This is a genomic window from Prauserella cavernicola (assembly GCF_016595675.1).
GTDB lineage: Bacteria > Actinomycetota > Actinomycetes > Mycobacteriales > Pseudonocardiaceae > Prauserella_A > Prauserella_A cavernicola.
The window spans coordinates 168,981-284,323 of the sequence record NZ_JAENJH010000002.1 but is presented as its reverse complement, the minus strand read 5'-3'; the positions used below and the strand labels follow the sequence as shown (position 1 = coordinate 284,323).

General features: G+C 70.9%; 102 protein-coding genes and 1 pseudogene (2 of these 103 cut by a window edge). 72 read left to right on the top strand and 31 right to left on the bottom strand.

Going from position 1 to position 115,343, the window contains the following annotated elements:
- The 4 genes in view from JHE00_RS07840 to JHE00_RS07825 are tightly spaced (at most 38 nt apart) and all read left to right on the top strand, a layout consistent with a single transcriptional unit that may run on beyond the window.
- Nucleotides 1-627, top strand: the final stretch of a protein-coding gene (locus tag JHE00_RS07840; RefSeq protein ID WP_200316471.1) for a lysine N(6)-hydroxylase/L-ornithine N(5)-oxygenase family protein. 714 nt of this gene lie to the left of the window's left edge; only the last 627 of its 1,341 coding nucleotides appear in the window; its start codon lies off the left edge, out of view; the stop codon is at nt 625-627.
- Between the two features lie 23 nt (nt 628-650).
- Complete coding sequence (locus tag JHE00_RS07835) at nt 651-1,679, top strand: iron-siderophore ABC transporter substrate-binding protein (protein ID WP_200316469.1); 1,029 nt, start codon at nt 651-653, stop codon at nt 1,677-1,679.
- Nucleotides 1,680-1,717: 38 nt separating this feature from the next.
- Nucleotides 1,718-15,121 carry a non-ribosomal peptide synthetase gene (locus JHE00_RS07830; RefSeq protein ID WP_200316467.1) on the top strand — a complete coding sequence of 4,468 codons (13,404 nt, stop codon included), beginning with the start codon at nt 1,718-1,720 and terminating at the stop codon, nt 15,119-15,121.
- On the top strand, nt 15,118-15,312 hold the full coding sequence (locus JHE00_RS07825; RefSeq protein ID WP_200316465.1) for an MbtH family protein: 195 nt from the start codon (nt 15,118-15,120) through the stop codon (nt 15,310-15,312). The genes JHE00_RS07830 and JHE00_RS07825 overlap by 4 nt, the downstream gene beginning before the upstream one ends.
- A gap of 71 nt (nt 15,313-15,383) precedes the next feature.
- Here the strand turns inward: JHE00_RS07825 and JHE00_RS07820 are convergent, their stop codons facing one another.
- The 3 genes from JHE00_RS07820 to JHE00_RS07810 all read right to left on the bottom strand — a co-directional run bounded on the left by JHE00_RS07820 (nt 15,384) and on the right by JHE00_RS07810 (nt 19,512).
- A complete protein-coding gene (locus JHE00_RS07820; protein ID WP_200316463.1) occupies nt 15,384-15,899 on the bottom strand; it encodes a hypothetical protein in 516 nt (171 codons plus the stop codon).
- 176 nt (nt 15,900-16,075) lie between these two features.
- Nucleotides 16,076-17,827 carry an ABC transporter ATP-binding protein gene (locus JHE00_RS07815; RefSeq protein ID WP_200316344.1) on the bottom strand — a complete coding sequence of 584 codons (1,752 nt, stop codon included), beginning with the start codon at nt 17,825-17,827 and terminating at the stop codon, nt 16,076-16,078.
- Nucleotides 17,824-19,512, bottom strand: a complete 1,689-nt coding sequence (locus JHE00_RS07810; protein WP_443678453.1) for an ABC transporter transmembrane domain-containing protein — start codon at nt 19,510-19,512, stop codon at nt 17,824-17,826. The genes JHE00_RS07815 and JHE00_RS07810 overlap by 4 nt, the downstream gene beginning before the upstream one ends.
- A gap of 121 nt (nt 19,513-19,633) precedes the next feature.
- Between JHE00_RS07810 and JHE00_RS07805 the strand changes: the two genes are divergently transcribed.
- From JHE00_RS07805 to JHE00_RS07795, 3 genes are read left to right on the top strand one after another with little or no spacing between them, the layout of a single operon-like run.
- Nucleotides 19,634-20,689, top strand: a complete 1,056-nt coding sequence (locus tag JHE00_RS07805) for a FecCD family ABC transporter permease (RefSeq protein ID WP_200316342.1) — start codon at nt 19,634-19,636, stop codon at nt 20,687-20,689.
- Nucleotides 20,686-21,741, top strand: a complete 1,056-nt coding sequence (locus JHE00_RS07800) for a FecCD family ABC transporter permease (protein WP_372440378.1) — start codon at nt 20,686-20,688, stop codon at nt 21,739-21,741. Before JHE00_RS07805 ends, JHE00_RS07800 begins: the two co-directional genes overlap by 4 nt.
- Nucleotides 21,738-22,574 (top strand): ABC transporter ATP-binding protein, encoded by an 837-nt coding sequence (locus JHE00_RS07795; RefSeq protein ID WP_200316340.1) that lies wholly within the window; start codon nt 21,738-21,740, stop codon nt 22,572-22,574. The genes JHE00_RS07800 and JHE00_RS07795 overlap by 4 nt, the downstream gene beginning before the upstream one ends.
- On the opposite strand, the gene purU is transcribed toward JHE00_RS07795, so the two are convergent.
- The 7 genes and pseudogenes from purU to JHE00_RS07760 form a co-directional block, all read right to left on the bottom strand.
- Nucleotides 22,527-23,387 (bottom strand): formyltetrahydrofolate deformylase, encoded by an 861-nt coding sequence (gene purU / locus JHE00_RS07790; RefSeq protein WP_307831852.1) that lies wholly within the window; start codon nt 23,385-23,387, stop codon nt 22,527-22,529. The genes JHE00_RS07795 and purU overlap by 48 nt on opposite strands.
- 127 nt (nt 23,388-23,514) lie before the next feature.
- Nucleotides 23,515-24,150 (bottom strand): annotated as a pseudogene (locus tag JHE00_RS07785) (maleylpyruvate isomerase family mycothiol-dependent enzyme); the annotation flags it as partial.
- Nucleotides 24,047-24,832, bottom strand: a complete 786-nt coding sequence (locus JHE00_RS07780) for a DedA family protein (RefSeq protein WP_230423160.1) — start codon at nt 24,830-24,832, stop codon at nt 24,047-24,049. The gene JHE00_RS07780 and the pseudogene JHE00_RS07785, both read right to left, overlap by 104 nt.
- Nucleotides 24,825-25,517 carry a lysophospholipid acyltransferase family protein gene (locus JHE00_RS07775; protein WP_200316338.1) on the bottom strand — a complete coding sequence of 231 codons (693 nt, stop codon included), beginning with the start codon at nt 25,515-25,517 and terminating at the stop codon, nt 24,825-24,827. The genes JHE00_RS07780 and JHE00_RS07775 overlap by 8 nt, the downstream gene beginning before the upstream one ends.
- Before the next feature lie 68 nt (nt 25,518-25,585).
- Nucleotides 25,586-26,317 (bottom strand): GNAT family N-acetyltransferase, encoded by a 732-nt coding sequence (locus tag JHE00_RS07770; RefSeq protein ID WP_200316335.1) that lies wholly within the window; start codon nt 26,315-26,317, stop codon nt 25,586-25,588.
- A gap of 212 nt (nt 26,318-26,529) precedes the next feature.
- Entirely contained in the window at nt 26,530-27,336 is an 807-nt protein-coding gene (locus tag JHE00_RS07765; RefSeq protein ID WP_200316333.1) for a class I SAM-dependent methyltransferase, read from the bottom strand.
- Nucleotides 27,315-27,815, bottom strand: a complete 501-nt coding sequence (locus tag JHE00_RS07760) for a DUF2505 domain-containing protein (RefSeq protein ID WP_200316331.1) — start codon at nt 27,813-27,815, stop codon at nt 27,315-27,317. Before JHE00_RS07760 ends, JHE00_RS07765 begins: the two co-directional genes overlap by 22 nt.
- On the opposite strand from JHE00_RS07760, the gene JHE00_RS07755 reads away from it, so the two are divergent.
- Nucleotides 27,814-28,887: a UDP-N-acetylmuramate dehydrogenase gene (locus tag JHE00_RS07755; protein ID WP_200316329.1), complete on the top strand. Its 1,074-nt coding sequence runs from the start codon at nt 27,814-27,816 to the stop codon at nt 28,885-28,887. The genes JHE00_RS07760 and JHE00_RS07755 overlap by 2 nt on opposite strands.
- Before the next feature lie 84 nt (nt 28,888-28,971).
- Here the strand turns inward: JHE00_RS07755 and JHE00_RS07750 are convergent, their stop codons facing one another.
- Entirely contained in the window at nt 28,972-29,703 is a 732-nt protein-coding gene (locus tag JHE00_RS07750) for an SDR family NAD(P)-dependent oxidoreductase (protein WP_200316327.1), read from the bottom strand.
- Nucleotides 29,704-29,776: 73 nt separating this feature from the next.
- Here JHE00_RS07750 and JHE00_RS07745 point away from each other — a divergent pair, with 73 nt between their 5' ends.
- The 17 genes from JHE00_RS07745 (at nt 29,777) to JHE00_RS07665 (ending at nt 45,957) form a co-directional block, all read left to right on the top strand.
- Nucleotides 29,777-30,934, top strand: coding sequence for a L,D-transpeptidase (locus tag JHE00_RS07745; protein WP_200316325.1), 1,158 nt, complete (start codon nt 29,777-29,779; stop codon nt 30,932-30,934).
- A gap of 24 nt (nt 30,935-30,958) precedes the next feature.
- Entirely contained in the window at nt 30,959-31,801 is an 843-nt protein-coding gene (locus JHE00_RS07740; protein WP_200316323.1) for an alpha/beta fold hydrolase, read from the top strand.
- A 4-nt stretch (nt 31,802-31,805) separates the two neighbouring features.
- Nucleotides 31,806-33,101, top strand: coding sequence for a D-inositol-3-phosphate glycosyltransferase (gene mshA / locus JHE00_RS07735; protein WP_200316321.1), 1,296 nt, complete (start codon nt 31,806-31,808; stop codon nt 33,099-33,101).
- A complete protein-coding gene (locus JHE00_RS07730; protein WP_200316319.1) occupies nt 33,098-33,619 on the top strand; it encodes a type III secretion system chaperone family protein in 522 nt (173 codons plus the stop codon). The genes mshA and JHE00_RS07730 overlap by 4 nt, the downstream gene beginning before the upstream one ends.
- A 755-nt stretch (nt 33,620-34,374) precedes the next feature.
- Nucleotides 34,375-35,124 carry a phosphoglyceromutase gene (locus tag JHE00_RS07725; RefSeq protein ID WP_200316317.1) on the top strand — a complete coding sequence of 250 codons (750 nt, stop codon included), beginning with the start codon at nt 34,375-34,377 and terminating at the stop codon, nt 35,122-35,124.
- Nucleotides 35,125-35,371: 247 nt separating this feature from the next.
- Nucleotides 35,372-36,583, top strand: a complete 1,212-nt coding sequence (locus JHE00_RS07720; protein WP_200316315.1) for a sensor histidine kinase — start codon at nt 35,372-35,374, stop codon at nt 36,581-36,583.
- On the top strand, nt 36,580-37,275 hold the full coding sequence (locus JHE00_RS07715) for a response regulator (protein ID WP_200316313.1): 696 nt from the start codon (nt 36,580-36,582) through the stop codon (nt 37,273-37,275). The genes JHE00_RS07720 and JHE00_RS07715 overlap by 4 nt, the downstream gene beginning before the upstream one ends.
- A 46-nt stretch (nt 37,276-37,321) precedes the next feature.
- Nucleotides 37,322-38,293 carry a Ppx/GppA family phosphatase gene (locus JHE00_RS07710; protein WP_200316311.1) on the top strand — a complete coding sequence of 324 codons (972 nt, stop codon included), beginning with the start codon at nt 37,322-37,324 and terminating at the stop codon, nt 38,291-38,293.
- 52 nt (nt 38,294-38,345) lie between these two features.
- Nucleotides 38,346-39,749, top strand: a complete 1,404-nt coding sequence (locus tag JHE00_RS07705) for an Rv0497 family membrane protein (protein WP_200316309.1) — start codon at nt 38,346-38,348, stop codon at nt 39,747-39,749.
- Nucleotides 39,750-39,752: 3 nt separating this feature from the next.
- Nucleotides 39,753-40,547: a sugar phosphate isomerase/epimerase family protein gene (locus JHE00_RS07700; protein WP_307831851.1), complete on the top strand. Its 795-nt coding sequence runs from the start codon at nt 39,753-39,755 to the stop codon at nt 40,545-40,547.
- Between the two features lie 65 nt (nt 40,548-40,612).
- Nucleotides 40,613-41,539, top strand: a complete 927-nt coding sequence (locus tag JHE00_RS07695) for a proline dehydrogenase family protein (RefSeq protein ID WP_200316308.1) — start codon at nt 40,613-40,615, stop codon at nt 41,537-41,539.
- A complete protein-coding gene (locus tag JHE00_RS07690) occupies nt 41,536-42,360 on the top strand; it encodes a thioesterase family protein (protein WP_200316306.1) in 825 nt (274 codons plus the stop codon). Before JHE00_RS07695 ends, JHE00_RS07690 begins: the two co-directional genes overlap by 4 nt.
- A 9-nt stretch (nt 42,361-42,369) precedes the next feature.
- Nucleotides 42,370-43,182 (top strand): pyrroline-5-carboxylate reductase, encoded by an 813-nt coding sequence (gene proC / locus JHE00_RS07685; RefSeq protein ID WP_200316304.1) that lies wholly within the window; start codon nt 42,370-42,372, stop codon nt 43,180-43,182.
- A gap of 180 nt (nt 43,183-43,362) precedes the next feature.
- The gene (locus JHE00_RS07680) at nt 43,363-43,578 is read left to right on the top strand and encodes a helix-turn-helix domain-containing protein (RefSeq protein WP_200316302.1); all 216 of its coding nucleotides are present in this window, start codon (nt 43,363-43,365) and stop codon (nt 43,576-43,578) included.
- A gap of 103 nt (nt 43,579-43,681) precedes the next feature.
- The gene (locus tag JHE00_RS07675) at nt 43,682-43,783 is read left to right on the top strand and encodes a 30S ribosomal protein bS22 (RefSeq protein ID WP_005453035.1); all 102 of its coding nucleotides are present in this window, start codon (nt 43,682-43,684) and stop codon (nt 43,781-43,783) included.
- A gap of 165 nt (nt 43,784-43,948) precedes the next feature.
- A complete protein-coding gene (locus tag JHE00_RS07670) occupies nt 43,949-44,983 on the top strand; it encodes an NAD-dependent epimerase/dehydratase family protein (protein ID WP_200316300.1) in 1,035 nt (344 codons plus the stop codon).
- A gap of 29 nt (nt 44,984-45,012) precedes the next feature.
- Entirely contained in the window at nt 45,013-45,957 is a 945-nt protein-coding gene (locus tag JHE00_RS07665) for a lysophospholipid acyltransferase family protein (RefSeq protein ID WP_230423412.1), read from the top strand.
- A gap of 16 nt (nt 45,958-45,973) precedes the next feature.
- On the opposite strand, the gene JHE00_RS07660 is transcribed toward JHE00_RS07665, so the two are convergent.
- From JHE00_RS07660 to JHE00_RS07650, 3 genes are all read right to left on the bottom strand, one after another.
- On the bottom strand, nt 45,974-46,936 hold the full coding sequence (locus JHE00_RS07660) for an HAD family hydrolase (protein ID WP_200318244.1): 963 nt from the start codon (nt 46,934-46,936) through the stop codon (nt 45,974-45,976).
- Between the two features lie 60 nt (nt 46,937-46,996).
- Complete coding sequence (locus tag JHE00_RS07655; RefSeq protein WP_200316296.1) at nt 46,997-48,061, bottom strand: DUF5667 domain-containing protein; 1,065 nt, start codon at nt 48,059-48,061, stop codon at nt 46,997-46,999.
- Nucleotides 48,062-48,137: 76 nt separating this feature from the next.
- A complete protein-coding gene (locus tag JHE00_RS07650; protein ID WP_200316294.1) occupies nt 48,138-48,794 on the bottom strand; it encodes a sigma-70 family RNA polymerase sigma factor in 657 nt (218 codons plus the stop codon).
- Between the two features lie 192 nt (nt 48,795-48,986).
- On the opposite strand from JHE00_RS07650, the gene JHE00_RS07645 reads away from it, so the two are divergent.
- From JHE00_RS07645 to JHE00_RS07610, 8 genes are all read left to right on the top strand, one after another.
- On the top strand, nt 48,987-50,501 hold the full coding sequence (locus JHE00_RS07645; RefSeq protein WP_307831850.1) for an AMP-binding protein: 1,515 nt from the start codon (nt 48,987-48,989) through the stop codon (nt 50,499-50,501).
- Between the two features lie 7 nt (nt 50,502-50,508).
- Nucleotides 50,509-50,745 (top strand): glutaredoxin family protein, encoded by a 237-nt coding sequence (locus JHE00_RS07640; protein ID WP_200316292.1) that lies wholly within the window; start codon nt 50,509-50,511, stop codon nt 50,743-50,745.
- Between the two features lie 57 nt (nt 50,746-50,802).
- On the top strand, nt 50,803-52,365 hold the full coding sequence (locus tag JHE00_RS07635; protein WP_200316290.1) for a molybdopterin-dependent oxidoreductase: 1,563 nt from the start codon (nt 50,803-50,805) through the stop codon (nt 52,363-52,365).
- 62 nt (nt 52,366-52,427) lie between these two features.
- Nucleotides 52,428-53,114 carry a fasciclin domain-containing protein gene (locus tag JHE00_RS07630; protein ID WP_307831849.1) on the top strand — a complete coding sequence of 229 codons (687 nt, stop codon included), beginning with the start codon at nt 52,428-52,430 and terminating at the stop codon, nt 53,112-53,114.
- Between the two features lie 269 nt (nt 53,115-53,383).
- Nucleotides 53,384-54,211, top strand: coding sequence for a redox-sensing transcriptional repressor Rex (locus tag JHE00_RS07625; protein WP_200316288.1), 828 nt, complete (start codon nt 53,384-53,386; stop codon nt 54,209-54,211).
- Nucleotides 54,208-55,539: a glutamyl-tRNA reductase gene (locus tag JHE00_RS07620; protein ID WP_200316286.1), complete on the top strand. Its 1,332-nt coding sequence runs from the start codon at nt 54,208-54,210 to the stop codon at nt 55,537-55,539. The genes JHE00_RS07625 and JHE00_RS07620 overlap by 4 nt, the downstream gene beginning before the upstream one ends.
- Nucleotides 55,532-56,473, top strand: a complete 942-nt coding sequence (gene hemC / locus JHE00_RS07615) for a hydroxymethylbilane synthase (protein WP_372440376.1) — start codon at nt 55,532-55,534, stop codon at nt 56,471-56,473. The genes JHE00_RS07620 and hemC overlap by 8 nt, the downstream gene beginning before the upstream one ends.
- 77 nt (nt 56,474-56,550) lie before the next feature.
- Nucleotides 56,551-58,083 carry a bifunctional uroporphyrinogen-III C-methyltransferase/uroporphyrinogen-III synthase gene (locus JHE00_RS07610; protein ID WP_200316282.1) on the top strand — a complete coding sequence of 511 codons (1,533 nt, stop codon included), beginning with the start codon at nt 56,551-56,553 and terminating at the stop codon, nt 58,081-58,083.
- A gap of 78 nt (nt 58,084-58,161) precedes the next feature.
- Here JHE00_RS07610 and JHE00_RS07605 read toward each other — a convergent pair whose 3' ends face one another.
- Both JHE00_RS07605 and JHE00_RS07600 read right to left on the bottom strand, forming a co-directional pair.
- Nucleotides 58,162-59,280 carry a M20 family metallopeptidase gene (locus JHE00_RS07605; RefSeq protein WP_200316280.1) on the bottom strand — a complete coding sequence of 373 codons (1,119 nt, stop codon included), beginning with the start codon at nt 59,278-59,280 and terminating at the stop codon, nt 58,162-58,164.
- Nucleotides 59,277-60,272 carry a LacI family DNA-binding transcriptional regulator gene (locus JHE00_RS07600; protein ID WP_200316278.1) on the bottom strand — a complete coding sequence of 332 codons (996 nt, stop codon included), beginning with the start codon at nt 60,270-60,272 and terminating at the stop codon, nt 59,277-59,279. The genes JHE00_RS07605 and JHE00_RS07600 overlap by 4 nt, the downstream gene beginning before the upstream one ends.
- 188 nt (nt 60,273-60,460) lie before the next feature.
- Here JHE00_RS07600 and hemB point away from each other — a divergent pair, with 188 nt between their 5' ends.
- Genes hemB through JHE00_RS07565 form a run of 7 tightly spaced genes read left to right on the top strand, consistent with a single transcriptional unit; the run spans nt 60,461 to nt 65,334 of the window.
- Nucleotides 60,461-61,456 (top strand): porphobilinogen synthase, encoded by a 996-nt coding sequence (hemB, locus tag JHE00_RS07595; RefSeq protein ID WP_200316276.1) that lies wholly within the window; start codon nt 60,461-60,463, stop codon nt 61,454-61,456.
- A gap of 9 nt (nt 61,457-61,465) precedes the next feature.
- The gene (locus JHE00_RS07590; RefSeq protein WP_200316274.1) at nt 61,466-61,984 is read left to right on the top strand and encodes a hypothetical protein; all 519 of its coding nucleotides are present in this window, start codon (nt 61,466-61,468) and stop codon (nt 61,982-61,984) included.
- On the top strand, nt 61,981-62,421 hold the full coding sequence (gene mce1N / locus JHE00_RS07585; RefSeq protein ID WP_200316272.1) for a transport-regulating membrane protein Mce1N: 441 nt from the start codon (nt 61,981-61,983) through the stop codon (nt 62,419-62,421). Before JHE00_RS07590 ends, mce1N begins: the two co-directional genes overlap by 4 nt.
- Complete coding sequence (locus JHE00_RS07580) at nt 62,418-62,774, top strand: hypothetical protein (protein WP_200316270.1); 357 nt, start codon at nt 62,418-62,420, stop codon at nt 62,772-62,774. The genes mce1N and JHE00_RS07580 overlap by 4 nt, the downstream gene beginning before the upstream one ends.
- Nucleotides 62,775-62,798: 24 nt before the next feature.
- The gene (gene hemL, locus JHE00_RS07575) at nt 62,799-64,100 is read left to right on the top strand and encodes a glutamate-1-semialdehyde 2,1-aminomutase (RefSeq protein WP_200316269.1); all 1,302 of its coding nucleotides are present in this window, start codon (nt 62,799-62,801) and stop codon (nt 64,098-64,100) included.
- The gene (locus JHE00_RS07570) at nt 64,097-64,729 is read left to right on the top strand and encodes a histidine phosphatase family protein (RefSeq protein WP_200316267.1); all 633 of its coding nucleotides are present in this window, start codon (nt 64,097-64,099) and stop codon (nt 64,727-64,729) included. Before hemL ends, JHE00_RS07570 begins: the two co-directional genes overlap by 4 nt.
- The gene (locus tag JHE00_RS07565) at nt 64,726-65,334 is read left to right on the top strand and encodes a TlpA family protein disulfide reductase (protein WP_200316211.1); all 609 of its coding nucleotides are present in this window, start codon (nt 64,726-64,728) and stop codon (nt 65,332-65,334) included. Before JHE00_RS07570 ends, JHE00_RS07565 begins: the two co-directional genes overlap by 4 nt.
- Here JHE00_RS07565 and JHE00_RS07560 read toward each other — a convergent pair.
- A complete protein-coding gene (locus tag JHE00_RS07560; RefSeq protein ID WP_230423158.1) occupies nt 65,284-66,312 on the bottom strand; it encodes a hypothetical protein in 1,029 nt (342 codons plus the stop codon). The genes JHE00_RS07565 and JHE00_RS07560 overlap by 51 nt on opposite strands.
- Nucleotides 66,313-66,431: 119 nt before the next feature.
- On the opposite strand from JHE00_RS07560, the gene JHE00_RS07555 reads away from it, so the two are divergent.
- From JHE00_RS07555 to JHE00_RS07540, 4 genes are all read left to right on the top strand, one after another.
- Nucleotides 66,432-67,181: a cytochrome c biogenesis CcdA family protein gene (locus JHE00_RS07555; protein ID WP_200318240.1), complete on the top strand. Its 750-nt coding sequence runs from the start codon at nt 66,432-66,434 to the stop codon at nt 67,179-67,181.
- A complete protein-coding gene (gene resB / locus JHE00_RS07550; protein WP_372440374.1) occupies nt 67,178-68,794 on the top strand; it encodes a cytochrome c biogenesis protein ResB in 1,617 nt (538 codons plus the stop codon). Before JHE00_RS07555 ends, resB begins: the two co-directional genes overlap by 4 nt.
- On the top strand, nt 68,794-69,765 hold the full coding sequence (gene ccsB, locus JHE00_RS07545; protein ID WP_200316210.1) for a c-type cytochrome biogenesis protein CcsB: 972 nt from the start codon (nt 68,794-68,796) through the stop codon (nt 69,763-69,765). Before resB ends, ccsB begins: the two co-directional genes overlap by 1 nt.
- An 86-nt stretch (nt 69,766-69,851) precedes the next feature.
- Nucleotides 69,852-71,150, top strand: a complete 1,299-nt coding sequence (locus tag JHE00_RS07540; RefSeq protein ID WP_200316209.1) for a MinD/ParA family ATP-binding protein — start codon at nt 69,852-69,854, stop codon at nt 71,148-71,150.
- A gap of 34 nt (nt 71,151-71,184) precedes the next feature.
- Here the strand turns inward: JHE00_RS07540 and JHE00_RS07535 are convergent, their stop codons facing one another.
- On the bottom strand, nt 71,185-71,367 hold the full coding sequence (locus tag JHE00_RS07535; RefSeq protein WP_200316207.1) for a hypothetical protein: 183 nt from the start codon (nt 71,365-71,367) through the stop codon (nt 71,185-71,187).
- Nucleotides 71,368-71,511: 144 nt separating this feature from the next.
- Nucleotides 71,512-71,721: a BldC family transcriptional regulator gene (locus JHE00_RS07530; RefSeq protein WP_200316205.1), complete on the bottom strand. Its 210-nt coding sequence runs from the start codon at nt 71,719-71,721 to the stop codon at nt 71,512-71,514.
- Nucleotides 71,722-71,914: 193 nt separating this feature from the next.
- Here JHE00_RS07530 and JHE00_RS07525 point away from each other — a divergent pair, with 193 nt between their 5' ends.
- From JHE00_RS07525 to cds1, 3 genes are read left to right on the top strand one after another with little or no spacing between them, the layout of a single operon-like run.
- On the top strand, nt 71,915-72,394 hold the full coding sequence (locus tag JHE00_RS07525) for an Lrp/AsnC family transcriptional regulator (protein ID WP_200316203.1): 480 nt from the start codon (nt 71,915-71,917) through the stop codon (nt 72,392-72,394).
- 22 nt (nt 72,395-72,416) lie between these two features.
- Nucleotides 72,417-72,701 carry a DUF4229 domain-containing protein gene (locus JHE00_RS07520; RefSeq protein WP_200316200.1) on the top strand — a complete coding sequence of 95 codons (285 nt, stop codon included), beginning with the start codon at nt 72,417-72,419 and terminating at the stop codon, nt 72,699-72,701.
- Nucleotides 72,698-73,777 carry an L-cysteine desulfhydrase Cds1 gene (cds1, locus tag JHE00_RS07515; protein ID WP_200316198.1) on the top strand — a complete coding sequence of 360 codons (1,080 nt, stop codon included), beginning with the start codon at nt 72,698-72,700 and terminating at the stop codon, nt 73,775-73,777. Before JHE00_RS07520 ends, cds1 begins: the two co-directional genes overlap by 4 nt.
- On the opposite strand, the gene JHE00_RS07510 is transcribed toward cds1, so the two are convergent.
- From JHE00_RS07510 to JHE00_RS07495, 4 genes are all read right to left on the bottom strand, one after another.
- Nucleotides 73,770-74,642 carry a 1,4-dihydroxy-2-naphthoate polyprenyltransferase gene (locus JHE00_RS07510; RefSeq protein WP_200316196.1) on the bottom strand — a complete coding sequence of 291 codons (873 nt, stop codon included), beginning with the start codon at nt 74,640-74,642 and terminating at the stop codon, nt 73,770-73,772. The genes cds1 and JHE00_RS07510 overlap by 8 nt on opposite strands.
- 71 nt (nt 74,643-74,713) lie before the next feature.
- Nucleotides 74,714-75,805 carry a DUF8814 domain-containing protein gene (locus JHE00_RS07505; RefSeq protein WP_200316194.1) on the bottom strand — a complete coding sequence of 364 codons (1,092 nt, stop codon included), beginning with the start codon at nt 75,803-75,805 and terminating at the stop codon, nt 74,714-74,716.
- Between the two features lie 117 nt (nt 75,806-75,922).
- The gene (gene menE / locus JHE00_RS07500; RefSeq protein ID WP_200316192.1) at nt 75,923-77,062 is read right to left on the bottom strand and encodes an o-succinylbenzoate--CoA ligase; all 1,140 of its coding nucleotides are present in this window, start codon (nt 77,060-77,062) and stop codon (nt 75,923-75,925) included.
- Nucleotides 77,063-77,072: 10 nt separating this feature from the next.
- Entirely contained in the window at nt 77,073-77,996 is a 924-nt protein-coding gene (locus JHE00_RS07495; protein WP_200316190.1) for a 1,4-dihydroxy-2-naphthoyl-CoA synthase, read from the bottom strand.
- 48 nt (nt 77,997-78,044) lie between these two features.
- Here JHE00_RS07495 and menD point away from each other — a divergent pair, with 48 nt between their 5' ends.
- The 3 genes from menD to JHE00_RS07480 all read left to right on the top strand — a co-directional run bounded on the left by menD (nt 78,045) and on the right by JHE00_RS07480 (nt 81,879).
- Nucleotides 78,045-79,724 carry a 2-succinyl-5-enolpyruvyl-6-hydroxy-3-cyclohexene-1-carboxylic-acid synthase gene (menD, locus tag JHE00_RS07490; RefSeq protein WP_200316188.1) on the top strand — a complete coding sequence of 560 codons (1,680 nt, stop codon included), beginning with the start codon at nt 78,045-78,047 and terminating at the stop codon, nt 79,722-79,724.
- A 147-nt stretch (nt 79,725-79,871) separates the two neighbouring features.
- Complete coding sequence (locus tag JHE00_RS07485) at nt 79,872-81,377, top strand: M1 family metallopeptidase (protein ID WP_200316186.1); 1,506 nt, start codon at nt 79,872-79,874, stop codon at nt 81,375-81,377.
- Between the two features lie 25 nt (nt 81,378-81,402).
- Nucleotides 81,403-81,879 (top strand): DUF3592 domain-containing protein, encoded by a 477-nt coding sequence (locus JHE00_RS07480; protein ID WP_200318238.1) that lies wholly within the window; start codon nt 81,403-81,405, stop codon nt 81,877-81,879.
- Nucleotides 81,880-81,963: 84 nt separating this feature from the next.
- Here JHE00_RS07480 and JHE00_RS07475 read toward each other — a convergent pair whose 3' ends face one another.
- Nucleotides 81,964-82,806: an inositol monophosphatase family protein gene (locus JHE00_RS07475; RefSeq protein WP_200316184.1), complete on the bottom strand. Its 843-nt coding sequence runs from the start codon at nt 82,804-82,806 to the stop codon at nt 81,964-81,966.
- A gap of 176 nt (nt 82,807-82,982) precedes the next feature.
- Between JHE00_RS07475 and JHE00_RS07470 the strand changes: the two genes are divergently transcribed.
- The 20 genes from JHE00_RS07470 (at nt 82,983) to JHE00_RS07375 (ending at nt 106,252) form a co-directional block, all read left to right on the top strand.
- Nucleotides 82,983-84,104, top strand: coding sequence for a glycosyltransferase family 4 protein (locus tag JHE00_RS07470; protein WP_200316183.1), 1,122 nt, complete (start codon nt 82,983-82,985; stop codon nt 84,102-84,104).
- Nucleotides 84,104-85,207, top strand: a complete 1,104-nt coding sequence (locus JHE00_RS07465) for a glycosyltransferase (RefSeq protein WP_200316181.1) — start codon at nt 84,104-84,106, stop codon at nt 85,205-85,207. The genes JHE00_RS07470 and JHE00_RS07465 overlap by 1 nt, the downstream gene beginning before the upstream one ends.
- Before the next feature lie 9 nt (nt 85,208-85,216).
- Entirely contained in the window at nt 85,217-85,915 is a 699-nt protein-coding gene (locus JHE00_RS07460) for a demethylmenaquinone methyltransferase (protein WP_200316179.1), read from the top strand.
- 39 nt (nt 85,916-85,954) lie between these two features.
- Entirely contained in the window at nt 85,955-87,223 is a 1,269-nt protein-coding gene (locus JHE00_RS07455; protein WP_200316177.1) for a geranylgeranyl reductase family protein, read from the top strand.
- Between the two features lie 400 nt (nt 87,224-87,623).
- Nucleotides 87,624-88,046 (top strand): NADH-quinone oxidoreductase subunit A, encoded by a 423-nt coding sequence (locus JHE00_RS07450; RefSeq protein ID WP_200316175.1) that lies wholly within the window; start codon nt 87,624-87,626, stop codon nt 88,044-88,046.
- Nucleotides 88,047-88,051: 5 nt separating this feature from the next.
- Nucleotides 88,052-88,600, top strand: a complete 549-nt coding sequence (locus JHE00_RS07445; protein ID WP_200316173.1) for a NuoB/complex I 20 kDa subunit family protein — start codon at nt 88,052-88,054, stop codon at nt 88,598-88,600.
- Nucleotides 88,601-88,607: 7 nt separating this feature from the next.
- Nucleotides 88,608-89,399: an NADH-quinone oxidoreductase subunit C gene (locus JHE00_RS07440; RefSeq protein ID WP_200316172.1), complete on the top strand. Its 792-nt coding sequence runs from the start codon at nt 88,608-88,610 to the stop codon at nt 89,397-89,399.
- Nucleotides 89,396-90,766, top strand: coding sequence for an NADH-quinone oxidoreductase subunit D (locus JHE00_RS07435; protein ID WP_200316170.1), 1,371 nt, complete (start codon nt 89,396-89,398; stop codon nt 90,764-90,766). The genes JHE00_RS07440 and JHE00_RS07435 overlap by 4 nt, the downstream gene beginning before the upstream one ends.
- Nucleotides 90,763-91,623 carry an NADH-quinone oxidoreductase subunit NuoE gene (nuoE, locus tag JHE00_RS07430; RefSeq protein ID WP_200316169.1) on the top strand — a complete coding sequence of 287 codons (861 nt, stop codon included), beginning with the start codon at nt 90,763-90,765 and terminating at the stop codon, nt 91,621-91,623. The genes JHE00_RS07435 and nuoE overlap by 4 nt, the downstream gene beginning before the upstream one ends.
- The gene (gene nuoF / locus JHE00_RS07425; RefSeq protein WP_200316168.1) at nt 91,620-92,903 is read left to right on the top strand and encodes an NADH-quinone oxidoreductase subunit NuoF; all 1,284 of its coding nucleotides are present in this window, start codon (nt 91,620-91,622) and stop codon (nt 92,901-92,903) included. The genes nuoE and nuoF overlap by 4 nt, the downstream gene beginning before the upstream one ends.
- Nucleotides 92,900-95,401, top strand: coding sequence for an NADH-quinone oxidoreductase subunit G (locus JHE00_RS07420; RefSeq protein ID WP_200316167.1), 2,502 nt, complete (start codon nt 92,900-92,902; stop codon nt 95,399-95,401). The genes nuoF and JHE00_RS07420 overlap by 4 nt, the downstream gene beginning before the upstream one ends.
- Before the next feature lie 29 nt (nt 95,402-95,430).
- The gene (nuoH, locus tag JHE00_RS07415; protein ID WP_200318237.1) at nt 95,431-96,729 is read left to right on the top strand and encodes an NADH-quinone oxidoreductase subunit NuoH; all 1,299 of its coding nucleotides are present in this window, start codon (nt 95,431-95,433) and stop codon (nt 96,727-96,729) included.
- Nucleotides 96,716-97,282 (top strand): NADH-quinone oxidoreductase subunit NuoI, encoded by a 567-nt coding sequence (gene nuoI / locus JHE00_RS07410; protein ID WP_200316166.1) that lies wholly within the window; start codon nt 96,716-96,718, stop codon nt 97,280-97,282. Before nuoH ends, nuoI begins: the two co-directional genes overlap by 14 nt.
- Nucleotides 97,279-98,142, top strand: coding sequence for an NADH-quinone oxidoreductase subunit J (locus tag JHE00_RS07405; protein WP_200316165.1), 864 nt, complete (start codon nt 97,279-97,281; stop codon nt 98,140-98,142). Before nuoI ends, JHE00_RS07405 begins: the two co-directional genes overlap by 4 nt.
- A complete protein-coding gene (gene nuoK, locus JHE00_RS07400; RefSeq protein WP_110334689.1) occupies nt 98,139-98,438 on the top strand; it encodes an NADH-quinone oxidoreductase subunit NuoK in 300 nt (99 codons plus the stop codon). The genes JHE00_RS07405 and nuoK overlap by 4 nt, the downstream gene beginning before the upstream one ends.
- A gap of 10 nt (nt 98,439-98,448) precedes the next feature.
- Entirely contained in the window at nt 98,449-100,347 is a 1,899-nt protein-coding gene (nuoL, locus tag JHE00_RS07395) for an NADH-quinone oxidoreductase subunit L (protein WP_200316163.1), read from the top strand.
- Nucleotides 100,344-101,933, top strand: a complete 1,590-nt coding sequence (locus tag JHE00_RS07390) for an NADH-quinone oxidoreductase subunit M (RefSeq protein WP_200316161.1) — start codon at nt 100,344-100,346, stop codon at nt 101,931-101,933. Before nuoL ends, JHE00_RS07390 begins: the two co-directional genes overlap by 4 nt.
- 8 nt (nt 101,934-101,941) lie before the next feature.
- Nucleotides 101,942-103,510: an NADH-quinone oxidoreductase subunit NuoN gene (gene nuoN, locus JHE00_RS07385; protein ID WP_200316159.1), complete on the top strand. Its 1,569-nt coding sequence runs from the start codon at nt 101,942-101,944 to the stop codon at nt 103,508-103,510.
- A 252-nt stretch (nt 103,511-103,762) separates the two neighbouring features.
- Nucleotides 103,763-104,782, top strand: a complete 1,020-nt coding sequence (locus JHE00_RS07380) for a polyprenyl synthetase family protein (RefSeq protein WP_200316157.1) — start codon at nt 103,763-103,765, stop codon at nt 104,780-104,782.
- Nucleotides 104,783-104,797: 15 nt separating this feature from the next.
- Nucleotides 104,798-106,252: a LapA family protein gene (locus JHE00_RS07375; protein WP_200316155.1), complete on the top strand. Its 1,455-nt coding sequence runs from the start codon at nt 104,798-104,800 to the stop codon at nt 106,250-106,252.
- A 65-nt stretch (nt 106,253-106,317) separates the two neighbouring features.
- On the opposite strand, the gene JHE00_RS07370 is transcribed toward JHE00_RS07375, so the two are convergent.
- The 3 genes from JHE00_RS07370 to JHE00_RS07360 all read right to left on the bottom strand — a co-directional run bounded on the left by JHE00_RS07370 (nt 106,318) and on the right by JHE00_RS07360 (nt 109,887).
- Nucleotides 106,318-107,382 carry a 2-oxoacid:ferredoxin oxidoreductase subunit beta gene (locus JHE00_RS07370; protein WP_200316154.1) on the bottom strand — a complete coding sequence of 355 codons (1,065 nt, stop codon included), beginning with the start codon at nt 107,380-107,382 and terminating at the stop codon, nt 106,318-106,320.
- Complete coding sequence (locus JHE00_RS07365) at nt 107,382-109,295, bottom strand: 2-oxoacid:acceptor oxidoreductase subunit alpha (protein ID WP_200316152.1); 1,914 nt, start codon at nt 109,293-109,295, stop codon at nt 107,382-107,384. Before JHE00_RS07365 ends, JHE00_RS07370 begins: the two co-directional genes overlap by 1 nt.
- A 145-nt stretch (nt 109,296-109,440) precedes the next feature.
- The gene (locus JHE00_RS07360; RefSeq protein WP_200316149.1) at nt 109,441-109,887 is read right to left on the bottom strand and encodes an Lrp/AsnC family transcriptional regulator; all 447 of its coding nucleotides are present in this window, start codon (nt 109,885-109,887) and stop codon (nt 109,441-109,443) included.
- A gap of 73 nt (nt 109,888-109,960) precedes the next feature.
- Between JHE00_RS07360 and ddaH the strand changes: the two genes are divergently transcribed.
- Nucleotides 109,961-110,809, top strand: coding sequence for a dimethylargininase (ddaH, locus tag JHE00_RS07355; protein ID WP_200316147.1), 849 nt, complete (start codon nt 109,961-109,963; stop codon nt 110,807-110,809).
- Nucleotides 110,810-110,868: 59 nt separating this feature from the next.
- On the opposite strand, the gene JHE00_RS07350 is transcribed toward ddaH, so the two are convergent.
- The 4 genes from JHE00_RS07350 to JHE00_RS07335 are packed head-to-tail and all read right to left on the bottom strand — an operon-like array spanning nt 110,869 to nt 114,383.
- Nucleotides 110,869-111,753, bottom strand: coding sequence for a metal ABC transporter permease (locus JHE00_RS07350; RefSeq protein WP_200316145.1), 885 nt, complete (start codon nt 111,751-111,753; stop codon nt 110,869-110,871).
- On the bottom strand, nt 111,740-112,627 hold the full coding sequence (locus JHE00_RS07345) for a metal ABC transporter permease (RefSeq protein WP_200316143.1): 888 nt from the start codon (nt 112,625-112,627) through the stop codon (nt 111,740-111,742). The genes JHE00_RS07350 and JHE00_RS07345 overlap by 14 nt, the downstream gene beginning before the upstream one ends.
- The gene (locus JHE00_RS07340; protein ID WP_200316141.1) at nt 112,624-113,388 is read right to left on the bottom strand and encodes a metal ABC transporter ATP-binding protein; all 765 of its coding nucleotides are present in this window, start codon (nt 113,386-113,388) and stop codon (nt 112,624-112,626) included. Before JHE00_RS07340 ends, JHE00_RS07345 begins: the two co-directional genes overlap by 4 nt.
- Complete coding sequence (locus JHE00_RS07335) at nt 113,385-114,383, bottom strand: metal ABC transporter solute-binding protein, Zn/Mn family (RefSeq protein WP_200316139.1); 999 nt, start codon at nt 114,381-114,383, stop codon at nt 113,385-113,387. Before JHE00_RS07335 ends, JHE00_RS07340 begins: the two co-directional genes overlap by 4 nt.
- Before the next feature lie 232 nt (nt 114,384-114,615).
- Between JHE00_RS07335 and JHE00_RS07330 the strand changes: the two genes are divergently transcribed.
- On the top strand, nt 114,616-115,343 hold the 5' portion of the coding sequence (locus JHE00_RS07330; RefSeq protein ID WP_200316137.1) for a class I SAM-dependent methyltransferase. The gene runs 508 nt beyond the window's last position; 728 of the gene's 1,236 nt are visible here — the first part of the coding sequence; the start codon lies at nt 114,616-114,618; its stop codon lies beyond the right edge, outside the window.

Here is a 115,343-nt window from a genome sequence, read left to right as displayed (position 1 = left end):
AGCCCCTCCGACGACAGCGCGTTCGCCAACCGCATCTTCGACCCCGAGGCCGTCGACGAGTTCTACGCGGCCCCCGAGGACGTCAAGCAGCGGATCATGGGCTATCACGCCAACACCAACTACTCCGTGGTCGACCTCGACCTGATCGACGATCTCTACCGCAGGCTCTACCGCGAGAAGGTGCTCGGCACCGAGCGGCTGCGCATGTTCAACGTGGCGCGCCCGGTGGAGATCGTGGAGACCGACACCGGGGTGCGGGCGACGATCGAGTCGCTGACGTCAGGCGAGAAGACCGTGTTGGACGCCGATCTCGTCGTGTACTCGACGGGCTATCGCTCGGGCGACATCTCGGCCCAGCTCGGCGAGCTGGCCGGCTACTGCCGCCAGGACTCCGAGGGCAGGCCGAGGGTCGAGCGTGACTACCGGCTCACCACCGTGCCCGAGGTCAGGGGCGGGATCTACCTCCAGGGGGGCGGGACCGAGCACACGCACGGCATCACGTCGTCGTTGCTGTCCAACAACGCCGTGCGGTCGGGCGACATTCTTCGCTCGATCCTCGGCCGTCGCGTGCCCGGCGACGACAGGCCTGCCGCGGAGTACGCGGTGAGCGGACCCCGGTCCGCGTAAGCGAAACAGGAAGGTAAACCCCCATGTCCCCCATTTCCCTCAAACCCGCGAAGGCGCGGGTTCGCCTGCCGGCGGCGTTGCTGGCGCTGGTGCTGGGTGTGGTGCTGGCCGGTTGCGGCGGCTCCGGTGACGACTCCGGCGATGCGCCCGCGGCGCAGAACGGCGCGTTCCCGGTGTCGGTCGAGCACAAGTACGGCACGACCGAGATCACCGAGAAACCCGAGCGCGTCGTGACGCTCGGACTGTCCGATCAGGACGCCGTGCTCGCGCTGGGCGTCAAGCCGGTCGGCGTGGTCGACTGGTTCAAGGAACGGCCCTACGGCAAGTGGCCGTGGACGAAGGACCTGTGGGGCGACACCGAACCCACGATCGTCGGCGAGCGCGACGACTACAACATGGAGAAGGTCGCCGAGCTCAACCCCGACGTGATCATCGCGCAGTACTCGGGCATGACCCAGCAGCAGTACGACACGCTCTCGCAGCTGGCCCCCGTGGTCGCCCAGCCCAAGCAGTACCCCGACTACGCGGCGCCGTGGCAGGACATGGCCCGCCCGATCGGCAAGGCGCTGGGTCAGGAAGACGAGATGAACCGGCTCATCGAGGAGATGGACCAGCGCTACGCCGACGTGCGCGAGCAGCACCCGGAGTTCGCCGAGCAGCGGATGGCCGTGGCCGACAGCTTCGAACCGGGCACCTACGCGGCGTTCACCAGCACCGACGCCAAGGCGATCTTCTTCGCGGAGATGGGTTTCCAGCTCGTCGACGAGGTCGACCAGCTCGCCGAGGAGGGTATGAACGCGGCCGAGTTCAGCTCCGAGCGGCTGGACCTGCTCGACGCCGACCGGCTGGTGTGGATCACCTCGAGTGAGGACGCGAACGACCGCATCAGGGCCGAACCGCTGTACCAGCGGCTGAAGGTGAGCCAGGACGGTCGCGACCTGTTCGTGCCGTACGAGAACCCGGACATCGGCGCCGCGGTGTCGTTCAACACCGTGCTGTCGATTCCGTACGCCATCGACGAGATGGTGCCCAGGCTGACCGAGAACTCGTAACCGGGGTAGTCGAGTAGTAGTCGAAAGGCGTTCCCTCGATGTCGGGTGTTCCGCTGACCGGTGCACAGTCCGGAATCTGGCTCGCTCAGCAGATCGCGCCGGACGACCCGGTCTACAACATCGCGTGGTACCTCGCTCTCACCGGCGAGGTCGACCTCGGCAGGCTCTCCGCCGCGGTGGAGCAGGCGATCGCCGAGGCGCAGAGCGTGCACGTGCGGTTCACCGAGGTCGGGGGAGCGCCCCGGCAGCTGCGGGCGCCGGTCGATCCGGCGCCCGCGGTGCTCGACTTCAGCGCCGATGCCGATCCCGAGGCGTCGGCGACGGCGTGGATGCGCGCCGAGCGCGCGGTGGTCACCGATCTGGAGCGCGGGCCGCTGTTCGCCCACGCGCTGTTGCTGCTCGGCGAGCGCGTGTGGTGGTACCAGCGCTATCACCACCTGGTGATGGACGCCTACGGCTGCCTGCTCGTCACGCAGCGGGCGGGTGAGCTCTACGCCGGAGCCGACGGTCACGGGTTCGGCCCGCCCGCCGCACTCGCCGAGGCCGATGCCGCCTACCGCGCGTCCAATCGGTACACAGTGGACGAACGGTACTGGCATGAGCGGCTCGCCGACCGGCCCGAGCCCGCCCGGCTGCTCGACCGGGTGCCCGGCGGCGAGGTGCGGCGCCGGACCGTGGAGCTGTCGCCGGAGCGCACCGACGCGCTGCGCGAGCTGGGGGCACGGCACGGTCATCGGCTCTCGCGGGTCGTGCTCGCGGCCGTGGCCGCCTACACCCATCGCGCCACCGGGTCGACCGACGTGGTGCTGGGCGTTCCCGTCGCGGCGCGGCCGGAGCCCGAGACCCGGCTCGTGCCGGGCATGGCGTCGAACGTGCTGCCGCTGCGCCTCACCGTGAGTCCCCGCACCACCCCGGCGGAGCTGCTCGCCGCCGTGGACGAGGGCGTGGCCGCGCTGACCCGGCACGGGCGCTACCGAGGTGAGGACCTCGCGCGGGAGCTCGGCTTCGCCGACGGGCTCGCGCAGCTGGTCGGGCCCACCGCCAACTTCATCAGCTTCAGCAGGGACCTGGCCTTCGCAGGCGACGCCGCGGACTTCCGCGACCTGGCGCTGGGCCCGGTGACCGACCTGTCCATCACGTGCTGCGAACGCTGGGCCGACTACGGCCTGCTGATCGAGCTCGACGGCGCGTGCGGCCAGGCCGAGCTCGCCGAGCACGAACGCCGGTTCCTCGCCGTGCTCGACGCGCTGATCGAGAGGCCGGACCGGCCGCTCGGCACGATCGAGCTGCTGCCCGAGGCCGAGCGCACGCGCCTGCTCGACCAACTCGGCACCGACAAACGCGAGGTCAGCGAGCTGAGCTGGCCCGAAGCCGTGGAGCGCCAGGTGCGCCGCACGCCGGATGCCGTCGCCGTGGTGTGCGAGGACGAGCAGCTCACCTACGACCAGCTGAACACCGCCGCCAACCGGCTCGCGCGCTCGCTGCGGGCGCGCGGGGTCGGCACCGAGGACGTGGTGGGTGTGGCGTTGCCGCGCACCGCGGACCTGGTGGTGGCCCTGCTCGGCGTGCTCAAGGCGGGCGCGGCCTACCTGCCGCTCGATGCCGACCATCCCGCCGAACGGCTCGACTACATGGTGGCCGACGCGGGCGCGAGGCTCGTTGTGTCCACTGTGGATCACCGGGAGCTCGCCGCGTTCGACGGCTCCGATCTCGGCCTGCCGATCGCGCCGCACCAGGCGGCCTACGTCATCTACACCTCCGGCTCCACGGGCAGGCCGAAGGGCGTGGTGGTGTCGCACGAGGGCATCGGCAGCCTCGTGGAGACCGCGATCGCGCGCCTCGGCGTCGACGAGACGAGCAGGGTCGCGCAGTTCGCCTCCGTCGGCTTCGACGTGGCCGTGTGGGACCTGACGATGTCGCTGTGCGTCGGCGGCCGCAGCGTGGTCGTGCCTTCGCCGCGCCGGGTCGCCGGTCCCGAGCTGACCGAGTACCTGGGCGCGCAGGGCGTCACGCACATGATCCTGCCGCCGTCGCTGGTGGCGGCGCTGCCGCCGGAGTGCGAGCTGCCCGAGGGCGGCGTGCTGGTGGTGGGCACCGAGACCGTGCCGCCGGAGCTGATCACGCGCTGGGCCAAGCGGATGCGCGTGGTGGCCGCCTACGGGCTCACCGAGGCGACCGTCAACTCCACGCTGTGGCAGGCCGAGCAGGACTGGCTCGGCGCCGTGCCCATCGGGGTGCCCGACCCGAACACGCGGGTCTACGTGCTCGACTCGGCGCTGCGGCCGGTGGGCGAGGGCGTGATCGGCGAGCTCTACGTCGGCGGTTGTGGCCTCGCCCGCGGCTATCACGGCAGGCCCGCACTGACGGCGGAGCGGTTCGTCGCCGATCCGTTCGGCCCCGCGGGCGCGCGGATGTATCGCACGGGCGACCGGGTGCGCTGGCGCGACGGCAACCTGGAGTTCCTCGGCCGGGCCGACAACCAGGTGAAGATTCGCGGTCACCGCATCGAGCCAGGCGAGGTCGAGTCGGCGCTGCTGGCGCATCCGGAGGTGTCGCAGGCCGCGGTCGTCGCGCGGTTGGACCACCGGGGCGTGCGCCGCCTGGTCGCCTACGTGGTCGGCGACGCCGAACCCGCCGCAGCCAAGGCGTTCGTCGCCGACAGCCTGCCTGAGTACCTGGTGCCGACCGTGGTGCTGCGCCTCGACGGCGCGCTGCCGCTGACGCCGAACGGCAAGGTCGACCGCGCGGCACTGCCCGAGCCCGACTGGACGGGCCTGGTGGGCGCGGCCGAACCGAGCACCCCGGCCGAGCACGCGCTGGCCGCTCTGGTCGCCGAGGTGCTGGAGCTGCCCAGCGTCGGTGTGCACGACAGCTTCTTCGAGCTCGGCGGCGACAGCATCGTCGCGATCCAGCTCGTCGGCAAGGCCCGCGGGGCCGGGCTCGCCCTGACCCCACGCGACGTCTTCACCCATCGCACGGTGGCCGCGCTCGCCGAGGTCGCCGGGGTGCCCGCCGAGGCGCCGCGCGCGGTGGAGCTCGACGACGACGCGCTGCCGGTGTCGGCATTGCAGAGCGGGTTCTACTTCCACTCGCGCTTCGACGAGACCGACGCCTACGTGGTGCAGGAAGTGCTCGAACTCGCCGACGGCGTCGACCCCGGGGTCCTGCGCGCCAGGCTGCAGCGCCTGCTCGACCGGCATCCGTTGTTGCGCGCGGGGTTCCGGCAGTTGCCCGGCGGCCGGGTCGTGCAGCGCATCCCCGAGCACGTGGAGCTGCCTTGGCGCGAGGCGCCCGAGCTGGCCGCCGCGCTGGAGACCGACCGGGCCGAGGGCTTCGACCTGGCGAAGCCGCCGCTGTTGCGCGCCACGCTGGTGGCGTCCTCGACTCTGGTGCTCACGCTGCACCACATCGTCGCCGACGGCTGGTCGGTGTCGGTGCTGTTGCGCGAACTGGCGACCGACGAGCTGCCGCCGCCGCCCGCGCACCGGCCCTACCTGGAGTGGCTGGCGACGCGCGAGAAGGACACGGCGCGGGCCGCGTGGCGCACGGCGCTGTCCGATGTGGAGCCGACGAGGCTGGCCGAGAACGCCACCGAGGCACCTGGCAGCGTCGTGGTGGAGCTCCCGGGGGAGTCCACCCACCGGCTCACCGAGGTGGCGCGGGAACGCGGGCTGACGCTGAGCACGCTCGTCCACGGCGCGTGGGGTCTGCTGCTCAGCGGGCTCACCGGTTCGCGCGACGTGGTGTTCGGCAGCACGGTGTCCGGGCGCGGAATCGAGCTCGACGGGATCACCTCGGCCGTGGGCCTGTTCATCAACACCGTGCCCGCGCGGCTGCGGTTGCGCGGCGACGACACGCTCGGTTCGGCGCTCCGACGCTGGCAGGAAGAACAGGCCGAGCTGCTCGACCACCAGCACCTCGGCCTGGCCGAGATCCAGCGCGGCACGGGCGAGCTGTTCGACACGCTGGTGGTGGTGGAGAACCAGCCCGCCTCCGCCGAGCCCGGCCTGTTCACCGGCATCGACGTGTTCGACGCCGTGCACTACCCGTTCGCGCTCATCGCGCACCCCGGCGATCGGCTGCGGCTGGAGCTCAAGCACCGCGTCGGCGACGCGGACGCGCGCGAACTCGCGGGCCGCTACCTGCGCGTGCTCGACGCCCTCACCGAACCGGAGCGCCGCGTGGCCACGCTGGACGTGCGCACCGAGGCCGAGCTGGCACCGGAGGAGCCGACCGCCCACGACGTGCCCGAGGGCACGCTGACGTCGTTGTTCGCGGCTGCCGTTGCCCGCACCCCCGACGCGACGGCCGTGGTGTTCGAGGACGTCCGGCTGTCCTATTCGGAGCTGGACGCGCGGGCCGACGAACTCGCCCGCAGGCTCGTGGCGCGCGGTGCGGGGCCGGAGTCGCTGGTCGCCGTGGCGGTGCCGCGCTCGGCCGAGCTGATGGTGGCGCTGCTGGGCGTGCTCAAGTCCGGCGCCGCGTACCTGCCCGTCGACCTCGACTACCCGGCCGAGCGCATCGCCTTCGTGCTCGCCGATTCCGGCGCCCGGCTGGTCGTGACGATGCCGGACATCGAGCTGCCCGGTGACGTCGAACGCGTGGTGCTCGGCGAGCCCGAGCCCGTCGCCGGACGTGCGCTCCCCGTCGCCGGTCCCGACCAGCCCGCCTATCTGATCTACACCTCGGGCTCCACGGGACGGCCCAAGGGCGTGGTGGTGACCCACCGCGCGATCGTCAACCGGCTCGCGTGGATGCAGGGCCACTACGGGCTCGCCGCCGACGACCGCGTGCTGCAGAAGACGCCGTCGAGCTTCGACGTGTCGGTGTGGGAGTTCTTCTGGCCGCTACTCGAGGGCGCCGCGGTGGTGCTCGCGCGCCCCGACGGGCACCGCGACCCCGCCTACCTGGCGGAGCTGATCCGCGCCGAGGCCATCACGACGCTGCACTTCGTGCCCTCGATGCTCGCCGCGTTCTTGCAGGTGGTGAAGGACGGCGCATGGGCGGCGAGCCTGCGCAGGGCGTTCGCCAGCGGCGAGGCGCTGCCCGTCGAGTCGGCGGCGCGCTGGCGCGAGCTCACGGGCGTGCCGCTGCACAACCTCTACGGCCCCACCGAAGCCGCCGTCGACGTCACGTGGTTCGAGTTCGACGGGAGCGGCGACGGAGCCTCGGTGCCCATCGGCCGTCCCGTGTGGAACACCGCGCTGTACGTGCTCGACGAGTTCCTCCGCCCCGTTCCGCACGGGGTGCCCGGCGAGCTGTACCTCGCGGGTGTGCAGCTGGCTCGCGGCTACCACGACCGGGCGGGCCTCACGGCGAGCCGGTTCGTGGCGAATCCCTTCGGTCCGGGCCGGCTGTACCGCACCGGCGACCTGGTGCGACGCGACGCCGCCGGTGTCGTCGAGTACCTCGGGCGCACCGACCGTCAGGTGAAGATCCGCGGCAACCGCGTGGAGCTGGGCGAGATCGAGGCGGTGCTGTCGCGCCTGCCCGGGGTCGCGCGGGCGGCCGTGATCGCCCGCGACGGCGCGCTCGCCGGCTACGTCGTGCCCGATGGTGAACCGGCCGTGGCGGTCTGGCTCGACGCGCTCGCCGCCGAACTGCCCGCGAGCATGGTGCCGGGCGCGCTCGTGCCGCTCGCCGAGCTGCCGCTGACGCCCAGCGGCAAGCTCGACCAGAACGCCCTGCCCTCGCAGGCGGTGACGACCACGCCGTCGCGCGCGCCGCGCGACGAGAAGGAGCGGCTCGTCTGCAGGATCGTCGCCGGCGTGCTCGGACTGCCCGAGGTGGGCGCCGACGACGACTTCTTCGTGCTCGGCGGCGACAGCATCACCTCGATCGCGGTGTCCTCGCAGGCCAGGGACAACGGCCTCGACCTCGCTCCACGCGACGTATTCGAGCACCGCACGCCCGCGGCACTCGCCACGCACGCCCGCGACGGAGTGCGCGAGATCGCCGCCGAACTGGGCTCGGTGAGCCTCACCGGCGCCGAACGCGAACGCCTGCCCGCGCGCGAGGTGGACGACGTCTGGCCGCTCTCGCCGTTGCAGGAGGGTCTGTACTTCCACGCCACCTACGACTCCGAGGGCGTGGACGTCTACCAGTCGCAGGAATCCCTCGACCTGGACCACCGTCTCGACGCCGACCGGCTGCGCGCGGCGTGCGCGACGCTGCTGGAGCGCAACCCCAGCCTGCGCGCCGGGTTCACGGGCGACGGCCTGCCGAGCCCGGTCCAGTTCATCGTGGCCGGGGCGCGGGTGCCGCTGACCGAGGTCGACTTGACCGAGGCCGCCGAGGGTGAGCTGGAGCGCCTGCTCGCCGACGACCGGCGGCAGCGCTTCGACCTGACCAGCCCGCCGTTGTGCAGGCTGCTGCTGATCCGGTTGCGCGGGGGGCGTGACCGGCTCGTCGTCACCCATCACCTGTTGCTCTGGGACGGGTGGTCGGCGTGGTTGTTCCTGGAGCAGCTGTTCGCGCTGTACGAGCGCGGCGGCGACGACGCGGACCTGCCCGCGCCCGGCTCGTACCGCGACTACCTGGCCTGGCTGCGGCAGCAGGACTCCGGGCAGGCGATGAGCGCGTGGCGCCACGCGCTCGGCGGGCTGGCGGAGCCGACGCTCGTCGCGCCGGCCGACCGCAGCCGTGAGCCGGTGATTCCCGACGACCTCGACGCGGTGTTGTCCGCCGAGGCCAGTGAGCTGCTGCGTGAGCAGGCGCGGCGGCACGGGCTCACGCTGCACACGGTGCTCAGCGCGGCGTGGGGACTGGTGCTCTCGGCGACGGTCGGGCGGCCGGACGTGGTGTTCGGCGCCGTCGTGGCCGGACGGCCCGTCGAGGTGCCCGGTGTGACCAGCGTGATCGGCATGTTCCTCAACACCGTGCCCTCGCGCGTGCGCTTCGACCCGCGCGAGTCGGTGCTGGAGCTGCTGCGACGGCTGCAGGACGAGCGCGCGGCGCTGATGCCGCACGAGTACGTGGGTCTCGGCGAGCTGCAGCGCGAGGCCGGACACCGGCAGTTGTTCGACACGCTGTTCGTGCTGCGCACCGCCGACGGCGAGCAGCGGCTGGCGCAGCTGCACGACCGGCACGGCATCACGTCGGTGTCCAATGTGGATGGGACGCACTTCCCGCTGACGCTCATCGTGACGCCGGAGGAGCGGCTGCGTGTGACGCTGGCGGCGCGGCCCGACATCTTCGCCGCCGATGCCGCGCAGCGGGTGCTGGAGCGGTTCACGACGGTGCTGGAGCGCCTGGCCGCCGACCTCACGGCCCCGGTGGCCTCGCTCGACCTGCTGACCGACGGCGAACGTGCCGAGCTGTGCGCGGCGCCGGAGACGCCGATCGGCGACGACACCATCGCGGACCTGCTCGCCCAGCAGTCCGCGCGCACGCCGGACGAGACGGCGCTGGTGTTCGGCGAGCAGCGGCTCACCTACGTCGAGTTCGATGCCCGCGTCAACCGGCTGGCCCGCCTGCTGCTGGCGCGCGGTGCGGGGCCGGAGCGGGTGGTGGCGCTCGCGCTGCCGCGCTCGATCGACATGGTGGTGGCGTTGTTCGCGGTGCTGCGCACGGGATCGGCGTACCTGCCGCTGGACCTGGACCACCCGGCCGACCGCCTGGCCACCATGCTCGCCGACGCCGACCCCCTGGTGGTGCTCACCACCGGCGACCGCGGTGAAGGGCACCTTTACTGCGTTGAGTGCAGTAAAGGTGCCCTTCACTGCAGTCGGTGTGTGTACCTGGACCAGGGTGACGTGGTTGCTGAGTTGGCCGCGTGTTCCGGGGAGGGCATTGGGGATCACGAGGTGGCGGCCTCGTTCGCGCATGGCGCGCCGGATCGGCTCGAGCTGCCCGCCTACCTGATCTACACCTCGGGTTCCACCGGGCGGCCCAAGGGCGTGGTCACGCCCTACCGCGGGCTCACGAACATGCAGCTCAACCACCGCGAGGAGATCTTCGCGCCCGCCATCGCCGCCGCGGGAGGCAGGCGGCTGCGCATCGCGCACACCGTGTCGTTCGCGTTCGACATGTCGTGGGAGGAGCTGCTCTGGCTCGTCGAGGGCCACGAGGTGCACGTCTGCGACGAGCAGCTGCGCCGCGACGCCGAGGCGCTGGTCTCCTACTGCGACGAGCACCGCGTCGACGTGGTGAACGTGACCCCGACCTACGCCCAGCTGCTGCTGGAACAGGGCCTGCTCGACGGCCACGTGCCGCCGCTGGTGCTGCTCGGCGGCGAGGCCGTGTCCGACGGCGTGTGGAGCGCACTGGCCGAGACCGAGGGCACCTACGGCTACAACCTCTACGGGCCGACCGAGTACACGATCAACACCCTCGGAGCATCCACACAGGACAGTGCGACGCCCGCCGTGGGCAGGCCCATCCTCAACACCAGGGCCTACGTGCTCGACCCGTTCCTGCGCCCCGTGCCACCGGGGACGCCCGGTGAGCTCTACATCGCGGGTGTCGGGCTCGCGCGTGGTTACCATGACCGGCCCTCGCTGACGGCCGAACGGTTCGTGGCCAACCCGTTCGAGACCGGCCGGATGTACCGGACCGGAGACCTCGTCCGGCAGCGGCCGGGTAGCGGGATCATCGACTTCCTCGGCCGCACCGACGACCAGGTGAAGATCCGCGGCTACCGGGTGGAGCTCGGCGAGATCGAGTCGGCGCTGGCCGAGCACCCCGCCGTCACGCACGCGGCCGTTGTCGTCAATGCGGGCCGGCTCGTGGGGTACGTCATCGCCGACGGCGAGCCCGACTGGCGCGAGCACCTCAAGGCGCGGCTGCCCGACTACATGGTGCCCGCCGCGGTCGTGGTCGTCGACCACCTGCCGCTGACGGTCAACGGCAAGCTCGACGTCAAGGCACTCCCGGCGCCGTCGTTCGCCGCGCGTGAGAGCAGGCCGCCGCGCACCCGCGAGGAAGAGGAACTGTGCGGGCTGTTCGCCGAGCTGCTCGATGCCGACGGGGTGGGCATCGACGACAACTTCTTCGACCTCGGCGGGCATTCGCTGCTGGCCACGCGGCTGGTCAGCAGGGCGCGCACCGCGCTGGACACCGAACTGTCCATTCGCGACCTGTTCGAGGCGCCGACCGTCGCCGAGCTGGTGAGCCGCGTCGGCAGGCAGGCGCGGCCCGTGCTGGTCGCCGGTGAGCGGCCCGCCGAGCTGCCCGCCTCGGCCGCGCAGCAACGGCTGTGGGTGATCCAGAACCTGGAGCAGACCTCTGCGGCGTACAACTTCCCGCTCGTCGTGCGGCTGCGTGGTTCACTCGACCTCGATGCGTGGCGTGCCGCGCTCCGCGACGTGCTGGCCAGGCACGAGGCGTTGCGCACGGTGTTCGCCGACCGCGACGGCGTGCCCCGCCAGCGCGTCGTCGAGGATGCGGAGCCGGTGGTGGAACTGGCGCAGGCCACTGAGGCCGAGCTGGGCCAGTTCGTGCGCGCCGCCGTGTCGCGGCCCTTCGACCTCGCCGAGGAGCTGCCGCTGCGCTGCTCGATCGCGCGCCTGGCCGACGACGACCACGTGGTGGTCCTGCTGCTGCACCACATCACCACAGACGAGTGGTCCGACCGCCCGTTCCTGCGCGATCTCTCCACCGCCTACGCCGCGCGCCTGCACGCGACGGCTCCGGACTGGGATCCGCTGCCGGTGCAGTACGCCGACTACGCGCTGTGGCAGCAGCGGCTGCTCGACGTCGTCGGCGACGAGCAGCTCGCATTCTGGGAGTCCACGTTGGACGGCGCACCCGAGGAGCTGGAGCTGCCGCTCGACCGCGCGCGGCCCGCCCGGCCGACCTACGCGGGCGCCGACCTGGAGTTCGAGCTCGACCCGGCCGCGTGCGAACGCCTGCGCGCGCTGGGACAGGACACCGGCGCCAGCATGTTCATGGTGCTGCACGCCGCCGTGGCTACGCTGCTGCACCGGATGGGCGCGGGTGAGGACATCCCGCTCGGCGCCCCGATCGCGGGCCGCACCGACGCGGCGCTCGACGAGCTGGTCGGCTTCTTCGTCAACACCCTCGTGCTGCGCACCGACCTGTCCGGCTCGCCGAGCTTCACCGAGCTGGTGCGGCGTGTGCGCGAGGCCGACCTGGCCGCGTTCTCCCACGCCGACGTGCCCTTCGAGGCCGTGGTGGAGCGGCTGAACCCGGCGCGCTCGCTCTCGCGCAACCCGCTGTTCCAGGTGATGGTCGGCTACCACGGCCGCACAGGCGAGTCGCTGAGCCTGCCGGGGCTGGGCGCGGAGTTCGTGCCGTACGCGAGCGAGACCGCGAAGTTCGACCTGGTGTTCAGCTTCACCGAACGGCTCGACACCGGGCACGTGAGCTGCCGGGTCGAGTACAGCACCGAACTGTTCGACTCCGGAACCGTCGAGGGCCTGGCGCAGCGACTCGGCAGGCTCGTCGAGGCCGTCTCCGCGCGTCCGGAGGCGAGTGTCGCCGACGTCGACGTGCTCGCCGCCGACGAGCGGAACCTGGTGCTGGAGGGCTTCAACGACACCGCGCGGGTGGTGGAACAGGCCTCGCTGCCGGAGCTGTTCGCCGCGCGGGTGGCCGAGCAGCCCGACGCCGTGGCCGTGGTCGAGCGGGACCGCCAGGTGAGCTACGCGGAGCTGAACGCGCGCGCCAACCGCATCGCGCGCCTGCTCGCCGAGCAGGGCGTCGACGCCGAGAGCGTGGTGGGCGTCGCCGTGCCGCGCTCGGCCGACACCATCGCCACGGTGCTGGCGGCCCTGAAGCTCGGTGCGGCGTTCCTGCCGCTGGACCTGAGCCACCCCGCCCAGCGTCTCGCCTACCTGGTCGGCGACTCGGGCGCGCGGCTCGTGGTGGGTACGCCGGAGGTGGCCGAGTCCGTCCCCGACGTGGCGCCGGTGCTGCTGCTCGACGGCGAGATCGACCGTGATGGCTCCGATGTGGACGTCGCGCCGCCGTCGCTGGAGCAGGCCGCCTACGTGATCTACACGTCCGGCTCGACGGGCAAGCCCAAGGGCGCGGTGGTGCCCCACGACGGCATCGCGAGCCTCGTGGCCACGGCAGTGGACCGGATGGGGCTCGAACCCACGTCGCACGTGCTGCAGTTCGCCTCCATCGGATTCGACGTGTTCGTGTTCGAGCTGGCGATGGCGCTGTGCCACGGCGGACGGCTGGTGCTGATCCCCGACGAGGCGCGGGTGGCGGGCACCGCGCTCACCGACTTCCTGCGCGAGCAGGCGGTGACGCACCTGATCCTGCCGCCGTCGCTGGTGTCGGCCCTGCCCGCGGAGGCCGAGTTGCCGAGCGGGTCGACGATCCTGGTGGGCACTGAGACCGTGCCGCCGGACCTGATCGAGCGGTGGGCGGGCAGGCTCAACCTGATCGCGGCCTACGGGCTCACCGAGGCGACGGTGAACTCCACGCTGTGGCCGACGGAACCAGGCTGGCAGGGCGCGGTGCCGATCGGGCGGCCCGACCCCAACACCGTCTGTTACGTGCTCGACGAGCGGTTGCGGCCGGTGCCGCCGGGCGTGGTCGGCGAGCTGTACGTGGCCGGCAGGGGGCTGGCGCGCGGCTACCTCGGCAGGCACGCTCTGACGGCGCAGCGGTTCGTGGCGAACCCGTTCGGGACACCGGGTTCGCGCATGTACCGCACGGGCGATCGCGCTCGCTGGCGGCCGAACGGCGACCTCGATTTCCTTGGCCGCGTGGACGGTCAGGTGAAGATCAGGGGCTTCCGGATCGAGCTCGGCGAGATCGAGGCCGCGCTCACCGCGCACCCCGGCGTCGGCCAGGCCGCCGTCGTAGCCGACCGCAGGGGCGACATCGTGCGGCTCGTCGCCTACGTCGTCGCGGGCGAGCCGGTGGACTGGCGTGAGCACCTGGGCGCGCGGCTGCCCGAGTACATGATCCCGGCGCTGGTGGTTCCGCTGGACGGCCCGCTTCCGTTGACCCCCAACGGAAAGCTCGACCGGCGCGCGCTGCCGGAGCCGGACTGGGCCTCGCTCACCGGCGACGCCAGGCCCGCGACCGAGGAGCAGCGCGTGCTCGCCGCGGTGTTCGCGGAGATCCTGGAGCTGGCCGAGGTCGGCGTGCACGACAACTTCTTCGAACTGGGCGGGCACTCGATGTCGTCGATGCGCCTGCTGGGCCGCATCCGCTCGGCGTTCGGGGTCGACCTGACGCTGCGCGACGTCTTCGACGCGCCGACCGTCGCCGGGATCGCGGGCAGGCTGGCCGGCGGTTCGCTGCGGCGGCCCGCGCTGGAGCACCACGAGCGCGCCGCGACGGTGCCGTTGGCGCCAGTGCAGCGCTGGCAGTGGAGCTTGCACCACGAGCACCCCGGCTACGATCACGCCCTCGCGCTGCGTTCGCGCGAGGGCTTCGACGCCGAGGCGCTGACCGCGGCATGGCGCGACGTCGCACGGCGGCACGAGCCGCTGCGCACCCGGTTCGCGGGCGGGCACCAGGAGCTGGTCGCGCCACCGGAGGTCGTGGTGGAGTCCGTGGCCGACGTCGACGCGCGGCTCGCGGAGCTGGCCGGTGAGCGCCCCGACCTCGGCGCCGAGCCCGGCGTGCGCGTGCGGCTGGTGCGTGGTGAGCGCGAGGACGCGGTGCTGCTGGCGCTGCACTACCTCGCCGTGGACGAGTGGTCGGTGGTGCCGCTGATGCGCGAGCTCAGCACGGCGTACGCGGCGCGGTTGTCGGGACAGGAGCCCGAGTGGGACCCGCTGCCCGTGACCTACGCCGACTACACGCGCTGGTCGCGGGAGCTGCTGGCCGAGGTCGGCGAGGAGCAGCTGGACTACTGGCGCGAGACGCTGCGCGACACCCCGAGGCTCGTACTGCCGGGCGAACGTGGGAGCAGCGGCGGCACCGTGCCGTTCGTCCTCGACGCCGACCTGCACGCCGCGATCGACCGCACCGCGACGGCCAACGGCGCCAGCATGTTCATGGTGCTGCAGGCCGCGTTCGCGACGGTGCTCGCCGCGAACGGAGCCGGCACGGACCTCGCGATCGGCACGATCGTCGCGGGCCGCACCGAGGAGGCGCTCGCCGGGCTGGTGGGCTGCTTCGTCAACACCGTCGTGCTGCGCACGGACGTCTCGGGCTCGCCGAGCGTCCCCGAGCTGCTGGCACGGGTGCGGCGCACCAACCTCGCCGCGCTCGACCGGCAGGACGTGCCCTTCGCCGACGTCGCAGCCGAGCTCGGCTGGCGGCCGACGGTGCTCATGGTGCACCACGAACAGGCCAGGCTCTCGGAACTGGAGGGCGGGCACGGCGAGCTCGTCGCCGTGCCGACCGGCTCGGCGAAGACGGATCTGACGTTCAGCTTCTACGAGCCGCAGGGCGACGGCGAGGTGCACTGCTTCCTCGGCCACGCCGACGTGCTGGACCCGGCGACCGTGGAGCGACTCGCGGGCGAGCTACGCACCGTGCTGGAAGAGATCACCAGGAGGCAACCGTGACCAACCCGTTCGAGGACCCCGACGGCCGCTTCCACGTGCTCGTCAACGACGAGGAGCAGCACTCGCTGTGGCCGTCGTTCGTGGACGTCCCGGCAGGCTGGCGGGTCGTCTTCGGCGAGGACACGCGTGAGGCGTGTCTGGCCTACGTGGAACAGAACTGGACCGACCTGCGCCCGGCCGGCATTCGCTGACCCACGACGCACGAGAGCGGTCCCGGTGAGTCACACCGGGACCGCTCTCGTCTCCCCCCTGCGGGTCTGGATCAGCTGACGACGCCGCCGGTGAGCGAGCCGATCTCGACCGGGCCGTTCAGGTCGGCCTTCCAGGCGATGCTGAACGGAACGCCGTCGGTGGAGTTGGACATGGTGAAGCTCGCGGTGGTGGCGGGCTCGCCCTGCTCCTGCGGGTTCGGCGCCTGCACCTCGACCTGCGCGGGATGGGTGCTGTCGATCAGCACCTGCGTGTTCTCCGAACCGGTCGAGTAGCTGTCCACCGGCAGCTCCGCGCCCGAGGCGTCGTGGAAGGTGAGGTCCTTCGGGGTGCCGGTGAGCAGGCACTGCGTGCCGGGCTCGGTGGTCTTGAAGGAGACCACGTAGTTGGCGTGCTGGGTGCTGTCCGACGGCACCTCTTCGGCGTAGGCCATGACCTGGCCGGGCTGGCAGGTGTTGGTGTCGGAGGGGTTGGCCTGTGCGGCGCCCGCGCCCGCCAACAGGGCACCCGCGGCGATCGTGCCGGTGGCGGCTGCAATGCCAAAGGTCTTCGTGCGGTTCGCCATCATGCTCTTTCCTCCGCTCTCTCGGTGCAGCGCCCTCGTGGGGCTCTTACCGGGGAGATGCGCGAGAGGCCCTCGAGGATGCCTGTGGGTGGTATCAACCACCCGCGGGCAACCCCCTCCGGCGCGGGCTGTCCTTCCCGAAGGAAGGGCGATTCAAACGTCCACACCGGACGATTGCCCTAAAGCTCCCGGTGATCCGACCAGGCTTGCCACAGCGTCGCGTAACGCCCGCCCGCCGCGACCAGTTCCTCGTGCGTTCCGGTCTCCACCACGCGGCCCGCGTCGAGCACCACGATCCGGTCGGCGGCGGCGGCCTGCGTGAGCCGGTGGGCCACCACGAGTCCCGTGCGGCCCTCGAGCGCCCGGCCCGCCGACTTCTCCAGCACCTTCGCGCCGGCACTGCCCGCTTCGGCGGTGGCCTCGTCGAGGATCGCGATCGGCGGGTCGGCCAGCACCAGTCGCACCAGTGCGAGCTGCTGGGACTGCGTGACCGTCAACCGGTGCGCGGCTTCTCCGACCACAGTGGACAGTCCGTCCGGGAGGGCGTCCACCCACGGCAGCGCGCCGACCCGGTCGAGTGCGGCCCGCAGCTGCTCGTCGCTCGCGTCGGGCTTGGCGAGCCGGAGGTCCTCGGCGAGCGTGCCCGCGAAGACGTGCACCTCCTGGCTGATCAGCGCCACCGTGCGGCGGGTGCCCGCGTGGCCGAGGTCGGCGAGGCCGACGCCGCCCAGCGCGAGCGTGCCCGACGTCGGGCTGTGGATGCCCGCGATCAGCTTCGCCAGCGTCGTCTTGCCCGCTCCGCTCGCGCCGACCAGCGCGACCCGTTCGCGGGGCACGATGTCGAGGTCGACGTCGCGCAGCACGTCGTGGTCGGCGACGTAGGCGTGGCTCACCGCGGCCGCCTTCACCGACGCGTCCACCGGCGTCGCCGGCTGCTCGGGCTCCTGTTCGGTGGGCAGGTCGGCCACGCCGACCAGGCGCGCGAGGCTCGCCGCCGCCGACTGGGCGTCGTCGACCAGCGCCAGCGCCGCGTTGATGGGGTTGAACAGGCTGTGGAAGTACAGCGCGGCCGCGGTCGCCGTGCCGATGGTCGCGGTGCCGTTGCCCACGAGCAGGAAACCGGTCACGAGGATCGCGGAGAGCCCCACGAACTCGGCCAGGTTCAGCCGCGAGAAGAACCGCGTGACCAGCCTGGTCGCGCGCATCGTCACGTCCACGACGGTCTGTGAACGCTCCCGCACCCGCTCCACGTGCTCGTCGCCGAGCCGGAACGCGCGCACCGTGCGCGCGCCGCCGACGGTGTCGAGCAGCTGCTGTTGCTGGGCGCCGTCGCGCACCCGCTGGTCGGCGTAGAGCGGGATCGCACGGCGCACGTACCAGCGCACCGTGTAGAGCTGGATCGGCGTGGCCAGCAGCGCGGCGAGCAGGAACCGCCAGTCCAGCACGGCGAGCCCGACGAACGTGAGCAGGATCGTCAGCGCGGAACGGCCCAGCTCCGGCAGCGCCTCCCGCACCGACCGGGCGATCATCGCGACGTCGTTGGTGACGCGCGAGGTGAGATCGCCGGAGCCCGCGCGTTCGACGCGCTCCAGCGGCTGGCTGAGCGCACGCTCGATGAACCGCTCGCGCAGCGTCGCGAGCATCCCCTCGCCGAGGCGCGACACCAGCGCGAGCCCCCACGCGTTGCCCGCGCCCCGCACCAGCGCCACGATCACGAGCGCCACCACCGGCAGCATGAAGTCGGACTCGCCATCGGCGACGAGGTCGACGATGTAGCCGAGCAGGGGCGCCGTCAGCAGTCCGATGCCGGTGGCGGCCGTCAGCACGCCGAACGCGGCGACGGCCAGCGCCCTGCGGGGGCGCAGCAGTTCGCCGACGGCGGCGGCGGTGCGCTTGCCGGTGGCGGTGGGCAGCAGTTCGCGTTCGCTCACGAGAGCACCGCCGTTCGGTAGCCGGGGTCGGCGTGGACGAGGTCGGCGTGGGTGCCCTGCGCGCCCGCCGCGCCGCCGTCGAGCACCACGACGCGGTCGGTCTCGGCGAGCAGCGCGGGGCTCGTGGTCACCAGCACCGTCGTGCGGCCCCGCCGGATCTCGCGCAGCTCACCGGCGATGCGGGCCTCGGTCACGGCGTCGACGGCCGTGGTCGGGTCGTGCACCACGAGCACCGGCGGATCGGCAGCCAGCGCTCTGGCCAGCGCCACCCGCTGCCGCTGCCCGCCGGACAGCGACCGGCCGCGCTCGGCGACCAGTGTGTGCACGCCCTCGGGCAGGGTCTGGGCCACCTCGTCGGCGGCCGCCGCGGTCAGTGCGCGCTCGGCGCCCTCGCCGCCGCGGCTCAGCGCCACGACGTTGTCGAGCAGGCTGCCCTCGAACAGGTCGGCGTCGTGCGCGGCGACGAGCACCGCGCGGCGCAGCTCGTGCGGGTCTGTCTCGGTGAAGGCCACGCCGTCGAGCTCCAGCGAGCCCGACGCGGGGTCGGTCTCGCGGCCGAGGCATTCGAGCAGGTGTGCGGCGCACGCGGGATCGGGGGACACCACCCCGAGCAGCTCGCCGGGTGCGACGTCGAGGTCGAGTCCGGTGAGGCTGCCGTGCGTGACGCCGCGCAGCCGCAGCCCGCCCTCGGGGCGCTCGGCGGGCGAGCCCGTGCCCGAGGTCACGGTGGGCTGGGCGGCGAGCACCGAGGCGACGCGCCCCGCCGAGGCCCTGCTCTGGGCGAGCTGGCCGTTGACCCAGGCGAAGATCTGGAACGGCCCGAGCAGGAACTGCGCGAGCCCCACGGCGGCCACCAGCTCGCCCACCGAGATCGACCCGCTCGCGGCCAGGTTGGCGCCGACGAGGGCGACCACGGCGATGAAGACGCCGGTGAGCGCCAGGATCGCGCCGTCGTGACCCGCGTGGGCGCGGGCGGCTCGCAGTGTGGCGGCGAGCGAGTCCTGGCTCGTGCGCCGGTAGCGCGCCACGGCGGCGGCCTCGGCCCCGATGCCCTTGAGCACCCGCAGCCCGGACACGAGGTCGGTCGCGACGCCCGAGGCGTGCGCGGCGCGTTCCTGCTCATCGCCGCTGCGCCGCTCCAGCGGCTTGCCGACGAGGTGGGTCAGCCAGAGCAGCGGCGGTGTCCCGAGCAGCACGAGCAACCCGAGCGGCACGGAGATCCGCAGCAGCAGCACCGCGCTCACCAGCAGGCCGACGAACCCGGCGACGCCGAAGGGCAGCAGCCCGTTGACCGAGCCGACGCGCTTGGCGTCACCGGTCGCGATGTTGACCAGCGCGCCGGGCAGCCTGCCCGACTCGGCGCCGCCGCGCGGGTCGAGCACGCGCCGCGTCAGGCGCAGCCGCAGCCCGTGCGCGGCCTGCTCGGACGCGCGCTCGGCGGCCCTCGCGGCGAGCCTGTAGCTCATGGACAGGGCACCGAACACCACGGCGAGCACGACGATCCAGCGCACGAGCGCGCTGGTCGAACCCGTGGACACCGCCTCGTCGATCACGATGCCGACGATCACGGGCACGAGGGCTTCTCCACCCTGGTGCACCGATGCCAGCACGGCCGCGCCGCCGATCAGCTTCCGTTGCCCCGACACGGCCTCGCGCAACACGCTCCGGCCGGTTGGCAGCGACACTGGACCACCTCCGCACAAATAGCGGAGGTTAGGCTAGCTTAAGCTCACGCAGGGTCCAGACCTGCGAACGCGAACTTCGTCACGATGGACCAGCCCTCACCCGTTCGGTTAGCCTCACCTTATGTCGGTCGCCACGTCGTCACCACCACAGTCAGCTGACGTGGTCGGCCCCCGGCGTACCCCGAACACGCTCAAAGCCGTCGGGTTGCTGGTCGCGCTCGCGGCACTCGTCGTGCTCGGGCTGCTCAGCGTCTGGCTCGGCTCCAAGAGCATTCCGTTCACGGCCACGTGGGACGTGCTCTGGAACAACGACGGCTCCAACGACGCCGTGATCATCCACGAGTACCGCGTCCCGAGAACGCTGCTCGGCATGCTCGTCGGCGCCGCGCTCGGGCTCGCGGGCGCGCTCATGCAGGCGCTCACCCGCAACCCGCTCGCCGAGCCGGGACTGCTCGGGGTCACCACCGGCGCCGCCACCGGCGTCGTGATCTCGCTGGGCTTCCTCGGCATCTCGTCGCTGCTCGGCTACGTCTGGTTCGCCTTCGCCGGTGCCGCCATCGCCTCGGTCGTCGTCTACGTGATCGGCTCCTCGGGTCGCCGCACCGCCTCGCCGGAACGCCTCGTGCTCGCGGGCGCGGCCGTGACGGCGGTGCTCTTCGCGTTCAACAGCGCCGTGCTGCTGATGGACCCCGAGGCGTTCGACCAGTACCGCTTCTGGCAGGTCGGCTCGCTCGCGGGCCGCTTCTACGACGTACTGCTGCCGGTGCTGCCGTTCATCGTCGTCGGCATCGTCGTGGCCCTGCTGCTGATCCGCCCGCTCAACGCGCTCGCGATGGGCGAGGACCTCGGCCGCGCGCTCGGCGCACACCCCGACCGCGTCCGCGTGGTCGGGGCCATCGCGATCACCCTGCTCTGCGGCGCCGCGACCGCCGCGGCGGGCCCGATCGCGTTCGTCGGACTCGCCGTGCCTCACATGGCCAGGCTCATCGCGGGTCCGGACCAGCGCTGGGTGTTGCCGTACTCGCTCGTGCTCGCCCCCGTCCTGCTGGTCGGCTCCGACATCGTGGGCCGACTCATCGCGCCACCCTCGGAGGTTCAGGTGGGCATCGTGACGGCCGCCATCGGCGTGCCGGTCTTCATCGCGTTGTGCCGCAAGCGAAAGCTGACGAGCCTGTGAGCCCCGTGGTGACCGGCCGGGTGCTGCGGACCCGGAGCGAGGCGATGTCCGTGCGCGTCGCGGGCCGCTCGGTCTCGGTGTGCGTCGGCATCGTCGTGGTGCTGCTGGTGGTCATGTGCGCCACGCTCATGACGGGGGAGTACCAGCTCTCCGTCGGCGAGGTGCTCGGCGCCGTCACGGGCACCGGCGAGGGCTCCGCCGACTTCATCGTCAACACCCTGCGCATGCCGAGGCTGCTCACCGCCCTGTTCGTGGGGGCGGCGCTCGCGGCCAGCGGGGCGATCCTGCAGGGACTCACCCGCAACCCGCTCGGCAGCCCCGACTTCATCGGCTTCAACAACGGCGCGGCCACCGGCGCCCTGCTGGTGATCATCGTGTTCGGCGGCGGGATGTACCAGATCGCCGTCGGCGCACTGCTCGGCGCGATCATCACCGCGCTGCTCATCTACGTGCTCGCGTTCAGCCGTGGTGTGCACGGGTTCCGGTTCGTCCTCATCGGAATCGGCCTCAACGCGCTCGCGCTGGCGGTGAACTCCTACCTCATCACGCGCGCGAGCCTCTACGACGCGCTCACGGCACAGGCCTGGCTCGTCGGCAGCGTCAACGGGCGCGGCTGGGAACACGTCGCCGCCGCGGGACTCGCGATCCTCGTGCTGCTCCCGCTCGCGCTGTACCACTCGCGGTCGCTCGCGATGATGGAACTCGGCGACGACTCCGCCAAGGCGCTCGGCGTCGGGGTGCAGCGCAGCCGTGCCGTGCTGATCGTCGTGAGCGTGCTGCTCGCGGCCTTCGCGACCGCCGCGGCGGGCCCGATCGTGTTCGTCGCGCTCGCCGCACCGCAGCTCGCCCGCAGACTCACCAAGTCGGCGTCGCCGGGACTGATCTCGTCGGCGCTCATGGGCGGGCTGCTGCTGATAGCGGGCGACTTCGCGATCCAGCGAGCGTTTCCCACCGCGCAGCTCCCGGTCGGCACGGCCACCGGGTGCATCGGCGGGCTGTACCTGATCTGGTTGTTGGCGTCGGAATGGCGCGGGAAGGCTAGGTATTCATGAGCCGGCTGTATGCCGAGAACCTGACGCTGGCCTACGAGCAGGCCGTCGTCGCGACCGACCTCGGGGTGGAGATCCCCGACGGCTCGTTCACCGTCATCATCGGACCCAACGCGTGTGGCAAGTCCACGCTGCTGAAGGCGCTCGCGAGGATGCTCAAGCCCAAGACGGGCGGCGTGCACCTCGACGGCAAGCTCATCTCGTCGTACCGCTCCCGCGAGGTCGCCAGGCGCCTCGGCCTGCTGCCGCAGACCTCGATCGCGCCCAGCGGCATCACCGTCGGCGACCTCGTCGCGCGCGGGCGATACCCGCACCAGAAGCTGCTGCGCCAGTGGTCGTCGGAGGACGAGGGCGTGGTCACCGAGTCGATGCGGCTCACCGGCGTGCTCGAGCTCTCCGGCAGGCTCGTCGACGAGCTCTCCGGTGGACAGCGCCAGCGGGTGTGGCTCGCGATGGTGCTCGCCCAGCAGACCTCGATCCTGCTGCTCGACGAGCCCACGACGTTCCTCGACATCGCCCACCAGGTCGAGGTGCTCGACCTGTGCGCCGACCTGCACGAGGACAAGCAGCACACGCTCGTCGCCGTGCTGCACGACCTCAACCAGGCCTGCCGCTACGGCTCGCACCTGATCGTCATGCGCCCCGGCGGCGAGATCGCCGCGCAGGGTGTCCCGTCGGAGATCATCACCGCGGAGCTCGTCGAGGACGTGTTCGGCCTGCCGTGCCGCGTCATCGACGACCCCGAGAGCGGCACGCCGCTGATCGTGCCCAACGCGCGCAAGAAGCGCTCAGAGCACGACGGTCCGGTTGCCGTGCACGAGCACGCGGCTCTCTAGGTGCCAGCGCAGGCCGCGAGCGAGAGTGACCTTCTCGATGTCGCGGCCCTTGCGCACCATGTCGGCCACGGAGTCGCCGTGGTCGACGCGGATCACGTCCTGCTCGATGATCGGGCCCGCGTCGAGGTCGGCGGTCACGTAGTGGCACGTGGCGCCGACGAGCTTCACGCCCCGCTGGTGGGCCTGGTGGTACGGCCGCGCGCCGATGAACGACGGCAGGAAGCTGTGGTGGATGTTGATCGCCCTGCCCGCCCACGCCTGGCACAGCTCCGGCGGCAGGATCTGCATGAACCTGGCCAGCACCACCGCGTGCGGGTCGTGCTCGTCGACGAGCTTGGCGACCTCGGCGAACGCGGCCGCCTTGTCCTCGGCGAAGGACACGTGGTGGAACGGGATGCCGTGCGCCCTGGTGATGTCGGCCAGTCCGTCGTGATTGCCGATCACGGCCCGCACGTCCACGTCCAGCTCGCCGGAGGCGACGCGGCCCAGCAGGTCGTAGAGGCAGTGGGCCTCCTTCGACACGAGCACCACGATGCGGCGGCGCTGTCCGGTGTCGGTCACGCTCCAGTCGGACTCGGCTCCCAGCGACCGTGCGACGCCCGCGAACCGGGCGCGCAGCTCGTCCACGTCGAACGGCAGCGAGTCGGCGCGCACGACCTGGCGGGTGAAGAACCAGCCCGTGTCCGGGTCGGTGTGATAGGCGGCTTCGACGATCCACCCGCCGACCTCGGCGAGAAACGACGCGATGCGGGCGACGATCCCGGTCCGGTCGGGGCAGCCGAACGTGATCACATACTGGCGCGAGTCAGGCACGGCTTCCCATTCTCGTCGCTCGCCCTCACGCCTGCTTGGGCGGCTCGGGCCTGAGCAGCGACCGCACCGCGCCGGCGTAGGTCTCCGGGCGCTCGACCGGCGCGAAGTGGCCCTGTCCGTGGTGGCCTCACGGGGGAGTGAGCGGCTCCAACAACGCGACGTCGCCGGTGACCCGCGCGGCGCCCGGCCTGCGCCACAGCGTCCGATACACCGCGTCAGCGGTGCCCTCGACGGTCAGCGCGGGTTCGACCGGCTCCTCGCCGAGCTGCGGCGCCTCACCGGGCACGAGCCACACCGACCAGAGCCTGCCCGCGTCCTCGGCGTGCACCTGCACGCAGCCCCGCGCCGTGAACCCGCTCCAGTCGCCGCGCCGCAGCACGAGCATGGTGAGCAGCTCGTCGATGCCGTCGGCGGCGAAGTCCGCTGCGAACGCCACGGTGTCGGCGCCCGCGGCCAGCTCCGCGTCGACGCGATGGATGGCGGCCTCGTGCGCCTGCCGCCGCGCCCACGACGCCGCCACCGGCTCCAAGACCGGGAACGCCTGCCACGCGGGGGAGTCCGGCGCCACGTCGAACGCGGCGCGCAGGTCGTCGCGCCGCTCGTCCCACCACGTCAGCAGCGCGGCCCAGTCCTCGGGCGGCGTGCCGGCGCGGACGTGCTCACCGCTCGGGTCCGTCAGTGCCGCCGCCACCCAGGAATGCACTCTGGCGATGTGCCGCACCAGCCGCTTCGTCGTCCACTTCGGACACGTCGGCACCGGTGCGTCCGGGCCCGCCGCGACCGCCGCCGTCCGCAGGCCGTCGCTGTGGGTCTCGATCGCCGCGAGGTACTGCGCGTACTCCACGGCGAGAGACTAGCCTTCGTGCGATTTCCGCGCACCCGACCGCGAGCAGCCCGATCGCGAACGCCAGCAGCAGGCCCTTCGACGGTTCCCCGGCGAACTGCGCGGCCCCCAGGTAGCCGACGAGGACGCTGTAGGTGGCCCAGATCGTGGTGCCGACGATGTCGAGCGCGGCGAAGCGGTCCAGTGGGTAGCGCAGGCTGCCCGTGGCCAGCGCCGACGCGACGCGGCCTCCCGGGAGGTAGCGCCCCGCCACGATCAGCACCGTGCCGTGGCGGTGCACCTTCTCCCGCGCCCACTCGTAGCGCTGCCTGCCTTTCTCGCCCCGCTGCAGCCGTTCCAGCGTTCGCGGGCCGGCCCGCCTGGCGATGCCGTAGCCGAGGAGATCACCTGCCCACGCCCCGACCGCGGCCACCACGGCGAGGACGGCGAGGCCCACCAGGTCGGAGCCCAGCAGAACCGCCACCGTCATCACCGTGGTCTCGCTGGGCATGAACGGCAGCAGCGCGTCCAACCCGGAGACGAGGAACACGATCACCCACAGCCAGGGCGAGTGCAGCTGGCTCTCCAGCATCGACGTGAGCTGCTCGAGCAGCTCAAACATGAGCCGGTTCCGCCGCGAGCACCGCTCGCCGCGCCCGCGCTGCGAGCTCCTTCCGGTCACCCTCGGGAGCCAGCGCGGTGTGCGCGCGCACCCGCAACGTCAGTCCGGAGGCCCTGGTGACCCTGCCCAGCGAACGGGCAAGCGTGTCGTCGCCGACGAACGCGGCGACGGTGCTGGGCAGCCCGCCCTGGAGGTAGGACAGGGTCACCGGCCGCACGGGCGCGCCCGCGTCGAGCGCGGCCTGGAACACCGCGCGCCGGAACGGTCCGCCCTCACCGGAGCAGTACGTGGTGGCCTCGGGAAACACCGCCACCGAGCGGCCCTCGCGCAGGCGAGCGGCCACGGCGGCGACGGTCTCGGGCAGGCTGCGCAACGCCCAGCGGTCCACGAACAGGGTGTCGAGTCGTCGTGCCTGCTCGCCGACGAGCGGCCAGTTCGCCACCTCGCGCTTGGCGAGGAACGCGGCGGGCTCGAGGGCCAGCAGACCCACGATGTCCAGCCAGGACACGTGGTTGGCGACGATCAGCGTGCCCACCGGGCCGGGCACGCTCAGCGGCCCCTCGTCGGCGTCCAGGCGCACGCCGAGCGCGCGCAGCGCCCCGGCCGCGCGCTGCGCGGTGTCGCCGGAGCGCGTCGCGCGCGTCAGCGAACCCGCCAGCGCCACGCCTCTGCTCACAGCCTCCATCGTTGTCACCGGCGGTTGTGCGTGGGTGACGCACTGTGGAGAACATGGTGAATTCGCGCGCCACGGGTTCACCGGCCGTCTCCCAGGAAGTAACGCAGGTAGCGCTCGTCCACCCGGTCCAGCGGCAGCAGCACGAAGAAGTCGGCGACGCCGAACTCGGGATCGTGCGCGGGGGGTCCGCACACCCAGGCCCCGAGCCGCAGGTAGCCGCGCAGCAGCGGGGGAACGTCGGCGTAGGTGGGCTTCTCGACGCTCGGGGTCGGCGCCCACGGCCGGTGCGGCTGCACGCGGAACTCGCCGGGCGCGGCGTGCCTGGACTCGGCGAGCTGCCGGGTTGCTGCCGCGGCACGTCCCCCGTCGGCCAGCGGCACCGACGCGCAACCCGCGAGGAACCGGTTGCCGGAGAGCAGCGTGTAGCGCGCGAGCGCCGACCACATCAGGTTGATCACCGCACCGCCCCGGTGGTCCGGGTGCACGCACGAACGGCCCGCCTCGACGAGCGACTCGCGCAGCGGGTCGAGGTTCTCGACGTCGAACTCGCCCGAGGAGTACAGCTCGCGCGAGCGGCCTGGCGGCAGCAGCCGGTAGGTCCCCACCACCTCGCCGGTGGGCTCGTGCTCGACGACCAGGTGGTCGCACACGTCGTCGAACTCGTCGACGTCGAGCTCACCGGGAAGCGTGGCGCCGAGTTCGCCGCCGAACACCGCCGTGCGCAGTCGCTGGGCCGCGCGGACCTGCTCCGGCGTGTGCGCTATCGAGGCTCCGTAGGCACTTCTCTGTACCGTGGACAGCGAGGACATGGGTCTCTCCGTTCGTCGCGAAGGGACCCCGCACGGCGCGTGGACAGCGCATTCTTGCCGTGCGGGGCGCTCATGTCTTCGGGGGTCGTCGAGTGGCCGCTCGGCGACCCCCACCGGACAGCTCGAGACTGGCACTCGCGCCGCGTGCGCGAACAGAGCCGGAGAGCAATATCAGGGACAACTCAGGGCAGCCCCGTACCGGCTGGCCCTACCTACGTTGGTGTCGTCGCGGGACTGACGGACGTCCAGGGCACGCTCAGCTCGCCGAGGCGCCACCTGTCCCTGCGGCCGAGCACAGGCCAGCCGCGCTCGCCGAGCAGGCGGACCGCCTCGGTCCAGCGGGCCCTCGGCCCGAACGCCGCGAACGGCGCCGCCGCGTCCCAGCAGCTGTCCAGTGTGGATAGGAATCGGTGTACGGGCTCACCGGGCACGTTGCGGTGGATCAGCGCCTTCGGTAGCCGCTCGGCCACTGTGGACGGACGATCCAGGGTGTCGACCTTGCACGACAGGGTCAGCGTGCGAGGGCCGTCGTGCGAGACGGTGACCCACGAGCACAGCCTGCCCACCTCGTCGCACGTGCCCTCCACGAGCAGCCCGCCCGGCGCGATGCCGGTGAGCATCGCCTCCCACGAGGGAACCACGTCGCGTTCGGCGTACTGGCGCAGCACGTTGAACGCGCGCACCAGTACCGGACGAGTGCCCGCCAGCTCGAAACCGCCCCTGCGGAAGTCCAGCCGGGGCGGGTCGGCGGCGGCCGCGGCGGTGGTGACCCGCTCGGGATCCAGCTCGAGTCCCAGCACCCGCACGCCGGGATGGGCGGCGCCGAGGCGCCTGGCGAGCTCCACCGTGGTGACCGGGGACGCCCCGTAACCGAGATCGACGACCAGCGGCGCGGCAGCGGAGCGCAGGGCTCGCGCGACTCCCGCGTCAGCGGTGAGCCAGCGGTCGATCCTGCGGAGCCGGTTGGGGTTGGTCGTGCCGCGCGTTGGTGCGCCGATCAGTGCTCGCGCGCGAGCCACTTCGCCGTGAACTTGGCCTCGCTGTCGAGCAGGCCGGTGACCTGCTCGGCGATGAGCCCCTCGATCCTGCCGCCGATCAGCGGGATGCGGACGGTGGCCTCGCCGCGCGTGACCTGCGAGCTGTGCTCGGCGTCGCCGGTGAGCTCGACGCGGGCCGTGATGTCGCCGGGAACACCGCTGACCTGGGCCTTGATGGTTCCGGTGTAGCGCTCGCCCGAGCCGGACCACGTGTGCTCGCGGCGCACCACGAGGTCGCCCTTGTGGATCTTGCGAACCGCCTGCGGCAGCTTGTCGGCGGGAACGCCCTGCAACAGCGTGTACCGAACACCGTCGGCGGTGACGGTGTGGTCCTCCAGCGTCGCGTTCGTACCGCCGATCTCGGCGAGCCGCGCGCGCAGCGCGTCCTCACCGGACTGTGCGGCGAACACGTCGGCGACGGAATGCGGGAACGTCGCCCGGTGCTCGATACGGGATGGCATGCACAGGACAGTACCGTTGCGGCTTGTGAGTGCTGAAACGGTGACGGAGCAGGCCCTGCGCGGGTACACGACGCTGCGCCTCGGCGGTGCGGCCCGGCGGTTCGTCGTGGTCTCCACCACCGACGAGCTCGTGGAGACCGTTCGCAGGCTCGACGCCGACGGCGAGCCGCTGCTCCTGCTGGGCGGCGGCTCGAACCTGGTGGTCGCCGACGAGGGCTTCGAGGGCACCGTCGTGCGCATCGGCACCACCGGCCACGACGGCGAGACCGTGGCCGCCGGGCAGAACTGGGACGACTACGTGGCCGCGACCGTCGCCGACGGAGCGGGCGGGCTCGAATGCCTCTCCGGCATCCCCGGCTCGGCGGGCGCCACGCCGATCCAGAACGTGGGCGCCTACGGCTGCGAGATCAGCGAGGTGCTGCACTCCATCGACCTCTACGACCGCGCCAGTGGCGAGATCCGCACCATTCCGGCCTCCGAGCTGGGCTTCGCGTACCGGACCAGTGTGCTGAAGGGCACCGACGCCGGGATCGTCCTCACCGTCCGGTTCTCGCTCCGCCACGACGGGCTCTCGGCACCCATCCGCTACGCCGAACTCGCCCGCACCCTCGGCGTCGACGTCGGCGCCCGCGTGCCCGTCGCCGACGCCCGCGCCGCCGTGCTCGGCCTGCGCCGTGGCAAGGGCATGGTGCTCGACGCCACCGACCACGACACGTGGAGCGCGGGCTCGTTCTTCACCAACCCGATCGTCGCCGATTCCGACGTGAGCGGGGTGCTGGCGCGCATCGCCGAGGTCGTCGGCGACGACGTCACCGTGCCGCGGTACCCGGGGCAGGGCGGGGTGAAGCTCTCCGCCGCGTGGCTGATCGAGCGCGCGGGCTTCGCCAAGGGCCACGAGGGCCCCGGCGGCCGGGTGTCGCTGTCGACGAAGCACACGCTGGCGCTCACCAACCGCGGAGCGGCGAGCACGCAAGACCTCCTCACGCTGGCCCGCGAGGTCCGAGACGGAGTCCGAGCCCGCTTCGGGGTCACCCTCGCCCCAGAACCCCTACTGATCAACTGCACCCTCTAGCGCCGACCCTGGAATGCGGTGAAGGGCACCTTTACTGCATTGAACGCAGTAAAGGTGCCCTTCACCGCAGGTGGCAGGAGAGGGTCAGTCGCGGTGGAAGCGGGTGCCGTTGAGCTGGGCCCTCGGCTTGATGACGATCTGGTCGAGGTTGACGTGCGGGGGCCGCGTCGCGGCGAACGAGATCACCTCGGCCACGTCCTCCGCCGTGAGCGCGTCCACGCCCCGGTAGACCTTGGCCGCGCGCTCGCTGTCGCCGTCGAAGCGGTTGAGCGAGAAGTCCGTCTCGACCATGCCCGGCACGATCTCGGTGAGCCGCACCGGCTGCCCGAGGTGCTCGGAGCGCAGCGTGCGGTGCAGCGCCGACTGCGCGTGCTTGGCCGAGGTGTAGCCCGCGCCGCCGTCGTAGACCTCGTGCCCCGCCACCGACGTGACCGTGAGGACGTGCCCGTCGCCCGAGGCGACCAGTTTCGGCAGCAGCGCCTTGGTTACCCGGAGGGTGCCGAGGACGTTGGTCTCCCACATCCAGCGCCAGTGCTCCTCGTCGGCGGCGTCGATGCGTTCGAGGCCGCGGGCGCCCCCGGCGTTGTTCACGAGTACGTGGCACTCCGGGATCCGCTCGGCGAACGAAGCAACGGACTCGGCATCTGTGACGTCCAGTTGGTGTGCGGTCCCGGACAGTTCCCGGGCCAATGACTCCAGCCGGTCGAGCCGCCTGGCACCGAGTACGACGTGGAAGCCCGCCTTGGCCAGAGCCCTGGCCGTGGCCGCGCCGATGCCGGCGCTCGCTCCGGTGATGACAGCGGTTCGCGTGCTCATGGCTGCATGTTGCCAGGTAACGTGGGACAGCTCGCGTGCGAATTCTCACGCGTAGTGATGGGGAGGATGACGAGTGATCGAACGGCGCACGGTCTTCAGAGCAGCGATGGCGGCGGGTTCCGCGGGGCTGCTCGCGGCCTGCTCGGGCCAGACCGGCGGAACCGCCGAGGTCGACCAGGCGAACGTGCCGCCGCAGGCGCAGCTCTCCGCTGAGCCAGCCGCCGACGCCAAGGACGTCCCGGTGGCCCAACCCGTCACCGTCACCGTGAAGGACGGCACCCTCACGGAGGTGACGCTCACCAACGCCGAGGGCGGCGAGGTCAAGGGTGAGCTGAACCCGGAGAAGACCACGTGGACGAGCTCGGAGCCGCTCGGCTTCGGCAGGACCTACACCTACGCGGCCAAGGCCACGGGCGGCGACGACAAGACCGCCGAGCTGACCGGCACGTTCGCCACGCTCACCCCGGCCAGCGAGGTGCGGGCCACGCTCAACCCGGTCGACCACGCCGAGGTCGGCGTCGCGATGCCCATCAGCGTCAAGTTCGCCGAGGCGATCACCGACCGCGCCGCCGCCGAGCGGGCACTGAAGGTGGAGACGTCCACCGAGGTCGAGGGCGCGTGGGCCTGGCTGTCCGATCGCCAGGTCGACTGGCGCCCCAAGGAGTACTGGCCAGCGAACACCGAGGTCAACGTCGTCGCGAAGCTGTACGGCGTGCACTACGGCAACGGCGCGTACGGCCGCGCCGACGTCACCACGACGTTCACCGTCGGCCGCAACCAGGTGGTCAAGGTGCACACGCCGGAGCACCGCATGCGCGTCTTCCGCGACGGCAAGGAGACCGCCAACTACCCGTGCAGCAACGGCAGGGACAACGATCCCGAGCTCAACACCCCCAACGGCACCGTGATCGTGATGACCAGGGAGCCGACCTCGATCTTCGACAACGAGCGCTACGGCTACACCGACCTCGAGAAGAAGTGGTGCTGCCGGATCTCCAACCACGGCGAGTACATCCACGAGAACGAGGAGAACCGCTCTAACATCGGCAAGGCCAACACCTCGCACGGCTGCGTGAACCTGCTCGAGGCCGACGCCAAGGCGTACTTCGACTCGGCGTTGATCGGCGACCCGGTGGAGGTCACCGGCTCGAAGGCGGACTTCCCGACCTCGTCCGACGTGATGGACTGGCTGCTCGACTGGGACACCTGGAAGTCCATGTCGGCCCTGTAGGGCGCGCCGGGTAGACAAGTAGGCATGAGGACCGAGGTCGTCGGCGCCGGTGGCGTCCGCATCGGGGTGCGCGTCGAAGGCAACGAGAGCGCGCCCGCCATCGTGTTCGTGCACGGCTGGGCGCAGTCGGCGCGGGCATGGGACACCCAGTTCGCCGACGCCGAGCTGCGCAGACGCTTCCGGCTCGTCGCTATGGACCTGCGCGGGCACGGCACCTCGGACGTGCCCTCCGGCGGCTACGACGACCCGGCCGCGTGGGCGGGCGACCTGGCGTCGGTGCTCGGTCTCGCCGGCGAGCCCGCCGTGGTGGTCGGCTGGTCCTACGGCGGCCTCGTGCTCGCCGACTACCTGCGCGTTCGCGGTACGGCAGGCCTGGCGGGCATCGTGCTGGTCGGCGCCATCACCGAGATCGGCAAGGGTCACCCCGGGGGCCGCGTCGGGCCCGCGATGCGCGCGGCACTGCCCGCGGCGCTCTCCGCCGACGTCACCGAGGCGCTGCCCGCGCTGAGGGCGTTCTGCGAGGGCATGAGCGTACGCGAGGTCCCAGGCCCGCTGGTCCAGTCGATGCTCGGCACCAGCCTCACCGTGCCGCCCGCCGTGCGGAGCGCGCTATTCCGCCGCGACGTCGACAGTGCCGACGTGCTGGCCGACCTCGACGTCCCCGCCCTGGTCGTGCACGGCACCGCCGACGAGGTCGTCGACGTGCGCGCGGGCGAGTACGCGGCGGGGAAGATTCCGGGGGCTGATTCGCGTTGGTTCGAAGATGTAGGCCATTTACCGTTCGTCGAGGCCGCAGCGGAGTTCAACGCCACGCTGCTCGCCTTCGCCGAGCAGCGGGCGTCGGCCGGCGCCCGGACAGAAAGGTGATTCGGTGACGATCTCCTGGTACCGGACGGCATCGCTGCCGCGCCGGGTGGCGGTGCTGTCCGTGCACACCTCCCCGCTGGAGCAGCCAGGCACCGGCGACGCGGGCGGGATGAACGTCTACATCACGCAGACCGCCGTGGAGATGGCCAGGCGCGGCGTGCAGGTCGAGGTCTTCACCCGTGCCACGTCGTCGGACCAGCCGCCGGTGGCGGAGCTCGCGCCGGGCGTGCTCGTGCGCCACATCCCGGCGGGCCCGTTCGAACCGCTGAGCCGCACCGAACTACCCGCGCAGCTGTGCGCGTTCACCTCCGGGGTGCTGCGCACCGAGGCCTTCCACGAACCCGGCTACTACGACCTCATCCACTCGCACTACTGGCTCTCTGGCCAGGTCGGCTGGCTCGCGCGCGACCGCTGGGGCGTGCCGCTGGTGCACACCGCGCACACCTGGGCCAAGGTCAAGAACGCCGCGCTCGCCGACGGCGACTCGCCGGAGCCGCGCACGCGCGTGATCGGGGAGGAGCAGGTGGTGGCCGAGGCCGACCGCCTGGTGGTGAACACCGACGTCGAGGCCAGCCAGCTCATCGACCTCTACGACGCCGATCCCGAGGCGGTGAGCACGGTGTCGCCGGGCGTCGACCTGGAGCGCTTCCAGCCCGGCTCGCGCGAGCGGGCTCGCGACGCGCTCAGGCTCGCGCAGGACGCGGTGGTGCTCGCGTTCGCGGGCCGCATCCAGCCGCTGAAGGCCCCTGACGTGCTGCTGCGTGCGGCGGCCGAGCTGCTGGAGCGCGACCCGTCGCTGCGCAGCAGGCTCGTGGTGCTGGTCGCGGGCGGGCCCTCGGGCACGGGCCTCGAACAGCCACAGGCGCTGATCGAGCTGGCGCGCTCGCTCGGGATCTCCGAGTGCACCCGCTTCCTGCCGCCCCAGGGCGGCGCCGAGCTCGTGAACGTCTACCGCGCCGCCGACGTGGTGGCCGTGCCCAGCTACAACGAGTCGTTCGGCCTGGTGGCGCTGGAGGCGCAGGCCTGCGGCACGCCGGTGGTGGCCGCCCAGGTCGGCGGGCTGCCGGTGGCCGTGAACCACGGTGCTTCCGGACTGCTGGTGCCCACGCACCGGCCCCGGGACTGGGCCTCGGCGCTGCGGGAGGTGGCGTTGAACCCGCGCAGGCACTCCCAGCTGTCGGAGGGCGCGCTGCGGCACGCGGGCGACTTCGCCTGGCAGCGCTCCACGGATGCGCTGCTCGGCGCCTACTCCGAGGCCACGAGTGCTTTCCAGCAGGCCGCTCTCGAGGTGGCGGTATGAGCGCGGAGCTCGTGGACGGCATCGTGCGTGCGGCGCTGGAGCAGGCGGAGCTCACCTACGAGCGCAGGGGCGAGGGCGTCTACTTCGTGACCCTGCCCGGCACGAAAAAACTGCAGACCAACTGCTGGCTGGTGGCGCGGGAGCACTCGTTCGCGATCGAGGCGTTCGTGTGCAGGCGGCCCGACGAGGCCCACGAGGACGTCTACCGCTTCCTGTTGCGCCGCAACGCCAAGCTCTACGGCGTCCACTACACGATCGACAGCGTGGGCGACATCTACCTGGTGGGCAGGATCGGCCTTGACTCGGTGACGGAACCGGAGCTGGACAAGCTGCTCGGCCAGGTCCTCGAAGCTGCGGACGGCGACTTCAACACTCTGCTGGAGCTGGGCTTCGCCGAATCGATCCGCCGCGAATGGGACTGGCGGGTCTCCCGGGGCGAGTCACTGGCGAACCTGAGCGCCTTCAAACACCTGATCGAACCGGAAACCACCCACGAACCAGGCTCCCTGACCAACTGAGCAACCGAGAGCAGCGGGATCGCCAGGTCCCTGCTGGTCCAGACGAATCGAGCCCAGCGCCCCACCAAAGGCGAGGAGCAAGCGACGTGGGGGCTCCGGGGGTTCGGCCCCCGGGGCAAGGGCGGAGCGATGGAGGGAAGCCGCGAATGCGGCGATCAGGAGGTGGGGAGTACCTGAGCAGCCGAGAGCAGTGGGAGCAACAAGCCTCAGCTGGTCCAGACGAATCGAGCCCGACGCCCGCCAAGGCGAGGAGCAAGCGACGTGGGGGCTCCGGGGGCTCGGCCCCCGGGGCAAGGGCGGAGCGATGGGGGGAAGCCGCGAAGCGGCGAACAGGAGGCGGGGAGCGGAGCGGCTCGAGGGAGGGGGGAGTCGCGAACTCGAGCCGCCCCGCTGACGTTCCCGCCGCGTGGACCCGGTGGCGAGGGGGATGCCAACGGGGCCGGCGGGCGCAGCTCGGCAGGGGGGAGACGAGCTGCGTCTACGCCCGCGGGAAGCCGGGGAGTGCGTGGATTCCGGCCCCGCGGGTTGATAGTCAACTTGTCAGACTCGGGTCTGTAATCACAAGACTACTCACTACCCCGATTGGGTGAATTTTAGGTACATCGTTAACGCACCGCGACCTCGTTAACCCCGCTGAAATCTTGTTGGCGAAGTGCCTAGCGAACGAGTGAATGGCGCGACCGGCCGATTACCACTCTCGGTAGAGCACTGGCCGGGCAGGCTTGTTCGCACCGTGCTCTGGCAGGCTTGGCAGCATGGCCGAACTTGGGACTTTGGTGTTGCTCCGACACGGGCAGAGCACGTGGAACGCGGAAAATCTGTTCACTGGCTGGGTCGACGTGCCGCTTTCCGAGCAGGGTGAGGGCGAGGCGCGCCGCGGCGGCGAGCTGCTCGCGGAGACCGGGCTGCTGCCTGACGTCGTCCACACCTCGCTGCTGAGGCGGGCCATCTCCACCGCGAACATCGCGCTCGACGTCGCCGACCGGCACTGGATCGACGTGAAGCGCGACTGGCGGCTCAACGAGCGCCACTACGGCGCGCTGCAGGGCAAGGACAAGAAGCAGACGCTCGCGGAGTTCGGCGAGGAGCAGTTCATGCTCTGGCGCCGCTCCTACGACACCCCGCCGCCGCCCATCGAGACCGGCAGCGAGTTCAGCCAGGACGCCGACGCCCGGTACGCGGACCTCGGCGCGGCGATGCCGCTGACCGAGTGTCTCAAGGACGTGGTGGCGCGCATGCTGCCGTACTGGGAGTCGGCGATCGTGCCGGACCTGCGGGCAGGCAAGAACGTGCTGGTCGCGGCCCACGGCAACTCGCTGCGCGCGCTGGTGAAGCACCTCGACGGCATCTCCGACGCCGACATCGCGGGCCTCAACATCCCCACCGGCATCCCGCTGCGCTACGACCTCGACGCCGAGCTGAAGCCGCGCAACCCCGGCGGCACCTACCTCGACCCCGAGGCCGCCAAGGAGGCCGCCGCGGCGGTCGCCAACCAGGGCCGCTGACCCCTCGTCGCGCGCCCCGCGTCCCGGCGTGGGGCGCGCGCCGCGAAGGTTACGACTCTCCGAACACGAACCAGGCGAGGTCGACTCGATCGAATGAGCCGATCTTGCGCCAAGATCGACGGATTGCGACGAACAGGTGAACCAGCGCCGACCTGCTGGAAAACAAGTGCCCCAGAGGTGTCACGGCCGTCACGAGAAGGCTGCCAACACTAGGCCGTAGACCCACTCGGGTGCTTACGATGCCCCCGTGACGGCGCCTGCTTGGTTTGCGCTGGCCACCGCCGCACTGGTGGTCGGCCTTGCCGCCGGTTATCTGCTCGGCCGGACCCGTTCGGGGGGTCTGGAGCGCAGACCGGTCGGTCCTACCGCCGCTGATTTGCTCGAACGATTCGTGCGGTCGTCGAACAACGGCGTGCTCATCCTCAACCGCTTCGGCGACCTCGTGCTGCACAACAAGCGCGCCGAGACGCTGGGGCTGATCCGGCTGAACCAGGCCGACGTGCGCGCCCGCAAGGCGGCCGAGTTCGTGATCCAGACCGGCGACCCGCTGGAGATCGACATCTCGCCGCTCGAGGTGCGCGGGCGTCAGCCCGAGGCCGTGCTCGCCGAGGTCCGGCCGCTCGACGACGGGTTCACCGTGGTCGAGGCCGTGGATCACTCCGAGGCCGTGCGGCTGGAGGCCACGAGGCGGGACTTCGTCGCCAACGTCAGCCACGAGCTCAAGACCCCGGTCGGGGCCATCGCGCTGCTGTCGGAGGCCGTGCTCGACGCGGTGGACGACACCGACGAGGTGCGCCGGTTCGGGGAGAAGATCCTGCGCGAGTCCACCCGGCTCGGCAAGCTCGTCACCGAGCTGATCGCGCTCTCGCGGCTCCAGGGCGCCGAGCGGCTGCCCGAGCTCAACGTCGTCGAGGTGGACGCCGTGGTGCGCGAGGCGCTCGGCCGCACGCGCCTCGCCGCGGAGTCGGCCGAGATCACCGTGACCACCGACGGCCCGAGCGGGCTGCTGGTCGAGGGCGACCGGACGCTGCTGGTCACCGCGCTGTCCAACCTGCTGGAGAACGCCGTCGCGTACTCGCCGACCGGCAGCCCGGTCTCGATCAGCAGGCGCCTCGTCGACTCGTTCATCGAGATCGCGGTGACCGACCGGGGCATCGGGATCGCCGAGGAGGAACAGCAGCGGGTCTTCGAGCGCTTCTACCGCGCCGACAAGGCCCGTTCGCGAGCCACCGGAGGCACCGGGCTGGGCCTCGCGATCGTCAAGCACGTCGCCGCCAACCACGGCGGCGACGTGAGTTTGTGGAGCAGTCAGGGTGTCGGCTCCACGTTCACGCTGCGCATTCCCGCGCACGCCGGCTCCGAGAACGGGTCGGCTCCCGCTCCGAGGCAGGAGCAGGACGCCGGGGAACTCGTGGCGACCGGACCGGAAAGCACCGAACAGGGAGGAACCACGCCGTGACGAGGGTGCTGATCGTCGAGGACGAGGAGTCGTTCGCCGACCCGCTCGCCTTCTTGCTGCGCAAGGAGGGTTTCACCGCCGCTGTGGCCACCACTGGCCAGCAGGCGCTCGACGAGTTCGACCGCAACGGCGCGGACATCGTGTTGCTGGACCTGATGCTGCCCGGCATGAGCGGCACCGACGTGTGCAAGCAGCTGAGGCAGCGCTCGGCCGTGCCGGTGATCATGGTGACCGCACGGGACAGCGAGATCGACAAGGTGGTCGGCCTCGAGCTGGGCGCCGACGACTACGTCACCAAGCCGTACTCGGCGCGTGAGCTGATCGCCAGGGTGCGCGCGGTGCTGCGGCGGGGCGGCGAGCCCGGTGGCGGCGGCGAGGGCGAGCTGGCGCCGCTGGTGCTGGCGGCGGGCCCGGTGCGCATGGACGTCGAGCGGCACGTCGTGACCGTCGACGGCGACGAGGTGTCGCTGCCGCTCAAGGAGTTCGACCTGCTCGAGTACCTGCTGCGCAACGTGGGTCGCGTGCTCACCCGCGGCCAGCTCATCGACCGCGTGTGGGGTGCCGACTACGTGGGTGACACCAAGACGCTCGACGTCCACGTCAAGCGTTTGCGGTCCAAGATCGAACCGGATCCTGGCTCGCCTCGGCACCTGGTCACGGTGCGTGGACTGGGCTACAAGTTCGAGACGTGACGAGCGCGGCACAAGAGTTCCAGGAAGCCGGGTACCGTTAAACCCCGTGCGCCTAGGGGTACTCGATGTCGGGTCGAACACCGTCCACCTGCTCGTGGTGGACGCCCATCGTGGTGCCCACCCCACGCCGATGCATTCCGAGAAGACGGTGCTGCGGCTCGCCGAGCAGCTCAACAAGAGCGGTGAGCTGAGCAGGCAGGGCATCGACGACCTCGTCCGCGCCGTGCAGTCCGCGAAGGACGCCGCCGGGCGGCTGGGCTGCGAGGAGGTCATGGCCTTCGTCACCTCGGCCGTGCGGGAGGCGAGCAACGCGAGCAAGGTCCTGAGCAAGGTCGCCGACGAGACCGGCGTGGAGCTGCGTGTGCTCACCGGCGAGCAGGAGGCGCGGCTGACGTTCCTCGCAGTCCGCCGCTGGTTCGGCTGGTCGGCCGGCAAGCTGCTGGTGCTCGACATCGGCGGTGGCTCGCTCGAGGTCGCGATGGGTATCGACGAGGAGCCCGAGCTGGCCGAGTCGCTGCCGCTGGGTGCCGGCCGCCTCACCAGGACCCGGTTTAGCAAGGACCCGCCGACGCGGTCGGAGCTGGTGGCCACGTCAGCGTGGCTGGAGGACCAGCTCGGCGGCCTCGCGAAGCGCGTGGCCAAGCTCGGCGAGCCCGACCGGGTGGTGGCGACGTCGAAGACGTTCCGTTCACTCTCCCGGTTGACAGGCGCGGCTCCGTCCGCGGCGGGTCCGCGTGCGCGACGGGTGCTCACCGACACGGCACTTCGGCAGCTCATCTCGTTCGTCTCGCGCATGTCCTCCTCCGATCTCGCGGAGCTGGAGGGCGTGAGCGCGGGCAGGGCACATCAGCTGGTCGCGGGTGCCCTCGTGGCACAGGCCACGATGCGAGCCCTGTCACTGGAAACCCTGGAAATATGCCCGTGGGCACTGCGTGAGGGAGTCATCTTGCGACGGTTGGACCACTCGAACGGCGGGGACCAGATGGGCCTCATGACCGGCCAGGGTCGGCGCGGATGACGGCCGGGTTCACACTAGACGCAGACAACAGGCGACGGGCACGGTGGAAAGGATGACTCGAGACAGCGAGGGCGAGCGGCCGCAGAAGACTGTGGCCGAGTTGCTCGCCCAGCATGGCGGACAGGTCGGTGGCGCATCGCGCCGTCGGCGACGTCGCGCTGCCGACGAAGACGACGCGCCGAGCATCAGCGACACGGCGCCGCAGGCGATCATCGAGCGAGTGCGGGCCGAGGGCCCGCCGCCTCCCGGTGTGGGCAGGCCGAACGGTGCCGTGCCGCCACCACCGCCACCACCGCCACCTCCGGCGGAGCAGACCGACGAGGCGCCGCCACCAGCACCGATGCGGGGTGGCAGGCCGCCGAGGGCCGTGCCGCCGCCCCCGCAGGGCACCGGCGGCTACCCGGTGCCCCCGCCCCCTCCCGTGGCTCCCGAGGACGGTGGCAGGCCGCCCCAGCCACCGCAGCGCCCGCCGATGGGCGGTGTCAACGGCGTGACCCGCAACGGCCTGCAGCCCGCGAGTCCGCCACCCGGACCCGGCAGGCGCGTGCCGCCGCCCGAGTCCGCGTCGGAGGGCACGCTCGCCGCGCGGCTCGACGGTCTCGACGGCGCACCCGCGGAGGCGCCGGCCAGCCCTGAGCCGCCCGCTCCCGCGCGACCCGGCACGGGCCGGTTCCCGATGCCGCCGCGCAGACGCAGGCCGCCGCGCGGGGCTCCGCCCCCGCCGCCGGAGCCGAGCACCGAGCAGTTCCCCGCCGTGGCAGGCCAGTCCGTCGAGGACGCGCCGCTCCCGGACGAGCCGCCAGCAGGCCTTGCCAACTGGCGTCGCCAGCGGCAGAGCACGCAGAACGAGGACACCGAGGTGGGCGTGATGCCCGCCGTGCCTCCTGCTCCGCCCGTGGAGGAGGACGAGGACCCCGACGCGGGCCCGGAGACCGGGTTCTTCACGCCGGACTTCGACGACGAGGACGACGCGAACGGCGACCGCTACCGCAGCGGCCTGCTCGAGGACGACCCGCTGAACGGGCCTGCTCACGACGACTACGACTCGGAGTACGACTCCGACTACGAGGACGACTACGCCTACGACAGCACCTACGACGGCAACTACGACGACGAGGACGACGGCGCCGACGACCGCCGCGCGCTCGACGACGATGCCGACGAGCTCGACGAGGACGACGAGGAAGCCGCGTCGCCTGCCAAGCAGTGGCTGGTGCTTGCCGGGCAGCTCGCGCTCGGCGTCGCCGGCGGCGCCGCCGTGTGGCTCGGCTTCAACTGGCTGTGGGGTCAGCTCCCCGCTGCCGCGTTGATCGCCGCGCTCGTGGTCACGGTCGGTCTGGTGTGGATCGTGCGTAAGGTCCGCCGCGCGGACGACCTGCAGACCACCGTGATGGCACTGCTGGTCGGGCTCGTGGTCACCGTGTCACCCGCGGCGTTGCTGCTCGTCTCCAGATAACGCGTGAGCGCAGCGATCCCCGTCGGGATGTCGACGGCGTCGGTGTGGCCATTGCGAGCACGGACGGGGTTCGAGCTCGCCGCCGCACTCGGCTACGACGGGGTCGAGGTGATGGTGTGGGCCGACCCGGAGAGCCAGAGCGTGCCCGCACTGCGCAAGCGCAGCAGGGAGACCGGGGTGCCGGTGCTGGCCGTGCACTCGCCGTCGCTGCTGATCACGCAGCGCGTGTGGTCGCCCGATCCCGTGGTGCGCCTGCGCCGTTCGGTGGAGGCCGCGATGGAGCTCGAGGCCCGCACCGTCGTGGTGCATCCTCCGTTTCGCTGGCAGCGCCGCTACGGCGACGCGTTCGCCGATCTGGTGGCCGAGCTCGAGCAGAGCAGCGGCGTCGACATCGCCGTGGAGAACATGTTCAAGGTCCGGCCTCCCGGTGGGAGCCGCACCAGCCGGGTCTCCGCGTTTCGCCCCTCGATCGATCCGACGGACGAGGGTTACGCGCATTACACCCTCGATTTGTCCCACACCGCGGCCGCGGACATGGACGCTCTCGCACTCGCCGACCGCATGGGTGACGGACTCGCTCACGTCCACCTCGCGGACGGTTCCGGCGCCCCGAAGGACGAGCACCTGATGCCGGGCCGTGGCACCCAGCCCTGTGCTGAGCTGCTGGAACGGCTCACGCGGACGTCGTTCGCCGGACAGATCGTGCTCGAGGTGAACACGCGCGGTGCTCGCGATCTGGCGCAGCGTGCCAAGCAGCTGGGCGAGGCGTTGCTGTACGCGCGGCTCCACCTGGGCTGAAGTCAAGATCAACTCAAGGGCATGCGGACATCGATTTCCGCCTACTGGCACGTATGGTTCTGACCGTGGAGCCGTTGCGATCGTTGATTCTCGCTGCCTCGGGCAGCGAGAGGATCCGGCGTCTGGTGTCCACGACGCCGGGAGCCAGGAACGTCGTCGCCCGGTTCGTGGCCGGGCAGGGAGTGGAGGACGCGCGCAGCGCCGTCTCGGAGCTCGCCGCCACCGGTCGGTACGTGACGCTCGATCACCTCGGCGAGAACGCGGGCGAGTCCGGCTCCGTCGACGCCGCCACGCGCGCGTACGTGGAGCTGCTCGACGCGCTGAGGGCCGGGGGCCTCACGGGACGCGCGGAGGTCAGCATCAAGCTCTCCGCCCTCGGCGCGCGCGCCGACGAGGCGCTCGCGCTCGATGCCGCCGCCCGCATCTGCGCGGCCGCCCACGAGTGCGGCACCACCGTGACCATCGACATGGAGGAGCACGACTCCGTCGACCGCACTCTGCGCGTGCTCCGCGAGCTGCGCGCGACGTGGCCGTCGGTGGGTGCGGTGCTCCAGTCCGCGCTGCGCCGCACCGAGGCCGACGCCGAGGCGCTCGCGGGCGAGGGTTCGCGGGTGCGGTTGTGCAAGGGCGCCTACGCCGCGCCGCCCGACGTTGCTTTCGCGAAGGCGAGCGAAGTCGATCTGAGTTACATACGCTGCGCGAATGTATTACTCGCCGGGGGCGGCTACCCGATGTTCGCCACGCACGACCCCCGGCTGATCGCGGTACTGGGCGAACGGGCTCGCTGGTACGGGCGCCGGAGCGGCACCCACGAGTACCAGATGCTGTACGGGGTTCGGCCGGACGAGCAGGTCAGGCTGGCGGCGGAAGGGGAGACCGTGCGTGTGTACGTACCGTTCGGCGAGCAGTGGTACGGATACCTGATGCGGAGGCTGGCCGAACGGCCCGCGAACACCGCGTTCTTCCTACGAGCCCTGGTCAGCCGTTCGTGAGCAGCGTCGACTACGACCCCACGTCGTTCGGGGCCGCCTGCACGACCAGGTCGCTCGGCGACGGGACCTTCACAGCGGACCTGCGGCACGAGTGGTCCATCGGCGGCCATCCGCACGGCGGCTTCCTCGTGGCGCTGCTGGCCAAGGCCGCCGTCCATGCGCTCGCCGAGCGCGGCGAGCCGCCGACGGACCCCACGGTGGTCAGCGCGGAGTTCCTGCGGCCGCCCGCGGTCGGGCCCGTGCTGCTGCGCACCGACATCCGCAAGATCGGCCGCCGCGCGACCGTGGTCGCCGTCGGTCTCGAACAGCGCGGGCGCAGCTGCGTCGAGGCGCGTGTGACAGCGGGCAGACTGCCGCTGCGCAGGCCCGTGTGGAGCGACGTGCCGCCGTTGCCCGCCGAGCCCCCCGCCAACGCCCACACGCTCTCCGGTGAGACCTCGGAGGGCGTGTTCAACCTCGCCAAGGGCTGCGACGTCCGGGTCGACCCCTCCACCGCGGGCTACCTCGTCGGCCGCACCGGCGACCCGCCCCGGCTGCGGCTGTGGGTCCGTCCGCGCGACGGCGAGCCCGACCCGTACTTCGCGTTGCTCGCGGGCGACATCAATCCGCCCGTGGTGTTCAACCTCGGGCGCTTCGGCTGGGCGCCCACCGCGCAGCTGACCGCGCTCGTGCGCACGCGGCCCGCCCCAGGCTGGCTGCGCGTGCTCGTGGAGTGCCGGTCGGTGCAGGAGGGCTGGTTCGACTCCGACGCGCTCGTGGTGGACGCACAGGGCCGCGTGGTGTGCCAGGCGCGCCAACTCGCGCTCGCCCCCGCACCTTAGAGTCGGGCCATGTCAACAATCGCTGTACTGGGTGCGGGCAAGATCGGTGAGGCGCTGCTGTCGGGGCTGCTGCACGCGGGCCGCGCGCCCGAGTCACTGCTGTTCACCGAGCGGCACCCGGAGCGCGCGGCCGACCTGACCGAGCGCTACGGCATCGCGAGCACCGAGGTCCCCGAGGCCGCCAAGCGCGCCGACGTCCTCGTCGTCGCCGTGAAGCCCCAGGACATCGAGCCCGTGCTGGACCAGCTCGCTCCGCTCGTGGGCCCCGGCTCGCTCGTGGTGTCGCTGTGCGCGGGGCTGCCGACGGCGCTGTACGAGAGCAGGCTGGCCGAGGGCACTCCGGTCGTGCGCGTCATGCCGAACACCCCGATGCTCGTGAACGAGGCGATGAGCGCGATCTCACCGGGCAGGCACGCCACCGCCGAGCACGTCCGCACGGTGGAGGAGCTGCTCTCCAGCGTCGGCAAGGTGCTGGTGCTGCCCGAGTCGCAGCAGGACGCCGTCACGGCGCTGTCCGGCTCCGGTCCCGCGTACTTCTTCTACCTCGTCGAGGCCATGATCGATGCCGGGATCCTGCTCGGCCTGCCGCGTGCGGTCGCCGAGCAGCTGATCGTCCAGTCGGCGGTCGGCGCCGCGAAGATGCTCAACGAGAGTGCGGAGCACCCGGTGCTGCTGCGCGAGGCGGTCACCTCGCCCGCGGGAACGACCATCAACGGGATCAGGGAGCTCGAGAAGCACGGAGTTCGCGCCGCTTTGTTGGACGCGATCGAGGCCGCCCGCGACCGTTCGGTGGAACTCGGTAGGCCGCACCAGCAGGGCTGATGCGCTCCGGACATGCCGTTCGTCACCCCGCGTGTCCGGTACGCCGTAGGTATTGCCCTCGACAGCCGTCGCATTGGTCCCACGTGTCCCGCTACCCTCGGTGGTAGCACGTGCGTGTCGATACCGTTCGGTGGGGAAGCCGGACGGCGCGACACGTGTGAGGGACACGGTGAATGACCTATGCCGCCGAACAGGAAAGACGACGTGCCGGGCCCCCGGCAGGTCCAGTTCTTGACGGTCGCCGAGGTGGCTTCGCTCATGCGGGTCTCCAAGATGACCGTCTACCGTCTCGTTCACTCGGGCGAGCTGCCGGCCGTAAGGGTCGGCAAGTCGTTCCGGGTGCCCGAGAAAGCCGTCCACGACTACCTCGACAACGCGTACTTCGACGTGGGTTAGCGGTAGCCGGACACGGGTGTGGATGAAGCCCCAGGTAACCTGATAGGCCGTTCGTGTGCTTGCCCCACGCGATTTTCACGACCGAACGTCTTAAGGAGCACCTGTGGGCTCGGTGATCAAGAAGCGCCGCAAGCGTATGTCCAAGAAGAAGCACCGCAAGCTGCTTCGCCGCACGCGCGTGCAGCGTCGCAAGCAGGGCAAGTAACGCGTCTCGGACAGAGTCGCTCAACGCGCTCAGGTGAGCCCTGGTGGCCGGTAGGCGTAACCCCGGTTAATAGCATGTAAGAGACGCTTCCGTCGCTCCCATTCGGGAGTAACATCCGGAAGCGCCTCGCCTCTGTGAAACCACGCCTGCCCGCCAGGGGGTCTGATGCCGCCCAATATCGTCCTCGTGACCGGGGTCGCCGGCGAGCTGGGTGGCAGGCTCCTGACCAGGCTGGGGAACAACCCAGATCTGGAACGGGTGATCGGCGTCGACACGTCGGCGCCGCACCCGGACATTCTTCGCCGGATCGGCCACGCGGAGTTCGTCCGCGCCGACATCCGCAATCCCTTGATCGCCAAGATCATCAGCTCCGCGAGGGTCGACACCGTCGTGCACGCCTCGACTACCTGTCATCCCGCGGGGCCGGGTCGGCGGATGGCGATCAAGGAAGTGAACGTGATCGGCACCATGCGGCTGCTCGCCGCGTGCCAGCGTTCGCCGCTCGTCCGCAAGCTCGTCGTCAAGTCGACCGCGGCCGTGTACGGCGCGAGCTCGCGCTCGCCCGCCGTGTTCACGGAGGGCTCGGAACTCATCCCGGCCTCGTCCAACGGCTACGCCAAGGACGCCGTCGAGATGGAGGGCTACGTCCGCGGTCTGTCCCGGCGCAGGCCGGACATCACCGTGACCATGGGCCGGTTCGTCAACATCATCGGACCCGAGGTCGACACGGTGCTCTCGCGCTACTTCGCGCTTCCCGTCGTGCCGACCGTGCTCGGTTACGACGCCAGGTTGCAGCTGTTGCACGCCACCGACGCGCTCGCGGTGCTCGAACACGCGACCCTGCACGACAAGCCCGGCGTCTTCAACGTCGCCGCGGACGGCGTGCTGACGCTCTCGCAGGCGATCCGCCGCGCGGGCAGGGTCGAACTGCCGATGCCGCGCCAGGTGATGCCGTCGGTGGGCAAGCTGCTGCGTGGCGCCCGCGTGGTCGACTTCTCCTCCGACCAGGTGCGGCTCTTGAACTTCGGCCGGGTCGTGGACAACACCCGGCTCAAGGGGGACTTCGGATACACGCCCCGGTGGAACACCCGCGAGGCCTACGACGACTACATCCTCGGCAGGGGACTGCGCCCTGTCGTGGATGGTGACCGCCTCGCCGAGCTCGCCACCGCGGTGGATGGTTGGAGGGTGAAGCAGTGACATCCGGTTCCTCTGCACGTGTGATCCCGTTGCACCGCACCAAGAACGACAGGGACGAACCGAGCGCCACCGCGGCGCCCAGCGACCAGGACGCGCCGGTGGTGGCGTTTCCCGGCACGCAGCCCGAGCAGGAGGAACAGGGAGCCGACGACCCGCTCGCGCGGTTCGCGACGTTCGTGCGCCACCGGCTCACCGGCGACTACTCGGTGGACGAGTTCGGCTTCGATCCAGAGCTCACCGAGACGCTCGTGCTGCCGCCGCTGCGGCTGCTCTACGAGAAGTGGTTCCGCGTCAGTACCCACGGCGTGCAGAACCTGCCCGTCGACGGTGGCGCGCTGCTCGTGGCCAACCACTCGGGTGTGCTGCCGATCGACTCGGTGATGACGGCGTTCGCCGTGCACGACCGGCTCGGCAGGCACCTGCGGATGCTCGGCGCCGACCTGGTGTTCAAGACCCCGTTGCTCGGCACGCTGGCCCGCCGCTCGGGGCAGACGCTCGCGTGCGGGCCCGACGCGGAGCGCCTGCTGAGCGACGGCCAGCTGGTGGGTGTGTGGCCCGAGGGCTTCAAGGGCGTTGGCAAGTCGTTCTCGGACCGCTACAAGCTCCAGCGCTTCGGCAGGGGCGGCTTCGTGTCCGCCGCGCTGCGCACCGGCGTGCCCATCGTGCCGGTGTCGATCGTCGGTGCTGAGGAGATCTATCCGAAGATCGGCGACCTCAAGCCGCTCGCGCGCCTGCTGGGCCTGCCGTACTTCCCGATCACGCCGTTCTTCCCGCTGCTCGGCCCGCTCGGCGCGGTGCCGCTGCCGACGAAGTGGCACATCGAGTTCGGCGAGCCGATCTCCACCGATGGCTTCGCGCCCGAGGCCGAGGACGACCCGATGCTGATCTTCAACCTGACCGACCAGGTGCGCGAGGCGATCCAGCAGATGCTCTACCGCAGGCTCTCGCAGCGCCGCAGCGTCTTTCGCGACTGATTCGAGCGGCGCTGCGTCAGATGGCGCGGCGCCGGTAGGCGATCCCGGCCGCGACGGCACCGGCGACGGCCCCTGCCCCGAGCACCGATGGCACCCCGATCTTGGCCGCCTTGCGTCCCGTGCGGAAGTCGCGGATCTCCCAGCCGCGCCCGCGGGCGACGTCGCGCAACCCCGAGTCCGGGTTGATGGCCACCGCGGTGCCGACGACCGAGAGCATCGGCACGTCGTTCTGCGAGTCCGAGTACGCCGTGCAGCGGCGCAGGTTGAGGCCCTCGCGCGCGGCCAGAGCCCGCACGGCGTGGGCCTTGGCCCTGCCGTGCAGCAGATCGCCGACGAGCCTGCCGGTGTACACGCCGTCGACGCTCTCGGCCACCGTGCCGAGCGCGCCGGTGAGCCCGAGCCTGCGCGCGATGATCGCGGCGAGCTCCACCGGGGTGGCCGTGACCAGCCACACCCGCTGGCCCGCGTCGAGGTGCATCTGGGCGAGCGCGCGCGTGCCGGACCAGATCCGGTCGGCCATCAGCTCGTCGTAGATCTCCTCGCCGACGGCCACCATCTCCTCGACGGTTCGACCTGCCACAAAGGACAGTGCCTGCTCGCGGCTGGACTGCATACCCTGCTTGTCCTCGCGGCCTCCGATGCGGAACTTCACCTGCTGCCACGCGAAGCCGGCCAGGTCGGAGGACGTGAAGTACTTGCGGGCGGCCAGGCCGCGCGCGAAGTGGAAGATCGACGCGCCCATCATCATCGTGTTGTCCACGTCGAAGAACGCCGCGGCGGTGAGGTCCGGCGGCGCGGGCGGAGGAGCGGGCTCCCCGTCGTCGGGGGTCTTGGGCGCGGCCACGTCGAGCGTGGCCACCTGCGCGGCTTCCATGGCCACGGCAGCGTCTGCCGAGGCCTCGCCCGCCAGTGCGGCGAGCCGCTCGCGTTCCTGCCCCTTACCGCGGGCCCGCCACAATGCCACGCACACCGCCTCCACATTCGAGTCGCACTCCGGTGCTGTGCACAGAGTAGCCAAGATACAACTGAGGGCGGAGAGCTATCCGACGCTCACCCCAGGCAACCCTGGCAGCAACGGGGGGATGGACACCACCGGTTTCGGCGGTGAGTTCGAGTCGGGCAGCCGAGGGCTCGTCGGCGCGGGGACCGGAGCCGGCACCACTTGAGGTGCGGGCACGGGGTGCGGCGACGGTGGCGCGGGGGCCGGTGCCGGCACGCCGACGCCGTCCGGCGGGCTGGGCTTCGCGTTCGTCACCGGCAGCACCGAAGCCGGAGCCTGCGGCTCGTGGGCAGGTGGCAGCGGTTGCGGCGTGGGGTCCGGACCGGCGTCCGGTCCTCGCGGCGGCAGGCAGGCGCCCGTCGCGGGCAGCGCGCCCAGCTCGTCGAACCGGCCCGAGGTGATCTGGAGACAGTGCATCCGGTCGTCGAGTGACGTGACGCGGTCGCGAACCCGGGTCAGCAGCTCCACCGGTTCGCCGGTGCTCGCCGGGAGCGCGTCGCGCAGCGCGGTGAGCCTGCCCGACTGCAGCGCCACCCAGGTACCGAGCCGGTCGAGCTGCCGCCCGTCGGAGCTGGTCGCCGCCGAGGTGAGTCCACCGATCGCGGCCCGCACGTCCCCGGTGAAGTCGGCGAGGCCAAGCGCGTAGGCCGCCCTGTCGGGCACGTCCCTGTCCACCAGTTCGGTCAGCTCGTCCAGGCGCAGCGAGGCGTACTCGAGCCGGGCCAGCGCCCGCTGCTCGCCGTCGAAGGTCAGCTCCAGCACGGCGCCCTCGCGGGCCCGCTTGAGGTGGTAGAGCGTCTCGCCGGGCAGTGCGTCGTGGGAGAGCAGCAGACCGAGCCCCGACAGCGCGAACAGCGTCACCAGCGCTGCGGCGAGCACGGGAACGAGCCGTGGCCGTCGACGCGCTCGCGCGGGTGGCTGGGCGATCCGCTCCGCGATGCGGGCGCGCGCTCCCTCGTCGGGCGGGGTGTCGGCACCGAGTCTGCGCAGCGCGGCGACCACCGCGAGCTCGTCCTGGAACTCGGGATCGTGTTCCCCGTCGACCGCGCGGGCGAATCGTTCCTGTTCCCCGTACCCCTGTCGCGGCCACGGAGGCCTCCACATGTCGCGTGCCTCCCGGCCTGCTCCGCCGAATCCTTCGCTGACGCAACGATCGACGGGGTGTCCGGTTACGCCCGAATCAGTGCAGGCCGGTGGGCAGTAGTTTCGCGAGCCTGCGCACGGCGCGGTGCTGCAGTGCTTTGACGGCACCCTCGTTGCGCTGCATGATCCGCGCGGTCTCGGTGACCGAGAACCCCTGGATGAACCGCAGGATGATGCATTCGCGCTGGTCGTCGCCGAGTCCGGCGATGCAGCGCAGCAGCTCGTCGTTGGTGGTCTGGCTGATCACTTGCTGCTCGGGGCCCAGCGAGTGCTGGGTGGGGGAGCCGAAGGGCCTGCTGCCCGACTCGGTGACCTCGTCGGTGACGACCTCGAGCCGGTAGCGGCTGGACTTGACGTGATCGAGTACGAGGTTGCGGGCGATGGTCGTGAACCACGCGCCGACGTCGCGGCCCTGGTAGGAGATCGACGTGATCCGGCGCAGCGCGCGAAGGAAGGTCTCGCTGGTGACGTCCTCGGCGAGGTGGCGGTCGCCGACCCGCAGCAGCACGTAGCGGTAGACCCAGTCGACGTAGCGGTCGTAGAGCTTGCCGAAGGCCGCGGTGTCGCCTCGCTGGGCCGCCCGCACGAGTTCCCAGTTCTCGCCGACGCCCGGGTCGGCGAGCTCGGCGGCGGGCTCCACAGCGCGGAGTCTCGAGGGCAGCGGACCTGCGACAACAGCGATCGGCACGCTCATCCCGTTGCACCTCCTCCGGGCCCGTTCCGCAGACTCCGCGTGATCATCGCCACTACGTCGCCTGAGGGAGCATACGCGTTGTTACCGCAAAGTAGGTAGTGGTGTCTTGATTGCGAAAGAGAGACGACGCCGAATCGACCCCGAGACGTCGGATTCGGCTGGCACACTGGGCGAGACCGAAAGGGGCTGGTTGTGGCTGCTGGGGTGCGCCTGGTCGGCAATGTCGCGGATCTCCTCTCCGCGAGGGCGAAGGAACGTCCCGGAGCGACCGCGCTGGTCGACACCGTGGCTGACACCACACTGACCTGGGCGGAGCTCGACACCGCCGTGAACGCGCAGGCCCGCCTGCTGCTCGATGCGGGCGTGAGCGCGGGCGACCCGGTGGCGCTGCGACTGCCCACCTCGGCCGCGTTCGCCGTCACCTTCTTCGCGGTGGTCAGGGCGGGCGCCGTCGCCGTTCCGTTGTCGCCGCAGGCGCCCGAGGGCGAGTGGCGGCCCGTGCTCGCCGACAGCGGCGCGCGGCTGCTCGTCGGCGCCGACCCCGGAGAACTGTCCGAGGACGTGCGGGTGCTGGAGCCCGTCGTCGAGCCCGATGGCGCCGAGCCCGTGCCCGCGGCGGGCGGGGACGAGGACGTCGCGGCGCTCTTCTACACCTCGGGCACCACCGGCCCCGCGCGTGGCGTGATGCTGTCGCACCGCGCCCTGCTCGCCAACGTCGACCAGCTTCGCGAGCTGAACCCGCCCGTTGCCGACCAGGGCGACCGCGTGTTCGTCGCGATCCCGCTGCACCACATCTACGGGCTCGGGCCCGGTCTGCTGAACGCGGTCTCGGCGGGAGCCACGGCGGTGCTCGCCCAGCGCTTCGACGCGGACAAGGCGCTCGCCGCCTGCGCGGCCCACCGCGTCACCGTGATCATCGGTGTGCCCGCCATGTACACCGAGCTGGCCTCGCTCCCTGCCGACGACGTCGGTGAGTCGCTGTCGACGGTGCGGCTGCTGGTGTCGGGCGCCGCGCCGCTGCACCCCAAGGTGCTCGCCGCCATCCGGGGAGCCACCGGGCTGGGTGTCTACGAGGGTTACGGCCTCACCGAGGCCGCCCCGGTGGTCACCTCGACGTTGGTCACCGGCTACGCCAAACCCGGTTCGGTCGGCCGCCCGCTGCCCGGCGTCGAGCTGCGGCTCGTGGACAGCGACGGCAGCCCCGGCCCTGTCCCGCTCGACCCCGCCGACCCGGCCGACGCGTTCGCCGACGACAGCGGCGGCACCGGGCTCGTCGCCGTGCGCGGGGACAACCTGTTCAGCGGGTACTGGCCCGACGGCGCGTACGGGCCCGACGCCGAGGGGTGGTTCCGCACCGGCGACGTCGGCTTCATCGACACCGACGGCGACCTGCACCTGGTCGACCGCGCCAACGACCTGGTCATCGTCAACGGCTTCAACGTGTTCCCGCACGAGGTCGAGGAGGTCATCGGCGCGCTGCCCGAGGTCGCCGAGGTGGCCGTGGCCGGAGTGCTCGACGAGCGCACCGGCGAGGCCGTGAAGGCCGTGGTGGTGCCGAAGCCCGGTGCGTCGCTGTCGGAACAGCAGGTGGTGGACGCCTGCGCCGCCAGGCTCGCCGGGTACAAGGTGCCGCGCACGGTCGAGTTCGCCGAGCAGCTGCCGCACTCCTCGACCGGAAAGCTGCGCCGCGTCCGACTGCGGGAATGATGGGGACATGCATCGGGTGACCGTGATGACCAGGGCGGGCTGCCACGCGTGCGAGCACGCGGAGGAGGCCGTCGCCCGGATCTGTGCCGAGGTGGGCGTGGAGTGGACGGCGGCCGACGTCGACTCCGACCCCGAGTGGCGCGCCGAGTACGGCGACCGCGTGCCGGTGATCCTCGTCGACGATGTGGAGCACGGGTACTGGAAGGTCGAGGAGGATCGGCTGCGCGCCGCGCTGAGGTCGTAAGCCACTCGTAAGCGCGGAAAAGCAATCCAGAGCCGCGGCGTGGCCGAATATGGAGACATGGGCGATCCCGCCGTGCGTACAGGTCCGAGGCTCTCGGCCTCCGTCGCCGTGCTCACGGCACTGCTCGGTCTGGTCGCCGCGCTGGCCGCCGGTCATCTGGTCGGGGCGTTCGTCGGTCCCGGCTCCTCGCCGTACGTGGCCGTCGGCAACTCCGCGATCGACCTGACGCCCACGTGGCTCAAGGACTGGGCGGTGAGCACGTTCGGCACCGCCGACAAGCAGGTGCTGCTCGGCGGCATGGCCGTGGTGCTCATGCTGGTCGCCGTGGGCGCGGGGTTGTTGTCGCGGCGGAGTTCGCTCGCGGGCTCGCTCGTGATCACGGTGTTCGGGGTGCTCGGTGGCGTCGCGGTGCTCACCAGGCCCGACCTCGGGCAGCTCGCCATCCTCGCGCCGCTCGCGAGCCTGACGGCCGGGCTGGTCGCGTTTCGCCTGCTGCACGCCAGGGCGTTGCGGGCCGCGGAACCCGTGCCGACGAGCACGGAGGGCGGTGCCGACCGGAGACGGTTCCTGGTCGGGGCCGGTGCGGTCGCCGTCGGCGCCGGTGTCGTCGGCCTCGGCGGAGCGCTGCTCGGAAACACCCGCGACGCGGCAGGCTCGCGTGCCGCGGTCGGCAGGCTCACCGTCACGCGCCCGGTGCCCCCGCCGCCGGCGGGCGCCGATTTCGCCAAGCTCGGCACGCCGACGTTTCTCACCCCGAACGCGGACTTCTACCGCATCGACACCGCGCTGGTGCTGCCTCAGGTCAAGGCCGACGACTGGAGCCTGCGCATCCACGGGATGGTGGATCGCGAACTGACCCTGACCTACGACGACATCCGGAACCGGGGACTCGTCGAGCGCACGATCACGCTGTGCTGTGTGTCCAATGAGGTCGGTGGGCCGCTCATCTCGAACGCGAACTTCATCGGCGTCGAGCTGGCAGGGCTGCTCAGGGAGGCCGGTGCGCAGTCCGGTGCGCAGCAACTCTTCTCCACCAGCGCCGACGGGTGGACGTGCGGCACGCCACTGGACGTCGTGCTGGATCCGAGCAGGGGCGCGTTGCTCGCCATCGGGATGAACGGCGAGCCGCTGCCCGTCGAGCACGGATTCCCGGCGCGCCTCGTGGTCCCGGGGCTCTACGGCTACGTGTCCGCCACGAAGTGGGTCACCGATCTCGAGCTGACCACGTGGTCGGCCAGGCAGGCCTACTGGCTCCAGCGCGGCTGGGGCCGGCTCGGACCGGTGAAGACGGAGTCGCGCATCGACTCGCCGACGAGTTTCTCGACGCTGCCTCCTGGGCGGGTGGTCGTGGCTGGCACGGCGTGGGCCCAGCACACGGGTATCAAGAAGGTGGAGGTGCGCCTGGATCGCGGACCGTGGCGCGAGGCCGAACTGTCCACAGTGGTCTCCAAAGACGCGTGGCGGATGTGGCAGGTCGCTCTCGACATCGAGCAGCCCGGAACCCACCAGCTCACGTGCAGGGCCACCGACGAGTCGGGCTACACCCAGACCGAGGATCGCGCACCGGTCCTGCCCGACGGCGCGACCGGATGGCACACGATCTCAATCACCACCCGATAGGACCAATCCGCCCTCCGACCGGCTCCGAATCACCCACAACGACAGAGACAGTCGAGAATGGAGTGATCTTCGTGAGGAACTCGCGACGCGTTGCCGGAGCCGGATTCGTACTTGCCGCGACCCTCGGGCTGGCTGCCTGCGGTGGTGGCGAGGACGGCGGCGACAACGGCCAGGCCGACTCGGGCGACCAGCAGCAGTCGAGCCAGATGCCGAGCAGCAGCGAGGCCATGGCGGGCGGCGACGGCGTGACCACGAACGATGACGTTTTCGGTCCGGCGTGTGACCAGCTGCCCCAGGGTGACGAGCCCGGCAGCCTCGACTCGATGGGCCCCGAGCCGGTCGCGTCGGCCGCGAGCACCAACCCGCTGCTGACCAAGCTGGTCGCCGCGGTGGAGGCGACCGACCTGGTCGACACGCTCAACAGCCAGGAGGCCATCACCGTCTTCGCGCCCGCCGACGACGCCTTCAACGCGCTCGGTGAGGAGAAGTTCAACGAGCTCGCCGGCAAGCCGGACGAGCTGGCCCCGATCCTGCAGTACCACGTGCTCGGTGAGCGCTACGACGCCGAAGGCCTCAGCCAGGCCGGCGACGTCGAGACCCTCAACACCGAGGGCGGCCCCGTGAAGATCGAGGGCGAGGGCGAGAACATGACCGTCAACGGCGCCAAGGTGCTGTGCGGCAACATCCCGACCAAGAACGCCACGGTCTTCGTGATCGACACGGTGCTCACGCCTGGCGCCAACATGTGACGTGTCCCACCTGCACCACCAGCAGTGAAGGCCACCTTGGTTGCGCTCGACGCGATCAAGGTGGCCTTTGCCGTATCCAGGGCGAAAATGCTGACAGAGCGTCAGAAACGGGGTTCCCGCAGCGATTTCAGGGGGCTCACCAGCCACTTTGTGCCTGCGTTCACAAATGAACTACCGTAATGCCACCGAGCGCTGCGCCGGGCATCGAACACCGTCGCGCGCGCCAGGTCAAGGGTCAACTTCTCGAACTCGGCGACAGGAGAGCCAGCGTGGTGGCACAGCGGGGCCGGCGAAACGGAGCCGCCGCGCACAAGCGCACCCGGCCGCCCGGCACGCCGGACGCCGACAACGCGCCGACCGCCGAGTTGCCCGCGGTGTCCGCGACCGCCGCCTACCCGGAGGCGCGAGCCAAGTCGATTCCCGAGGCCGCGGTCGCCCGCCTGGCCGTCTACCTGCGGATCCTCTCCGCGATGGCCGAGCAGGGCGCCACCACCGTCTCCAGCGAGGAACTCTCCGCCGCGGCGGGCGTGAACTCCGCCAAGCTGCGCAAGGACCTCTCCTACATCGGCTCGTACGGCACACGTGGCGTCGGTTACGAAGTGGCCGTGCTCGTCGGCCAGATCGAGCGCACACTGGGCCTCACGCGGCAGCACAAGGTCGCCGTCGCGGGAATCGGTAACCTCGGACATGCGTTGGCGAACTACGGCGGCTTCCCCGGTCGCGGGTTTCCGGTCGAAGCACTCTTCGACATCGACCCGGATCTGGTCGGGGTGCCGGTGGGCGGCATTCCGGTGTCACACCTCGACGACATTCCGCAGGTGTGCGCCGAGCGCCAGATCTCCATCGGAGTCCTCGCGACGCCGCCCGCCGCGGCCCAGACGGTGTGTGACCGGCTCGTCGCCGGCGGGGTGCAGTGCATCCTGAATTTCGCTCCGGTGGTGCTGCAAGTGCCGGAACATGTCGAGGTGCGAAAGGTCGACCTGGCTGTGGAACTGCAGATCCTGTCCTTCCACGTTGCGCGGAGGGCGGACAACGAGCTGAACGGCAAGGTCGTCGACCCCGCCGTCGCCGGTAACGGGGCGGTGGTGCCGTCGTGAGCATCCTCGCGATCGGGCTCTCCCACCGCACCGCCGACCTCACCACGCTCGAGCGGGCCGCCGTGCCCGCCGCCGAGCTGGGCAAGGTTCTGCACGAGCTGCAGCAGACCGAGCACGTGTCCGAGGTCATGCTGCTCTCGACGTGCAACCGCATCGAGGTCTACGCGGTCGTCGAGACGTTCCACGGCGGCCTCGGTGACATCGCCGACGTGCTGGCCCGCCAGGCCGGCATGGAGGCGCAGGAGCTCTACGACAACTTCTACGTGCACTACGCGGGCGCCGCGGTGGAGCACGTGTTCTCCGTCGCATCCGGCCTCGACTCGATGGTGGTCGGCGAGACGCAGATCCTGGGTCAGGTCAGGGCCGCCTACGCCACGGCCCGCGAGGCGGGGACCGTCGGCCGGGTCCTGCACGAGCTCGTGCAGACGACACTGCGCGTCGGCAAGCGGGTGCACACCGAGACCGGACTGGACGCACTGGGCGCCTCCGTGGTGTCCGAGGCGCTCGCGGCCGCTGGTGAGCCAGCCGGGCAGCGCGCGCTGATCGTCGGCGCGGGCTCGATGGGTGCGCTCGCCGCGTCGCAGCTGCGCAAGGCGGGCATCGGTGAGATCACCGTGGCCAACCGCACCCTCGTCAACGCCGAGCGGCTCGCCGCGTCCGTGGCCGAGCAGGGTGTTCCGGCCCGCGCCGTGCCGATGTCGTCGCTGGCCGACGCCGTCGCGCAGGCCGAGCTGGTGATGGTGTGCACGGGCGCGAAGGACGCGGTGCTCGGCACCGAGCACGTCGCGCCGCGCACGGACGCACCCGTGGTCATCTGCGACCTCGGCCTGCCCCGCGACGTCGACCCCGAGGTGGCCGAGGTCGCCGGGGTCACCGTGGTGGACCTGGAAACGGTCCGCCGCCGCATGCACGAGGCAGGCAGCGGCACCACCGATCGGCAGACCGCGAAGGCCGCGGGCATCGTGCTCGACGAGGTGCGCACCTACCTGGCCGGTCAGCGCAGTGCGGCCGTCACGCCGACGGTGACCGCGCTGCGCAAGCGTGCCGCCGAGGTCGTGGACTCCGAGCTGCTGCGGCTCGACAAGCGGCTGCCCGAACTCGACGACTCGGTCCGCGACGAGCTGGGCCGCACGGTCCGCAGGGTCGTGGACAAGCTCCTGCACGCGCCGACCGTGCGCGTGAAGCAACTCGCCGCCGAGACACAGGACACCGACTACGCCAACGCGCTGCGCGAGCTGTTCGAGCTCGACCCGCAGGCGCCCAGCGTCGTGTCCAGCCCCTCGGCAGGCGCCAAGCACGATCAGATCGACGGTGACAAGCGTGGCTGACAGAGTTATCCGGATCGGCACCCGCGGCAGCAAGCTCGCCGTGGCGCAGACCGGGACCATCGCGAAGAAGCTCGAAGAGGCCGGTCAGCGCGTGGAGATCATCACGGTCTCCACGCCTGGCGACCGTTCGAGCGCCCCGATCGCCGAGATCGGCGTCGGTGTCTTCACCTCCGCACTGCGCGAGGCACTGCTCGACAAGCAGGTCGACGTGGCGGTGCACTCGTACAAGGACCTGCCGACCGCGCCCGAGCCGGGCATCGCGCTGGCCGCCGTGCCGCTGCGCGAGGACCCGCGGGACGCGCTGATCGCCCGCGACCGGCTCACCCTGGGGGAATTGCCTTCCGGCTCGGTCATCGGAACCGGGTCGCCGCGCCGGATGGCGCAGTTGCGCGCGCTCGGCCTCGGATTCGAGGTGGTGCCGATCCGCGGCAACATCGACACCCGGATCGGCAAGGTCACCTCCGGCGAGCTCGACGCCGTCGTGCTCGCGCGCGCCGGCCTCGCCAGGGTCGGCAGGGTCGGTGAGATCACCGAGACGATCGACCCGCTCCAGATGCTGCCCGCACCCGCACAGGGTGCGCTGGCTGTCGAAACCCGCGTCGACGACGTGGACACCGAACACCTGCTTCACTCCATTGTGGACGATGAAGCGACCCGGGCCGCGGTGGCCGCTGAGCGGGCCATGCTGGCCGCGCTCGAAGCCGGTTGCAGCGCGCCCGTCGGCGCACTGGCCGATGTCGTGGAGGACCTGGACGCGGAGGGCGCTGTCGTCGAGCGCCTCTCGCTGCGCGGCGTCGCCGCCACCGGAGTCGAAGGCGACTCCATCCAGATCCTCCGTGCTTCGGCCATCGCCGAGAAGCACGAAGCGGACAAGCTCGGCCGCTCACTCGCCGCCGAGTTGCTCGACCTCGGTGCAGGCGCCCTGTCCCGCTGAATTCCAACAGCACGCACGAAGAACGATTTTCGGCCGCTTTCGTGGTGGACGGCCGGACAAGAGGAGAGACGAAGTAGATGACCCGCGCACGCAAGACCACGGGGCGCGTCGCCTTCGTGGGCTCGGGCCCCGGCGATGCCGGACTGCTGACGGTCCGTGCCCAGGAACTGCTCGCCAAGGCCGAGCTCGTGGTGACCGACCCGGACGTGCCAGCCGGTGCGCTGGCTTTCGCCGGGCCCGACGCGGAGGTGCGCCCGGCAGTCGGCGAACCCGGTGACGTCGCCAAGGACCTGACCAACGAGGCCAAGGCAGGCCGCCTGGTGCTCCGGCTCGTCGCAGGCGACCCGTTGACCCAGTCCGCCGTCGTGGCCGAGGTGAACGCCGTCTCGCGCACGAGCGCCGTGTTCGACGTGGTGCCCGGCGTCTCGCCCGGTGCCGCCGTGCCCGCCTATGCGGGCGTGGCACTCGGCGGCGCGCACACCGAGGTCGACGTCCGTAGCGACGTCGACTGGGCGGGCCTGGCGCGCACGCCGGGCACGATCGTGCTGCACGCGACGTCGAGCCACCTGGCCGAGGCCGCCTCGGCGCTGGTCGAGAACGGGCTCTCCCCGCAGACCCCGGTGGCCGTCACCTCCAACGGCACCATCAACACCCAGCGCACCGTCGACTCGACGCTGGCCACCCTCGCCGCCGACGCGGGCGAGCTGGTGGGCCCGCTCGTGGTGAGCATCGGCTCCGTCGTCGGCAACCGCTCGAAGCTCTCGTGGTGGGAGTCGCGCGCGCTGTACGGCTGGAAGGTCCTGGTGCCGCGCACCAAGGAGCAGGCGGGCGACATGGCCGACCGGCTCCGCAGCCACGGTGCCACCTCGCACGAGGTGCCGACCATCTCCGTGGAGCCGCCGCGCAGCCCCGCGCAGATGGAGCGCGCGGTGAAGGGCCTCGTCGACGGCCGCTACCAGTGGATCGTGTTCACCTCCACCAACGCGGTGCGTGCGGTGTGGGAGAAGTTCGCGGAGTTCGGTCTCGACGCCCGCGCGTTTTCCGGCGTCAAGATCGCCTGCGTCGGTGAGTCGACCGCCGAGAAGGTGCGTTCGTTCGGGATCATCCCCGAGCTCGTGCCCTCCGGCGAGCAGTCGAGCGAGGGCCTGCTCGCGGAGTTCCCGCCCTACGACGACGTGCTCGACCCCGTTGACCGCGTGCTGCTGCCGCGTGCCGACATCGCCACCGAGACGTTGTCGGCCGGGCTGCGCGACCGCGGCTGGGAGATCGACGACGTGACCGCGTACCGCACCGTGCGGGCCGCGCCGCCACCGGCGGAGACCCGCGAGATGATCAAGACCGGTGGTTTCGACGCGGTGTGCTTCACCTCGTCCTCCACGGTCCGCAACCTCGTGGGCATCGCGGGCAAGCCGCACGCGCGCACGCTCGTGGCGTGCATCGGCCCGAAGACGGCCGAGACGGCGACGGAGTTCGGCCTGCGCGTGGACGTGCAGCCGGAGAAGCCGAACGTGATCGACCTGGTCGACGCGCTCGCCGACCACGCGGCCAAGCTGCGCGCCGAAGGCGCACTGCCGCCGCCCCGCAAGGCCAAGCGCGCCCGCCGCTCCTGACGACGGGTAGCTGCAGTGAAGGGCACCTTTACCGCGTTCAACGCAGTAAAGGTGCCCTTCACCGCGTTCGGGGGTGGCTCAGGTGCCGCACCAGTCGACGGCGATGCGTTCCAGGATCGCCACCGAATCGGCGAGTTTGGTGAGCGAGACCCACTCGTCGGTCACGTGCGCCTGCTCGGCCTCACCCGGCCCGCAGATCACCGTGGGCACCAGGCCGAACGCGGGCGTCAGCACTGAGGCGTCGGTGAAGTAGCTCGCAGCCCTCGGCGGTCCCTCGCCGTGCCCGCTGATCTCGCGGGCGATCTCCGCCACCGACTCGGTCCACTCGTCGCCGGGCTCGGTCCACACCGGCGGCAGGTCGATCAGCGGCGCCAGCCGCACCTCGTCGCCCGCCCGCCTGGCGAGGCTCGCCAGCACCTCGCGGTGGTCCTGCCCCGCGACGGTGCGCACGTCGACGGTGGCCTCCGCGCTGTCGGGCACCGAGTTGGTGTTGAGCCCGCCCTGGAACGTGCCCACGTTGAGCGTCGGCGCTCCCATCACGGCGTGCGGCCGCGCGTCGAAGGCGTAGGACTCCAGCCTGCCGACCGCGCGCGCCAGCTTGTAGACGGCGTTGTCGCCGAGGTGCGGCATCGAGCCGTGCGCGGTGACACCGCCGGCCCTCGCCGAGAGCCACAGCGCGCCCTTGTGGCCGTTGAACACGGCGTTTCCGGTGGGTTCGGTGATCACCAGCGGCCCGCTGGGCCTGCCGGTGAGTCGTTCGGCGGCCAGCCGGGCGCCTGCCGAACCGGTCTCCTCCGCGGCGGTGAGCACCAGCCGCAGGCCCGCCCTGCGCGGGCTCAACGTGGCGATCCGCGTGGCCGCCGCGACGATCGCCGCCACGCCGCCCTTCATGTCGCTGGTGCCCCTGCCGTGCAGGCGGTCGCCGTCGGGTTCGGCGTGAAACGGGTCGTGCTGCCACGGTGCCGCACCCAGCGGCACCGTGTCGACGTGGCCGGACAGGCACAGCGGCGGCTCGTCCAGCCCGGCGTGCCACTCGGCTATCAGCGTGCCCCTGCCGGGCTCGTGCTCGGCGATCTCCACGGAGAAGCCCGCCTTCTCCAGCAGTGGCGCCACCACAGCGAGCGCGTCGCTCTCGGCGTGCCCGATCGTGTCGAGCGCCACGAGTTCTCTGGTCAGGTTGTGCACGTCGACACTCATGTCGCCTCCAGACTCGGAGTGGACTCGCGTACCTGCAGCGTAGGTGCGATCGCGGCGCAGCGGGGCCCGTCGTCGCTGGGATGCAGCAGCAGTCGTACACACGCGTCGGCCAGTGCGTCCCACTCCTGACGCACCGTGGTCAGCGGCGGGTCGGAGATCTCGGCGTAGCTGATGTCGTCGAAACCCGTGACCGCCACCTGCCCCGGCACGCTCACGCCCGCCCTGCGCAGTCCGCGCAGCATCCCCAGCGCGATCGCGTCGTTGCCGCACACGATCCCGTCGACGGCGCTCAGGTCGACGCGTTCGGCGGCATCGAGGCCCCAGTCGACCTCGAACCGCCCGAGCAGCGGCTCCTGCGCCGCCGTCAGACCGTGGGCGCGCAGTGCCGCGTCGACGGCGTCCAGCCTGCGCTGCGCCGAGGAGTTCGTCTCCGGCGCCGCGCTCACGAACACCAGCCTGCGCCTGCCCGCCGCCACCAGGTGGTCGACGAGCAGGCGGAAGCCCGTCTCGTCGTCGACGCCGACCCAGTCGGTGAGCGAGCCCTCGACGCACCGGATCGCCTGGATGACAGGGAGCCGGCCGAGGACTCCGCGCACCGCCGCCACGCTCGCGGTGGCGTCGAACGGGGTGATGATCACGCCGTCCACCTGGCGGTCGACCAGCGCGAGCAGCCTGCGTGCCTCCACCTCGGCGTCCCGCTGCGAGTCGCACAGGAACAGCACGAGGCCCTCACGGTCGAGGCGGCGTTCGACGGCCTCCACGAGCGCGGGGAAGAACGGGTTGGAGATCTGCGGCACGAGCATGCCGATGGTGTGCGAACGGCTGGTGCGCAGTGCCCTGGCGACGGCGTTGTGCCGGTAGCCCAGCTCCTCGGCCGCGGCGAGGACCTTCGCTTCGGACTCGGGATGGACCGCCCGCGAACGGGACAGCACGCGGGACACCGTCGACGTCGACACTCCGGCGAGCCGCGCGACGTCGTGGATCGTGGCCATGTCTCTCCGTCTTCGTCAACGCGCTCACGCGAAGGTGCCCGAATGCTACGCGATCACGGGTATGTCCGGTGTGGACGAAGAATCCGGCGGTCCCGGCCGCGCCCCGAATGCGGTGAAGGGCACCTTTACTGCATTCAACGCAGGCAGGGTGCCCTTCACTGCATTCCGTGAGGAGTAGCGTGTGCAGCGTGTTTCCCGAGCATCGGCCCCGCAGGTTGCGGGGTACGGCGGCCATGCGGCGCCTGGTCAGCGAGACCACGCTGCGGCCACGTCAGCTGATCCTGCCCATGTTCGTCGCGGAGGGCGCCGACGCGCCGCGACCCATCAGCAGCATGCCGGGCGTCGTCCAGCACAGCCGCGACTCGCTGCGCAAGGCCGCCGTCGAGGCGGTGCGCGCGGGCGTCGGCGGGCTGATGCTGTTCGGCGTACCGAAGGTCCACGACGCGGTGGGTTCCGGTGCCACCGACGAGAATGGCGTGCTCAACGTCGCCCTGCGCGACCTGCGGGCCGAGCTCGGCGACGACACCGTGCTGATGGCCGACACGTGCCTCGACGAGTTCACCGACCACGGCCACTGCGGTGTACTACGGCGCGGCGAGGCCGGTGAGGACACCGTGGACAACGACGCGACGCTGGAGCGCTACGCCGAGATGGCGATCGCGCAGGCCCGAGCCGGCGCCCACGTGCTCGGCCCGAGCGGAATGATGGACGGCCAGGTCGGCGTGATCCGCCGCGCGCTCGACGACGCCGGCTACGCCGACACCGGAATCCTCGCCTACTCGGCCAAGTACGCCAGCGCGTTCTACGGCCCGTTCCGCGAGGCGGTGGACTCCCAGCTCAAGGGCGACCGCAAGACCTACCAGCAGGACCCGGGCAACGCCCGCGAGGCGCTGCGCGAGATCGAACTCGACCTCGCCGAGGGCGCCGACGCGATCATGGTCAAGCCCGCACTGTCCTATTTGGATGTCATCAAGGCCGCCGCCGAGCTGTCGCCGGTGCCGGTCGCGGCTTACAACATCTCCGGCGAGTACGCGATGGTCGAGGCCGCCGTCGCCAACGGCTGGCTCGAACGGGAGCGGACGGTGCTCGAGGTGCTCACGTCGATCCGCCGCGCGGGGGCCGACATGATCCTCACCTACTGGGCCGCTGAGGCCGCGACCTGGCTCGACCGGGAAAAGGCATAGGGTGCAGCGGTGACTGACTCAGACGAAACGGACGACCAGCGGCGCAAGAAGGGCCTGCCGCCCGCGCCGCGGCTCTCGGGTATGGAGCGCGAACGCGTCGACCCGCCGAAGCCGGTCAAGGTGTCCTTCGCGCTGTGGGTGCTGTCCGGCCTCGTGCTGATCGCCGGTTTCGGGCTCACGCTCACCGCCAAGCAGGACATCGTCGACCAGCTGATCGAGATGAACAACGATCCTCGGATCACCGACGAGCAGCTCAGCTCGGGGGCCACCTCGCTGCTGTGGACGCTGTTCATCGGCGCGGTCGCGTTCGCCGTGCTGTTCGCGCTGTTCGCCTACAAGGCCAGGGAGGGCACGCGCTCGGCGCGCACCATCCTCACCGTGCTCGCGGCGGTGTCGCTGATCTTCCAGGTGGTGTTGTTCTCCAACATCATCACGCTGGTCTCGGCGCTGCTCTCGATCATCGCGCTGTCGCTGATGTACGTGCCCAGCGTCCAGGACTACTTCCCCAAGGTGCCCAAGTCGCTGTGAGCGCGGAGCTCTACTCCGAGCGCGGCGCGAACGGCCTGCCCCTGGTGTGGGGCCCGCTGTTCGCGCTGCTCGGGTACCTCTCCGAGGTGCTCATCGGCGACCCGCCGCACACCCTGATGTGGATCGGCACCGGCGTCGGCCTGTTCGGGCTGACGGCGCTGTGGGTGTACGCGCGGCGCCGGTTCCTCGTCGTCAGGGTCACGCCGACGCGTCTCGTCCAGGGCAGGGAGGAGCTGGCGATCGCCGACATCGCCGCGCTGTCCGACGAGGACGCGAAGCCGGGCACGCGCGTGCTCGGCGGCGGGCTCAGCGTGCCGCGCAAGTACGCGGAGATACCGCTCCGGCTCACGGACGGCACCACGGTGCTGGCCTGGGCGGGTGACGAGGAGGAGTTTCGCGGCGCACTGTCGGGGGCCATGAAAGACTGCACGCCGTGAGCGACGTCGTCTGGCCCGCGGTCCCCGGTTACTCGAACGAACGGCTCAACCAGCCGTGGCGGCTCGTCGTCGCGGCGGTCGAGCTGCTCGTGGCCGCCGCGGGGGTCTGGATCGCGTTCCTCGTCTGGGACGCCTCGCTCACGTTCGTCACCGTCCGCCTCGACGACGGCACCGAGCTCGTCTCGCGCGTCTACTCCGGCAACTGGGTCGCGCTCGCCATCGCGCTCGGCGGCATCGCCGGGATCCTGGTCGTCGACGCGATCCGGCAGACGCTGCTGGGGTTCCGTACGGGCAGGCGCAGGTATCGCAAGTCACGCGACGCGGACCACACTGACCAGGTCACCGAAGCCTGACGCGCCTTTGCCAGACTGGCAGGCGTGACAGGAGTCGAGCAGTCCAAGTCATGGTTCGCCCGCGCCGCCTCGGCCACGCCCGGCGGCGTCAACTCGCCGGTGCGCGCTTTCGCCTCGGTCGGTGGAACCCCCCGCTTCATGGTGCGCGGCGAGGGCCCGCACCTGTGGGACGCCGACGGCAACCGCTATGTCGACCTGGTGTCGTCGTGGGGGCCGATGATCCTGGGTCACGCGCACCCCGCCGTCGTCGGCGCCGCGCGCGAGGCGGCCTCCTCCGGGCTGTCGTTCGGCACGCCCACCATCGGTGAGGTCGAGCTCGCCGAGGAGATCATCCGCAGGGTCGGGCCCGTCGAGCAGGTGCGCCTGGTCAACTCCGGCACCGAGGCGACGATGAGCGCAATCCGCCTCGCCAGGGGATTCACCGGCCGCAGCAAGATCATCAAGTTCGCGGGCTGCTACCACGGTCACGTCGACGCGCTGCTGGCCCAGGCCGGCTCCGGCGTCGCCACGCTGGGCCTGCCGACCTCGCCAGGCGTCACGGGCGCCCAGGCGGCCGACACCGTCGTGGTGCCCTACAACGACCTCGACGCCGTCCGGAAGGCCTTCGCCGACAACCCGGACTCGGTCGCCGCGGTGATCACCGAGGCAGCCGCGGGCAACATGGGCGCGGTCGCCCCGCACGAGGGCTTCAACGCCGAGCTGCGCGAGATCGCCCACGCCAACGGTGCGCTGCTGATCATGGACGAGGTGATGACGGGCTTCCGCGTCTCGGCCGCGGGCTGGTACGGCCTCGACGGCGTCGCGGGCGACCTCTACACCTTCGGCAAGGTCATGTCCGGCGGGCTGCCCGCCGCCGCGTTCGGCGGGCGCGCCGACGTGATGGCCAGGCTCGCGCCGAGCGGTCCCGTCTACCAGGCGGGCACGCTGTCGGGCAATCCCGTCGCCGTCGCCGCGGGGCTCGCCACGCTGCGGGCCGCCGACGAGGACGTCTACCGGGCTCTCGACGCCAACGCACGCCGCCTCGGCACGCTGTTCGGCCAGGCGCTGAGCGCCGAGGGCGTCCCGCACACCGTGGCCTACGCGGGCAACCTGGTGAGCGTGTTCTTCACCGACTCGCCGGTGCACGACTACGCGGGCGCCGCGGCCGCGGAGACCTGGCGGTTCGCGCCGTTCTTCCACGCGCTGCTCGACGCCGGTGTCTACGCGCCGCCGAGCGCCTTCGAGGCGTGGTTCGTCAACGCGGCCCTCGACGACGCCGCGTTCGAGGTGATCGAGGCCGCCCTCGCCCCCGCGGCGCGCGCGGCGGCCGCGGCGGAGCGGCCATGAGCGACACGACGCTGGTCCACCTGCTGCGCCACGGCGAGGTCCACAACCCCGGCGGCGTGCTCTACGGCCGCATGTCCGGGTTCGCGCTCTCCGAGCGGGGCAGGCAGCAGGCGCTCACCGTCGCCGAGGCGCTCGCGGGACACGGGCTCGTGCACGTGGTCGCCTCGCCGCTCGAACGGGCGCAGGAGACCGCGGGACCGATCGCGGCCGCCCACCGCCTCGACATCGCCAAGGACGACCGGCTGATCGAGGCGGGCAACCAGTTCGAGGGCCTGCGCGTGGCCGTCGGCGACGGCGCACTGCGTCAGCCCCGGCACTGGCCCAAGCTCCGCAACCCGTTCGAGCCGTCGTGGGGCGAGCCCTACGTGGACATCGCCCACCGGATGCTCGGCGCCGTGCACAGGGCGCGCGCCGCGGCCGAGGGCCACGAGGCGCTGTGCGTGTCGCACCAGCTGCCGATCTGGACGCTGCGCCGTTTCCTCGAGGGCAGGCGGCTGTGGCACGACCCGCGCCGCAGGCAGTGCTCGCTGGCCTCGTTGACCACGCTCGTGTTCGAGGGCGAGGAGCTGGTCGACATCGTCTACAGCGAGCCGGCAGGTGCGACGGACCCCACGGTGACCGGCGCATGAAGAAGGCACTGGCACTCCTGCTCGCCGCGGCGTTCGTGCTCGCCGGCTGCACCACCGGCGACGACGCGGTGTCGCGGGGCGCGAACTTCCAGTTCGTCTCTCCCGGCGGCAAGACCGACATCTTCTACGAGGGCAACGACCGCCAGGAGGTGCCCGAGGTGTCCGGTGAGGACCTGTTCGACGAGAACAAGGACATCTCGGTGCGCGACCACCGCGGCAAGGTCGTCGTGCTCAACGTCTGGGGCCAGTGGTGCGGACCGTGCCGTACCGAGGCTCCCGAGCTGCAGAAGGTGCAGGACGACCTCGGCGACAAGGTGCAGGTGATCGGCATCGACGTCCGGGACCCCGACCGCAGCGCGCCGCAGGACTTCATGCGCAACCGCCAGCTCACGTACCCGTCGATCTACGACCCGGCCGGCCGCACGCTGCTGCAGTTCTCCGGCTACCCGCGCAACGTCGTGCCCTCGACGATCGTGGTGGACAAGGAGCAGCGCGTGGCCGCGGTGTTCCTGCGCGAGCTGCTGGCCACCGACCTTAAGCCGGTGGTGAACCGGCTAGCGGCCGAGGGCGGCCAGGCGCCAGACGCCGAGCAACCGGGCCGCTGAGCCACCGACCGGCCCCACGGCGTCGGTCAGGGTCCGCCGGTCGGGAAGGCGTGCTTCGCTGACGGCCTTGGTCGCCAGCGACGCGTCGTCGATGGTCGACGAGCACACGTCGAGCAGGTAGTCCGGCACCCGCAGCGCGGGGTCGGTCACGCCGACGAGCGGGGTACCGACGGCCGCGATCTGGGGAAAGACCGTGCCAGGGATGCCGATGCACGCCTGCGCGCGAGCCGAGGCGCGCACCGTCGGCACGTCGCTGATCTCGTAGCGCTCCCACAGCGAACGGTCCTCGCGCGGGTGGAGTCCGACGACGACGTGCTTTCCCGCCCTGTCGAGCTCCTCGGCCGCGGTGAGCAGCACCTCGGTGCCCGGAGCGGCGCCACCCGTGTCGTCGGGCCGCGTGACGCTCGTCGCCACCAGCACCACGTCCGGTTCCGGCGCCCGCTCGGGCAGGTCGTCGGTCTGCGGCGAGCCGACGACGTGGATCGGCCGCCGCGTGCCGAGGTAGCCCGCGAACGCGCGTCCCTCCGAACGCGACGACGAGGTGAGCCACGTGAACAGGCCGAGCCGCCTGCGCAACCGGTGTGCCAGCGCGGCCTCGTCGGGCCCGAGGTAGGCCAGCGAACTCACGGCGAGCGGCAGCCTCCGGAAGCGCTCCGCGCACTCGACGGGCCAGTCGCCGGCTCCGGTCACCACCAGCAGGTCGGCGCGGCCCACGGTCTCCGGCGTCGCCACGGGCACCGGCTCACCGGGCTCGATTCCGGAGAGGTCCGGCACCAGCTGGGTCAGCCGGACCCCGTGGCGCGCGGCTTCCGTGAGCAAGGGCTCGATGTGATACGTGCCCCACGGCTCGTTCGTCGCCACGAGGATCCGGGGGCGAAACCAGGACGACGCCGACGCGGTGCCGCCGACAGTGGCGAGTCCGGCGCCTCCGAGCGCGCCGAGCAGTAGAGAGCGACGGGTGACCGACGGAGATTCCATGATCGGCAACGTAGCCACCGATGGTGAACAGCAGGGGAGCGCGAGGTCGCGGGTAGGCCCTTCGACTTCACACGAAACCCATTCCTTACTCTTGCTTCGTGGATCCGACGCAGCTGGCGATGTCCGGTCCGCTGCTGCTCGCGGCGGGCGTGGCGCTGCTCGCCGGGACCATTTCCTTCGCCTCTCCGTGCGTCGTGCCGCTCGTTCCCGGTTACCTCGCCTACCTCGCCGCGCTCGTCGGGTCCGACGCTCCCGCCGTCAAGCCGGGTGAGGAGCGCAAGAAGGGCCGCCGCGCCGTCGTCGGGGCCGCGGGGCTGTTCGTGCTCGGGTTCACCGTCGTCTTCACCGCGGGAGTCGGCAGTCTGGTCTGGCTGGCCGACGCTCTGTGGGTCAACCAGGAGACGCTGCAACGCGTCGGCGGCGTGGTGACCATCGCGATGGCGCTGGTCTTCCTCGGCCTCGTCCCCGGACTGCAGCGTGATCTCCGTTCGCACCACGTGCCCAAGGCCGGGCTGTGGGGTGCGCCCGTGCTCGGTGCCGTGTTCGGGCTCGGCTGGACGCCGTGCATCGGCCCGACACTGTCCGGCGTGCTGTCCATCGCGGCGGCCAGCGGCGGCACCGGAGCGCGCGGCTTCGTGCTCGTGCTCGTCTACTGCCTCGGCCTCGGCCTGCCGTTCCTGCTGATCGCCGCTGGCGCCAGGTGGGCTGTCGGCGCCACCGACTGGCTGCGCCGCAACGGCAGGATCGTGCAGCTCGTCGGCGGCGGGCTGTTGCTCGTGGTCGGCGTGCTGCTGGTCACGGGGCTGTGGGCCGAGCTGGTCGCCTGGATGCGCGACGCGTTCATCACCGACACGAGGCTCCCGCTGTGACCGACACCCTCACGCCAGAACGCGAGCAGTACCGCCCGACCCGCATCCGCAAGGTCCTGGCCTTCCTGCGCAACACCTGGCGCGGGCTGACGTCCATGCGCACGGCGCTGGTGCTGCTGTTCCTGCTCGCGCTGGCCGCGTTGCCCGGCGCACTGCTGCCGCAGCGCGACCTCAACGAGCCGAAGGTGCGCGAGTACATCACCCAGCACGGCTGGTGGGGGCAGCTGCTCGACCGGCTGCAGTTCTTCGACGTCTACGCCAGCGTCTGGTTCTCGGCGATCTACCTGCTGCTGATGGTCTCGCTGGTCGGCTGCCTCGCCCCGCGCAGCGTCGACTACATCCGCTCCATGCGCGCCAAGCCCGTGCTGACGCCGCGCAACCTCTCGCGGATGCCGCACCACACGCGGGCCGAGCTCGACGCCGACCCCGACGAGGTGCTGGCGGCGGCCACCAAGCGACTGCGCGGCTGGCGCAAGGTCGAGCGCGAGGAGAAGAACGGCGCGCGCAGCATCAGCGCCGAGCGCGGCTACCTGCGCGAGACCGGCAACCTGTTCTTCCACTTCGGCATGCTCGGCGTGATCATCACGTTCGCGCTGGGCGCGATGTACTCCTACGAGGGCCAGGTGATCGTCTTCGCCGACGGCTCCGACGCCTCCGAGTTCTGCAACTCCGGCATCTACGCCTACGACTCGTTCAACCCGGGCCTGCGCGTCGATGGCACGCAGCTGACGCCGTTCTGCTTCCGCGTCAACGACTTCAAGGCGACCTACGCCGACAGCGGCCAGCCGATCGCCTACGAGTCGAACCTCGAGTACCAGTCCGGCGACGACCTCGCCGACAACACGTGGCGGCCCTACCACCTCGAGGTCAACGAGCCGCTGCGCACCGACGGCGACCGGGTCTACCTGCTCGACCACGGCTTCGCCCCCGAGTTCACGGTCACCTTCCCCGACGGCTCCACCAGGACGCACTCGATCCAGTGGCGGCCGGTCGACAACACCACCGGGCTGTCCGAGGGCGCCACGAAGTTCGAGACGCCCGGCATCACCGATCCGGTGGAGCGCAGGGAGAACCAGCTGGCCGTCACCGGGCTGTTCGCGCCGACGGCGATGTTGCAGGGCAAGGTCCTGACGTCGGCGGGCCCGCAGCTCACCGATCCCGCCGTCGCGGTCGACGTGATGCGCGGCGACCTCGGCGTCGACTCCGGCCGGGGCCAGTCGATCTTCGAGATCGATCAGTCGATGGTGGACAGTGGCAGGCTCGAGCGGGTCGCCAGGGAGAACCTCGAGGTCGGCCAGCAGCTGAGGCTCGACGACGGCACGACCGTGCGCTTCGACGGCGTCAACCAGTGGGTGTCGCTGCAGGTCTCGCACGACCCGACCCAGGTGTGGGTGCTGGGCTTCGCCGTCGCGATGTTCGCGGGGCTCGGTGGCTCGCTGTTCATCAAACGCCGCCGGGTGTGGGTCCGCGTGACCCCCGCACAGGGCGCCGACGACCAACGACTTACTGTAGTAGAGGTGGGCGGTCTCGCCCGCACAGATCAGGCCGGGTACGGCGAGGAGTTCGCCAAGATCGCCGACGACCTCCTGTCCGGTGACAGAAAGGCACGCTGATGCCGGTGAACGAGACGTTGTCGCAGTACAGCGACTGGTCCTACACCACAGCGGTGGCGGTGTACGTCCTCGCGATGGTGTTCTTCCTGGTCGAGCAGTCCTTCGGTCGCAAGGGCAAGCAGGCCGCCGCGCGCACGCGCTCGCGTGAGCTGGTCGGCGCGGGCGCCCCGGCGACCACCGAGACCACGCCGCCCGCGGGTGCGCCGCCCGCTCGTCCCGAGCGCACGCGCGCCGACCGCATGGGCAACATGGGCGTGGCCCTCACCGTGCTCGGAGCGCTGCTGCACCTGCTCTCGCTCGTACTCCGCGGGCTCGCGACCGATCGCGTGCCCTGGGGCAACATGTACGAGTACATCGCGATCATCTGCTTCGTGACGGTCGTGACCTGGCTCGTGGTGCTGCGCAAGTCGCCGGTCCGGCACCTGTCGGCGTTCGTGCTGCTGCCGGTCGTGATGCTGATGTTCATCGGCGGCACCTGGCTCTACGCGATCGCCGCGCCGCTGCAGCCGGCGCTCCAGTCGTACTGGCTCGTCATCCACGTCTCCGCCGCCGCGGTCGGCTCCGGCATCTTCCTGATCCCCGGCGTCGCGAGCCTCCTTTACCTGGTGAAGGCACGCAACGAGACGAACCCGGCCAAGTTCGCGCGCTTCGGTCCCAAGCTGCCGGGGCTCGAGGTGCTGGACCGGATCGCCTACCGCACCACGGTCTTCGCGTTCCCGGTCTTCACCTTCGGTGTGCTGTGCGGCGCGGTGTGGGCCGAGGCGGCGTGGGGCCGGTTCTGGGGCTGGGACCCCAAGGAGACCGTCGCGTTCATCGCCTGGGTGATCTACGCCGCCTATCTGCACTCGCGTGCGACGGCGGGCTGGCGGGGCAACCGGGCCGCGGTGATCAACGTGATCGGCTTCGCGGCCACGGTGTTCAACCTGTTCTTCGTGAACCTCGTGACGGTGGGTCTTCACTCGTACGCCTAGGCGATCTGCCACCTCGAGGTGGTACCGACTACCGTCGCAGGTGAAGGTAGAGGGGAGAACCTCGCGACCATCGGAGGAATGACGCGGTGACCGGACCCACTGAACCCAACGGGCAGGATCAGCCGCTCTCGTCCGAGGCGAGCACGGACTCCACCCGGCACCCGGGCGTGCCGCCCACCCAGCAGCACCCGGCACCGCAGCAACCGCCCGTGCAACAGCAGGCGTACCAGCCCCAGCAGGCCCAGTACGACCCGAACCTGCCCCCACTGAGCCCGCACGCGCAGCAGCACCCGCAGGCGCAACAGGCCCAGCCACAGCAGCCGCAACAGCCGCAACAGCAGGCACCGCCGCCACAGCAGCAGTACCAGCAGGCGCAGCACCCGTACGCCTCGCAGCCGCAGGGTGGGCAGCTGCCGCCGCTGCCCCAGCCGCAGCGCTCGCGGCACGCGATGGGCGGCGGATCCGACCTCACCGGCGCCCAGCTGGTCAAGCGCTCCAAGCGCACGCCGCAGTCCGGCTGGCGCAAGGCGCTGTACCTGGGCTCGGGCAAGCTCATCAACCCGGGCGAGAGCCCCGCCGACCGCAGGCGCCGCGAGCTGATCTCGCAGGTCAACCAACCGCTACGGGGCTGCTACAAGATCGCGATGCTCAGCCTCAAGGGTGGCGTCGGCAAGACCACCACCACGACCACGCTCGGCTCCACGTTCGCGTCGCTGCGCGGTGACCGCGTGGTCGCGGTGGACGCCAACCCCGACCGGGGCACGCTGTCGCAGAAGATCCCGATCGAGACCACGGCCACCGTGCGGCACCTGCTGCGCGACGCCGACCGCATCACGCGCTACAGCGATGTGCGGGCCTACACCTCGCAGGGCGCGAGCAGGCTGGAGATCCTCGCCAGCGAGCAGGACCCGGCCGTCTCGGAGGCGTTCTCGGAAGCCGACTACCGGCGCACGGTCTCGCTGCTCGAGCACTTCTACAACATCGTGCTGACCGACTGCGGCACCGGACTGATGCACTCGGCGATGAAGGGCGTGCTCGACTCGGCGGACTCGCTGGTGATCGTGTCGTCCGGCTCGGTGGACGGGGCTCGCAGCGCGTCGGCCACGCTCGACTGGCTCGACGCCCACGGCTACGGCGACCTGGTGAAACGCTCGGTCACAGTGATCAACTCGGTGCGCCCGAAGGCGGGCTCCGTGGATCTGGACAAGCTGGCCGCGCACTTCGCGGCGCGGACTCGCGGGGTCGTGCGGATCCCGTTCGACCCGCATCTGGAAGAGGGCGCCGAGATCGACCTCGAGCGCCTGCAGGACGACACGCGACTCGCCCTGCTCGAACTCGCGGCAACGGTGGCCGACGGGTTCGCCGCCGACCGGATGGTGCGCTGAGCGCCTCTCGCAGGCGGCTCAGCGCACCCTGTGCTCAGTTCTTGTCGTCCTCTTCAGGCTTCTTCTGTTGCTCACCGAGCTTGCGAAGGAAGTCGGGGTCGTCGTCGGGTGCGACAGAACTCGGACGTTGCGGAACTCCGACACGTTCGGCGCCGAACACCCGCCACAACACGACAGCGATGGTGAGCGCGCCAATAGCCGCGAGCAGGTAGAGCATGCTCGCTCCCTTCCGGTGGGCTGCACGAGGTGGGCTGTGCTTTCCCCGAGATTACCCTTTTGCCGGGTTCGGGGGCGGAGGGTGCCCCTGCGCCACTGCAGGGTTGCCCTCCGTCACCACGTGAACACCGCTGCGGGGCCCAGCTCAGATGTGCTTGGGCTCGTTGGCGTCGGTGGTCAGCTCGGCGAGGAGCTCGTTCACCTCTGACTCGCGGAACCGGCGGTGTCCGCCGGGGGTGCGGATCGAGCCGATGCGCCCTGCCGTCGCCCAACGGGTCACCGTCTTGGGGTCCACCCGGAACAACGAGGCGACCTCGCCCGGTGTCAGTAGCCGTCCTCCCGTGGTCGCGGTCACTTTCCGCCTCCTTCACACCTTCATTGCTATACCGAGTGCGCGTCGGGATTCACAATCCGGCGTGCCTGGTCTGGAACCCCACAATCGTTGCACTTCACCCTTCGGGTACTCGAACGGTTGTCAAAGGGTAAAGAGGTAGTAAGGGACAAAAGGGCCGGTTCGGACACCGATTCGATGGCTCTAGCCTGGGGCCGTGGACCAAGTCGATCGCAAGATCATCGCCGAGCTCAGGAACAACGGCAGGGCGACGTATGCCGAGCTCGGCAGAACCGTCGGCCTCTCCGCCTCATCCGTACACGAACGCGTCGGAAAACTCGAGGCCGCCGGGGTGATCACCGGCTACCACGCGGTCGTCGACCCTCGCACGGTCGGGCTCGGCGTCACCGCACTGGTCGGCATCCAGCCCACCGACACCGCCTCCGACGACGAGGTCGCGGTGTCGCTCGGCGAGCTCGCCGAGGTGGAGAGCTGCTACGCCGTCGCCGGTGACGAGGCGTTCGTCGTCAAGGTCAGGGTGGAGACCGTCGACGAGCTGGAGAGCACCCTCGGCAGGCTGCGCCGCATCCACGGCGTCGCGCGCACGCACACCACCGTGGTGCTGTCGACGCGCTTCGAGGGCAGGCCCAACAACACCGGCCTGGAGCTGCCGGAAGGCGCCGCGAAGAGCGGTTGAGCGAGGGGTAGATTCGGAGAACGTGAGCGAACGACCCGGCGAGCATCTCGCCCGCGACCTGACTCTGTACGTCCTGGCGCGTTTCGTGCTGGTCGCGGTGGTGACCGCACTGCTCGTGCTGGTGGGGGTGCCGCTGCTGGTGGCGCTGGCCGTCGGCCTCGTGCTCGGCCTGCCGCTCGGCCTGCTGCTGCTCCGCAAGCTCAACGCCCGTGTCACCGCGGGCCTTGCCGCCCGCAACGAGGGCAGGGCGAAGCAGCGCGCCGCCCTGCGGGCCGAGCTGCGCGGCGACCGGCCGGAGTCCGAGTGAGCGAGTCCGCGGACCGGGCCGCCTGGGTCCGGGAGGCCGTGCGCGTCCTCGAGGCCGACGCCAACCGCAGCGCCGACACCCATCTGTTGGTGTTTCCTTTACCTTCCGACTGGGGGATCGACCTTTACCTCAAGGACGAGTCGGTGCACCCGACCGGCTCTCTCAAGCACCGGCTCGCCCGCTCGCTGTTCCTCTACGGGCTCGTCAACGGCCAGATCGGGCCGGACACGGTGCTCGTCGAGGCCTCGAGCGGCTCCACGGCGGTCTCCGAGGCCTACTTCGCCAGGATGCTCGGCCTCGAGTTCGTCACCGTCGTGCCGCGCAGGACGAGCCAGGAGAAGATCGACCTCATCCAGTTCTACGGCGGCCGGTGTCACTTCGTGGACGCCCCGCCCGCGATGTACACCGAGGCCGAACGGCTCGCCGCCGAGTGCGGAGGCCACTACCTCGACCAGTTCACCTTCGCCGAGCGGGCGACCGACTGGCGTGGAAACAACAACATCGCCGAGTCGGTGTTCGCGCAGATGCGCTCCGAGCGGCACCCGGTGCCGTCATGGATCGTGGTGGGCGCGGGCACTGGCGGCACGAGCGCGACGTTCGGCCGCTACGTCCGCTATCGCAGGCACCACACGCGCGTCGCCGTGGTCGACCCCGAGAACTCGGCGTTCTTCGGCGCCTGGGAGACCGGTGCGCACGACTACGGCACCGGAATGCCCTCGCGCATCGAGGGCATCGGCAGGCCCCGCGTGGAGCCCTCGTTCGTGCCGGAGATCATCGACGAGATGTTCCAGGTGCCCGACGCGGCCTCGCTCGCCGCGATCCGGTTCCTGCGTGAGCGCACCGGGCACTGGGCGGGCGGCTCGACCGGCACCAACCTGCACGGGGCGTTCACGCTGATCTCGCGGATGCTCGCGAATGGCGAGCAGGGCAGCGTCGTGACGTTGCTCTGCGACGGTGGCGAGCGCTACGCCAAGACCTACTACGACGACGACTGGATCGCGGAGCAGGGCCACGACCTCGCCCCGCACCTGGCCGCGCTGGAGCGCTTCGCCGAGACCGGCCGCTTTCCTAGCTGAACGCCAGCGCGGCGCCGGTGAGCACGGCCCACGCGAGCATCGCCATGCCGGTGCCGCCGAGCACCGGGATCAGCGCCCTGCCCTGGCCGCCGCCCGCGATCGTGCGCACCGGGACCAGCAGCAGTGGCGCGGCGAGCAGGCCCAGCAGGGCCAGCGGGTTCGCGAAGGCCAGCGCCACGGTGACCACGAACGGCACGCCCACGAGCGCCAGGTAAAGGCGGCGCGTGCCGCCGTCGCCGAGCTTCACGGCGAGGGTGTGCTTGCCCGACTCGCGGTCGGTGGGGATGTCGCGGAGGTTGTTGGCCACGAGCACGCCGGTGGAGAGGCTGCCGATCGCGACGGCGCAGCCCAGTGCCTGCCAGCTGACCGTGCCCGCCTGCACGTAGACGGTGCCGAGCACGGCGGCGAGGCCGAAGAACACGAACACGGCGACCTCGCCGAGGCCCGCGTAGCCGTAGGGCCGCCTGCCGCCGGTGTAGAACCACGCGCCCGCGATGCACGCGGCCCCGAGCAGCAGCAGCCACCACGTGCCCGTCGCGGCCACGAGGACGACCCCGAGCACCCCGGCCGTGCCCAGCGAGGCGAGCGCGGCGGCGAGCACCACCTTGGGCTTCGCCACGCCGGAGCCCACGAGCCGCAGCGGGCCGACGCGCTCGGTGTCGGTGCCGCGGATTCCGTCGGAGTAGTCGTTGGCGAAGTTGACGCCGACGATCAGCGCGAGCGCGACGAGCAGCGCCAGCAGTGACTGCCACCACGTGAACGCGCCGAGCTGCACCGTCGCGCCCACGCCTGCCAGCACGGGGGCGACGGCGTTGGGCAAGGTCCGCGGCCGCGCCCCCTCGATCCACTCCGCAACGGTTGCCATGCGCCCATTCTTTCGCCCCGCCGATCAGCGCCCGCCGCGAGGCCGGGCGAAGCCGGGCAAGGTCAGCGAGTTCAGCACCGCGGCGGAGGGGCCGCGGCGCGGACGTGGGCGGCCGAGACGTACTTGTCCCGCGCGAGGCGGTACCAGCCGTCGGTGGCTCCCTGCGAGCCGTCCTGCCACTGGCCGCGGGCGACGCACTCGATGCGCACCTGTGCGTGCCGCGCTGCCATGCCCACCTGCGGCGCCGACCTGGACGCGCCCGAGCGGACGTGCAGCGTCCACGGCGCCGCGACGGTGCCCCACGGGCCGTGGCCGGTCCACTGGTAGGTCACGGTCACCCACGCGTTGTCGGCCAGCCGCAGGCCGTCCCAGAACGTCCCGTCGCCGAGGTCGATGCCCGCCGGGTTCTTGACCCTGCGGCCGAAGCCGTCGCGTCCGCCGTTGTGGCCGTTCTCGTAGGCCGCCTGGGCCTGCGGCTTGCCGTGGGGCAGGTCGCGCCAGGTCTCGCGCTGGGCGTTCCAGTGGTCGTCCTTGGTGTTCCACGGGCCGACGTCCCACACCGGGGCCCACTCGCAGCGCGCCTCCCGCGCGGTGCACACCTTGACGGTGTAGTCGCCGCCGCCGCGCGTCGCGAGCCCTCGCCGCGAGGGCAGGGCGACGAAGTGGTCCCGGTTGGTGATCACGTGCCCGTTGGCGGTGGTGCCGCCGACCAGGCCCTCGCGGGTGGCGAAGACCCGGAACGCCATGCCGGCGGCCGCCGCGGTGCTCTCGGTGGTCTCGGTGGTCTCGGTGGAGGAGTCCTGCCACGCCGTCAACGTCACGGGCTCCTCGGGCTCGTGCTCGCCGGTGACCACGAGCCGCGTCTGCACGGTCGTGGTGCGCTCCGGCAACACAGCCGGGCGCCGCCCGTCGATCTCGATCCACTCGGACCACGTGCCGTCGGCGTGCTGCCCGCGCACGTCCACGGCCGCGCCGTCGCCGGGCGAGGTCGCCGAGACGGTGTTGACGCCGAGCTCGAGGCGTCGCACGGGCTGGTCGGTGACGCCGAGCTCCTGCGGAGCCGTGGTCACCAGGGGAAGGTCGGACCGAGCGGGATCGAGGGTCCAGGTGATCCGTTCGGCCGCCTTCGACTGCGCCTGCGTGAGGGGCAGTGTCAGTGCCACGACCGCCGCCAACGCCGCTGACCTGCATCTTCGGTGAGTCATGTCCGCAGCCAAAGCGGCGAGGGGGCCGCTGTCAACGAACCACGACGTGGCGTCGTAGAACGCCAGCCTGCCGAGTTACCCCCGCAGGGTGGCCCTCACCGCGGCGCGGTCGACCTTGCCCGGTCCGATCAGGGGCAGCTCGGCGACGAACCGCAGCCGCTTCGGCACGCCCGCTGCGCCGAGTGCCTCGCGGACGTGGGATCGCAGCTCGTCCGGGTCCGGTTCGGCGCCTTCCGGCACGACTGCGGCGGCCACGACCTGTCCCCACTCCGGATCGGGCAGGCCCACCACACACGCCGCACGCACCCCGGGATGGCCGGTCAGTGCCCGCTCGACGCTGCCCGCCGGCACCTTCACCCCGCCCGTGTTGATCACGTCGTCGGCGCGGCCGAGCACCTCGAGCCGTCCGTCCTCGTGCAGCGTGCCGAGGTCGCTCGTCCGGAACCAGCCGCCGGAGAACGCCTCGGCCGTGAGGTCGGGGCGCAGCCGGTAGCCGTGGGCGAGGACGTCGCCGGCGAGCTCCACCCGGTCGCCCTCGCCGAGGCGCACGCGCACCCCGTCCAGCGGCACGCCCTCGTACACGCAGCCCGACGCCGTCTCGCTCATGCCGTAGGCCGACACCACGCGCACCCCGGCCGCTCGCGCCCGCTCGCGCAGACTCTCGTCGAGCCGCGCGCCGCCCAGCACGATGGCGTCGAACCCGTCCGCTCCCGCTCCACCGGCGTCGAGCAGTCGCGCGAGCTGGGTGGGCACCAGCGCCGTGTAGTGCGGGCCCGGCAGCGCGAACAGTGCGGCGGCCGCCTCGGCGAACGCCGCCGGGTCGAACCCGCCCGAGGTGTCCAGCACCAGTGGCTGCGTGCCCGCGACGTGCGCGCGGGTGAGCACCTGCAGCCCGCCGACGTAGTTCGCGGGCGTGGCCAGCAGCCATCGGCCCGGCCCGCCGAGCCGTGCGTGGGTGGCTTCGGCCGAGGCCAGCAGGGCACTCGCCGAGAGCAGCACGCCCTTCGGCCCGCCCGTCGAGCCCGACGTCGGGATCAGCACCGCCGTTCCGGGCTCTGCCGGCGTGCCCGGCTCCATCGCGTCGCGCAGACCCTCGGCGGTCGGGTTGCGCGGGTCCAGCGGGAGCACGGCCTCGCCGCCGTCCAGTGCCGCGAGCAGTGCGCCCCGCAGCTCGGCCGCCGAGTCCGGGTCGCCGCCGGTCCAGACGATCCGCATCAGGGGCGCATCAGTAGTAGTAGGGGTAGGCCGACCAGTCGGGTTCGCGCTTCTGCAGGAACGAGTCGCGGCCCTCGACGGCCTCGTCCTGCATGTAGGCGAGCCGCGTCGCCTCACCCGCGAAGACCTGCTGACCGACGAGCCCGTCGTCGATCAGGTTGAACGAGTACTTGAGCATGCGCTGTGCGGTCGGCGACTTGCCGAGTGCCTCCATCGACCACTCCAGCGCCGTGCGCTCCAGCTCGGCGTGCGGGACGGCGGCGTTGACCGCGCCCATCTGGAACGCCTGCTCTGCGGTGTAGGACCTGCCGAGGAAGAAGATCTCGCGGGCGAACTTCTGGCCGACCTGGCGTGCGAGATAGGCCGAGCCGAAGCCGCCGTCGAAGGAGCCCACGTCGGCGTCGGTCTGCTTGAACCGCGCGTGCTCGGCCGAGGCGAGCGTGAGGTCGCACACGACGTGCAGCGAGTGGCCTCCGCCCGCCGCCCAGCCGGGCACCACCGCGATGACGATCTTCGGCATGAACCTGATCAGGCGCTGTACCTCGAGAATGTGCAGCCTGCCCGCCCGCGCGGGGTCGATCGTGTCCGAAGTCTCGCCGTCCGCGTACTGATACCCGGAGCGGCCGCGAATACGCTGGTCACCGCCGGAACAGAACGCCCATCCGCCGTCCTTGGGCGAAGGGCCGTTGCCGGTGAGCAGGACGCAGCCGACGTCCGAGCTCATGCGGGCGTGGTCGAGCGCACGAAAAAGCTCGTCGACGGTGTGCGGCCGGAAAGCGTTACGGACCTCGGGACGGTCGAACGCGATCCGGGCGACGTGCTTGCCGGATCGGCTTTCCGTGGAACGGTGATAGGTGATGTCGGTGAAGTCGAAGCCCTCCAGCGGTGTCCACGCGGCGGGGTCGAACAGTTCCGAGACCTGGGCGTCATGCACGCTTGGGAGAATATGCCGTTCATCCGTCAGGCTTGAGGGGGCTCGCTCGTGAACCCTTCCACCGCGCAGGCGAGGGTCATCGTCGACGAGCTCGTTCGCAACACCGTGTCCCACGTGGTGCTCTGCCCGGGGTCGCGCAACGCGCCGCTGTCGCTCGCGCTCTACGACGCCGCGGCAGCGGGCAAGCTCACGCTGCACGTGCGCGTCGACGAGCGCAGCGGGGGCTTCCTCGCGCTCGGTATCGCGGCGCGCACGGGGAGGCCCGTCGCCGTCGTGTGCACCTCCGGCACCGCCGCGGCCAACTTCCACCCTGCCGTGCTGGAGGCCGACCGCGCGGGCGTGCCGCTGATCGTGCTCACCGCCGATCGCCCGCCCGAGCTGCGCGCCGCCGGTGCCAACCAGGTCATCGACCAGCACGACCTCTACGGCAACGCCGTGCGCTACTTCGACGAGCTCGCCGTCGCCGAGCGTAGGGCGGGCCAGAACGCGTACTGGCGCAGCCAGGTCTGCCGGGCGTGGAACGCGGCCTACGGCGAGTGGCGCTGCGGGCCCGTGCACCTCAATGTGCCGTTCCGCGAGCCGCTCGTTCCCGACGGCAAGGACGGCCCCGACGACTGGTACGAGTCGCTCGACGGCCGCCCGCGCGGCGCCCGCTGGACGGAGCTGCCCGACTTCGGCGCGCTGCCCTCGTTCGTGGTGCCTTCGGCGCGCCACGGCCTGGTGATCGCGTGCGACGCGGGTGTGCGCGCGGCCAGTGAGTGGGGCGAGCTGCACGGCTGGCCGGTGGTCGCCGAGACGGGAGGGCTGGGGCTCGGCGGCGCGACGGCGATGTCCGGTGGCGCGTGGCTGCTCGGAGTCGAGGAGTTCATCGCCGAGCACAAGCCCGAACAGGTGCTGTGCATCGGCAGGCCCACGGTGTTCCGGCAGGTGCAGCGGCTGCTGTCCGACCCCGCCGTCGAGGTGCTGCTCGTGCGCCCCGACTCCGACTGGCCCGCTCCCGCGCACAACGTCCGCCAGGTGGGGCAGTGGTTCGACGAGCCGACCAAGCCCTCGGATCCGGAGTGGCTCGCGCGCTGGCAGCGGGCCGACGCCGCGGCGACGGACGCCGTGCATCGCACGCTGGCCGCCGAGGCGTGGCCGACCGGACTGCGCGTGGCCGAGGAACTGGTGCGCGGGCTGCCGCAGGACTCGCTGCTGGTGGTGGGCTCGTCCAACCCGGCGCGCGACGTCGCACTGGCCGGTGGCCTGCGGCCTGACGTGCTGGTGCACCGCAACCGGGGTGTCGCCGGCATCGACGGCACGGTGTCCACGGCGATCGGCGCGGCCACCGTGCACCGAGGCCCCTCGTACGCGCTGCTCGGCGACCTGACGTTCCTGCACGACATCAACGGCCTGCTCACCGGGCCCTCGGAGCAGCGGCCCGACCTGACGATCGTGGTGCTCAACGACGACGGCGGCGGCATCTTCTCGCTGCTGGAGCAGGGCGCGCCCGAGCACAGCGACAGCTTCGAGCGGGTCTTCGGCACCCCGCACGGCGCCGACATCTCGGCGCTCTGCGCCGGCTACCGCGTGCCGCACACGCTGGCCGAGTCGCTCACGGAGTTCCGGGCGGCGCTGGCGCCTCGCCCCGGCCTGCGGGTGGTGGAGGTGCGAGTGGACCGTTCGCGGCACCGCGACCTGCACGCGCGCCTGCGAGCCGAGGTAGCCGAAGCGGTCACCCACGCCTGACACCCCCGCCGCCGGTCGCCTCGTGCGGTGAAGGGCACCTTTACTGCGTTGAACGCAGTAAAGGTGCCCTTCACCGCAGTCGTGCGCGGGGCAAGAAGCACCTTTCGGCTGTGCCCGCGATGTGAAAACGGCGCTAAGTTGCCCGCCATGCGGTTTCCAATTCGCGCCGGTGTCGGCGCCGTCGCGACGGGTCTCGCGACAGTCCTGTTGGCCACCACGGCCAGCGCCGTTCCAGCGCCGGGTGCTCCCGGCGTCGGCGACCCGTACTACCCGGGGGCCGGCAACGGTGGGTACGACGTCGGCCACTACGACATCCGGCTCACCTACCAGCCCGACACCGACCTGCTGGCGGGCACCACGACGATCCTCGCCACCACCACGCAGGAGCTCTCCAGCTTCAACCTCGACTTCGGGCTGAAGGTCGACTCGGTTCGCGTGAACAACCGGCCGGCCGGATTCGCCAAGGACGCCGACGACGCCAGCGAACTGGTGGTCACCCCGCACGAGCCGCTGGCACAGAACCAGCCCGTGACCGTCGTGGTGAGCTACGCCGACGTGCCCTCGAAGCTCACGATCGACGGCTACCAGGCGTGGAAGAAGACGCCCACCGGCGCGCTCGCCGTCGACCAGCCGACCATCGCCGAGTGGTGGTTCCCCTCCAACGACCACCCCACCGACAAGGCCACCTTCGACATCTCCGTCGAGGTTCCCGACGACGTCTCGGCGCTGTCCAACGGCACGCTCGTGCGCAAGACCAAGCTGCGCGAGGACTGGACGCGCTGGAACTGGCGCAGCACCGAGCCGATGGCCACCTACCTGGCGTTCATCGCCGTCGGCGACTACGAGGTGCTGGAGTCCGAGACGCCGGACGGCCAGCCGTTCGTCACCGCGTACGACCCGCTGCTCGGGTCGAGCCTGCCCGCGGCGAAGGCGAGCATCGAGCGCTCGCCCGAGGTCGTCGAGTTCCTGGAGGGCTTCTTCGGCCCGTACCCGTTCGAGGCGCAGGGCGGCATCGCCACCACCGGACTCGGCTTCGCGCTGGAGAACCAGACGCGTTCGGTGTACGACGAGGCGTTCTTCCGCTCCGGCAGCAACATGTCGGTGGTGGCGCACGAGAACGCGCACCAGTGGTTCGGCGACGCGGTGGCGCTCGGCGCGTGGAGCGACATCTGGCTCAACGAGGGCTTCTCCACCTACGCCGAGTACCTGTGGTCGGAGCACGTCGGCGAGGGCACGGCCGACGAACTGGCGCAGTACATCTACCAGCTCTACCCGGCCGACGACGAGTTCTGGCAGGTGCTGCCGGGCGATCCCGGCGCGGAGAACCAGTTCGACGCCGCCGTCTATGACCGGGGCGCGCTCGCGGCGCACGCACTGCGCAAGGCCGTCGGCGACGACGCGTTCTTCACGATCCTGCGTACGTGGCTCGAGGAGAAGAACGAGAGCCACGGCACGATCCCGGAGTTCGTGGAGCTGGCCGAGCGCATCTCCGGGCAGCAGCTTGACCAGGTGTTCGACACGTGGTTGTTCACCGAGGGCAAGCCGGAGCAGAGCCCCAACGGACCCGAGGCCGCGCGCCTGGCACCGGTGGCGCAGCCGGAGTCGTACCCGCAGATCAAGCTGACGCACGAGCGACTCGCCGCGGGCGGCTGAGCCGGGCCGCTATGCTCGCCGCGTGCTGGGAGTCCCGAACGAGCGAGCGTTGCGCATCGGCGGCTGGGTGGTCCTCGGCGTAGCCGGCGTGATCACCCTGCTCTGCGCGACGCTGGTCTTCGGGTCCCTGCGCGGAGACCGGGCGATCGCGGCCAACCACGGCGTCGCGACGGCGCAGGTCGACCAGGTGTTCTTCGACCGGACGATCATCCGGTTCGAGACGCCGGACGGCGTGGCGCACAGCCCGTCGAACGGGGTGCTCTACCCGGACGGTCTCGCCGCGGGCCAGCTCGTGCGTATCGAGTACGACACGACCAACCCGGACCTCGCGAAGGTCGCTGGCCGCACGTGGCTGCTGACGCTGTTGCCCACGGGCATGATGGTGCTGATCACCTGGGCGATCGCCGGACCGCTGCTGTGGTGGCTCCGTTCGCGTCGCCGCAAGGCGGCCGAGCAGCCAGCCGCGGCAGAGCCCGAGTCCCAGCCCCAGCCGAAGCCGTAACCGCGGTGAAGGGCACCTTTACTGCGTTAGATGCAGTAAAGGTGCCCTTCACCGCAGGTGGTGTGGCCGGGACGTGCCCGGCCATCAGCTCGTCGGGAGCGGGGTCACTCCCGACCACCAGCCCATCACCTCGTCGGCGACGCCGGGCGCGGCCACCAGCAGGCCGTCGGCAGGCAGGGCGCTGCCCTCGCCGTGCCGGTCGAGCACCACGGCGCCCGCCTCGATGGCCAGCGCGACCGCTCCCGCGACGTCCCACTCGTGGTAGCTGTGCAGCACCGCCGCCGTCGCGTGGCCCAGCGCGACCTGCGCGATCGACAGCGCCGCCGAGCCGAGCACCCTGACCCCGGCGTGCGCGGCGGCCGCGCGCTCGATGAACTCACCCATGCCAGGCCACGGACCGGTGCGCGCCAGCTCGGTGCACACGATCGCGCCCGCCGTCCGCGCCCGCTCCGTGAGCAGCACGGGACTGCCGTTCGCCCGCGCGCCCCTGCCCCTGGCCGCCGCGTAGATCTGGCCCCGGTACGGGTCGGCGACCACGCCGACCACGGGCCCGGACGCGTCGACCAGCGCGAGGCTGTAGGCGCACCACGGCACGCCCGCGACGTAGTTCGCCGTGCCGTCGACCGGGTCCACCACCCAGCGGTACTCGGCGGCCTCGGCGCCGACGTCGGAGCCGTATTCCTCGCCGACGACGGGGATGCCGGGGAACTCTGAGGTCAGCACGCGCCGCGTGTGCCGTTCGAGGGTGCGATCGGTGTCGGTGACCCAGTCGAACGGCGAGTCCTTGGTGCCGGGGTGGGCGCCTCGTCCCGCGGTCGCGGTGATCACGTCCGTGGCGTCGTTGGCCAGGCGGCCCGCGACCTCGAGGGCACTGGAGAGCAGGCCGGGCTCGACGGGACGTGCCCGGCGGGAGGACAAGAGCGTCATGCGTCTCTAATGTGGCGGCGCCGAGTGTCCGGCACACGACATGGAGATGACAAGTCGCTCGCGATTTCTGAACGACTACACGTTGTGACATCGCGGTGCAGAAGTTCCGGCGCCGTTGTCTCTGCCGTTACGTGTCCGTGGCCCTGGTGCCCCTGACCGCTGCCAGAGTCCGGTATGTGCGAGTCGCCATCGTCACCGAGAGCTTCCTGCCGCAGGTGAACGGCGTGACCAACTCCGTGCTCAGGGTCGTGGAGCACCTGGGCGAGCGCGGGCACGACGTGCTCGTGATCGCGCCGGGAGCCGGGCCGGAGGAGTATCGGGGCGCGCCCGTCGTGCGGGTGCCAGCCGTGGACCTGCCGGTCGTCAACTCCCTTCCTGTCGGTGTGCCGACCAGGACCGTGCTCACCGCGCTGGCGAGCTTCGGGCCGGACGTGGTCCACCTGGCGTCACCCTTCGTGGTCGGTGCCCGTGGCCTCGCCGCAGCGCGCAGGCTCGGGGTGCCGGTGGTGGCCGTCTACCAGACCGACATCGCCGGGTTCGCCTCCGCGTACGGTCTCGGCCTCGGCGCCAGGGCCGCGTGGCGCTGGGTGCGCCGCCTGCACTGCAGGGCCGACCGGACGCTCGCGCCGTCCACGCACTCTGCTCGGGAACTGCGGCTGCACGGGGTGCCCCGGGTGCACCGCTGGGGCAGGGGCGTCGACATCGAGCGGTTCTCCCCGGCTCGCGCGGACGCGGCGCTGCGCGCGGAGCTGGCTCCGAACGGCGAGGTGCTGGTGGGCTTCGTCGGCAGGCTCGCGCCGGAGAAGGAGGTCGACCGCCTGGCGAGCCTCGCAGGGATCGACGGCATCCGGGTGGTCGTGGTGGGCGAGGGGCCCGATCTCGACGGCCTGCGCGAGCAGCTGCCCGACGCCGCGTTCCTCGGCGCCCGCTACGGAGACGAGCTGGCCACCGCCTACGCGAGCCTCGACGTGTTCGTGCACACCGGCCCGCACGAGACATTCTGCCAGGCCGTGCAGGAGGCGCAGGCATCGGGACTGCCGGTGCTCGCGCCCGCGGCTGGCGGCCCTCGCGACCTGGTGGATTCCGGCGCGACGGGGTTCCTGCTGCCGCCCGAGCGGTCGCGGTTCGCGAGTGAGCTGGTGGCCAGGGTCGAGCAGCTCCGCGACGACGGGCACCTGCGCGAACGGCTGGGCGAACAGGCGAGACGCAGCGTGCTGGGCCGCACCTGGCCCGCGGTGTGCGCCGAGCTCGTCGGCCACTACGAGGCGGTGCGAGGCCACGTCCTCCGGGCGGCGTGATGCACATCGTGCAGCTCGCGAACTTCTACGGTCCGCGTTCGGGCGGGCTGCGGACGGCGCTGCACCACCTCGGCGCCGGCTACGTCACGAGCGGGCACCGCGTGACGCTCGTCGTGCCGGGTCCGCACCACGCCGACGAGAGCCTGCCGGACGGCGTGCGCCGGGTGACGTTGCCCGCGCCGCGCATCCCCGGCACCGGCGGCTACCGGGCCGTCGACCCGTACCGCGTCCGCGGGCTGCTGGACACGCTGGAGCCCGACCGGCTCGAGGTCTCCGACCGGCTCACCCTGCGCGGCATGGGCCGCTGGGCCCGTGACCGCGAGGTGCCGAGCGTGGTGATCTCGCACGAGCGCCTCGACCGGCTGCTCGAACAGTTCCTGCTACCGGAGCAGGTGGCGCGCCGGGTCGCCGACGCCGCGAACCGGCGCATGGCCGCGAGCTACGACAAGGTGGTGTGCACCACGGCGTTCGCCCGCGCCGAGTTCGACCGGATCGGCGCGCCGAACGTGCAGCGCGTGCCGCTCGGCGTCGACCTGAGCGCGTTCACCCCCGGCCTGCGCGACCACACGTGGCGGCGCGTGCTCTCCGGCGGCGCCGACGCGCTGATCGTGCACTGTGGACGGCTCTCGCCCGAGAAGCACGTGGAGCGCAGCGTCGACACGGTGGCCGAGCTCACCGAGTCCGGTGCCAGGGTGCGGCTCGTCGTCGCCGGTGACGGGCCGAGGCGCAGGGCGCTCGAACGCCGCGCGCGAGGGCTGCCGGTGACGTTCCTCGGGTTCCTCTCCGACCGCGCCCAGGTCGCGCGGCTGCTCGCCAGTGCCGACGTCTCGCTCGCGCCGGGTCCGCACGAGACGTTCGGGCTCGCGGCGCTGGAGGCGCTCGCCTCCGGCACGCCCGTGGTGGTGTCGGCCTCGTCGGCGCTGCGCGAGATCGTCCGGCCGGGCTGCGGCGCGGCGGTCGCCGACCACGCGCCCGCGTTCGCCACCGCCGTCACCGGTCTGCTCGAGTCGCCGGAGCCCGATCGCAGGGCAGCGGCGAGGGCGCGGGCCGAGGAGTTCGCCTGGCCGGTCTCCGTGCGCGGGATGCTGTCGGTGCTCGCCTAGACTCCGGGCATGTCACGAGCGAGCCTGGACAAGGATCCTCGCGAAGTAGCCGCCATGTTCGATGGAGTCGCGGCAGGCTACGACCGAGCGAACTCGGTGATGACGTTCGGTTTCGACCGGCGCTGGCGCATCACCACGGCGAAGGTTCTGGACGCCAGGCGCGGGGAGACCGTGCTCGACCTGGCTGCCGGCACCGGGGTGTCGACGAAGGAGTACGCCCGCAGCGGCGCGTACTGCGTCGCCGCCGACTTCTCGCTCGAGATGCTGCGCAACGGGCTCGACCGTGGCGTGCCCATGGTGGCCGCCGACGCGCTGCGGCTGCCCTTCGCCGACGACAGCTTCGACGCGGCGACGATCTCGTTCGGCATCCGGAACTTCGTGGACACCAAGGCCGCGCTCACCGAGATCGCCAGGGTCGTCAAGCCGGGAGGCAGGCTCGTGATCTGCGAGGTGTCGACGCCCACGTTCCCGCCGATCCGGTTCCTCTACCGCAAGGTGCTCCTGCGGGCCATGACCTGGCTCGGCAGGCGCGCATCGTCCAATCCGGACGCCTACGGCTACCTCGCCGAGTCGATGCTCGACTGGCCCGACCAGCGCTCTCTGGGCGAGATCATCGCCTCGGCGGGCTGGACGAAGGTGGAGTGGCTGAACCTCACCTTCGGCGTCGTGGCCATCCACCGTGCCCGCAAGCCCGAAGCGGGCGAGTGAGCGGAAGGGCCGCCGCGCGCCTTCCGTAGACTCGGCCGCATGACTCAGGACGCCGAGGTCATCGTCGTCGGTGCGGGACCCGCCGGATCGACGGTGGCCACGTACCTCGCCCGCTCGGGCGTGGACGTGCTGCTGCTCGAGAAGACCACCTTCCCCCGCGAGAAGGTGTGCGGCGACGGCCTCACGCCGCGCGGGGTGAAGCAGCTCATCGACCTCGGCCTCGACACGAGCCAGGACGCGGGCTGGGTGCACAGCAGGGGGCTGCGCATCCTCACCGGCGACCTGACGCTCGAGCTGGACTGGCCGGACCTGACGAGCTACCCGCCCTACGGTGTCTCGCGCACCCGGCACGACTTCGACGACCTGCTGGCCAAGACGGCCGTCAAGGCCGGGGCCAGGCTGTACGAGCGCACCACGGTCACGGGAGCGGTCACCAACGCCGCGGGCCGGGTGGTCGGCGTCGAGGCCAAGGTGGGCCCCGAGAAGACGCCGGTCACCTACCGCGCTCCGCTGGTGCTCGCGTGCGACGGCGTCTCCGCGCGCCTCGCGCTGTCGGTGGGCATCGACAAGAACGAGAAGCGCCCGATGGGCGTGGCGGTGCGCCGCTACTACAAGAGCCCGCGTCACGACGACGCCTACATCGAGGGCCACCTCGAGCTGTGGGACCGTTCCGATCCGCGCAGGCCCGAACTGCTGCCCGGCTACGGCTGGGCCTTCCCGCTCGGCGACGGCACGGTGAACGTCGGGCTCGGCATGTTGTCGACGTCGAAGTCCTTCCGCAACACCGACTACCGCGCGCTGATGCGCTCGTGGCTCGACTCGACGCCCGAGGAATGGGGCTACCGCGAGGAGAACGCCGTCGGCAAGATCGGCGGCGCCGGGCTGCCGATGGGCTTCAACCGCACTCCGCACTACCGCGACGGCCTGCTGCTGCTCGGCGACGCGGGCGGCATGGTCAGCCCGTTCAACGGCGAGGGCATCTCGGCGGCGATGGAGTCGGCGCAACTGGCGGCCGAGCACGTCGTGCAGGCACTCGCGCGGCCGGAAGGCCCTTCGCGCGAGCGCGCGCTGAGCGGCTACCCGCGCGCGCTGTCGGACCTCATGGGCGGCTACTACCGGCTCGGCAACGTCTTCGCCAAGGCGATCGGCAAGCCGAAGGTGATGCGCGCGGCCACGAAGTACGGCCTGCGCGTCAATCCGCTCATCCCGCTGATCTACAAGGGCCTCTCGGGTTGCTACGACGCGAAGGGCGGCGACGGGGTCGACCGGATCATCGCGGCGCTCGCACGCGTCGCTCCGAGTGCCTGATCGGCACGTGGGAAACCTCACAGTACGGCTGTACTCCGGGCGCTGACAGCGCGGACTTTCGTCGCTTTTGTGCTGGTCGCCGTACTCGGGCGACCGTGCGTGCCCGCCTCGTCGCGCTGCAAGTTAGGTAACCCTTATACCACGCCTGCTAGCGACAACGCTGTGAGTCGCGTCCTACACTGCGGGCATGCTTTGTGAACGGCTTCACAACTTCGACGAGAAGCTTGTGAACCTTTTCACAAGCGGAGTTCTGTTCGAAGGTGGTGACCGCGGTGGTTGAACACGCCGGGTAAGGGTGGCCTAACTCTCAGAGGTGTGAGCCAGATCCCTTAGGGTCCCGCCCAGAAGTCGCGCAGAACACACGTCCGTAACGCAGCGGCGCGGAAAGGATGGTGCCGCAGTGAACTCATCGGTTGCCTCGGCAGGAGTGGTGTTGGCACAAGGCGGCCCGGATGCCGGCCTCGGTGTCTACCTGCCGCTGGTGCTGATCTTCGTCCTCGCGCTCGCCTTCGCGACGTTGTCCGTGCTGCTGGGGCCGTTACTCGGACCGAGTCGTTTCAACAGGGCAAAGTTCTCGGCCTACGAGTGCGGCATCGAACCGTCCCCGCAGCCGCTCGTCGGCGCGGGGCGGATGCCGGTCGCCTACTACGTGACCGCGATGCTGTTCATCCTCTTCGACATCGAGATGGTGTTCCTGTTCCCGTACGCGGTCTCGGCCGACGCGCTCGGCCTGTGGGGCGTCGCGGCGGCCACGCTCTTCATCGCAACCTTCTTCATCGCCGACGCCTACGTATGGCGGCGCGGCGGGCTGGATTGGAACTGAGGGCTATGGGTCTCGAAGAGAATCTCCCCAACGGAATCCTGCTGGCCAAGCTCGAGGGCGTGGTCAACTGGGCTCGCAAGAACTCCCTGTGGCCCGCGACGTTCGGGCTCGCCTGCTGCGCCATCGAGATGATGACCACCGGCGGGTCCCGCTACGACATCGCGCGGTTCGGCATGGAGCGCTTCAGTGCCACGCCGCGTCAGGCGGATCTGATGATCGTGGCGGGCCGGGTGACCCAGAAGATGGCTCCCGTCCTGCGTCAGATCTACGACCAGATGCCCGAGCCGCGCTGGGTGATCGCGATGGGCGTGTGCGCCTCCTCCGGCGGCATGTTCAACAACTACGCCGTCGTGCAGGGCGTCGACCACATCGTTCCCGTGGACATGTACCTGCCCGGCTGTCCGCCGAGGCCGGAGATGCTCCTCGACGCGATCCTCAAGCTGCACGCCAAGATCCAGGACGAGCCGATGGGCCCGCGCCGCGCCGCGGCCCGCGCGGCCAGCGGCGAGACCACCGCGATCGTGCCGTCGTCGATCAAGTACGCGAAGAAGTAGGTCTGCCATGTCCGAGAATGACGAGAGGCACGCCGAGAACCCGGAACCCGGCGCGGGACAGTCGAGCGCCGAGCGGGCAGAGGGCGGTCTCGAACCGACGAGCGCCGAGCCTGCCCGTCCCGCCGAGCCCGTGGTCGCGGGCAGGCAACGCAAGGGAATGTTCGGTGTCTCGGGAACCGGGGACACCTCCGGTTACGGCGGGCTCCGCCTGCCCGCGTACTCCGTGCCGCCCGCCGAGCGGCCCTACGGCGGCTGGTTCGACGAGTTCGCCGACGAGTTCTACGCGGCGCTGGCCGACAACGGCATCCCCGCCGAGTCCGTGCAGCAGGTGACCGTCGACCGCGGCGAGATCACGTTCTACGTCGACCGCGACCACCTCGTCGCCATCTGCCGCACGCTGCGCGACGACGCGGGGCTGCGGTTCGAGTTGTGCAGCTCGGTGTCCGGCGTGGACTACGGCGTCGACGTGCCCCAGCGGCTGCACTCGGTGTACCACCTGACGTCGATGACGTACCGGCGCCGGATCCGCCTCGAGGTGACGCTCGACTGCGACAACCCTGACGACCCGCCCCATGTTCCCTCCATTGTGGAGGTCTATCCGACCGCCGACTGGCAGGAGCGCGAGGCCTACGACATGTTCGGCATCGTCTACGACGGCCACCCCGCGCTCACGCGCATCCTGATGCCGGACGACTGGGACGGGTTCCCCCAGCGCAAGGACTACCCGCTCGGCGGGATCCCGGTGGAGTACAAGGGCGCGGAGATCCCGCCGCCGGACACTCGGAGGTCGTACTCATGACATCGAGCGATCGGCTCGCCGACGCGACGACCGGCACCGACACCACGGCCGAGGGCTCGGACACCCGGTACGCCGAACACCGCGAGACCACCGAGGGCCGTGTCTACACGGTCAGCGGCGGGGACTGGGACGACGTCCTCTCCGACGCCTCGCACGACGAGCGCATGGTCATCAACATGGGCCCGCAGCACCCGTCGACGCACGGCGTGCTCCGGCTCGTGCTGGAGATGGAGGGCGAGACCGTCACCCAGCTCCGCTCGGTCATCGGCTACCTGCACACCGGGATCGAGAAGAACTGCGAGTACCGGACGTGGACCCAGGGCGTCACGTTCGTGACGCGCATGGACTACCTCGCGCCGCTGTCGAACGAGATGGGCTACTGCCTCGCCGTCGAGAAGCTGCTCGACATCGAGGTGCCCAAGCGGGCGCAGCTGCTGCGCATCCTGCTGCTCGAGCTCAACCGCATCGGCTCGCACCTCGTCTACATCGCCACCGGCGGCATGGAACTCGGTGCCACCACGGCGATGACGCTCGGCTTCCGCGAGCGGGAGGAAGTGCTGCACCTGCTGGAGCACCTCACCGGTCTGCGCATGAACCACGCGTTCATCCGTCCCGGCGGGCTCGCGCAGGACATGCCCGAGGACTTCCACGAGGCCGTCACCAGCTTCTGCAAGGTGATGGACGAGCGCCTTCCGCTCTACGACAAGCTCTTCACCGGTCAGCCGATCTGGCGCAACCGGCTCAAGGGCGTCGGCTACCTGCCCGTCGACGCGTGCCTCGCGCTCGGCGTCACCGGCCCGGTGCTGCGTTCCGCGGGCCTGCCGTGGGACCTGCGCAAGGTGGAGCCGTACTCGAGCTACGAGGAGTTCGAGTTCGACATCCCCACCTCGACCGACGCCGACTGCTGGGCCCGGTACCTGATCCGGGTCGAGGAGATGCACCAGTCGCTGAAGATCGTCCGGCAGGTGCTCAAGCGCCTCGAGCCGGGCCCGGTGATGGTGGAGGACAAGAAGGTCGCGTGGCCGGCGCAGCTGTCGGTCTCCAGCGACGGCATGGGCAACTCGCTCGAGCACGTCCGCAAGATCATGGGTCAGTCGATGGAGTCGCTGATCCACCACTTCAAGCTCGTGACCGAGGGCTTCCACGTGCCGCCGGGCCAGGTGTACGCGCCGGTGGAGTCGCCGCGCGGCGAGCTCGGCTTCCACCTCGTCTCCGACGGGGGCACCCGGCCGCTGCGCGTCCACGTGCGCGAACCGAGCTTCGTGAATCTGCAGTCGATGCCCGCGATGTCGGAGGGCGGACTGGTCGCCGACGTGATCGCCGCGGTCGCCTCGATCGACCCGGTGATGGGGGGAGTGGACCGATGACCACGCCGTCGGAGACGCCGAGGCCGGGCGCGGAGCCCGCCAAGGAGACGTTCGCCGCCGCCGGTGCCGACGTCGACGTCGTCGGCATCTCGCCGGTGCGCGAGGAGGGCATGCTGGCCGACGAGCCGCTGGCCTCCCCGTTCGACGCGGCCACGGTGGCCGAGGCGCAGGCGCTGGCGGCCCGCTACCCGCAGTCGCGTTCTGCGCTGCTGCCGATGCTGCACCTGGTGCAGTCGGTGCAGGGCTACGTGAGCCAGGAGGGCATCGCCTTCTGCGGCGAGCAGCTCGGGCTCTCCGAGGCCGAGGTCAGCGCGGTCGCCACGTTCTACACGATGTACAAGCGCAAGCCGTGCGGCGAGCACCTCGTGAGCGTGTGCACCAACACGCTGTGCGCGGCACTCGGCGGCGACGCGATCTACAAGCGACTCGGAGAACACCTCGGCGAGGACGGGAAACCGCTCGGGCACGAGCAGACCGCGGGCACTCCCGGCGAGCAGGGCTCGATCACCATCGAGCACGCCGAGTGCCTCGCCGCGTGCGACCTCGGTCCCGTGCTGCAGGTCAACTACGAGTACTACGACAACCAGACGCCGGACTCGGCGGTGGAGCTCGTGGACGCGTTGCGGCGCGGGGAGAAGCCCGCCCCTACGCGCGGGGCGCCGCTCTCGGACTTCAAGGCCGTGGAGCGCCAGCTCGCCGGGTTCTTCCCCGAGGACGAGGAGGCGTACCGCATCGACGTCGACGGGCCGTCGCAGGCCGTGGAGACGTTGCGGGGCGCGCAACTGGCCGCGGACCGCGGCTGGACGGCACCAGCGATGGCGGACGACGCGCCGCTGCCGGAGGTGGAGGCGAAATGACGGCCGATCCGATTACCCCGGTACTCACCAAGAGGTGGCTCTCGCCGCAGTCGTGGCGGCTGTCCACCTACGAGGACCTCGAGGGCTACTCGGCGCTGCGCAAGGCGCTCAAGGGCTCCCCGGAACAGCTCGTGCAGCTGGTCAAGGACTCCGGCCTGCGCGGCCGGGGCGGTGCGGGCTTCCCGGCGGGCGTCAAGTGGTCGTTCATGCCGCCCAACGAGGACAAGCCGCACTACCTCGTGATCAACGCCGACGAGGGCGAGCCGGGAACCTGCAAGGACATCCCGCTGATGATGGCCGACCCGCACTCGCTCATCGAGGGTTGTGTCATCGCGGCGTACGCGATGCGCTCGCACCACTGCTTCATCTACGTGCGCGGCGAGGCGCTGCACCCGATCCGCAGGCTCAACGCGGCGGTCCGGGAGGCGCAGGCGGCGGGCTACCTCGGCGCCGACATCCTCGGCTCCGGCTTCGACCTGGAGCTCACCGTCCACGCGGGAGCCGGCGCCTACATCTGCGGTGAGGAGACGGCGCTGCTCGACTCGCTCGAGGGTCGCCGCGGCCAGCCGAGGCTCAAGCCGCCGTTCCCCGCCGCCGCGGGTCTCTACGCCGCGCCGACGACGGTGAACAACGTCGAGACGATCGCGAGCGTGCCCTACATCGTCAACGGCGGCGCCGACTGGTTCCGTCAGATGGGCCGCGAGAAGTCGCCGGGGCCGAAGATCTTCTCGATCTCCGGTCACGTCGAGCGGCCCGGCCAGTACGAGGCTCCGCTGGGCACCACGCTGCGGGAGCTGCTGGAGCTGTGCGGGGGCATGAAGGACGGCATCCCGCTGAAGTTCTGGACGCCGGGCGGGTCGTCGACGCCGCTGTTCACGGCTGAGCACCTGGACGTGCCGCTGGACTTCGAGGGCGCGGCCGAGGCCGGCTCGATGCTCGGCACCACCGCGGTGCAGATCTTCAACGAGACCGTGTCGGTGCCGTGGGCAGTGATGAAGTGGACGCAGTTCTACGAGCACGAGTCCTGCGGCAAGTGCACTCCGTGCCGCGAGGGCACGTACTGGCTCGCCCAGATCCTCGAGCGCATGGTCGACGGTCACGGCACCGAAGAGGACATCGACACCCTCCTCGACGTCTGCGACAACATCTTCGGCCGGTCGTTCTGCGCACTCGGTGACGGTGCGGTCAGCCCCATCACCAGCGGCATCAAGTACTTCCGGGACGAGTTCCTGGCGCTGTGTGAGAGCAACAAGCGTGAGCTGGTGGGAGCACAAGCATGACGATGGCTCCAGAAGAGCCCAAGGTCGAAGTACCCGAGGGTCACGTCAAACTGACCGTCGACGGTGAAGAGGTCATCGCGCCCAAGGGCGAGTTGCTGATCCGCACCGCCGAACGGCTCGGCACTGTCGTCCCGCGGTTCTGCGACCACCCACTGCTCGACCCGGCAGGCGCGTGCCGCCAGTGCCTGGTCGAGGTGGAGATGGGCGGCAGGCCGATGCCGAAGCCGCAGGCTTCGTGCACGATGACGGTCGCCGACGGCATGGTGGTCAAGACGCAGCGCACCTCGCCCGTCGCCGACAAGGCGCAGCAGGGCGTGATGGAGCTGCTGCTGATCAACCACCCGCTGGACTGCCCGATCTGCGACAAGGGCGGCGAGTGCCCGCTGCAGAACCAGGCGATGGCGCACGGCAGGCCGGAGTCGCGCTTCCGCGACAAGAAGCGCACGTTCCCGAAGCCGCTGCCGATCTCGACGCAGGTGCTGCTCGACCGCGAGCGGTGCGTGCTCTGCCAGCGCTGCACGCGGTTCTCCGCGCAGATCGCGGGCGACCCGTTCATCGAGCTGCTCGAGCGCGGCGCGCACCAGCAGATCGGTACCGCGGAGACCGCGGACGTGCTGGACATGGCGTCGCGGACCTCGAGCGGCAAGCCGTTCCAGAGCTACTTCTCCGGCAACACCATCCAGATCTGCCCGGTCGGCGCGCTCACCAGCGCGCAGTACCGGTTCCGGTCGCGGCCGTTCGACCTCGTGTCGTCGCCGAGCGTGTGCGAGCACTGCTCGTCGGGCTGCGCGGAGCGCACGGACTTCCGGCGCGGCAAGGTGATGCGCAAGCTCGCGGGCGAGGACCCCGAGGTCAACGAGGAGTGGGTCTGCGACAAGGGCCGGTTCGCGTTCCGCTACGCGACCGCCTCCGATCGCATCCGCACGCCGCTCGTGCGCAACGCCGAGACCGGTGAGCTCGAAGAGGCGTCGTGGACGCAGGCGCTGCGGGCGGCGGCCGAGGGACTGGCCAAGGCTCGCGACGGCAAGGGCGCGGCGGTGCTCTCCGGTGGCAGGTCGACGGTTGAGGACGCCTACTCCTACGCCAAGTTCGCCCGCGTCGCGTTGCGCACCAACGACATCGACTTCAGGGCCAGGGCGCACTCGGCCGAGGAGCTGGACTTCCTCGGCTCCCGTGTGGTGGGCACCGGCCCCGAGAACGGGGTCACCTTCCACGCGCTGGAGCACGCTCCGCTGGTGCTGTGCGTGGCCTTCGAGCCGGAGGAGGAGGCCCCCGCGGTCTTCCTGCGGCTGCGCAAGGGCGCTCGGAACCGCGGCACCCAGGTGGTCCACATCGGACAGTGGACGACGCCGGCCGTCGACAGGACGTTCGGCGAGCTGCTCGCCTGCGTGCCGGGCGCCGAGGCGAGCGCGGTCGAGGGCATCGCCCAGCACGCGCCCGACCTCGACGAGAGCCTCCGGGCCGAGGGCGCCGTGGTGCTCGTCGGCGAGCGGGCCGCCGAGGTCCCGGGTCTGTTCACCGCGCTGCACCGGCTGGCCGAGCGCACCGGCGCCCGGCTCGCGTGGATCCCGCGCAGGGCGGGCGAGCGCGGCGCGGTGGAGGTCGGCGCGCTGCCGACGCTGCTGCCCGGTGGTCGCGCGGTCACCGACGCCGCCGCTCGCACCGAGGTGGAGCAGGTGTGGGGACTCGCCGAGGGAGCGCTGCCCGCCGAACCGGGCCGCGACACCACGGGAATCCTCACCGCGCTCGTCGCAGGCGAACTCGACGGCCTGGTGGTCGGCGGCGTCGACCCCAACGACCTGCCCGACCCGGCGCTGGCGCGCGAGGCGCTCGCCGCGGCCGGTTTCGTGGTGAGCCTGGAGATGCGGCCCAGCGGCGTCACCGACCACGCCGACGTGGTGCTGCCCATCGCGCCGGTGGACGAGAAGGCGGGCAGCTTCCTCAACTGGGAGGGCCGCCACCGCGAGTTCCCCGTCTCGCTCGAGGGCACGGGCGCGCTGCCGGACTGCCGCGTGCTGGACACCCTCGGCGTGGAAATGGACGCCGACCTCTTCACCCAGACGCCAGCCGCTGCGGCGGGCGACTTCGCGCGACTTGCGGTGAAGGGCACCTTTACTGCATCTGATGCAGTAAAGGTGCCCTTCACCGCAGCGCCGGACGTGCCGCATCAGCAGGCGGCCACGCCGGGTGCGGGACAGGCCGTGCTGGCGACCTGGCGGCAGCTGATCGACGACGGCTCGCTGCTGATCGACGAGCCGCACCTGGCGGGAACGGCTCGCGCCGTGGTCGCCAGGATGTCGGCCGCCACCGCGGAGGGACTGGGCGGGCACGTCACCGTTTCGACCGACCGCGGGTCGATCTCACTGCCGATCGTGGTCGCCGACCTGCCTGACGGCGTGGTGTGGCTGCCGGGCAACTCGCCGGGCTCCAAGGTCCGCGCCACGCTCGGCGCCGGACACGGCTCCGTCGTCTCGATCGCGGCCGGAGGTGCCCGGTGACCCCGTTGCTCGCCCAGGTGCAGGAGCCCATGACCAGGGCCGAGCTGCTGGCGGACGACCCGCTGTGGCTCATCCTGATCAAGGCCGTCGTGCTCATGCTCGTGGGCCCGGTCCTGACCGTCGTGATGATCGTCGGCGAGCGCAAGATCGTCGGCCGGATGCAGAACCGCCCCGGCCCCAACCGGGTGGGCCCGTTTGGGTCGCTGCAGGCCATCGCGGACGCGATCAAGCTGCCGTTCAAGGAACAGGTCATCCCCGACACGGCCGACCGCAAGGTGTACTTCCTCGCGCCGATCATCGCCGTGGTGCCCGCACTGATCGGGCTCGCCGCGATCCCGTTCGGACCCGAGGTGACGATCTTCGGCGAGCGCACCGTGCTGCAGCTCGTCGAGCTCCCGGTCGGAGTGCTGCTGGTGCTCGCGGGCGCCTCGATCGGCGTCTACGGCATCGTGCTCGCCGGCTGGGCGTCCGGCTCGCCGTACCCGCTGCTCGGCGGCATGCGTTCGGCCGCGCAGGTGATCTCCTACGAGATCGCGATGGGCCTGGCGATCATCGGCGTCGTGCTCTACGCGCAGTCGATGGCCACCGGCGAGATCGTGGAGGCACAGGCGAGTGGCTGGTACTTCTACCTGCTGCTGCCGAGCTTCGTGATCTACCTGATCTCGATGGTCGGCGAGACCAACCGCGCGCCGTTCGACCTGCCCGAGGCCGAGTCCGAGCTCGTCGGCGGTTTCCACACCGAGTACAGCTCGATGAAGTTCGCGATGTTCTTCCTCGCCGAGTACACGAACATGGTGATCGTCTCGGCGTTCGCGACGACACTGTTCCTCGGCGGCTGGATGTTCCCGTTCGTCGGGCTCGACTCCCCGCTGAACCAGGGCTGGTTCCCGGTCCTGTGGTTCTTCGGCAAGATGTTCGTGCTGCTGTTCGGCTTCATCTGGCTGCGCGGCACGCTGCCGCGGTTCCGCTACGACCAGTTCATGAAGCTGGGCTGGAAGGTCCTCGTCCCGGCCGGTCTCGTGTGGCTGGTGCTCATCGCGCTGGTGCGGGCCATCCGCAACGACGGCAACGTCTCCACGGGCCAGATCCTCGTCATCGGCGGTATCGCGATCGTCGTGATCGTGCTGCTGACGTTGCTGCTGCCGGAGAAGAAGATCGAGGACGACGACTCGGTGCCGACCACGGGCAGCGACTACCCGGTGCCGCCGCTGGACCTGAAGGTGCCGGAGACGACCCCGCGCCGCAAGGCGCTCAAGGCAAAGGCGAAGTCCGGTAAACGGACCGAAGCGCTCGCCTCGACGAAGGAGGGTTCCGATGGGGATCTTTGATCCGGTCAAGGGCTTCGGCGTCACCTTCGGAATGATGTTCAAGAAGGTGATCACCGAGGAGTACCCGGAGATCGGTGCTCCCGCGGCCCCGCGCTACCACGGCAGGCACCAGCTCAACCGCCACCCGGACGGACTCGAGAAGTGCGTCGGCTGCGAGCTGTGCGCCTGGGCGTGCCCCGCCGACGCGATCTTCGTCGAGGGTGGCGACAACACCGAGGACGAGCGCTTCTCGCCGGGTGAGCGGTACGGCATGGACTACCAGATCAACTACCTGCGCTGCATCGGCTGCGGCCTGTGCGTGGAGGCGTGCCCGACCCGGTCCCTCACGATGATCAACTTCTACGAGCTCGCCGACGACGACCGGCAGAAGCTGATCTACACCAAGGAGGACCTGCTCGCGCCGCTGCTGCCCGGCATGGAGCAGCCGCCGCACCCGATGCGGCTCGGCGACGACGAGCAGGACTACTACGTGAACGGCCCCGAGCTGGCCCGCGGCCGCGGCGTCCCCTCGGGCGAGACCGTGGAGACGTCCGAAGAGAAGGCCGTGCAATGACCCCGACCGCGCTGTTCCTCGCCCAGGCTGGCGCCGACGCGACCGTCTCCACCGGCGAGGCGATCTCGTTCTGGGTGCTCGCACCCATCGCGGTCGCCGGTGCGCTGGGCATGATCTTCGCGCGCAACGCGGTGCACTCGGCACTGTGGCTCGTGCTCACGATGCTCTCGCTGGGGATGCTCTACCTGATCCAGCAGGCGCCGTTCCTCGGCTTCACACAGATCATCGTCTACACCGGCGCGATCATGATGCTGTTCCTGTTCGTGCTCATGATGGTGGGGCGGGAATCGTCGGACTCGGTCGTGGAAGTGCTGCGCGGGCAACGGCTCGCCGCCGCCATCCTGGGCATCGGCGTCGCCGGTGTCCTGGCGGGCGCACTGACCAGGGCGCTGGCAGACGTCACCCCGGCCCCGCCGCTCGACCCGTGGACGCCGGAGGGCGGTGCCGCCGGCGGGCTCGGCAGGCTCATCTTCAGCGACTACCTGTTCCCGTTCGAGCTGACGTCGGCGCTGCTGATCACCGCGGCCATGGGCGCCATGGTGCTCGCGTTCACCGACCGGCACGGCAAGACGGGCAAGCGTTCCCAGCGCGAGCTCGTGGAGGCGCGCTTCCGCGGTGAGTACGAGCGGCCGTCGCCCAAGCCGGGGCCGGGCGTGTTCGCCACGTCCAACTCGGTGGCGACGCCCGCGCTGCTGCCCGACGGCTCCGTGGCTCCCGAGTCGCTGTCCGAGCTGATCGAGTCGACCTCCGCGGCCAAGCTGAGCGGCGAGCGCAAGCAGGTGGCAGGCGACACGCCGCAGCCGGACGCGCACTCGCTCACGGGCTCCGAGGAGCAGTCGGAGGAGAGGGAGAACTCGTGACCCCGACGTACTACCTGCTGCTGTCGGCGCTGCTCTTCACGATCGGCGCCGTCGGCGTACTGGTGCGGCGCAACGCGATCGTCGTGTTCATGTGCATCGAGCTGATGCTCAACGCAGTGAACCTCACGCTGGTCACGTTCGCGCGCATCAACGGCGACATCAACGGACAGGTCATGGCGTTCTTCGTGATGGTCGTCGCGGCCGCAGAAGTCGTGGTGGGACTCGCGATCATCATGGCGATCTTCCGCACCCGCCGGTCGGCCTCGGTCGACGACACCAACCTCCTGAAGTACTAGGGGACCAACCTTGATCGCATCATCGTGGCTGCTGGTCGCGTTCCCGGCGCTCGGCGCGCTCATCCTGCTGGCCGGTGGCAAGCGGACTGACGCGTGGGGGCACCTGCTCGGGTGCGCGACGGTCATCGCGTCCTTCGTGTACGGCCTGGTGCTGTTCTTCTCCACGTCGTTCGACCAGGCCTCCGACACCACGCTCTACTCGTGGATCCCGGTCGGGGCACTCCAGGTCGACTTCGGACTGCGGATCGACGCGTTGTCCGTGATCTTCGTGCTGCTGATCACCGGTGTCGGCGCGCTGATCCACATCTACTCGATCGGCTACATGTCCGACGACGCGAACCGGCGCAGGTTCTTCGGGTACCTGAACCTGTTCGTCGCGTCGATGCTGATCCTGGTTCTCGGCAACAGCTTCGTGACGCTGTACCTCGGCTGGGAGGGTGTCGGCCTCGCGTCGTACCTGCTCATCGGCTGGTACCAGGACCGCCCGACCGCGGCCACCGCGGCGAAGAAGGCGTTCCTGATGAACCGCGTCGGTGACGTCGGGCTGGCGCTCGCGATCTTCCTGATGTTCAAGTACATCGGCAGCACCGGCTACGCCGAGGTGTTCGCCGGCATCGGCGACATCCCCCCGGCCGCCATCACGGCGATCGCGCTGCTGCTCCTGCTCGGCGCCTGCGGTAAGTCCGGCCAGTTCCCGCTGCAGGCCTGGTTGCCCGACGCGATGGAGGGCCCGACCCCGGTGTCGGCCCTGATCCACGCCGCGACGATGGTGACGGCGGGCGTCTACCTGATCGCCCGCGCGGCGCCGATCTACAACCTCACCGAGGACGGCAGGCTGGTCGTCACGATCGTCGGTGCGTTCACGCTACTGCTCGGGTCGATCATCGGCTGTGCCTACGACGACATCAAGAAGGTGCTCGCCTACTCCACGGTGAGTCAGATCGGGTACATGATGCTGGCCGTCGGGCTCGGCCCGTTCGGCTACGCACTCGGTATCGCGCACCTGCTCACGCACGGCTTCTTCAAGGCGGGGCTGTTCCTCGGGGCCGGGTCGGTCATGCACGCCATGAACGACGAGGTCGACATGCGCAAGTTCGGTGGCCTCCGCTCGAAGATGCCGATCACGTTCGCGACGTTCGGCCTCGGCTACCTGGCGATCATCGGTTTCCCGTTCCTGTCCGGCTTCTTCACCAAGGACGCCATCATCGAGGCGGCGTTCGGCCAGGAAGGCTGGCGCGGCTGGGTGTTCGGTGGCGCGGCCCTGCTGGCCGCGGGCATCACGGGCTTCTACATGACGCGCCTGGTGCTGCTCACGTTCTTCGGCAAGCAGCGCTGGCGCGAGATCAAGTCCTCCGACGGCAGGGACTTCCACCCGCACGAGTCGCCGACGGTGATGACCGCGCCGATGATCGTGCTCGCGGTGGGCTCGGTCGGCGCCGGTGCGTGGCTGATCCTCGGCGACCGGCTGGCCGACTTCCTCGCCCCGGCGGTGGGCCCGCTCGCCGAGAGCGAGCACGGCGTCCTGCCGCACGCCATCGTCCCCTGGCTGACCGTGCTGATCTCGGCGCTCGGTGTCGGACTCGCGTGGATGCTGTTCGGCCGCAAGGAAACCGCGGTCGAGCGGCCACAGAACGTGGCCTGGCCGGTCCGGGCCGCGCGTAAGGACCTGTACGGCAACGCGCTCAACGAGACGCTGGTGGCCACGCCGAGCCTGTGGGCGACGCGCTTCGCGGTGTTCCTCGACAACCGCGGCGTCGACGGCGCGGTTAACGGCCTCGCCGCCGCACTGGGCGGCGGGTCCGGCCGAATGCGCAGACTCCAGACCGGCTTCGTCCGCTCCTATGCGCTGTCGATGCTCGGCGGCACGGTTCTGATCGTCGCCGCTCTGCTGATGGTGAGGTTCTCATGACCTGGCTCCTGGCCCTGATCCTGCTGCCGCTGGTCGGCGCACTCGTCGTCGCCGGGCTGCGGTCCAACGACCGGCTGGCCACGATCACGGCACTCGCGGTGTCCCTTGTGGAGCTTGCGCTGGTGGTGCCGTTCTGGCTGGCCTACGACCCGGCGGGCGAGCGCATCCAGCAGGCGTCCTCGATGGACTGGATCCCGAACTTCGGCATCCACATCTCGTTCGGCACCGACGGCATCTCGCTGCTGATGATCGCCGTGATCGCGGTGCTGGTGCCGATCATCATCGGCACGCTCGGCACCACGGGGAAGCTGCCGGAAGGCCGCACCGCGGGCGGGTTCCTCTCACTGGTGCTGGTGCAGGAAGCACTGACGATCGGTGTGTTCGCCGCGACCGACGTGTTCCTGTTCTACGTGCTGTTCGAGATCATGCTGATCCCGATGTACTTCCTCATCGGTGGCTACGGCGGCCCGAACCGCCAGTACGCGGCGGTGAAGTTCTTCCTCTACTCGTTCCTCGGCGGCCTGATCATGCTGGCCTCGGCGATCGGGGCGTACTCGCTGGCCTCCGACGAGCTCGGTCAGGGCACGTTCGACTGGGCCACGCTCGTCGAGGTGGTGCGCGACGCACCGGCGAGCACACAGATCTGGCTGTTCCTCGGCTTCTTCCTCGCGTTCGCGATCAAGGCGCCGCTGATCCCGTTCCACACGTGGCTGCCCGACGCGGCGGGCCAGGCGCCGATCGGCGTCACGGTGCTGCTCGTCGGCGTGCTCGACAAGGTCGGCACGTTCGGCTTCCTCCGCTACTGCCTGCCGATGTTCCCGGAGGCCAGCAAGCAACTCGCGCCACTGGTGCTGATTCTCGCCGTCGCGGGTGTGATCTACGGGTCGGTGCTCGCGGCGGGGCAGCAGGACATGAAGCGCTTCGTCGCCTATGTCTCCATCGCCCACTTCGGATTCATCGCGCTCGGCATCTTCGCGTTCCAGCCGCAGGCGATGGTGGGCTCGGCGACGTACATGCTCAACCACAGCCTCGCCACGGGCATGCTGATCATCGTGGTGGGCATCATCGCCGCCCGAGGAGGTTCCACGCGGATCTCCGACTACGGCGGGATGTTCAAGCTCACCCCGATCCTCGGCGGCATGCTGCTGATCGCGGGCCTCTCGACACTGTCCCTGCCGGGCACCAACTCGTTCATCAGCGAGTTCCTGGTGCTGCTGGGCGCGTTCGACACCAGGCCGGTCTACGCGATCATCGCGACCGTCGGCATGGTGCTCGCCGCGGCCTACGTGCTGTGGCTGTACCAGCGGATCATGACCGGACCGCTGCGCGGCGACGCGCTCGTCGGCGTCACCGGGGACACCACGGCCGGCGCGCCGGTGCCCTCCGGAGGCGGCGGAGCGACGGCCACGGCGGTGGAGCCCGAGGTGGGAGCGAAGAAGGCCATCCGTGATCTGTCGGTGAAGGAGATCGCGGTCCTCGCGCCACTGGTGGTGCTGATCGTCGGACTCGGCTTCTACCCGAAGCCGGTGCTCGACAAGGTCACGCCGTCGGTGGAAGCGACCCTCACAGCGGTGCAGGAAAGGTAATCCCAGCCGTGAACGTTTTTCTCGCCCAGCAGGCGGACCGGATCGAGCTGCCCGCCATCGACTACGCGGCCATCCTGCCGATGCTGATCATCCTCGGCGCCGCGTGCATCGGCGTGCTGTTCGAGGCGTTCCTGCCCAAGCACCAGCGGTGGCCGGGGCAGGTCGTGCTGACCCTGCTCGCCATCGCCGCAGCGGGAGTCGCGCTCGGCGCCTACGTCGGTGGTTCGCCCGCGGAGGGCACCACCACGCTCAGCGGCACGCTGTCGATCGACCGGCCCGCACTGTTCCTCTGGGGCACGCTGCTCGCACTCGCGCTGGGTGCGGTGCTGCTGATCGCCGACCGGTCGATCGAACCGGGCGGCGCGTTCGTCGCCCAGGCGGGCATCGCGCCGGGCACCGTGCAGGACCGGGCGCAGGTCGGCTCCACCGGCATGCAGACCGAGGTGTTCCCGCTGGCGCTGTTCGCGCTCGGCGGCATGATGGCGTTCTGCTCGGCCAACGACCTGCTGACGATGTTCATCGCGCTCGAGGTGCTGAGCCTGCCGCTGTACCTGATGTGCGGGCTCGCGCGCAGGCGGCGGCTGCTCTCGCAGGAGGCCGCGGTCAAGTACTTCCTGCTCGGCGCGTTCGCCAGCGCGTTCTTCCTCTACGGTCTCGCGCTGCTCTACGGCTACGCAGGTTCGGTGAAGCTGGCCGACATCGCCAACGCCACCGCGGGCACCGACCGCTCCGACACCCTGCTCTTCGCGGGACTCGGCCTGCTGATGGTGGGTCTGCTGTTCAAGGGATCCGTCGGCCCGTTCCACACCTGGACGCCCGACGTCTACCAGGGCGCGCCGACACCGGTCACCGCGTTCATGGCCGCGTGCACCAAGGTCGCCGCGTTCGGCGGCATGCTCCGCGTGCTGACGGTGGCGTTCGAGTCGACCAGCTGGGAGTGGCGGGGCGTGCTGTGGGGCGTCGCGATCGTGTCGATGCTGATCGGCGCGGTGCTCGGCCTCACGCAGACCGACGTCAAGCGCATGATCGCGTACTCGTCGATCGCGCACGCGGGCTTCCTGCTCATCGGCACGATGGCGCTCACAGAGGACGGTCTGTCGGGCACGCTGTTCTACCTGCTCGCCTACGGCTTCACCACGCTCGCCGCGTTCGGCGTGATCTCGCTGGTGCGCGACTCGACGGGCGAGGCGACGCACCTGTCGGCATGGGCGGGACTCGCGAAACGCTCGCCGTTGCTGGCGGCCGTGTTCACGTTCCTGCTGCTCGCGCTCGCGGGAATCCCGCTGACGAGCGGCTTCGTGGGCAAGTTCGTGGTGTTCTCGGCGGCACTGTCCGACGGCATGGCGCCGCTCGTGGTGATCGCGCTCGTGTTCAGTGCCGTGGCCGCGTTCTTCTACCTGCGTGTCGTGGTGCTGATGTACTTCTCCGAGCCCGCGGCGGACGGCCCGACGGTGAGCGTGCCCGGCGCGTTCACCACAGCGGCGATCACGCTCGGCGTCGCGGTGACGCTGCTGCTCGGTGTGCTCCCCGCGTTCGCGCTCGACTGGGCGGGCGCGGGCGGCTTCGCGATCAGCTGAGTTCTGCTCGTACCTCGGCGAGCCGGTTGCCAACAGGCCCGGCTCGCCGAGCTGTGTGGTGAGCCTGGCCCGTGGAGCACGCCGCGTTCGCGAACCGGCCGTTTCGGCGCTTCGGGCAGATCGGTGCGCAAGCGTTTGCACCGATATGTCGTCAGCATCACGATTCCGCTGGTACGGAGGGTCATCGACCGTTGAACCGTTGCCATTAGGCTGGTGGCGATCGTTACCCAGTGCCGAGAGGGCGGAATCGACGTGTCAGTGCGTGATGGCGCCATCGAGGAGTTGCGCGCCGCGGTCGGGCTGCAGATCGCCGACGAGGGGCTGCTCCGCGAGCTCGCCGGCGGCCTGCACGACGTCGAGGACGTGCTGCGCCAGGTGGTCCGCAGTGACGTGCAGGCGGTGAACGAGGCCGCAAGTCACCTGGTCGAGGCGGGTGGCAAACGCTTCCGTCCGATGTTCACGCTGCTGGCCTCCCAGTTCGGCAAGGACGGCCGCGACGCCGTCGTCACCGCGGCCGCCGCGGTTGAGCTGGTGCACCTCGCCACGCTCTACCACGACGACGTGATGGACGAGGCCACGATGCGCCGCGGTGCGCCGAGCGTGAACGCCCGCTGGGACAACACCATCGCCATCCTCACCGGCGACTTCCTCTTCGCGCACGCGTCGCGACTCGTCGCCGACCTCGGCACCGACGCGGCCCGGATCATCGCCGAGACCTTCGGCGAGCTGGTGACCGGCCAGATGCGCGAGACCGTCGGCCCCGGCGAGGGTGAGGACCCCGTCGCCCACTATCTCTCGGTGATCGCGCAGAAGACCGGCTCGCTGATCGCGACCGCGGGCCGGTTCGGCGGGATGCTCTCCGACGCTTCCGACGAGCACATCGAGGCGCTCTGCCGGTTCGGCGAGATCATCGGCACCGCGTTCCAGATCTCCGACGACATCATCGACATCGACTCGCCGTCGCACGAGCTCGGCAAGTCGCAGGGCACCGACCTCCGCGAGGGCGTGCGCACCCTGCCGATGCTGTACGAGCTCGCCGAGGACCGGCCCGACCCGAGGCTGGCCGAGCTGCTCGGGGGCCCGCTCACCGACGACGCCCTGGTCGACGAGGCTCTGGTGTTGCTGCGCTCGTCGCGCGGTCTCGAACGGGCGAGGGTCACTCTTTCCGACTACGCTCAGCGCGCGAGGACGGAACTCACGGCGCTGCCGTCGTCTCCGGCGCGGGACGCCTGCGAGTCGGTGGCCGACTACCTCGTCGCACGCACCCACTGAGGGAGGACAGCGCGAGTGTCCATTTTCGGGCAGGTCTGGGTCTTCAGCGCCATCGCATTCGTGCTCGGCGCACTGTTGGCCTGGCTTTTCCTGGTCCGGCCCGCTCAGAAGCGCATCCGGGAGCTGGAGCGCAGACTCGTCGCCAGCGAGAGCGCGCCCGCACCGCCGCCCGCCATGCCCGCCGCGCCGGAGCCGGGTCCGCTGACCCGGACGTTCCAGCCCGCCGGTGAGGGCGATCGCGAGGAGCCGGTGGCTCCGATGCCGTCGACGCGCGGCTTCGAGCCGGCCAACACCGCTCCCGAGCAGGGACAGGCCGAGCTCACCCAGCACCTCAGCCCGGTGACGAGCTGGCCCGAGCGCGACAGCCTCCAGGGCCACCGCGCGCAGCGGCAGGACGAGGAGCCCGTCGAGGACGACTTCCACCTGGCCGACCAGCCGTGGGACCTCGAGCCGGAGCGCTCCGAGATGGCCTCGGTGCTGGATCCGTCGTCGGACGAGCGGGACGAGCCCGAGCAGGCCGGTGGTCTGCACCGCGACGCCGAGCCCGACGACTTCCCTCGGTCGGAGTCGTTCCGGGAGCAGCAGTCGCTCCAGGAGCGGGACTCGTACCGGGAGCCGGAGTCGGCCTCGGAGACCACGTCGTTCTACGAGCCCGAGTCGTTCCAGGAGTCCGAGTCGTTCCGGGAGGTCGGGTCCTTCCAGGAACCGGAGTCGTTCCAGAGCGCCGCGTCCTTCCGGGGCGCCGAGTCGCTCCAGGGGGTCGAGTCGTTCCGCGAGCCGGAGCCCGTCGACGAGCCCGAGCCGCAGGCCTTCACCGAGTCCGAGCGGCACCGTGCACCGGAGCCCGAGCCGCAGCCCTACAGCGAGCCCGCGTCACACCGCGCACCCGATCCCGATCCCGAGCCGGAACCGGAGCGGCCGCGGCGCGCGCCGAGCCTGTTCGAGCCGGTGCCGTTCGACGAGCTGGACGACGAGCCGCAGAGTGACGAGCCCGAGGACCACGCGCCGCCCGCCTACGCGTTCGGTGGCGCCGACGCCGCGCCCGACCAGGAGGACGCGGTGGAGCAGACCCAGATCCTGCCGAAGCGGCAGCCGAGGAGCTCGCCCCTGGGCGGATTCGACGCTCCGAAGCCGATCCAGCCGTCGATGCGTTCGGTCACCAGGCGCGAGCCCGAGTCCGACGGCGGAGCGCACAGTGGCTCGCTCTTCGAGCCCTCTGTCGCCCCCGGCGGGCCGCCGCCCGCGCGAGAGTCCGCTGCGGACGAGCTTCCCCCTGGCCCGTTCGGTCCGGGGTCGGCGATGCCGCGCCCCGGCGGCGGCAAGCCCTCGGACGACTTCGGCGTGAAGGCCAGCGTCACCGCCCTGCGCTACTGCACGGAGGACTCCCCGCAGTTCCCGCGCATGGTGGCCGAGGTGTGGTTCCGCACCCCGGCCGACGCCGAACGGGTCGGGTTCCGCCCCCTGAGCTGACCCCAGCAGCAACGACGAAGCCCCCGGGAGCACCAGGCTCTCCGGGGGCTTTTGTCGTTGTCTGCTCAGGCGACCGTCCAGGTGTCCTTGCCGGTCAGCAGGGACTGCAGGTTGGGGGTCTTGGCCTGGGCGGCCTGCTCCAGCTGGGTGCGGGCCTGGTCGTCGTAGGTGGGGCGGGTGACCTGGCGGAAGATGCCGGTGGGGGTGTGGTTGAGGTTCTGGTCGCCGATGCGGGAGAGCGCGAAGGCGTAGGAGGTGTCGGCGATCGTCGGATCGTGCACCACGAGCTCGTGCTCACCGATGTCGGCCACCTTGCCGACCTCGAAGCCGCCCCAGCCGTTGCGGGTGACGCCGAACTCGCCTTCGGGGCCGAAGCGAATCGGCTCGCCCGGGGTGAGCGGGATGATGCGCTGGGCCGCTTCGTCCTTGTCCTTGAGGACGTCGAACGCGCCGTCGTTGAAGATCGGGCAGTTCTGGTAGATCTCGACGAAGGCGGAGCCGCGGTGCTCAGCGGCGGCGGTGAGGACCTCCGTGAGGCCCTTCTTGTCGCTGTCGAGCGCGCGGCCGACGAAGGAGGCTTCGGCGCCGAGTGCCAGGGAGATCGGGTTGAAGGGGGTGTCCAGCGAGCCGGCTGGCGTGGACTTGGTGACCATGCCCTGGCCGCTGGTGGGGGAGTACTGGCCCTTGGTCAGCCCGTAGATGCGGTTGTTGAACAGCAGGATCTTGAGGTTGACGTTGCGGCGCAGGGTGTGGATGAGGTGGTTGCCGCCGATGGAGAGCGCGTCGCCGTCGCCGGTGACGACCCAGACGGAGAGGTCGGGCCGGGTGGTGGCCAGACCGGTGGCGATGGCGGGTGCACGGCCGTGGATGGAGTGCATGCCGTAGGTGTTCATGTAGTAGGGGAAGCGGCTGGAACAGCCGATCCCGGACACGAACACGATGTTCTCGCGCTTGAGGCCGAGGGTGGGCAGGAACGACTGGATGGTGTTGAGCACGATGTAGTCGCCGCAGCCGGGGCACCAGCGCACTTCCTGGTCGGACTTGTAGTCCTTGGCCTTCTGCGGCTCGTCCGTCGTGGGAACCAGGTCCAGCCCACCGAGCGCGGGCAGACCCAGATCGGTGGCGGTCATCAGCGCGCGACCTCCTTGGTGCTGGTGATGATGTCGGTGAAGACGCCCTCGAGCTCCTCGGCCTTGAACGGCAGCCCGGCGATCTTGGTGTGGGAGTGGATGTCGACGAGGTACTTGGCGCGCAGCAGCATCGCGAGCTGGCCCAGGTTCATCTCGGGCACCACCACGGTGTCGTAGCGGGCGAGGACCTCGCCGAGGTTGGCGGGCAACGGGTTGAGGTGCCGCAGGTGTGCCTGCGCCACCGGCAGTCCCTTCTTGCGGACCCGACGAGCCGCGGCGCCGATCGGGCCGTAGGACGAGCCCCAGCCGAGCGCCAGCACGCGGGCCTCGCCGGAGGGGTCGTCGACCGTCAGATCGGGCACGTCGACGCCGTCGATCTTGGCCTGGCGCAACCGCACCATCTTGTCGTGGTTGTCGGGGTCGTAGGAGATGTTGCCCTTGCCCTCGGCCTTCTCCAGACCACCGATGCGGTGTTGCAGACCAGGGGTTCCGGGCACAGCCCACTCGCGGGCCAGCGTCTCCGGGTCGCGCACGTAGGGCCAGTGCTCGCCGGAGCCGTCGGGGGCGTTGGGCTCGGTGGCGAACTCCACCGTCAGGTCGGGCAGCGTGCGCACGTCGGGGATCAGCCACGGCTCGGAGCCGTTGGCGATGGCGCCGTCGGAGAGCAGCAGCACGGGCGTGCGGTAGGTCAGCGCGATGCGCGTGGCCTCGATCGCCGCGTCGAAGCAGTCCGCGGGCGAGCACGGCGCGATGATCGGCACGGGGGACTCGCTGTTGCGGCCGAACATCGCCTGCAGCAGGTCGGCCTGCTCGGTCTTGGTGGGCAGGCCGGTCGAGGGGCCGCCGCGCTGCACGTCGATGACGAGCAGTGGCAGCTCCATCATCACGCCGAGTCCGATGGTCTCCGACTTGAGCGCGATGCCGGGGCCGGAGGTGGACGTGACGCCCAGCGCGCCACCGTAGGCGGCACCGAGCGCGGCGCCGATGCCCGCGATCTCGTCCTCGGCCTGGAACGTGGTGACGCCGAAGTTCTTGTGCTTGGACAGCTCGTGCAGGACGTCCGACGCCGGGGTGATCGGGTAGGTGCCGAGCAAGATCGGTAGCCGCGACTGCTGCCCCGCCGCGATGACGCCGTAGGCGAGCGCGGTGTTGCCGGTGATCTGGCGGTAGGTGCCCTGCTCCAGCTTCGCGGGGGCCACCTCGAAGGTGGTGGCGAAGGACTCGGTGGTCTCGCCGTAGTTCCAGCCCGCGCGGAAGGCCAGGATGTTGGCCTCGGCGATCTCGGGCTTCTTGGCGAACTTCTCGCGCAGGAACCGTTCGGTGCCCTCGGTCGGCCGGTGGTACATCCACGACAGCAGGCCCAGCGCGAACATGTTCTTGCAGCGCTCGGCGTCCTTCTTGCCGAGGCCGGTGTCGGCGAGCGCGCCCTGGGTCAGTGTGGACATCGCGACCCGGTGCACCTCGAACGGCGCGAGGGTGTCGTCGGACAGCGGGTCTTCGGCGTAGCCGACCTTGGTGAGGTTGCGCTTCGAGAACTCGTCGGTGTTGAGGATGACCGTGCCGCCGCGCGGGACGTCGGCGAGGTTCGCCTTGAGGGCGGCGGGGTTCATCGCGACGAGCACGTCGGGACGGTCGCCGGGGGTGAGGATGTCGTAGTCGGCGAAGTGCACCTGGAAGCTCGAGACGCCGGGGATCGTGCCCTGAGGGGCCCGGATCTCGGCCGGGAAGTTGGGCAGCGTCGCCAGGTCGTTGCCGAAGGCGGCCGCCTCCGAGGTGAACCGGTCGCCCGTCAGCTGCATGCCGTCACCGGAGTCGCCGGCGAAGCGGATCACGACTCGGTCGAGCCTGCTGACCTCGGTGGGTCGCGTCGCCGACAGCGCGCCGGTGCCACTGCCGTTCGCACTCGTGCTCATGGGCCAGGAAATCCCTCTCAGACGACTGGGCGCGCGCTGCGCTAATACTTCGAGATTACTTGGTGTTTGGGCCCGCCCCGCAGGGGTGTGATCCGGGTTACCTGTTACTCGAGGTAACACCCGGTATTGGTTCCATTCAGTGGGATCAGGTCTCGGGATTCGGCGGCCGTTCGAGCAGGGTCGACAGCACCACGGTGGACACCGTGCGGTCGATGATCTCGAGTCCGCGCAGCCGTTCCAGGGCGGATTCCAGGTGGTGGATGTCGGCTGCGCGCAGGTGAACGATCGCGTCGGCGGCACCGGAGACGGTGTAGGCGGCGACGACTTCCGGCAGCGGTTCGAGGTGGGAGCGGATCCTGCCTGGTGAGACGTTGCCCTGGCAGTGGACCTCCACGAAGGCCTCCGTGCCCCAGCCCAATGCCTCCGGATCGACCACCGCCGTGAAGCCGCGGAGCACGCCGATGTCGAGCAGCCGGTCGACCCTGCGCTTCACCGCGGGGGCCGACAGTCCGACGACCTTGCCGATCTCCGCGTAGCTGGAGCGCGCGTTGGACACCAGGCATGAAACGATTCGCTGATCCAGGGTGTTCATGCGCAATATTCTGCACGTATGTCCGCAATCAACTTTGATTGATTGCAGCACAGCGCCCACATACATTCGAATCATGACGGAGGCTTCCGCGCTGCCCGTGCGCGTCCCCACTCCCCGCCACTACCTCATGTGCCCTCCGCGCCACTTCGCCGTGGAGTACGCGATCAACCCGTGGATGGACCCCGACCAGCCCGTCGACGTCCAGCGGGCGCTGGAGCAGTGGACCGGTCTACGAGACCTCTACCGCAAGTTCGGGCACACGGTGGACGAGGTGAGCCCGGTGCCGGGACTGCCCGACATGGTCTTCGCCGCCAACTCCGGCACGGTCATCGACGGTCGTGTGCTGGGCGCGCGGTTCCGGGCGCCGCAGCGCTGCGCGGAGGCCGAGCACTTCCGCCGCTGGTTCGTCGAGCACGGCTACCGCGACGTGACGATGCCCCGCCAGATCAACGAGGCCGAGGGCGACTTCGCGTGGACGGGCAGGCTCCTGCTGGCCGGAACCGGGTTCCGCACCGACCCGGCCGCGCACGGGGAGGCGCAGGAGTCGCTGGGGGTGCCGGTGGTCTCGCTGCGGCTCACGGACCCGCGCTACTACCACCTCGACACCGCGTTGTTCGTGCTGAGCGAGGCGACCGAGGCCGCACCCGCGCGCATCGCCTACTACCCGGAGGCGTTCTCGCGCGGTTCCCGGCGGGTGCTGGAGCGGCTGTTCCCGGACGCCGTACTGGCCACCGCGCAGGACGCGGAGTGCTTCGGGCTCAACGCGGTCTCCGACGGCCGCAACGTGGTGCTGCCCGTGGAGGCGACCGCGCTCGGCGAGCGGCTGGCCGCCCTCGGGTACGAGCCGGTGTTCACCGACATCTCCGAGCTGCGCAAGGCCGGTGGCGGCCCGAAGTGCTGCACTCTGGAGATCCGCAAGTAGGGGGTGGCGGGCTGCGGTGAAGGGCACCTTTACTGCGTTGGATGCAGTAAAGGTGCCCTTCACCGCGGTCGGGGTTGGGGTCGGGCCGCGAGGCGTTTGGTGAGTAGGCCTTTGCGGGGGGCGAAGAGAAGGGCCAGTAGGAACAGGGCTCCCGCGGTGAGGCCGATGGTGCCGGGGATGGACGTGTCGAACGTGACCGCCGCCCGCTGACCGCCGAACGCGCTCACCCAGCCCACGGCCACCGCGGCCACGAGCATCGTGCCCACGCGCCGGACGAGTAGCCGCGCGGTGGCGGCGGGCACCACGAAGAACGTGATCACCAGGATCGCGCCGACGCTGTCGAAGGCCACCACGGCGAGCCCTGCCACGGCCACCAGCAGGACCTGGCTCACCAGCTTGCCGCGCAGACCGCCCAGCTCCGCGAAGTCCGGGTCGAACGTGCTCGCCTTCAGCGGCCGCCACAGCAGCACCACGAGCAGCACCGTGCCGAGCGTCGCCGCGCCCGTGATCACCAGCGAGCGCGGCACGTCGAGGCCCGCGAGCTCGATGGTGCGCAGGGGCGCGAAGGTGACGTCGCCGAAGATCGCCGAGTCGAGGTCGATGTGCGCGCCGGAGGCGAACCGGCTGATCAGCAGGATTCCCAGCGAGAACAGGGCGGGGAACACGAGCGCGAGCGCGGCGTCGGAGGCGACGACTCCCGTGCGCCGCAGCCAGTCGAACCCGGCCACGCACGCCACGCCGAACGCGGTGGCGCCGAGCACGGTCGCCAGCGACGCGCGCTCGCCGGTGAGCAGGAAGATCAGCACGATGCCCGGCAGTACGGCGTGGCTGACCGCGTCGGGCAGCAGCGCCTGCCGCCGCAGCACCAGGAAGCTGCCCAGCAGCGCGCACGAGGTGGCGAGCAACCCACTGATCACCACGATCATCACGTCATCCGGCGACACGGGCCCTCCTCCGCCTTGCCTTGGCGACGATTCCCCTGCGCGGCGCGAACGTCACCGACAGCACCGCCACGACGGTGGCCAGCAGCACGATCACCGGGCCCGCCGGCAGTTCGGCCCTGCCGGAGACCACGCCGCCGACCGCTCCGCACGCCGCGCCGAGTGCGCCGGAGAGCGGCACGAGCGTCGAGAGCCGCTTGGTCAGCTGCCTCGCCGCCACCACGGGGGCCACGAGCAGCGCCACCATGAGGATCGCGCCGACCGTGCGCACGCCGAGCACGACCGCGAGCGCGAGCAGGCCCGTTGCCACGGCGTCGACGGCCCACGACGGCACGCCCGCGACCGAGGTGAACCCGGGGTCGAACGTGGCGGAGCGCAGCAGCCGGAACCCGACGAGCACCACCGTGAGCGCCACCGCGCCGAGCGCCAGCGCGAGCACGATGTCGCGTTCGACGAGCCCGGCGGCCTGGCCGAGCAGGTAGCCGTTGAGCCCGGCCTGCTGGCTGTTGCCGCTGGCGCCGATGTGGGTCAGCAGCACGATTCCGAGGGTCAGCGACACCGACAACACCACGCCGATCGCGGCGTCGGGACGCAGTCTGCCCGTGCGTTCCAGTGCGATCATCGCGAACGCGGCGAGCGCCGCCGACACGGCCGCGCCGAGCAGCAGCACCTCCGGCACCTTGGCGCCCGTCACCAGGAACGCCACGGCGACGCCCGCGAGGGTGCCGTGGCTCATGGCGTCGCCGAACATGCTGCGCTGGCGCAGTACTGCGAGGGGGCCGAGCGCACCGGCGACGAACCCGACCACGGCCGTGCCCACCACCACGACCGCGTCCGGATAGGACAGTGGCAGTGCGTCGAGCAGCCAGCCGATCATCGGTTCAGCACCAGCGGGGTCATGCCGTACGCGCGTTCCAGGTGCTCGGGCGTGAGCACGTCGCCGGGGGCACCCTCGGCGAGCACGGTGCCCGCGAGCAGCACCGCGTGGTCGAACCGGTCGAGCACGGCGCGCAGGTCGTGGTGCACCGCGATCACGGACCTGCCGTTCTGGCACAGCGTGGTGAGCACCTCGAGCAACGCCGACTCGGTGCGCGCGTCGACCGCCGTGAACGGTTCGTCGAGGATCACCAGGTCGGCGCCCTGGGCGAGTGCCCTGGCGAGGAACACGCGTTGCCGCTGCCCGCCGGAGAGCTCGTCGATGGGGTGCTCGGCGAGATCGGCGACACCGACCTGGTCCATCGCGGCGGCCACCAGCTCGTCGTCGTGCCGGGTGAGCCTGCGCAGCCAGCCGCGGTGCGGGTAGCGGCCCATCTCCACGACCTGGATCGCCGTGATGGGGAAGTCCTGCGCGACGCTGTCCTGCTGCGGGACGTAGGCGACCCGCCTGCGCACGCGCCGCAGTGGCTCGCCGAGCAGTTCGACGTGCCCGCGCACCGACGGGACGAGTCCCAGCGCGGCCTTGACCATCGTGGACTTGCCCGCGCCGTTGGGGCCGACGACGGCGCACAGCGTCGCGGCGGGGATCTCCACGCTCACGCCGTCGAGCACGGTGCGGCCGCCGTAGGACGCGCTCACCTCGCGCAGGCTCAGCGCCGAGGGCGGCTGGGCGGCGGTACGACTGTCGGTCGAGGTGGTCATCGCAGGCCCTCCACGAGTGTTTCGGCGTTGGCGCGCACCATGCCCAGGTAGGTGCCGCCCGGTGTTCCGTCGTCTCCGGCGGAGTCGGAGTAGAGCTCGCCACCGATGCCGATGTGGCTGCCCTGCTGGCTCGCAGCGGCGAGTACGGAGTTCAGCGTCTGCCTCGGCACGCTGGTCTCGACGAACACCGAGCGCACTCCGCTGGCCGCGAGGTCGTCGGCCACGCGCGAGATGTCGGCGGTGGTCGCCTCCTGCTGGGTGGAGATGCCCTGGATCGCCACCACCTGCATGCCGAAGGCCCTGCCGAAGTAGCGGAACGCGTCGTGCGAGGTGACGAGCTGCCGGTGTGCGGGCGGGATCCGCTGGATCAGGTCGCGGACGTCGTCGGCCATCGCCAGCACCTCGGCGCGGTAGGCGGCGCCGTTCCGGCGGTAGTCCGCGGCGTGCTCGGGATCGAGCCTGGCCAGCTCGGCGGTGACGGAGTCGACGACGTGCACCCACAGGTTCGGGTCGAACCACACGTGCGGGTCGTGCTCCTCCTCCGGCGCCGCTCCCGCGGGCGGGGACAGCAGCTCGGAGTCCGGGATGGCCTCGCCCGCGAAGAGCACTGGTTTGGTCCTGGCGATCTCGTCGAGCGTCTGTTGCAGCGAGCCCTCGAGGTAGAGCCCCACGGCGATCACGGCGTCGGCGCGGCGCATCTCGGTGAGATCGCTCGCCTTCGCCTGGTACAGGTGCGGGTCGACGCCAGGGCCCATGAGCCGCTCGGTCTCGACGTGCTCGCCGCCGATCTGGCGCACCGTGTCGTCGAGGAAGTTGGTGGTGGTGACCAGGCGCAGCCCCTCGTGGGCCGGGTCGTCGTTGGGTTGCATGGCGTAGCCCACGGCGCCGGAGATGCCCAGGGTGAACACCGCGGCGAGCGCGATGAGCAGACGGACGTCGCGCCGGCGGGCCCGTCTGCGCCGCCGGGCGGTCTCGCTGCCCCGTTCCGCGTCCATCGTCACCTGTCCCTCGTACGAAGTTCGGTGCGACGAACTTTAGCGTACGCCCTGTCGAAGACAAGTGCCCGTCCGGGAATGACTCACCGCGATTCCGCGCATCAGGAAATGTGAAAACGGTGCAGGTCTCATTTGGGAATCGCCTCACGGCGGCGTCCGGATTCGTTGTAACAACAGGCTCGTTGTCAGCGAATCTTGCTTTGTCGAACACCGTGCCCGAGGAGCCGTGTAGATGACCACATGCCGATTGTGCGGTTCCGCCAGCATGGCAGGTGTCGTTGATCTCGGGGCGACTCCACCGTGTGAGCGGTTTCTTACCCAGCAACAACTGGACGAACCGGAAGTCACCTATCCGTTGCACCTGCGGGTGTGCACGGAATGCTGGCTCGCGCAGATTCCGCCACTCATCACGCCGGAGGACACCTTCACCGAGTACGCCTACTTCTCGTCGTACTCGCAGTCCTGGGTGGAGCACGCCCGCCGGTTCGTCGAGGAGGCGGTGGAGCGCGTGGGACTGGACCACGACTCCTTCGTCGTGGAGGTCGCGAGCAACGACGGGTATCTGTTGCAGCACTCGGTGTCACGCTCGATCCGGTGCCTCGGCATCGAACCCTCGGTCAACGTGGGGCGGGCGGCGCGAGCGAAGGGGGTGCCCACGCTCACCGCGTTCCTCGGGCCGGGCACGGGTGCGGACGTGCGTGCCGAGCACGGGCCGGCGGACCTGGTGGTGGCCAACAACGTCTACGCCCACATTCCCGACGTCGTCGGGTTCACGCACGGCCTGCGTGCGCTGGTCGCAGACGACGGCTGGGTGTCGATCGAGGTGCAGCACCTGCTGACACTGATCCAGCACGTGCAGTACGACACGATCTACCACGAGCACTTCCAGTACTACACCGTGGAGTCGGCGCGCAAAGCCCTCGCCGTGGGCGGATTGTCCGTTGTGGACGTGGAGCTGCT

Excerpts from the sequence above, each read along its gene's own strand:
- JHE00_RS07435 (WP_200316170.1), top strand. The coding sequence starts at position 89,396 with ATGACATCGAGCGATCGGCTCGCCGACGCGACGACCGGCACCGACACC.
- menE (WP_200316192.1), bottom strand. The coding sequence starts at position 77,062 with ATGCGGATCGTCTGGACCGGCGGCGACCCGGACTCGGCGGCCGAGCTG.
- nuoE (WP_200316169.1), top strand. The coding sequence starts at position 90,763 with ATGACCACGCCGTCGGAGACGCCGAGGCCGGGCGCGGAGCCCGCCAAG.
- JHE00_RS07740 (WP_200316323.1), top strand. The coding sequence starts at position 30,959 with ATGAGGACCGAGGTCGTCGGCGCCGGTGGCGTCCGCATCGGGGTGCGC.
- JHE00_RS07770 (WP_200316335.1), bottom strand. The coding sequence starts at position 26,317 with ATGTCCTCGCTGTCCACGGTACAGAGAAGTGCCTACGGAGCCTCGATA.
- JHE00_RS07460 (WP_200316179.1), top strand. The coding sequence starts at position 85,217 with ATGTCACGAGCGAGCCTGGACAAGGATCCTCGCGAAGTAGCCGCCATG.
- JHE00_RS07475 (WP_200316184.1), bottom strand. The coding sequence starts at position 82,806 with ATGACGCTCTTGTCCTCCCGCCGGGCACGTCCCGTCGAGCCCGGCCTG.
- JHE00_RS07755 (WP_200316329.1), top strand. The coding sequence starts at position 27,814 with ATGCACAGGACAGTACCGTTGCGGCTTGTGAGTGCTGAAACGGTGACG.
- JHE00_RS07555 (WP_200318240.1), top strand. The coding sequence starts at position 66,432 with ATGTCCGGTCCGCTGCTGCTCGCGGCGGGCGTGGCGCTGCTCGCCGGG.
- JHE00_RS07390 (WP_200316161.1), top strand. The coding sequence starts at position 100,344 with ATGACCTGGCTCCTGGCCCTGATCCTGCTGCCGCTGGTCGGCGCACTC.
- JHE00_RS07340 (WP_200316141.1), bottom strand. The coding sequence starts at position 113,388 with ATGACCACCTCGACCGACAGTCGTACCGCCGCCCAGCCGCCCTCGGCG.
- JHE00_RS07730 (WP_200316319.1), top strand. The coding sequence starts at position 33,098 with ATGAGCGCGGAGCTCGTGGACGGCATCGTGCGTGCGGCGCTGGAGCAG.
- JHE00_RS07820 (WP_200316463.1), bottom strand. The coding sequence starts at position 15,899 with ATGATGGCGAACCGCACGAAGACCTTTGGCATTGCAGCCGCCACCGGC.
- JHE00_RS07775 (WP_200316338.1), bottom strand. The coding sequence starts at position 25,517 with ATGGAGGCTGTGAGCAGAGGCGTGGCGCTGGCGGGTTCGCTGACGCGC.
- JHE00_RS07345 (WP_200316143.1), bottom strand. The coding sequence starts at position 112,627 with ATGATCGGCTGGCTGCTCGACGCACTGCCACTGTCCTATCCGGACGCG.
- ddaH (WP_200316147.1), top strand. The coding sequence starts at position 109,961 with ATGACGGAGGCTTCCGCGCTGCCCGTGCGCGTCCCCACTCCCCGCCAC.
- JHE00_RS07440 (WP_200316172.1), top strand. The coding sequence starts at position 88,608 with ATGTCCGAGAATGACGAGAGGCACGCCGAGAACCCGGAACCCGGCGCG.
- JHE00_RS07680 (WP_200316302.1), top strand. The coding sequence starts at position 43,363 with ATGCCGCCGAACAGGAAAGACGACGTGCCGGGCCCCCGGCAGGTCCAG.
- JHE00_RS07455 (WP_200316177.1), top strand. The coding sequence starts at position 85,955 with ATGACTCAGGACGCCGAGGTCATCGTCGTCGGTGCGGGACCCGCCGGA.
- JHE00_RS07370 (WP_200316154.1), bottom strand. The coding sequence starts at position 107,382 with ATGACCGCCACCGATCTGGGTCTGCCCGCGCTCGGTGGGCTGGACCTG.
- JHE00_RS07420 (WP_200316167.1), top strand. The coding sequence starts at position 92,900 with ATGACGATGGCTCCAGAAGAGCCCAAGGTCGAAGTACCCGAGGGTCAC.
- ccsB (WP_200316210.1), top strand. The coding sequence starts at position 68,794 with ATGCCGGTGAACGAGACGTTGTCGCAGTACAGCGACTGGTCCTACACC.
- JHE00_RS07760 (WP_200316331.1), bottom strand. The coding sequence starts at position 27,815 with ATGCCATCCCGTATCGAGCACCGGGCGACGTTCCCGCATTCCGTCGCC.
- JHE00_RS07445 (WP_200316173.1), top strand. The coding sequence starts at position 88,052 with ATGGGTCTCGAAGAGAATCTCCCCAACGGAATCCTGCTGGCCAAGCTC.
- JHE00_RS07535 (WP_200316207.1), bottom strand. The coding sequence starts at position 71,367 with ATGCTCTACCTGCTCGCGGCTATTGGCGCGCTCACCATCGCTGTCGTG.
- JHE00_RS07640 (WP_200316292.1), top strand. The coding sequence starts at position 50,509 with ATGCATCGGGTGACCGTGATGACCAGGGCGGGCTGCCACGCGTGCGAG.
- JHE00_RS07670 (WP_200316300.1), top strand. The coding sequence starts at position 43,949 with ATGCCGCCCAATATCGTCCTCGTGACCGGGGTCGCCGGCGAGCTGGGT.
- JHE00_RS07560 (WP_230423158.1), bottom strand. The coding sequence starts at position 66,312 with ATGGAATCTCCGTCGGTCACCCGTCGCTCTCTACTGCTCGGCGCGCTC.
- nuoI (WP_200316166.1), top strand. The coding sequence starts at position 96,716 with ATGGGGATCTTTGATCCGGTCAAGGGCTTCGGCGTCACCTTCGGAATG.
- JHE00_RS07465 (WP_200316181.1), top strand. The coding sequence starts at position 84,104 with ATGCACATCGTGCAGCTCGCGAACTTCTACGGTCCGCGTTCGGGCGGG.
- JHE00_RS07570 (WP_200316267.1), top strand. The coding sequence starts at position 64,097 with ATGAGCGACACGACGCTGGTCCACCTGCTGCGCCACGGCGAGGTCCAC.
- JHE00_RS07750 (WP_200316327.1), bottom strand. The coding sequence starts at position 29,703 with ATGAGCACGCGAACCGCTGTCATCACCGGAGCGAGCGCCGGCATCGGC.
- JHE00_RS07635 (WP_200316290.1), top strand. The coding sequence starts at position 50,803 with ATGGGCGATCCCGCCGTGCGTACAGGTCCGAGGCTCTCGGCCTCCGTC.
- nuoH (WP_200318237.1), top strand. The coding sequence starts at position 95,431 with ATGACCAGGGCCGAGCTGCTGGCGGACGACCCGCTGTGGCTCATCCTG.
- JHE00_RS07725 (WP_200316317.1), top strand. The coding sequence starts at position 34,375 with ATGGCCGAACTTGGGACTTTGGTGTTGCTCCGACACGGGCAGAGCACG.
- JHE00_RS07485 (WP_200316186.1), top strand. The coding sequence starts at position 79,872 with ATGCGGTTTCCAATTCGCGCCGGTGTCGGCGCCGTCGCGACGGGTCTC.
- JHE00_RS07360 (WP_200316149.1), bottom strand. The coding sequence starts at position 109,887 with ATGAACACCCTGGATCAGCGAATCGTTTCATGCCTGGTGTCCAACGCG.
- JHE00_RS07610 (WP_200316282.1), top strand. The coding sequence starts at position 56,551 with ATGACCCGCGCACGCAAGACCACGGGGCGCGTCGCCTTCGTGGGCTCG.
- JHE00_RS07365 (WP_200316152.1), bottom strand. The coding sequence starts at position 109,295 with ATGAGCACGAGTGCGAACGGCAGTGGCACCGGCGCGCTGTCGGCGACG.
- JHE00_RS07335 (WP_200316139.1), bottom strand. The coding sequence starts at position 114,383 with ATGGACGCGGAACGGGGCAGCGAGACCGCCCGGCGGCGCAGACGGGCC.
- JHE00_RS07600 (WP_200316278.1), bottom strand. The coding sequence starts at position 60,272 with ATGGCCACGATCCACGACGTCGCGCGGCTCGCCGGAGTGTCGACGTCG.
- JHE00_RS07655 (WP_200316296.1), bottom strand. The coding sequence starts at position 48,061 with ATGTGGAGGCCTCCGTGGCCGCGACAGGGGTACGGGGAACAGGAACGA.
- JHE00_RS07830 (WP_200316467.1), top strand. The coding sequence starts at position 1,718 with ATGTCGGGTGTTCCGCTGACCGGTGCACAGTCCGGAATCTGGCTCGCT.
- JHE00_RS07805 (WP_200316342.1), top strand. The coding sequence starts at position 19,634 with ATGTCGGTCGCCACGTCGTCACCACCACAGTCAGCTGACGTGGTCGGC.
- nuoF (WP_200316168.1), top strand. The coding sequence starts at position 91,620 with ATGACGGCCGATCCGATTACCCCGGTACTCACCAAGAGGTGGCTCTCG.
- JHE00_RS07780 (WP_230423160.1), bottom strand. The coding sequence starts at position 24,832 with ATGTTTGAGCTGCTCGAGCAGCTCACGTCGATGCTGGAGAGCCAGCTG.
- JHE00_RS07510 (WP_200316196.1), bottom strand. The coding sequence starts at position 74,642 with ATGGCAACCGTTGCGGAGTGGATCGAGGGGGCGCGGCCGCGGACCTTG.
- JHE00_RS07405 (WP_200316165.1), top strand. The coding sequence starts at position 97,279 with ATGACCCCGACCGCGCTGTTCCTCGCCCAGGCTGGCGCCGACGCGACC.
- JHE00_RS07565 (WP_200316211.1), top strand. The coding sequence starts at position 64,726 with ATGAAGAAGGCACTGGCACTCCTGCTCGCCGCGGCGTTCGTGCTCGCC.
- JHE00_RS07650 (WP_200316294.1), bottom strand. The coding sequence starts at position 48,794 with ATGAGCGTGCCGATCGCTGTTGTCGCAGGTCCGCTGCCCTCGAGACTC.
- JHE00_RS07605 (WP_200316280.1), bottom strand. The coding sequence starts at position 59,280 with ATGAGTGTCGACGTGCACAACCTGACCAGAGAACTCGTGGCGCTCGAC.
- proC (WP_200316304.1), top strand. The coding sequence starts at position 42,370 with ATGTCAACAATCGCTGTACTGGGTGCGGGCAAGATCGGTGAGGCGCTG.
- JHE00_RS07795 (WP_200316340.1), top strand. The coding sequence starts at position 21,738 with ATGAGCCGGCTGTATGCCGAGAACCTGACGCTGGCCTACGAGCAGGCC.
- JHE00_RS07705 (WP_200316309.1), top strand. The coding sequence starts at position 38,346 with ATGACTCGAGACAGCGAGGGCGAGCGGCCGCAGAAGACTGTGGCCGAG.
- JHE00_RS07835 (WP_200316469.1), top strand. The coding sequence starts at position 651 with ATGTCCCCCATTTCCCTCAAACCCGCGAAGGCGCGGGTTCGCCTGCCG.